This is a genomic window from Mesorhizobium japonicum MAFF 303099 (assembly GCF_000009625.1).
Classification (GTDB): domain Bacteria; phylum Pseudomonadota; class Alphaproteobacteria; order Rhizobiales; family Rhizobiaceae; genus Mesorhizobium; species Mesorhizobium japonicum.
The window spans coordinates 4213368-4326678 of record NC_002678.2; the positions used below are offsets into that span (position 1 = coordinate 4213368).

The 113311-nt window shown below is 64.0% G+C and carries 103 protein-coding genes and 1 pseudogene (2 of these 104 only partly in view); 43 read left to right on the forward strand and 61 right to left on the reverse strand.

Annotated features, from left to right (window positions below; genetic code table 11):
* Together MAFF_RS21640 and MAFF_RS21645 are read left to right on the forward strand one after the other, a co-directional pair.
* Positions 1–107, forward strand: partial view of a nuclear transport factor 2 family protein gene (locus MAFF_RS21640; protein ID WP_010913099.1) — the final stretch only. 340 nt of this gene lie to the left of the window's left edge; only the last 107 of its 447 coding nucleotides appear in the window; its start codon lies off the left edge, out of view; its stop codon occupies positions 105–107.
* A gap of 74 nt (positions 108–181) precedes the next feature.
* The gene (locus MAFF_RS21645) at positions 182–814 is read left to right on the forward strand and encodes a class I SAM-dependent methyltransferase (protein ID WP_010913100.1); all 633 of its coding nucleotides are present in this window, start codon (positions 182–184) and stop codon (positions 812–814) included.
* 167 nt (positions 815–981) lie between these two features.
* Here MAFF_RS21645 and MAFF_RS21650 read toward each other — a convergent pair whose 3' ends face one another.
* Together MAFF_RS21650 and MAFF_RS21655 are read right to left on the reverse strand one after the other, a co-directional pair.
* Positions 982–2064: an acyltransferase family protein gene (locus MAFF_RS21650; RefSeq protein ID WP_010913101.1), complete on the reverse strand. Its 1083-nt coding sequence runs from the start codon at positions 2062–2064 to the stop codon at positions 982–984.
* Between the two features lie 237 nt (positions 2065–2301).
* Positions 2302–4209: a propionyl-CoA synthetase gene (locus MAFF_RS21655; RefSeq protein ID WP_044548801.1), complete on the reverse strand. Its 1908-nt coding sequence runs from the start codon at positions 4207–4209 to the stop codon at positions 2302–2304.
* Between the two features lie 153 nt (positions 4210–4362).
* On the opposite strand from MAFF_RS21655, the gene MAFF_RS21660 reads away from it, so the two are divergent.
* Positions 4363–4641 carry a DUF2259 domain-containing protein gene (locus MAFF_RS21660; RefSeq protein WP_010913103.1) on the forward strand — a complete coding sequence of 93 codons (279 nt, stop codon included), beginning with the start codon at positions 4363–4365 and terminating at the stop codon, positions 4639–4641.
* A gap of 365 nt (positions 4642–5006) precedes the next feature.
* Here MAFF_RS21660 and dhaK read toward each other — a convergent pair whose 3' ends face one another.
* The 14 genes from dhaK to MAFF_RS21730 all read right to left on the reverse strand — a co-directional run bounded on the left by dhaK (position 5007) and on the right by MAFF_RS21730 (position 17808).
* Entirely contained in the window at positions 5007–5993 is a 987-nt protein-coding gene (dhaK, locus tag MAFF_RS21665) for a dihydroxyacetone kinase subunit DhaK (protein ID WP_010913104.1), read from the reverse strand.
* Between the two features lie 31 nt (positions 5994–6024).
* Positions 6025–6450, reverse strand: coding sequence for a hypothetical protein (locus MAFF_RS21670; RefSeq protein WP_010913105.1), 426 nt, complete (start codon positions 6448–6450; stop codon positions 6025–6027).
* Between the two features lie 9 nt (positions 6451–6459).
* Complete coding sequence (gene ptsP / locus MAFF_RS21675) at positions 6460–8034, reverse strand: phosphoenolpyruvate--protein phosphotransferase (RefSeq protein WP_044551137.1); 1575 nt, start codon at positions 8032–8034, stop codon at positions 6460–6462.
* A gap of 41 nt (positions 8035–8075) precedes the next feature.
* Positions 8076–8378 carry an HPr family phosphocarrier protein gene (locus MAFF_RS21680; protein WP_010913107.1) on the reverse strand — a complete coding sequence of 101 codons (303 nt, stop codon included), beginning with the start codon at positions 8376–8378 and terminating at the stop codon, positions 8076–8078.
* 20 nt (positions 8379–8398) lie between these two features.
* A complete protein-coding gene (dhaM, locus tag MAFF_RS21685) occupies positions 8399–8788 on the reverse strand; it encodes a dihydroxyacetone kinase phosphoryl donor subunit DhaM (protein ID WP_010913108.1) in 390 nt (129 codons plus the stop codon).
* A complete protein-coding gene (gene dhaL / locus MAFF_RS21690) occupies positions 8785–9387 on the reverse strand; it encodes a dihydroxyacetone kinase subunit DhaL (RefSeq protein ID WP_010913109.1) in 603 nt (200 codons plus the stop codon). The genes dhaM and dhaL overlap by 4 nt, the downstream gene beginning before the upstream one ends.
* Positions 9388–9459: 72 nt before the next feature.
* Entirely contained in the window at positions 9460–11103 is a 1644-nt protein-coding gene (locus tag MAFF_RS21695; RefSeq protein WP_010913110.1) for a dihydroxyacetone kinase subunit DhaK, read from the reverse strand.
* A gap of 69 nt (positions 11104–11172) precedes the next feature.
* Positions 11173–12186: an ABC transporter ATP-binding protein gene (locus tag MAFF_RS21700; protein ID WP_010913111.1), complete on the reverse strand. Its 1014-nt coding sequence runs from the start codon at positions 12184–12186 to the stop codon at positions 11173–11175.
* Positions 12179–13291 carry an ABC transporter ATP-binding protein gene (locus tag MAFF_RS21705; protein ID WP_010913112.1) on the reverse strand — a complete coding sequence of 371 codons (1113 nt, stop codon included), beginning with the start codon at positions 13289–13291 and terminating at the stop codon, positions 12179–12181. The genes MAFF_RS21700 and MAFF_RS21705 overlap by 8 nt, the downstream gene beginning before the upstream one ends.
* Positions 13292–13293: 2 nt before the next feature.
* Positions 13294–13500: a hypothetical protein gene (locus tag MAFF_RS21710; protein ID WP_010913113.1), complete on the reverse strand. Its 207-nt coding sequence runs from the start codon at positions 13498–13500 to the stop codon at positions 13294–13296.
* Positions 13497–14447: a carbohydrate ABC transporter permease gene (locus MAFF_RS21715; protein ID WP_010913114.1), complete on the reverse strand. Its 951-nt coding sequence runs from the start codon at positions 14445–14447 to the stop codon at positions 13497–13499. The genes MAFF_RS21710 and MAFF_RS21715 overlap by 4 nt, the downstream gene beginning before the upstream one ends.
* A complete protein-coding gene (locus MAFF_RS21720) occupies positions 14444–15391 on the reverse strand; it encodes a carbohydrate ABC transporter permease (RefSeq protein WP_010913115.1) in 948 nt (315 codons plus the stop codon). The genes MAFF_RS21715 and MAFF_RS21720 overlap by 4 nt, the downstream gene beginning before the upstream one ends.
* A gap of 110 nt (positions 15392–15501) precedes the next feature.
* Positions 15502–16833: an ABC transporter substrate-binding protein gene (locus MAFF_RS21725; RefSeq protein WP_010913116.1), complete on the reverse strand. Its 1332-nt coding sequence runs from the start codon at positions 16831–16833 to the stop codon at positions 15502–15504.
* A gap of 285 nt (positions 16834–17118) precedes the next feature.
* Complete coding sequence (locus MAFF_RS21730) at positions 17119–17808, reverse strand: PIG-L deacetylase family protein (protein WP_010913117.1); 690 nt, start codon at positions 17806–17808, stop codon at positions 17119–17121.
* Positions 17809–17836: 28 nt separating this feature from the next.
* On the opposite strand from MAFF_RS21730, the gene MAFF_RS21735 reads away from it, so the two are divergent.
* The 5 genes from MAFF_RS21735 to nhaA all read left to right on the forward strand — a co-directional run bounded on the left by MAFF_RS21735 (position 17837) and on the right by nhaA (position 24664).
* A complete protein-coding gene (locus MAFF_RS21735; RefSeq protein ID WP_044548804.1) occupies positions 17837–18727 on the forward strand; it encodes a DMT family transporter in 891 nt (296 codons plus the stop codon).
* A 47-nt stretch (positions 18728–18774) separates the two neighbouring features.
* The gene (gene hrpB / locus MAFF_RS21740) at positions 18775–21237 is read left to right on the forward strand and encodes an ATP-dependent helicase HrpB (protein ID WP_010913119.1); all 2463 of its coding nucleotides are present in this window, start codon (positions 18775–18777) and stop codon (positions 21235–21237) included.
* A gap of 26 nt (positions 21238–21263) precedes the next feature.
* Positions 21264–22595 carry an ActS/PrrB/RegB family redox-sensitive histidine kinase gene (locus tag MAFF_RS21745; RefSeq protein WP_010913120.1) on the forward strand — a complete coding sequence of 444 codons (1332 nt, stop codon included), beginning with the start codon at positions 21264–21266 and terminating at the stop codon, positions 22593–22595.
* A 64-nt stretch (positions 22596–22659) separates the two neighbouring features.
* Positions 22660–23223: an ActR/PrrA/RegA family redox response regulator transcription factor gene (locus MAFF_RS21750; RefSeq protein ID WP_010913121.1), complete on the forward strand. Its 564-nt coding sequence runs from the start codon at positions 22660–22662 to the stop codon at positions 23221–23223.
* A 244-nt stretch (positions 23224–23467) separates the two neighbouring features.
* Entirely contained in the window at positions 23468–24664 is a 1197-nt protein-coding gene (gene nhaA / locus MAFF_RS21755) for a Na+/H+ antiporter NhaA (RefSeq protein WP_010913122.1), read from the forward strand.
* 22 nt (positions 24665–24686) lie between these two features.
* Here the strand turns inward: nhaA and MAFF_RS21760 are convergent, their stop codons facing one another.
* The 3 genes from MAFF_RS21760 to cueR form a co-directional block, all read right to left on the reverse strand.
* Positions 24687–25187: an MmcB family DNA repair protein gene (locus MAFF_RS21760; protein WP_157866038.1), complete on the reverse strand. Its 501-nt coding sequence runs from the start codon at positions 25185–25187 to the stop codon at positions 24687–24689.
* Between the two features lie 1038 nt (positions 25188–26225).
* Complete coding sequence (locus tag MAFF_RS21765) at positions 26226–26558, reverse strand: sunset domain-containing protein (RefSeq protein ID WP_010913124.1); 333 nt, start codon at positions 26556–26558, stop codon at positions 26226–26228.
* 132 nt (positions 26559–26690) lie between these two features.
* Positions 26691–27149 carry a Cu(I)-responsive transcriptional regulator gene (gene cueR, locus MAFF_RS21770; RefSeq protein WP_010913125.1) on the reverse strand — a complete coding sequence of 153 codons (459 nt, stop codon included), beginning with the start codon at positions 27147–27149 and terminating at the stop codon, positions 26691–26693.
* Between the two features lie 224 nt (positions 27150–27373).
* On the opposite strand from cueR, the gene MAFF_RS21775 reads away from it, so the two are divergent.
* Entirely contained in the window at positions 27374–27991 is a 618-nt protein-coding gene (locus tag MAFF_RS21775) for a L,D-transpeptidase (protein ID WP_010913126.1), read from the forward strand.
* A 153-nt stretch (positions 27992–28144) separates the two neighbouring features.
* On the opposite strand, the gene MAFF_RS21780 is transcribed toward MAFF_RS21775, so the two are convergent.
* The 8 genes from MAFF_RS21780 to MAFF_RS21815 all read right to left on the reverse strand — a co-directional run bounded on the left by MAFF_RS21780 (position 28145) and on the right by MAFF_RS21815 (position 38297).
* Positions 28145–28714, reverse strand: a complete 570-nt coding sequence (locus MAFF_RS21780) for a NifU family protein (RefSeq protein ID WP_010913127.1) — start codon at positions 28712–28714, stop codon at positions 28145–28147.
* A 277-nt stretch (positions 28715–28991) separates the two neighbouring features.
* Complete coding sequence (locus tag MAFF_RS21785) at positions 28992–29483, reverse strand: universal stress protein (protein WP_010913128.1); 492 nt, start codon at positions 29481–29483, stop codon at positions 28992–28994.
* A 280-nt stretch (positions 29484–29763) separates the two neighbouring features.
* Positions 29764–30831 (reverse strand): tryptophan--tRNA ligase, encoded by a 1068-nt coding sequence (trpS, locus tag MAFF_RS21790; protein WP_010913129.1) that lies wholly within the window; start codon positions 30829–30831, stop codon positions 29764–29766.
* Positions 30832–30982: 151 nt separating this feature from the next.
* On the reverse strand, positions 30983–32284 hold the full coding sequence (locus MAFF_RS21795) for a glycosyltransferase family 2 protein (protein WP_010913130.1): 1302 nt from the start codon (positions 32282–32284) through the stop codon (positions 30983–30985).
* Positions 32285–32815 (reverse strand): dTDP-4-dehydrorhamnose 3,5-epimerase family protein, encoded by a 531-nt coding sequence (locus tag MAFF_RS21800; RefSeq protein WP_010913131.1) that lies wholly within the window; start codon positions 32813–32815, stop codon positions 32285–32287.
* A 165-nt stretch (positions 32816–32980) separates the two neighbouring features.
* The gene (murJ, locus tag MAFF_RS21805; RefSeq protein WP_010913132.1) at positions 32981–34561 is read right to left on the reverse strand and encodes a murein biosynthesis integral membrane protein MurJ; all 1581 of its coding nucleotides are present in this window, start codon (positions 34559–34561) and stop codon (positions 32981–32983) included.
* A gap of 46 nt (positions 34562–34607) precedes the next feature.
* Complete coding sequence (locus MAFF_RS21810; RefSeq protein WP_010913133.1) at positions 34608–37409, reverse strand: [protein-PII] uridylyltransferase; 2802 nt, start codon at positions 37407–37409, stop codon at positions 34608–34610.
* A 90-nt stretch (positions 37410–37499) separates the two neighbouring features.
* Entirely contained in the window at positions 37500–38297 is a 798-nt protein-coding gene (locus tag MAFF_RS21815; RefSeq protein WP_010913134.1) for a glycosyltransferase family 25 protein, read from the reverse strand.
* Between the two features lie 418 nt (positions 38298–38715).
* On the opposite strand from MAFF_RS21815, the gene MAFF_RS21820 reads away from it, so the two are divergent.
* The 3 genes from MAFF_RS21820 (at position 38716) to MAFF_RS21830 (ending at position 42605) form a co-directional block, all read left to right on the forward strand.
* Positions 38716–41235, forward strand: a complete 2520-nt coding sequence (locus tag MAFF_RS21820; RefSeq protein WP_010913136.1) for a heavy metal translocating P-type ATPase — start codon at positions 38716–38718, stop codon at positions 41233–41235.
* A gap of 42 nt (positions 41236–41277) precedes the next feature.
* A complete protein-coding gene (copM, locus tag MAFF_RS21825; protein WP_010913137.1) occupies positions 41278–41670 on the forward strand; it encodes a CopM family metallochaperone in 393 nt (130 codons plus the stop codon).
* An 89-nt stretch (positions 41671–41759) separates the two neighbouring features.
* Complete coding sequence (locus MAFF_RS21830; protein WP_010913138.1) at positions 41760–42605, forward strand: aldo/keto reductase; 846 nt, start codon at positions 41760–41762, stop codon at positions 42603–42605.
* Here MAFF_RS21830 and mutS read toward each other — a convergent pair whose 3' ends face one another.
* Positions 42606–45335, reverse strand: a complete 2730-nt coding sequence (gene mutS, locus MAFF_RS21835) for a DNA mismatch repair protein MutS (RefSeq protein WP_010913139.1) — start codon at positions 45333–45335, stop codon at positions 42606–42608.
* A 214-nt stretch (positions 45336–45549) separates the two neighbouring features.
* Between mutS and MAFF_RS21840 the strand changes: the two genes are divergently transcribed.
* Positions 45550–47829: an NADP-dependent malic enzyme gene (locus MAFF_RS21840; protein ID WP_010913140.1), complete on the forward strand. Its 2280-nt coding sequence runs from the start codon at positions 45550–45552 to the stop codon at positions 47827–47829.
* Positions 47830–48007: 178 nt separating this feature from the next.
* Complete coding sequence (locus tag MAFF_RS21845; protein WP_032932778.1) at positions 48008–49093, forward strand: sensor domain-containing diguanylate cyclase; 1086 nt, start codon at positions 48008–48010, stop codon at positions 49091–49093.
* Between the two features lie 53 nt (positions 49094–49146).
* On the opposite strand, the gene MAFF_RS21850 is transcribed toward MAFF_RS21845, so the two are convergent.
* On the reverse strand, positions 49147–49839 hold the full coding sequence (locus MAFF_RS21850; protein WP_010913142.1) for an antitoxin Xre/MbcA/ParS toxin-binding domain-containing protein: 693 nt from the start codon (positions 49837–49839) through the stop codon (positions 49147–49149).
* A gap of 420 nt (positions 49840–50259) precedes the next feature.
* Entirely contained in the window at positions 50260–51252 is a 993-nt protein-coding gene (locus MAFF_RS21855; RefSeq protein ID WP_032932780.1) for an adenosine kinase, read from the reverse strand.
* A gap of 246 nt (positions 51253–51498) precedes the next feature.
* Between MAFF_RS21855 and MAFF_RS21860 the strand changes: the two are divergent.
* Together MAFF_RS21860 and MAFF_RS21865 are read left to right on the forward strand one after the other, a co-directional pair.
* Positions 51499–52402: pseudogene (locus MAFF_RS21860) on the forward strand (DMT family transporter).
* A gap of 94 nt (positions 52403–52496) precedes the next feature.
* Positions 52497–53195 carry a sulfate transporter family protein gene (locus MAFF_RS21865; RefSeq protein WP_010913146.1) on the forward strand — a complete coding sequence of 233 codons (699 nt, stop codon included), beginning with the start codon at positions 52497–52499 and terminating at the stop codon, positions 53193–53195.
* 27 nt (positions 53196–53222) lie between these two features.
* On the opposite strand, the gene MAFF_RS21870 is transcribed toward MAFF_RS21865, so the two are convergent.
* From MAFF_RS21870 to MAFF_RS21890, 5 genes are all read right to left on the reverse strand, one after another.
* Positions 53223–54026 carry an isocitrate lyase/PEP mutase family protein gene (locus tag MAFF_RS21870; protein WP_010913147.1) on the reverse strand — a complete coding sequence of 268 codons (804 nt, stop codon included), beginning with the start codon at positions 54024–54026 and terminating at the stop codon, positions 53223–53225.
* 74 nt (positions 54027–54100) lie between these two features.
* Positions 54101–54955 (reverse strand): hypothetical protein, encoded by an 855-nt coding sequence (locus MAFF_RS21875; RefSeq protein WP_010913148.1) that lies wholly within the window; start codon positions 54953–54955, stop codon positions 54101–54103.
* 71 nt (positions 54956–55026) lie between these two features.
* Positions 55027–55686 carry an HAD family hydrolase gene (locus MAFF_RS21880; RefSeq protein WP_010913149.1) on the reverse strand — a complete coding sequence of 220 codons (660 nt, stop codon included), beginning with the start codon at positions 55684–55686 and terminating at the stop codon, positions 55027–55029.
* Positions 55686–56171 carry a dUTP diphosphatase gene (dut, locus tag MAFF_RS21885; RefSeq protein WP_010913150.1) on the reverse strand — a complete coding sequence of 162 codons (486 nt, stop codon included), beginning with the start codon at positions 56169–56171 and terminating at the stop codon, positions 55686–55688. The genes MAFF_RS21880 and dut overlap by 1 nt, the downstream gene beginning before the upstream one ends.
* A 96-nt stretch (positions 56172–56267) precedes the next feature.
* The gene (locus tag MAFF_RS21890; protein WP_010913151.1) at positions 56268–56738 is read right to left on the reverse strand and encodes an Lrp/AsnC family transcriptional regulator; all 471 of its coding nucleotides are present in this window, start codon (positions 56736–56738) and stop codon (positions 56268–56270) included.
* A gap of 113 nt (positions 56739–56851) precedes the next feature.
* Here MAFF_RS21890 and MAFF_RS21895 point away from each other — a divergent pair, with 113 nt between their 5' ends.
* The 3 genes from MAFF_RS21895 (at position 56852) to MAFF_RS21905 (ending at position 59447) form a co-directional block, all read left to right on the forward strand.
* Positions 56852–57100, forward strand: a complete 249-nt coding sequence (locus tag MAFF_RS21895) for a DUF6356 family protein (RefSeq protein ID WP_010913152.1) — start codon at positions 56852–56854, stop codon at positions 57098–57100.
* 15 nt (positions 57101–57115) lie between these two features.
* Entirely contained in the window at positions 57116–57916 is an 801-nt protein-coding gene (locus MAFF_RS21900; RefSeq protein WP_010913153.1) for a class II glutamine amidotransferase, read from the forward strand.
* A gap of 157 nt (positions 57917–58073) precedes the next feature.
* Positions 58074–59447 carry an amidase gene (locus MAFF_RS21905; RefSeq protein ID WP_010913154.1) on the forward strand — a complete coding sequence of 458 codons (1374 nt, stop codon included), beginning with the start codon at positions 58074–58076 and terminating at the stop codon, positions 59445–59447.
* Here MAFF_RS21905 and MAFF_RS21910 read toward each other — a convergent pair.
* Positions 59441–60508 carry an NAD(P)/FAD-dependent oxidoreductase gene (locus MAFF_RS21910; RefSeq protein ID WP_010913155.1) on the reverse strand — a complete coding sequence of 356 codons (1068 nt, stop codon included), beginning with the start codon at positions 60506–60508 and terminating at the stop codon, positions 59441–59443. The two genes, MAFF_RS21905 and MAFF_RS21910, sit on opposite strands and share 7 nt — an antisense overlap.
* A 127-nt stretch (positions 60509–60635) precedes the next feature.
* Between MAFF_RS21910 and MAFF_RS21915 the strand changes: the two genes are divergently transcribed.
* From MAFF_RS21915 to MAFF_RS21925, 3 genes are all read left to right on the forward strand, one after another.
* Positions 60636–61229 carry a TetR/AcrR family transcriptional regulator gene (locus tag MAFF_RS21915; RefSeq protein ID WP_010913156.1) on the forward strand — a complete coding sequence of 198 codons (594 nt, stop codon included), beginning with the start codon at positions 60636–60638 and terminating at the stop codon, positions 61227–61229.
* Positions 61226–62155: a haloalkane dehalogenase gene (locus tag MAFF_RS21920; RefSeq protein ID WP_010913157.1), complete on the forward strand. Its 930-nt coding sequence runs from the start codon at positions 61226–61228 to the stop codon at positions 62153–62155. Before MAFF_RS21915 ends, MAFF_RS21920 begins: the two co-directional genes overlap by 4 nt.
* A gap of 100 nt (positions 62156–62255) precedes the next feature.
* Positions 62256–63848 (forward strand): peptide chain release factor 3, encoded by a 1593-nt coding sequence (locus tag MAFF_RS21925; protein ID WP_010913158.1) that lies wholly within the window; start codon positions 62256–62258, stop codon positions 63846–63848.
* Positions 63849–63898: 50 nt separating this feature from the next.
* On the opposite strand, the gene MAFF_RS21930 is transcribed toward MAFF_RS21925, so the two are convergent.
* From MAFF_RS21930 to MAFF_RS21940, 3 genes are all read right to left on the reverse strand, one after another.
* Positions 63899–64369 carry a VOC family protein gene (locus MAFF_RS21930; protein ID WP_010913159.1) on the reverse strand — a complete coding sequence of 157 codons (471 nt, stop codon included), beginning with the start codon at positions 64367–64369 and terminating at the stop codon, positions 63899–63901.
* A 48-nt stretch (positions 64370–64417) separates the two neighbouring features.
* Entirely contained in the window at positions 64418–64945 is a 528-nt protein-coding gene (locus tag MAFF_RS21935; protein ID WP_044548821.1) for an SRPBCC family protein, read from the reverse strand.
* Between the two features lie 73 nt (positions 64946–65018).
* Positions 65019–65363, reverse strand: coding sequence for an ArsR/SmtB family transcription factor (locus MAFF_RS21940; RefSeq protein ID WP_010913161.1), 345 nt, complete (start codon positions 65361–65363; stop codon positions 65019–65021).
* Positions 65364–65559: 196 nt separating this feature from the next.
* Between MAFF_RS21940 and ilvD the strand changes: the two genes are divergently transcribed.
* Positions 65560–67404 carry a dihydroxy-acid dehydratase gene (gene ilvD / locus MAFF_RS21945; protein ID WP_010913162.1) on the forward strand — a complete coding sequence of 615 codons (1845 nt, stop codon included), beginning with the start codon at positions 65560–65562 and terminating at the stop codon, positions 67402–67404.
* 44 nt (positions 67405–67448) lie between these two features.
* Here the strand turns inward: ilvD and MAFF_RS21950 are convergent, their stop codons facing one another.
* Positions 67449–69203 (reverse strand): ABC transporter ATP-binding protein, encoded by a 1755-nt coding sequence (locus MAFF_RS21950; RefSeq protein ID WP_044548823.1) that lies wholly within the window; start codon positions 69201–69203, stop codon positions 67449–67451.
* 152 nt (positions 69204–69355) lie between these two features.
* Between MAFF_RS21950 and MAFF_RS21955 the strand changes: the two genes are divergently transcribed.
* The 3 genes from MAFF_RS21955 (at position 69356) to MAFF_RS21965 (ending at position 72410) form a co-directional block, all read left to right on the forward strand.
* Complete coding sequence (locus MAFF_RS21955; protein ID WP_010913164.1) at positions 69356–70636, forward strand: amidohydrolase family protein; 1281 nt, start codon at positions 69356–69358, stop codon at positions 70634–70636.
* Positions 70637–70743: 107 nt separating this feature from the next.
* Entirely contained in the window at positions 70744–71667 is a 924-nt protein-coding gene (locus MAFF_RS21960) for a DMT family transporter (RefSeq protein ID WP_010913165.1), read from the forward strand.
* 269 nt (positions 71668–71936) lie between these two features.
* Entirely contained in the window at positions 71937–72410 is a 474-nt protein-coding gene (locus MAFF_RS21965; protein WP_032933994.1) for a DUF805 domain-containing protein, read from the forward strand.
* Between the two features lie 28 nt (positions 72411–72438).
* Here the strand turns inward: MAFF_RS21965 and MAFF_RS21970 are convergent, their stop codons facing one another.
* Positions 72439–73341: a phosphotransferase family protein gene (locus MAFF_RS21970; RefSeq protein ID WP_010913167.1), complete on the reverse strand. Its 903-nt coding sequence runs from the start codon at positions 73339–73341 to the stop codon at positions 72439–72441.
* A 103-nt stretch (positions 73342–73444) separates the two neighbouring features.
* On the opposite strand from MAFF_RS21970, the gene MAFF_RS21975 reads away from it, so the two are divergent.
* On the forward strand, positions 73445–74077 hold the full coding sequence (locus MAFF_RS21975) for a class I SAM-dependent DNA methyltransferase (RefSeq protein WP_032932801.1): 633 nt from the start codon (positions 73445–73447) through the stop codon (positions 74075–74077).
* Here the strand turns inward: MAFF_RS21975 and MAFF_RS21980 are convergent.
* Positions 74074–76527, reverse strand: coding sequence for a GcvT family protein (locus MAFF_RS21980; RefSeq protein WP_044548826.1), 2454 nt, complete (start codon positions 76525–76527; stop codon positions 74074–74076). The two genes, MAFF_RS21975 and MAFF_RS21980, sit on opposite strands and share 4 nt — an antisense overlap.
* Positions 76524–77411, reverse strand: a complete 888-nt coding sequence (locus MAFF_RS21985; protein WP_044551145.1) for a phosphotransferase family protein — start codon at positions 77409–77411, stop codon at positions 76524–76526. The genes MAFF_RS21980 and MAFF_RS21985 overlap by 4 nt, the downstream gene beginning before the upstream one ends.
* A 426-nt stretch (positions 77412–77837) precedes the next feature.
* On the opposite strand from MAFF_RS21985, the gene MAFF_RS21990 reads away from it, so the two are divergent.
* On the forward strand, positions 77838–78614 hold the full coding sequence (locus MAFF_RS21990) for a DeoR/GlpR family DNA-binding transcription regulator (protein ID WP_010913171.1): 777 nt from the start codon (positions 77838–77840) through the stop codon (positions 78612–78614).
* Between the two features lie 73 nt (positions 78615–78687).
* Here the strand turns inward: MAFF_RS21990 and MAFF_RS21995 are convergent, their stop codons facing one another.
* Together MAFF_RS21995 and MAFF_RS22000 are read right to left on the reverse strand one after the other, a co-directional pair.
* Complete coding sequence (locus tag MAFF_RS21995) at positions 78688–80049, reverse strand: sensor histidine kinase (protein WP_010913172.1); 1362 nt, start codon at positions 80047–80049, stop codon at positions 78688–78690.
* A 10-nt stretch (positions 80050–80059) separates the two neighbouring features.
* Positions 80060–80734 (reverse strand): response regulator transcription factor, encoded by a 675-nt coding sequence (locus tag MAFF_RS22000; protein ID WP_010913173.1) that lies wholly within the window; start codon positions 80732–80734, stop codon positions 80060–80062.
* Between the two features lie 288 nt (positions 80735–81022).
* Between MAFF_RS22000 and MAFF_RS22005 the strand changes: the two genes are divergently transcribed.
* From MAFF_RS22005 to MAFF_RS22015, 3 genes are all read left to right on the forward strand, one after another.
* Complete coding sequence (locus MAFF_RS22005; RefSeq protein ID WP_010913174.1) at positions 81023–81622, forward strand: class I SAM-dependent methyltransferase; 600 nt, start codon at positions 81023–81025, stop codon at positions 81620–81622.
* Entirely contained in the window at positions 81619–82236 is a 618-nt protein-coding gene (locus tag MAFF_RS22010; protein WP_010913175.1) for a DedA family protein, read from the forward strand. Before MAFF_RS22005 ends, MAFF_RS22010 begins: the two co-directional genes overlap by 4 nt.
* A gap of 74 nt (positions 82237–82310) precedes the next feature.
* Positions 82311–83216: a LysR substrate-binding domain-containing protein gene (locus MAFF_RS22015; protein WP_010913176.1), complete on the forward strand. Its 906-nt coding sequence runs from the start codon at positions 82311–82313 to the stop codon at positions 83214–83216.
* A gap of 6 nt (positions 83217–83222) precedes the next feature.
* Here MAFF_RS22015 and MAFF_RS22020 read toward each other — a convergent pair whose 3' ends face one another.
* Complete coding sequence (locus MAFF_RS22020) at positions 83223–83696, reverse strand: helix-turn-helix domain-containing protein (RefSeq protein WP_010913177.1); 474 nt, start codon at positions 83694–83696, stop codon at positions 83223–83225.
* Between the two features lie 83 nt (positions 83697–83779).
* Here MAFF_RS22020 and MAFF_RS22025 point away from each other — a divergent pair, with 83 nt between their 5' ends.
* The 6 genes from MAFF_RS22025 (at position 83780) to MAFF_RS22050 (ending at position 90393) form a co-directional block, all read left to right on the forward strand.
* Entirely contained in the window at positions 83780–84625 is an 846-nt protein-coding gene (locus tag MAFF_RS22025) for a class I SAM-dependent methyltransferase (protein ID WP_010913178.1), read from the forward strand.
* 214 nt (positions 84626–84839) lie between these two features.
* Complete coding sequence (locus MAFF_RS22030) at positions 84840–85994, forward strand: ABC transporter substrate-binding protein (RefSeq protein ID WP_032933996.1); 1155 nt, start codon at positions 84840–84842, stop codon at positions 85992–85994.
* 176 nt (positions 85995–86170) lie between these two features.
* Positions 86171–87169 carry an ABC transporter ATP-binding protein gene (locus MAFF_RS22035; RefSeq protein ID WP_010913181.1) on the forward strand — a complete coding sequence of 333 codons (999 nt, stop codon included), beginning with the start codon at positions 86171–86173 and terminating at the stop codon, positions 87167–87169.
* The gene (locus tag MAFF_RS22040; protein WP_044548830.1) at positions 87166–88134 is read left to right on the forward strand and encodes an ABC transporter permease; all 969 of its coding nucleotides are present in this window, start codon (positions 87166–87168) and stop codon (positions 88132–88134) included. Before MAFF_RS22035 ends, MAFF_RS22040 begins: the two co-directional genes overlap by 4 nt.
* Complete coding sequence (locus tag MAFF_RS22045; RefSeq protein ID WP_010913183.1) at positions 88124–88939, forward strand: ABC transporter permease; 816 nt, start codon at positions 88124–88126, stop codon at positions 88937–88939. Before MAFF_RS22040 ends, MAFF_RS22045 begins: the two co-directional genes overlap by 11 nt.
* A 26-nt stretch (positions 88940–88965) precedes the next feature.
* The gene (locus MAFF_RS22050) at positions 88966–90393 is read left to right on the forward strand and encodes a gamma-aminobutyraldehyde dehydrogenase (RefSeq protein WP_010913184.1); all 1428 of its coding nucleotides are present in this window, start codon (positions 88966–88968) and stop codon (positions 90391–90393) included.
* A 78-nt stretch (positions 90394–90471) separates the two neighbouring features.
* Here the strand turns inward: MAFF_RS22050 and MAFF_RS22055 are convergent, their stop codons facing one another.
* From MAFF_RS22055 to MAFF_RS22105, 11 genes are all read right to left on the reverse strand, one after another.
* A complete protein-coding gene (locus MAFF_RS22055; RefSeq protein ID WP_010910050.1) occupies positions 90472–91407 on the reverse strand; it encodes an IS110 family transposase in 936 nt (311 codons plus the stop codon).
* A 314-nt stretch (positions 91408–91721) separates the two neighbouring features.
* The gene (locus MAFF_RS22060) at positions 91722–92036 is read right to left on the reverse strand and encodes a hypothetical protein (RefSeq protein WP_010913185.1); all 315 of its coding nucleotides are present in this window, start codon (positions 92034–92036) and stop codon (positions 91722–91724) included.
* Between the two features lie 37 nt (positions 92037–92073).
* Entirely contained in the window at positions 92074–92436 is a 363-nt protein-coding gene (locus tag MAFF_RS22065) for a nuclear transport factor 2 family protein (RefSeq protein WP_032933997.1), read from the reverse strand.
* A gap of 84 nt (positions 92437–92520) precedes the next feature.
* On the reverse strand, positions 92521–93000 hold the full coding sequence (locus MAFF_RS22070) for a carboxymuconolactone decarboxylase family protein (RefSeq protein WP_010913187.1): 480 nt from the start codon (positions 92998–93000) through the stop codon (positions 92521–92523).
* A gap of 108 nt (positions 93001–93108) precedes the next feature.
* On the reverse strand, positions 93109–94662 hold the full coding sequence (locus tag MAFF_RS22075; protein WP_010913188.1) for an alpha/beta fold hydrolase: 1554 nt from the start codon (positions 94660–94662) through the stop codon (positions 93109–93111).
* Between the two features lie 114 nt (positions 94663–94776).
* Positions 94777–95085 (reverse strand): formate dehydrogenase subunit delta, encoded by a 309-nt coding sequence (locus MAFF_RS22080; RefSeq protein ID WP_010913189.1) that lies wholly within the window; start codon positions 95083–95085, stop codon positions 94777–94779.
* Positions 95075–95905, reverse strand: coding sequence for a formate dehydrogenase accessory sulfurtransferase FdhD (gene fdhD, locus MAFF_RS22085; protein ID WP_010913190.1), 831 nt, complete (start codon positions 95903–95905; stop codon positions 95075–95077). The genes MAFF_RS22080 and fdhD overlap by 11 nt, the downstream gene beginning before the upstream one ends.
* A gap of 2 nt (positions 95906–95907) precedes the next feature.
* Positions 95908–98820 (reverse strand): formate dehydrogenase subunit alpha, encoded by a 2913-nt coding sequence (fdhF, locus tag MAFF_RS22090; RefSeq protein WP_010913191.1) that lies wholly within the window; start codon positions 98818–98820, stop codon positions 95908–95910.
* Positions 98821–98830: 10 nt separating this feature from the next.
* Entirely contained in the window at positions 98831–100387 is a 1557-nt protein-coding gene (locus MAFF_RS22095) for a formate dehydrogenase beta subunit (protein WP_010913192.1), read from the reverse strand.
* Positions 100384–100863 (reverse strand): formate dehydrogenase subunit gamma, encoded by a 480-nt coding sequence (locus MAFF_RS22100; protein ID WP_010913193.1) that lies wholly within the window; start codon positions 100861–100863, stop codon positions 100384–100386. Before MAFF_RS22100 ends, MAFF_RS22095 begins: the two co-directional genes overlap by 4 nt.
* A gap of 135 nt (positions 100864–100998) precedes the next feature.
* Positions 100999–101898, reverse strand: a complete 900-nt coding sequence (locus MAFF_RS22105; protein WP_010913194.1) for a LysR family transcriptional regulator — start codon at positions 101896–101898, stop codon at positions 100999–101001.
* 172 nt (positions 101899–102070) lie between these two features.
* Between MAFF_RS22105 and MAFF_RS22110 the strand changes: the two genes are divergently transcribed.
* Positions 102071–103321, forward strand: a complete 1251-nt coding sequence (locus MAFF_RS22110) for a sensor domain-containing diguanylate cyclase (RefSeq protein ID WP_010913195.1) — start codon at positions 102071–102073, stop codon at positions 103319–103321.
* Positions 103322–103361: 40 nt separating this feature from the next.
* Here the strand turns inward: MAFF_RS22110 and MAFF_RS22115 are convergent, their stop codons facing one another.
* The gene (locus MAFF_RS22115) at positions 103362–103739 is read right to left on the reverse strand and encodes a VOC family protein (RefSeq protein WP_010913196.1); all 378 of its coding nucleotides are present in this window, start codon (positions 103737–103739) and stop codon (positions 103362–103364) included.
* A gap of 214 nt (positions 103740–103953) precedes the next feature.
* On the opposite strand from MAFF_RS22115, the gene MAFF_RS22120 reads away from it, so the two are divergent.
* Positions 103954–105123: an Mrp/NBP35 family ATP-binding protein gene (locus MAFF_RS22120; protein ID WP_010913197.1), complete on the forward strand. Its 1170-nt coding sequence runs from the start codon at positions 103954–103956 to the stop codon at positions 105121–105123.
* 15 nt (positions 105124–105138) lie between these two features.
* Here the strand turns inward: MAFF_RS22120 and MAFF_RS22125 are convergent, their stop codons facing one another.
* Entirely contained in the window at positions 105139–105588 is a 450-nt protein-coding gene (locus tag MAFF_RS22125) for an SRPBCC family protein (RefSeq protein ID WP_010913198.1), read from the reverse strand.
* 149 nt (positions 105589–105737) lie between these two features.
* On the opposite strand from MAFF_RS22125, the gene MAFF_RS22130 reads away from it, so the two are divergent.
* The 4 genes from MAFF_RS22130 to MAFF_RS22145 all read left to right on the forward strand — a co-directional run bounded on the left by MAFF_RS22130 (position 105738) and on the right by MAFF_RS22145 (position 110413).
* Positions 105738–107543 carry an IlvD/Edd family dehydratase gene (locus tag MAFF_RS22130; protein WP_010913199.1) on the forward strand — a complete coding sequence of 602 codons (1806 nt, stop codon included), beginning with the start codon at positions 105738–105740 and terminating at the stop codon, positions 107541–107543.
* 200 nt (positions 107544–107743) lie between these two features.
* Entirely contained in the window at positions 107744–108562 is an 819-nt protein-coding gene (locus tag MAFF_RS22135; protein ID WP_044548833.1) for a chromate resistance protein ChrB domain-containing protein, read from the forward strand.
* Complete coding sequence (gene chrA / locus MAFF_RS22140) at positions 108559–109950, forward strand: chromate efflux transporter (RefSeq protein WP_010913201.1); 1392 nt, start codon at positions 108559–108561, stop codon at positions 109948–109950. The genes MAFF_RS22135 and chrA overlap by 4 nt, the downstream gene beginning before the upstream one ends.
* A gap of 64 nt (positions 109951–110014) precedes the next feature.
* On the forward strand, positions 110015–110413 hold the full coding sequence (locus MAFF_RS22145; RefSeq protein ID WP_080512091.1) for a hypothetical protein: 399 nt from the start codon (positions 110015–110017) through the stop codon (positions 110411–110413).
* A gap of 42 nt (positions 110414–110455) precedes the next feature.
* Here MAFF_RS22145 and MAFF_RS22150 read toward each other — a convergent pair whose 3' ends face one another.
* Together MAFF_RS22150 and MAFF_RS22155 are read right to left on the reverse strand one after the other, a co-directional pair.
* Complete coding sequence (locus tag MAFF_RS22150) at positions 110456–112045, reverse strand: trimethylamine methyltransferase family protein (protein WP_044548834.1); 1590 nt, start codon at positions 112043–112045, stop codon at positions 110456–110458.
* Positions 112046–112237: 192 nt separating this feature from the next.
* On the reverse strand, positions 112238–113311 hold the 3' portion of the coding sequence (locus tag MAFF_RS22155; RefSeq protein WP_010913204.1) for a PLP-dependent aminotransferase family protein. It continues 420 nt past the right edge of the window; the window shows 1074 of its 1494 coding nt (coding positions 421–1494); its start codon lies off the right edge, out of view; it ends in the stop codon at positions 112238–112240.

The following is a 113311-nucleotide window of genomic DNA, read 5'->3' on the forward strand; positions in this document are numbered from 1 at the left end:
CCAACATCCGGGAATATGTCGATACGCAAGCGCTGGCCCGGGCCTCGCAGATGGACGCGTCCGGGCCTGCACAGCGCCGGCCATCTTCGACCATCAGCGCGAGGTAGACTGCAGATCAGCCGAAAATCGCCCCATTGTGCGCCGCGCACTCGTCTAAAGCCCAACCGTAAAGGAGATTCCGATGTACGACCAATCCAAGGTATCCGAGTTGATCCGGTTCGCAGGTGTAGATGCGGGCTCCATTGTCATTGACGTCTACCCAGGCGAGGGCGACTGGACGCGCCTGTTCTCCGACGTCGTGGGCCCCGAAGGTCGGGTCTACAGCTTCGTGCCGGCCGAAGTCGCCGACTTCAAGAACGATCCGGTTGGCCGCATGCGGACGCTTGCGAAGGAGCCGGGCCGAGAGAACGTCGAAGCCGTCTCGGCCGACCTTGTCGCGATGCCGCAAGCCACGCAACCAGCGGATGTCCTGTGGCTGCACCTGTTCTACCACGATCTCCACACCGCGCTGATCCAGAAGAAGGGTGCGACGGCGGCCGACTTCAATCGAGCCGTCCACGAGCGGCTGAAGCCCGGCGGGTCGTACGTCATCGTAGACCACGCCGCCGCCGCTGGGTCGGGCACGAGCGACACTCAGTCGCTGCATCGGATCGACCCTGCCTCCGTCCGCGAGGAGGTGGAGGCAGCCGGGTTCGTACTGGACGCAGAAAGCACCATGCTCGCGAACAAGGATGATGCGCACTCGATCAAGGTGTTCGATCCCTCGATCAAGGGCGAGACCGATCGCTTCGTCTATCGGTTCGTGAAGCCCTGACAGGTCCCGGCGCCGACTTCATGTCGACCCCCCGACGGTGCAAACAAGCCCATCGAAGACATCGAGGCGACCCTGCTTGCCGCCAGGACGTCGGCTTTGGATGAGCTCGTCCGATGGGACCACGCTACGATGGCAGCGAAGGCCGCTGAAGCATCATTGGATGGCGGCTAGGCCGCCTTGAGCCGATAGCGGAAAACGGTGTGGTCGAGCAACAGCCTTATGCGTGGCTCGGCTTCCGTCGCCACCAGCCAGCTTGCCGCGATCATGGTCGCGCCGACCACTGCCATCGACAGGAGATAAGGCAGTCCGGCGCGGACCATCGCTCCGAGCATCGCCGCGCCGACGACGTCGTGGATCAGGTAGAGCGGATAGGTCATCAGGCCGATCCGGCGCCAGCCGCTCCAGCTGAGGTCGAGCCGCAGCGACCACGCCATGAGCGCGATGGCGACGAGGAAGATCAGGATCGGCGGCGCATAGGGCATCACGGCATTGACCTTGATGCTGTGGACGTCGACTGAACTCGCGATCTGCAGAACCCCGCCGCCGAGAAACAGCAGGCAAAAGGCAAGGCGAGGGACCGTCAGCGCCTTGAACCGCATCAGCCACAGCAGCACGCCGACGGCGAAGAAGCAGCCGTGGTGCACGAGAGTGAGTTGCAGCCAGCGCGTCTCGGCGAAGTCGGCCCAGCCGAGCGGATAATAGAGGCACCAGAACAGCGTGCTGACCATGCCGATGACGATGGCGACCGTCTCCATCATATGGAAGCGGCCAAGCCGCAGCAGGATCCAGACGATGGCGTAGAAGGCGATCTCGATCCCGAGTGTCCAGTAGACGCTGTCTACCCAGGGACCATAGGGCACGAACAGCCCGGTGCGGACCAGCCTGACCACCGCATCGGTCGGCCAGCTCAGGCCGATGGCAAGAAGCAGCACGGCGGTGACCGGTGCGCAGATCCAGACCGCCGGCGCCAGCCGTTTGAGCCTGGCCTCGAAAAACCGCAGCGGCGTCGACTTCTCGGCGCTGAAGGCGATGACGAAACCGCTGATGACGAAGAAGATCTCGACGCCGACCCAGCCGGATCCGACCCAGGCGCCTATGTCAGCCTGCGCCGGCACGCCGCCCGTGGCCTGCGCGGAGATGCCATCGGGATAGGCCCATACCCAGAAGCCATAGTGGTAGACCATGACCAGAACGGCGGCGAGAAACCGCAGGATGTCGACGCCGCCAAACGTGATTTTTTGCTGAGCCATACCGTACCCGTCGGATGGCCCCCCGGCAGACACTGTAGGGTGGCTTGCTGCATTGCACAATAAAAGTATTGCTTGCCGATCAGAATTGGCCAACCCGCAAGGGCAGGCTGTGCAAAGCCAGTCGCCGTGTCAGAGCGGTTCACCGTTTCACGGAAACGGCCACCCACTCTAACTCTTTGATTTGACGCAATTCCGGACGGAAAACCGTTTCACACTTTTCCTGGAACTGCTCTGGCCTCAAATCCCGATCCCGCGCGCCTTCATCGCTGCGGTGATCTCGTCGAGGATGGCCGGGTCGTCTATCGTCGCCGGCATCGTCCACGCCTCCTTGTCGGCGATCTTCTGCATGGTGCCGCGCAGAATCTTTCCCGACCGCGTCTTGGGCAGGCGTTTGATCGTCACCACCGTTTTGAAAGCGGCGACCGGCCCGATGCGCTCGCGCACCAGTGCCACGACCTCCTTCTCGATGACGTCGCCGCCGCGCGCGACACCGGCGTTCAGCACCACGAAGCCGAGCGGAATTTGCCCCTTCATAGCATCGGCGATGCCGACGACGGCGCATTCGGCGACATCGGGATGAGCGGCCAGCACCTCTTCCATGGCGCCGGTCGACAGCCGGTGGCCGGCGACATTGATGATGTCGTCGGTGCGGGCCATCACGTAGAGATAGCCGTCCTCGTCGATCATGCCGGCGTCCGCCGTCTTGTAGAAGCCGGGAAACTCGTCGAGATAGGCTTGGCGGAAGCGGGCGTCGGCGTTCCACAGCGTCGGCAGGCAGCCGGCCGGCAGTGGCAGCTTGACCACGACATTGCCGAGTGTGCCGCGCGGCACTTCGTGGCCGGCATCGTCCAGCACGCGGATGTCGTAGCCCGGCATCGGTACGCCGGGCGAACCGTATTTCACCGGCAGCAGGCCAAGTCCCGCGGGATTGATGGTCATCGGCGAACCGGTCTCGGTCTGCCACCAGTGGTCGATCACCGGCACGTTAAGCTTCTGCTCCGCCCATTTGATGGTCTCGGGATCGGCGCGCTCGCCGGCGAGGAACAGCGTGCGGAATTTCGACAGATCGTATCTGGGAACGAACTCGCCCTTGGGGTCCTGGCCCTTGATCGCCCGGAACGCCGTCGGCGCGGTGAACAGCGCGACCACGCCATGGTCCGAGATGACCCGCCAGTAGGTGCCGGCGTCGGGCGTGCCGATCGGCTTGCCTTCGAACAGGACGCTGGTGCTGCCATGCAGCAGCGGTCCGTAGACGATGTAGGAATGGCCGACGACCCAGCCGACATCGGACGCTGCCCAGAACACTTCGCCCGGCTTGACGCCGAACTCGTTTTCCATCGTCCATTTCAGCGCGACCATGTGGCCGCCATTGTCACGCACGATGCCCTTCGGCTGGCCGGTCGTGCCTGACGTGTAGATGATGTAGAGCGGGTCGGTGGCCAGCACCGGCACGCAGTCGACATTGGCGCCGGCCGCCCGTTCGCGCGCGACGGCGTCGGCATAGTCGATGTCGAAATGCTCCTTCAGCTCGCAGCGCAGCTGGTCGCGCTGCAGGATCAGGCAGGCGTCCGGCTTGTGGCCGGACATCTCGATCGCCTTGTCGAGCAGCGGCTTGTAGGCAACGATCCGGCCCGGCTCCAGGCCGCAGGAGGCCGAGATGATCAGCTTCGGCTTGGCGTCGTCGATACGGGTGGCCAGTTCATGCGAGGCAAAGCCGCCGAAGACGACCGAATGCACGGCGCCGATGCGGGCGCAGGCAAGCATGGCGATGGCCGCCTCCGCCACCATCGGCATGTAGATGATGACGCGGTCGCCCTTGCCGATGCCCCGGTTCTTCAGCACCGAGGTCAGCGCCACCACCTCGCGCTTGAGTTCGGCATAGGTGAATTTTTTCACCGTTCCGGTGATGGCGCTGTCATGGATCAGTGCGATCTGGTCGGCGCGCCCGCGGGCGACATGCCGGTCGATGGCGTTGTAACAGGTGTTGCATGTCGCGCCGGTAAACCAGCGGCCATAGACGCCGGCGTCAGCGTCGAACACCTTGTCCCAGGGCGAATACCAGTCGATGGCGCCGGCGGCGTCCGCCCAGAATTTTTCCGGGTCGCGTTTCCAGCCGTCATAGACCTCGTGATAGCGTGAAGCCATCGGCAACCTCCCAGGAACCATTTGCCGTCTTTGCCAACAGCCTATGCTGTTTTTTCCGGCGCTGTCTTCCCTGATTTTCGTATGACGGGTGCCGGCTTGACCTCTGGCGCACCGTACCGTGAAGTGGAAATCTTCTCGGGGGAGATCTGAACAATGCGCTATTCTGGGTCGATCGTGGCAAAACCGGTGTTTGCGCTGACGGTCGGTGCGGTGCTCGCGATCTCAACCGCACCCGCTTTGGCCGGAGATGCCGCGGCCAGACGCATCATCGGTTTTTCGCCCGATGGCCGCTATTTCGCCTTCGAGCAATACGGTGAGTTCGATGCCGGCGCCTCGACTTCCGAAACCGATATCATCGACACGCGCACCGATGAATTCGTCGGTAGCAAGCCGATCCTGATCGTCGACGGAGGCCTGCCGATAGCCGCCTAACAAACGGTACCATTGGATGAAATGTCGACCGCACTAGATCGGCAGGGCCACAAGCATGAGGCCAACGCCGCCGAAGATCAAAATGGCTGTCGCTAGGGCTTTCCGATGACGTTCGAAAGTCGTCGGAGCCCGCTCCCAATTGTAACGCATACGCTATCTCCCCAAAAACCCCGGAGTCCTTACCTTACTTAAGGGAAGAATAGCAACGGTCTGGCGAGGTAACGCTCTTGCCGGGGGCTTCATGGTGACGACTATTTCTGGGGTGATTCCGCTGAGAGCAGGTGATGGCGCATAGATCGCCATGCACAATTCCCAACGGAACCGCTATGGCTCCTTTCAGGGAAAATCGCCGCGCACTCGAATTTCTACATGCCCCAGCGCAATGCCGCCGTATGGACCGGCGCATCCCACCAGCCGGTCATCTCGTCATCGAGCATGGTGAGCGTGATCGAGCAGCCGGCCATGTCGAGCGAGGTGACATAGCTGCCGACAAGCGAACGGACTATCGTCACGCCACGCTTCTCGAGAATTCTTCGCGCGCTGTTGTACATCAGATAGAGCTCCATCAGCGGCGTGCCGCCGAAGCCGTTGACGAACAGCAGCGCGGGGCCTTTCGCCTTGTCGCCGAGATCGCCCAGGATCGACGCGCAGATTTCCTCGGCGATCGCGTCCGCGCTCTTCAACGTGTCGCGCCGGCGGCCGGGTTCGCCATGGATGCCGACGCCGAATTCCATCTCGCCGTCGCCGATATCGAAGGTCGGCTTGCCTGCCGCCGGCACGGTGCCGCTGGTCAGCGCCACGCCCATCGAGCGGGTGGCGGCGTTGACGCGCTCGCCCAGCGCCTTCAGCACCGGCAGCGCCAGGCCATGCTCGGCCGCCGCGCCGACGATCTTTTCCACCACCAGCGTGCCGGCGACGCCGCGACGGCCGGTCGTATAGGACGAATTCTCGACGGCGACATCGTCATTGGTCACCACCCGTAGAACGCCGTCAGACATTTCGGCCGCCATGTCGAAATTCATCACATCGCCCTCGTAATTCTTGACGATGAACAGGCAGCCGGCGCCGCTGTCGACGGCCTGCGTCGCCGCCAGCATCTGGTCCGGCGTCGGCGAGGTGAACACCTGGCCGGGGCAGGCGGCGTCCAGCATGCCATGGCCGACAAAGCCGGCATGCAGCGGCTCGTGGCCCGAGCCGCCGCCGGAGATCAGCGCCACCTTGCCCGGCCGCAACGCCCTGCGGCGGACGAATTTGTGTTCTTCGCCAAGCGCGAGGATATCGGCATGGGCAGCCACGAAACCGTCGAGGCTCTCGGTCAGCACCGTGTCCACCGCGTTCATAAATTTCTTCATGGCGTCCTCCCAAACAGCCCGGCAAGAATGGTCAGCTGCCGCCCTTGCCGGCGATGCTGGTGATCTTCTGGATGAATTCGTTGATCGCCCGGTCGAGCGCCGCGTTCTGCTTGTCGTCGCCGAAATCCGGCACGACCAGCGACACATGCCGCGTCTTGCGCATGCCCGCGGCGATCGACATCTTTCCTGGATGCGCCTGATGGTAGGCGGCGAGAAACTGATCCCGCTCGGCCGGGCTGAAATGGCAGACGGAAAAAATAGCCGGCAAATGCTTCGACGGAATCGGCACCGTATAGGCCGGGCTTGAAATCTGCGTCACGAAACTGCGGTGCTTGCCAAGCGCGTCGGCCAGGCGCTGGCGCATGCCGGACGGGCGCTGGTCGATGACCTGCGACAGGATCGTCTTGTAGGCGCGGATCGCCTCTTCGGAGCCGGGTTCGGGTTTGATCTCGACCATGCCGGGCGCCTAGACCGAAACATCCGCGATGGCCGCCTTGGCCATGGCGAGTTGCGCCGGCGCGACGGACAGATCGCGCAGGCCCGCTTCGAGCAGCGACGGGATCGCTGCCGGATCGCCGCCGGCATCGCCGCACAGGCTGACGGGAATGCCGTTTTCCCGTCCAAAGGCGGCGACCGAGCCGATCAGCCGCAGCACCGCCGGGTGGCGGACCGAATTGAAATGGGCCACAGCAGCGTTATCCCGCGCGGCCGCCATCACATATTGCGTCAGATCGTTGGAGCCGATCGAGAAGAAGGCCACGCCGGCGAAGGCCTCGGGCGCGATGGCCACCGACGGCACCTCGACCATGATGCCCAGCGGCGGCATCTTTTGCGCGACACCGCCCGCGGCAAGGGCTGCCTGCTCTTCGGCGAACAGGGCGGCTGCGCGCTCATACTCGTCGGCCATGGCGATCATCGGAAACATCACTCTGAGATTGCCGTGTGGCGCGGCGCGCAGCAATGCCCTGATCTGTATGCGAAAAATGTCGAGCCGCGCCAGCGACAGCCTGATCCCGCGCAGGCCAAGGAATGGATTGCCTTCCTCGACGGTGAAGCCCGGCACCGGCTTGTCGCCGCCCGCATCGACAGTACGGATCGTCACCGGTTTTTCCCCGGCCCATTCCAGCACCTTGCGATAGGCGCGGTATTGCGTCTCCTCATCCGGCAAATTCTTGCCGAACAAGAACTCTGTTCGCATCAGCCCGACCCCGTCGCAGGTCGCGACGTCAATGCCGTCGACATCGGATGGGTCGGCGATGTTGACTTGCACGCGCACCGCCGTGCCGGCCTTGGTCACCGCCGGCCGCGCCAGAAAACGCTGCGCCTTGCCCTGACGGGCCGCGAAGGAAGCGGATGACTGCCGGAACGCGCCGATCTCCGCCGGCGAGGGCGCCAGCACGATGCTGCCATGCTCGGCGTCGAGCAGTGCCATGCCGGCAGGACTGGCAGACATTTCGCGCAGACCCACGACCATAGGCACGCCACGTGAGCGCGCCAGCATGGCGACGTGGCTGGCGGTGCTGCCCGCCTTCAGCGCGATGCCGCCGCCATGGCTCCAGTCGGTTTCGAGAAAGCGCGTCGGCGCGATGTCCTCGCCACAGAGGATGGCACCGGTAGGCGCCGCGCTGTCGACGTCCTCGGTCAGGGCACGCAGCACTTGGTCCCTGATATCGCGCAGGTCCGTGGCGCGGGCACGGAAATAGTCCTGGTCGGAGGCCTCGTAACCGGCGATCTCGGCATCGAGCGCCTCTCGCCATGCCACGTCGGCGGTCTGTCCGGACGTGATCGACGCGAAGGCCGGCCCTCTCAAGGCGTCGTCTTCCAGCATGGCAATGTGGAATTCGAGTATGCCGGCGGCGTCGCTGTCGGCTGCCTCCGCCATGGCGGAAAGCCGGCTCACTGCCGTGCCGATCGCGGCTTGCAGCGACGTCTTCTCTTCCGCTAATGTGGCTTTGCCTGCGTAGACGGCCGGCGGCCGGTCGAGGTCGAACAGCGGCCCCTCGGCATAGCCGGCCGAGGCCGGAACACCCTCAATCCGCATGGCCCGCATTCCCCGCGAGCCGGCGAAGAAGCGCGCCCGCCTCACGCCGAGCGGACATGACCGGCGTCCTCGTCGAAATCTCGCTGCACCAGGTCGATCAGCGCGCGTACCGCGTCATCGGCGCCGCTGCCCCTAGCCCTGATGTACAGCATCGTTCCCTTCGGCGCCTTGGCTGCCATCACCTTGACGATGCTCTTGGCGTCGAACCACGGCCCGTTGGCGGCAAGCGCGATTTCCACGTCGGCGGCAAACGTCTTGGCCAGCTTGGTGAACTTCACCGAAGGACGCGCATGCAGCCCCACATCGTGGGTGATCAAAACGGTCGCTTCGGCGGCTGCGGACATTTTTCAGAAATCCCGTTCACTCACGACGGCGACAATTCATGCGCCGTCGCCACCACTTCCTTCAGCGAGGCGCCGCCGGAGGATTCGGTCGCGGCCATCACCGCGCCCTCGACGATCGGCGCGTTGCACACGATGATCTTCTGCGCACGCGGCTCGCCGATCATCTCCACCGCCATTTCCGAGTTGGTCTCGGCGCCGCCGAGATCGACGAGGATGGCAACGCCGGCTTCCGACCAGGCCTTGTCGATGGCGCCCATGATCGCCTCGACATTGGTGCCGAGCCCGCCATGGCCGTTTCCGCCGCACCATGCAAGCGGCACTTCGTCGCCCACCATCTGGCGTACCATGTCGGCCGTGCCCTCCGCGACCAGCGGCGAATGCGACACGATCACGATCCCGACATTGCTCATGCGCTTTCCCCGATCGCTTGCCCCACCGAGCGCACCAGCAGCGCGGTCGAGCGCGCGCCGGCATCCATATGGCCGACCGAGCGCTCGCCGAGGAACGAGGCGCGGCCGCGCAGCGCCTTCATCGGCACGGTCGCTTCTGCGGCGGCGTCGGCGATATCGGCGATCTCAGCCGCCGTCTTGTCCCCGGCCAGGGCGTCATGCACCGGCTGCAGCACATCGAGCATGGTTTTTTGGCCGATCTGCGACTTGCCGCGCGCGGCCACGGCTTCGACCGCCTTGCCGAACGCAGCGGCCAGGTTCTTGCGATCGGGATCCGCCGCAATCGCCTTGCCCAGCGCCATGAACAGCGTACCGAACAAGGGACCCGAAGCGCCGCCGACCGTCATCACCAGCTTGGTGCCGATCGCTTTCAGGGCGTCAGGCAGCGGTTTTGCGGCGAACGCATCGGCCTCGGCTCGCACGGCCTCGAAGCCGCGCTTCATGTTCAGCCCATGGTCGCCGTCGCCGATCGCCTGGTCGAGCGCCGTCAATTCCTCGGCGTGAGCGGCAATCGTATCGGCGGCCACCGCGATCAGCCTGGCAAGGTTCAACGCCGCCATGTCGCCCAAAATCCCGGTTTCCAGTCTGCTGGCAGTAGCGAAAGAACGGTCATTCGACAACTGGTGCATGCGTCAGGCCGTGACGAGCAGCGTGGCGGCGGCCGAAAACACCTCGGCCACCGCATGGGCGCCGGGGTCGACCACGCCTTGCAATTTGGTGCCGACATAGGCCGACCGTCCGGCCTTCGCCTTTTCCATGGCGGCTGTCGCCTCGGCCCCGCGCTGGGCGGCGGCCGCTGCCTCCTCCAGGCCATCGGCGTCGAGCGCTTTTAGCGCGGGCTCCAGCGCATCGACCATGGTGCGATCACCCGGTTTGGCGCCGCCGTAGAAAGTCATCCGCTCGAGCCCGGCAAGCAGTGCCTTGGACAGACTGGCGCCGCCACCGAGGACCTGTGCCGCCGCCGTGAAGAAGATCGACAGCAGCACCCCGCTCGAGCCGCCCATCGACGAACTCAATATGTCGCCGATTGCGCCAAGCGTCGCCGCAGGGTTCGCCAGCGGCAGGACGTCGAGCCGTTCCAGGATGCTGCGCGCGCCGGTCGCCACCGTCGAGCCGGTGTCGCCGTCGCCCGCCTTGGCGTCGAGCCCGTTCAATGACGCTTCGAGCGAGATCAATTTTTCGCAGACCGTGACGATCAGGCGCCTGCTGCTGGCATCCTGGCTGGCCTTGTGCGCAACACTTTGTCCGGCTGCCTTCGCCATCGGCACGATGACAGGTGCCGCGACCGGCTTGGCCGGCATCCAGGCATGCGGGCCGACCGGCGCCAGCAGGGCTGCTTCGCGCGCCGCATCGAGCCGGATCAGCGACAACGAGAAGCCGTTCATGTTGAGCGCCGTCATCAGCGGGCCGGGGCCGATCGTCAGCTTGACAGTCTTGGCCAGTGGCGAGGCTAGCACCGCATTGGCAATCAGCGACATTTCGAGGGGCGGCACCGCGCCGAGATTGTTGATCAGCAAGGCATGGCTCGCCTTCGGGTCGAGCCCTGCTGCGAGGCGCTCCGCCATGATCGCGACCAGCCTGTCGACGCTTTGCAAGGCAATCCGCTCGACGCCCGGCTCGCCATGAATGCCAAGGCCAAGTTCGCCGTCGTCCGCGCCAAACCTGTCTTCATGCGGCTGGCCGGGGATGGAACAGGAGGACAGCGACATGCCGAGCGAAACGATATCCTTTGCCGCCGCCCGTGCCGCCGCCGCGATATCAGCCAGATTGTGGCCGGCCTCCGACAGATGGCCGGAAATCTTGTGCACGAACAGGGTACCGGCGACGCCGCGCGGCTGGGCGATATCGGGCAGCGCGATGTCGTCGGCAACGATCACCATCTCGACGCGAAAGCCCTCGGCGCGCGCCTTTTCCGCCGCTAGGCCGAAATTGAGCCGGTCGCCGGTGTAGTTCTTGACGATAAGCAGACAGCCGGCCGGGCCGGTGACCGCGCGGATGGCAGCGAGCACCGCTTCGACGCTCGGCGAGGCGAAGATCTCGCCCGAGACCGCCGCCGTCAGCATGCCCTTGCCGACAAAGCCGGCATGCGAAGGCTCATGCCCGGCGCCGCCGCCGGAAACGACGCTGACCCTCGACTTGTCCCAGTCGGCGCGCAGCACGACCTTGATCTCGGGATAGCCGTCGAGGCGCGCGAGATCGCCTGAGCCGATGGTGCGCAACAGGCCGTCCAGCGCCTCGGTGACGATCGTTTCCCTGCGGTTGAAAAAGTGCTTCATCGAATTCGTCCCGTATTCGCAATCGTCAATCAGAAGCGGCGCTGCGCCGGCTGGAAACACCGAAACCGTTCACATCAATCTTTGTCCATTGGCGCCGAAATAGAGTGGCGAACGGTAGCGGATCACCACTTTGTCGCCTTGCGCCAGGTCGGTGTCGGGGTCGGTCAGCGTCACCAGTTTCTTCGGCCCCACCGTCACATGCAGATGGTTCTGGTCGCCGAGATGCTCGACCCAGTCGACGACACCATCGGCCTGGCCATTCATCGCTTTCTCGATCGTCAGATGTTCGGTGCGCGCGCCGATCGTCTTGGTGCCCACCGGCGCGCCGCCATCGGGCAGAAGGCCGGTCGGCAGAAGATTGATCGCCGGCTGGCCAAGCCTAGCCGCGACATGCAGGTTTGCCGGCTCCGAATAGATGGTTCGCGGCGAGCCGATCTGCACGAGCACGCCGTCGGCGAGGATGCCGATGCGGTCGGCCATGGTCATCGCCTCGATCTGATCGTGGGTGACATAAAGCATGGTCGCGCCGAGTTCGGACTGGATGCGCTTCAGCTCCAGCCGCAGATCCGCGCGCAGCTTGGCGTCGAGCGATGACAGCGGCTCGTCCATCAGATAGATCGCCGGCTTGCGCACCAGCGCCCGGCCGATGGCGACGCGCTGCATTTCGCCGCCGGAAAGCTTGGTCGAGCGATTAGCGAGCTTGTGATGGATGCGCACCATCTTTGCCACTTCCTCGACCCGCCGGCGGATCTGGTCCTCCGGGATTTTCCGAGCCGGCGAGCGCAGCGGGAAGGCGAGATTGTCGTAGACCGACAGATGCGGATAGAGCGAGTATTGCTGGAACACGAAGGCCGTGTCGCGCTCGGCCGGCGACAGCGCCGTCGCATTATGGCCGCCGATTTCGATGGTGCCGGCATCTGGCCGCTCCAGCCCGGCGATCAGCCGCAGCGTCGTCGTCTTGCCGGCCCCGGTCGGCCCGAGCAGCACGACGAATTCACCGTCTGCTATGTGCAGGTCGAGACCGTTGACAGCGACATGCTCGCCAAAGCTCTTGGTCACATTCTTGATGTGCACGTCAGCCATGCTGCGCTCTCCCCTGAGAGGCGGTGTCGTGGACCGCGGTTCTCACCGCGCGGCCCGATCCCTTGTCGAACAGCGACAGCCGGGCGCTGTTCAGCGCCAGGCCGACATGATCGCCGGCATTGAGCCGGATTTCGGCCGGCACCCGCGCCTTGATGATGCCGTCTGCCGTTTCCACCGCGACGATCTGCGTGGTGCCGAGATACTCGGTGCCGTAGATAGCGCCGCGCAGCTTCGAGGCATCGTCGAAGCGGATGTGTTCGGGCCGGATGCCGAGCGCCATGTCGCTAGGTGCGATATCCTCGCGCACCTCCGGCACCGCGACCTTCGCGCCCTGGACGACGATCTCCTTCGCGCCCTTGGCGAGCCCGCCGCCGAAGCCCAGAAAATTCATCGGCGGTGAGCCGATGAAGTCGGCGACGAACATGGTCGCCGGGCGGTCGTAGATTTCGCGCGGCGTGCCGAACTGCTCGATGACGCCGTGGTTCATCACAGCGATCTTGTCGGCCATCGACATCGCCTCCATCTGGTCATGCGTTACATAGACGGTGGTGGCGTGGATGCGGTTGTGCAGTTCGCGCAATTCATGGACCATCAAGTCGCGGAATTCGGTGTCGAGCGTGCCGAGTGGCTCGTCCATCAGGAAGCATTTCGGCCGCCGCACGATGGCGCGGCCGAGCGCCACGCGCTGGCGGTCGCCGCCGGCAAGGCCGGAGACGGATTTGTTGAGCAGATGGTCGATACGTAGCAGTTTTGCCGTCTCTTCGACGCGTGCGCGGATTTCGGCCGACGGCATGCCTTGCGCCAAGAGCGGAAAGCCGATGTTCTTGCGCACATTCATGTGCGGATAGAGCGCGAACAGCTGGAAGACGAAAGCAATGTCGCGCTCGCGTGCCCGCAGCATTGTGACATCCTCGCCGCCGAGCAGGATCTCTCCGCCGGTCGGTAGTTCGAGCCCGGCGATCATGCGCAGTGTCGTCGTCTTGCCGCAGCCCGACGGCCCGAGCATGACGAAGAACTCGCCATCCTCGACGACGAAGTTGGAATCCTGCACGGCGACGAAATCGCCGAAGGCCTTTCTCAGGTGCTGAACACGGATCTCGGCCATGATTATTCCGGGAACTTCGAGACGATGATGAACATCACGGTGCCGGCAAGCATAGTGATGAAGGAATAGGTGTAGAGCGACAGCGCGAAAGGCTGGAACAGCATCAGGAAGCCGATGGCGATCAGCACTGTGGCGATGTTTTCCATCAGGCCGCGCCGGGCCCAGGCTGGCCAGCGCGACTTGCGTTTGACTGATTTGGTCATGCTCATTTGCGCACCGCGCCGAATGTGATGCCGCGCAGCAATTGCTTGCGAAGCAGGATGGTGAAAACCAGGATCGGCACCAGGAAGATCGTCGTGCCGGCGGCGACCGCCGGCCAGTCCTGGCCGCCTTCGCCGATGATGGTCGGGATGAAGGGCGGCGCGGTCTGCGCCGTGCCCGAGGTCAGCAGTGCCGCGAAGGCATATTCGTTCCAGGCGAAGATCAGGCAGAAGATCGCGGTCGCGGCAATGCCGGTCGTCGCCTGCGGCAGCACGGTGCGCCAGAAGGCCTGCAGCCGCGTGTAGCCGTCGATCATCGCCGCTTCCTCATATTCGCGCGGGATCTCGTCGATGAAGCCTTTCAAGAGCCACACCGCCAGCGACACGTTGACCGCCGTGTAGAGCAGGATCATGCCGAGCGCTGTGTCCGACAGGCCAAGCTCGCGGTACATCAGGTAGATCGGAATGGCGACCGCGATCGGCGGCATGAAGCGCGTCGACAGGATGAAGAACAGAAGGTCGTCGGCGAGCGGCACCTTGAAGCGCGAGAAACCATAGGCCGACAGCGTGCCGAGAAAAACCGCGCAGAAGGTCGAGCCGAAGGCGATGATCAGCGAGTTGAGGAAGCGCGGCAGGAAGTTGGACGGGCCGGCGATCACCATGTTGCGCTTGCGCACCGTCTCGTCGCAGAAGCCGGTCGCCGGCCCCAGCGAGTTGATGTATTCCGGCGTCTGCCGCGTCCGTGTCGTGAACAGGTTGCAATAGCCTTCGATGCTCGGCTGGAACACGATCTTGGGCGGATAGGCGATCGAGTCCGGCGGCGTCTTGAAGCTAGTGGCGAAGATCCACAAGAGCGGCACGATCGAGATCAGCGCGTAGGCGATGATGATCGCGCCGGCGATGCGCTTCGAATTCGCTGACGGTGCGACGACCGAATGGGCAGTGGTCAGGCTCATCTCTGCTTTACCTTGTTCAGCGCCTTGACGTAGATGTTGGCGAGCCCGAACACCGCCACGAACAGGATGATGGCGAAGGCCGAGGAATAGCCGGTGCGCCAGCTCTCGAAAGCTTGCCGCTTCAGCGTGATCGAGGCGACCTCGGTGGTCGAGCCGGGCCCGCCGCCGGTGAGCAAATTGACCATGTCGAACATCTTGAAGTTGTCGATGCCGCGAAACAGCACCGCCAACATGATGAAGGGCAGCGCCATCGGCAGGGTGATCGACCAGAATTGCCGCCAGTTGGAAGCGCGGTCGACCTCGGCCGCCTCATAGATGTATTCCGGGATGGAGCGCAGTCCGGCGAGGCAGATCAGCATCACGTAGGGCGTCCACATCCAGGTATCGACGATGATGATCGACCATGGCGCCAGCGACACGTTGGAGAGCATCTGGATGCTTGTCGGCGGGATGCCGCTGACGAACGAGATGACATAGGAGAACAGGCCGATCTGCGGCTCGTAGAGGAAGCGCCAGAAATTGCCGACCACCGCCGGCGACAGCATCATCGGCACCAGGATCAGCGTCGTCCAGAAGGCGTGGCCGCGGAATTTCCGGTCGATCAGCCAGGCGAGCGTGAAGCCGATCAGCGTTTCCAACAGGATAGTCCAGAACACGAAATGCGCCGTCGTCTGCATGGCGATCCAGATGTCATGGTCGCCCAGGATGCGCTGGTAGTTGGCAAAGCCGAGATTCTTCACCACTTCGTTCGGCCGGTTGGCCCGGTAGTTGGTGAAGGACAGATAGATCGCCCAAAACAGCGGGAAGATGTTGATGGCCAGCAGCAACAGGATCGTCGGCGAAATGAACAGCCAGGCGAGGCCCTTGTCGCTGATGCCCCGGACTTTGCGGGCCAACGGTTCCGGGGTCGCCCGGGCAACGTTCTCCGCGGTCCGATTGAGCATGGTCAGTCCTGCTTCGGTCACTTGGGTCGTCTCTGTGATGGAATTTATCTGAACTGCGTCCCGTGCCAAGGGTGGCACGGGACGCTTGGGCCTAGCTCGGGAGGAGCCGGTTACATCTTGCCATCGTCCTGGAACACTTGAGTCCAGTCCTTGACCAGGCCGTCGAGTGCATCCTTGGCCGAACCCTGGCCGGCGACGACATAGTCATGGAAGCGCTTCTGCGAGGCCTGCAGCAGCGGCGCGTAGCTGGGCTCGGCCCAGAAATCCTTCACGATCGCCATCGAGTCGAGGAAGGCCTGCGCGTAGGGCTGGCTGGCGGGGAATTTCGGGTCCTTCACCACGGCGTTCAGGCAGGAATAGCCGCCGAGCGACCACCACTTGGCCTGCACGTCCTTGTTGGCGAACCACTTGATGTATTTCAGCGCCGATTCGTGCTTGTCGGAATAGGACACCACCGAGATGCCCTGGCCACCGAGCTGCGCGAACTGGTCGCCGTCAGGCCCCTTCGGGTTGACGAAGTACCCGATCTTGTCGCCGCCGACATTCTCGTCCTTCTGCAGGCCGGGCCAGGTGAAGGCGAAGTTCATATGCATCGCCACCTGGCCGGATTTGAAGGCATCGACGCCTTCGCCCATGTAGCTGTTGGAGGCGCCGGGCGGGGTGCAACAATCATAGAGCGCCTTGTAGAATTCCAGCCCCTTCACCGATTTCTCGGAATTGACGAAGCCTTCCATCTCGTAAGGCTTCTTCGGGTTTTCATACTGGAAACCGTAGCTGTAGAGCACGTCCATGGCGCCCATGGTGATGCCTTCCGAGCCGCGCTCGGTGTAGATCGAGGCGCCATAGACCGTCTTGCCGTCGATCTGCCGCTTCTGGAAGAATTCGGCGATCTGCTTCAACTGGTCGAAGGTCGCCGGCGGGCCGAGATCCCAGCCATACTTTGCCTTGAATTCCTTCTGCAGCTCGGGCTTGGAGAACCAGTCCTTGCGATAGGTCCAGCCGACGACGTCGCCCATGGCCGGCAGCGCCCAGTAGTTCGGCGTGTTCTTCGGCCATTCGGAGTAGCCGACGACGGTTGCCGGTACGAAGTCGTCCATGCTGATATTCTCCTTGTCGAAGAAGTCGTTCAGCTTGACGTAGTGGCCGTTCTCGGCCGCGCCGCCGATCCACTGGCTGTCGCCGATGATCAGGTCGCACAATTTGCCGTGCGAGTTCAGTTCATTGAGGAAACGGTCGGCATAGTTGGTCCACGGCACGAACTCGAATTTCATGCCGATGCCGGTTTCTTTGGTAAAATCCTTGGACAGTTCGACAAGTGCGTTGGCCGGGTCCCAGGCGGCCCAGCAAAGCGTCAGGTCTTCAGCGTGCGCGGCGTTTGAGACGGCTGTCGACGCTGCAATCGCCGAGGCAAGTCCCAATGCCATTTTCAAGCTCGATTTCATGCCTTCCTCCCATTTGCGAAACGCGCCCGGATGACGGTTTCAAGAGCCCTAAACCTCTCTCCTCAGAGGCCCAAACATGGCGGCGCCGGAGCGCGGCAGATGTTTAGTAATTTGTTTAGTGATGCAATTTTTACTAAACAACGCAAGCGAATTCGTTGCTGCGTCGCAACATGGTTGCGCTGGTGTCTGAAAATGTTGGGAAAAGTGCAGGCCGGACGGACGCGTACGGATCCACGGAAATCGCGCGGCGGGATTTTCGGGTCCGCCTCTAGATCGTCCGCGGGCTCAGTCGACCCGTCTGCTGCTCACCATCACCGTCCGGATCGCCGGTGCCGGCGGCAGCAGTGCGCGGATGTCGGCGAAAGGAAACATCGGCTCGAAGCGGAAGGCTTCGGCCAGCGACCCCTGTGCGCCATTGCACTGGCCGGAGCGGAAAAGGTTCTGTGTGCGCGCAATGTCGACGAAGCGGTCCGGATCCTGCGACTGGTGCATGCGGATCGCTTTGGCCTTGATCTCGGCATGGGCTGATATGTCGACATAGTGCGTCGGCGAGAATCCGGTGCCGCCCATGGTGTCGGCATGCAGCACCGGAACCGCGAACGAGGCCGCGATGCGCACGCTGTCCGACAGCGCGCGGTGGTCGGCGTGATAATCGTTGGGCGCGTGCGTGATCACCAGGTCCGGCCCGGTCCCGGCGATTAGCGTTTTCAGGGCGCCGATCAGCGCGGCATCGGCCACCAGCTCGCCGTCGGGAAAGTCGAGAAAGCGTGGCGCAGCACCAAGCAGCCCGGCCGCGGCCGTAGCCTCCTCGCGACGGACACGGGCAAGGACCGTGGCATCACTCTTGCCGCCCTTGGCCCCATCCGTGGCAACGGCAAAAGTCAGTTCTGCGCCTTGCGCGGCATACACGGCCAGCGTACCGAACATGAAGATCTCGATGTCGTCCGGATGCGCACCGAGCGCCAGTATTTTCAAGCTACTCTCTCCCCGGAAATGGAAAAACGTGCCGAACGGAATCCTGCTCGCCCTGCTCGCCTATGCAAGCTATTCGGGCAGCGATGCCGTTATCAAGAGCCTGGGCGGACAGTTCACCGTCTTCGAGATCGGCTTCTTCGTCACTTTGTTTGCCGGCTTTTTCCTGTTCTTCGCCCGCCCAGCGGGCGAGCGCTGGCGCGATTTCTGGCGCATGAAGCGGCCGTGGGCGGTGCAGGCGCGCGCCTGGGCCGGCATCGCGTCGGGCGTGCTCAGCGTCTATGCCTTCACCCACATTCCGCTTGCCGAAGTCTACGCGCTGATCTTCCTGGCGCCTTTGCTGGTGACCATCCTGTCCACCGTCATCCTGAAGGAAAAGGTCGGCCCCTGGCGGTGGCTGGCCGTGGTCGCCGGCTTTGCCGGGGTGATGCTGGTGGTGCGGCCGGGTTTTCGCGAATTGAACCTCGGCCACCTTGCCGCCTTCGTGAACGCCTTCCTCGCCGCGACCAGCGTCATCCTACTGCGCTCGCTCGCCCAACAGGAAAAGCGCACCTCGATGCTCGGCGTGCTCGTCGGCTACGGCCTGCTGTTCAACGGGGCCGGCGCCGCCGCCACCTCATTTACCTTGCCGAATGCCGTGCAGCTCGTCTGGCTGGCGATGGCCGGCGCCTTCACCGCGGGTGGACAATTCATGCAGCTGCTCGCCGCCAAATACGCCCCCGCCAACCGGATCGCGCCGACGCATTATTCGCAGATCGTCTGGGCGGTGATCCTCGGCGCGCTGTTCTTCCAGGAATACCCGGACTGGCTGACGCTGGTCGGCCTCGCGATCGTCGGCGGCTCCGGCCTGCTGACCATGGTGCGCGAAGAGGTAAGGCTCGGCACCGTGCGCTGGAACCCGTTTGCGCGCACCCGGCTTTGAGCCGGCGCCGGTTGCACGGTGGCCGTGACCGCTGATATGCGGACGCGATGACGACAAGATCCCTGCCGGAGCTCCCGGTATCCGCCGTGCTGCAGGCGCTGGGCGCGGCGCTGGCCGAACGCAACAGCGCCGTGCTGGTGGCGCCGCCCGGCGCCGGCAAGACGACGCTGGTGCCGCTGGCGCTGCTCGATGCGCCGTGGCTCGGAGCGGGCAAGATCGTTCTGCTCGAGCCGCGCCGGCTCGCCGCCCGCGCCGCCGCACGTCGCATGGCGCAATTGCTGGATCAGGAGCCCGGTGCGACCATCGGCTATGCCATGCGCATGGAAAACCGTACCTCGGCCAAGACGAGGATACTGGTCGTCACCGAGGGTGTGCTGGCACGCATGATCCTCGACGATCCCGAACTGCCGGGGATTTCGGCCGTTGTCTTCGACGAATTCCACGAGCGTTCGCTCGACGGCGATTTCGGTCTGGCGCTGGCGCTCGACGTGCAAGGCGCGCTGCGGCCGGATCTGCGGCTGCTGGTGATGTCGGCGACACTGGATGGCGCGCGCGTCGCAAAACTTCTGTCGGGCGCGCCGGTGATCGAAAGCGAGGGCCGCGCTTTCCCCGTCGACATAAGCTACGACGAACGGCCCGCCGGCGTCCCGATCGAGGATGCCATGGCCAAGGCGATCCGTGCCGCCCTTGCCGATGAGGGCGGCAGCGTGCTCGCCTTCCTGCCCGGCCAGCGCGAGATCGAGCGCACCGCCGAACGGCTGGCCGGCAAGGTCGGCGCCGACACCGACATCGTCCCGCTCTATGGCCAACTCGACGGCAACGCGCAGGACGCGGCGATCAAGCCGGCGCCGCCGGGCCGCCGCAAGGTTGTGCTGGCGACGTCGATCGCCGAGACCTCCATCACCATCGACGGCGTGCGTGTCGTCATCGATTCCGGCCTGTCGCGGCTGCCGCGCTATGAGCCGGCGAGCGGCCTGACGCGGCTGGAGACGGTGCGCGTCAGCAAGGCATCCGCCGACCAGCGCGCCGGTCGTGCCGGGCGCACGCAAGCCGGCGTCGCCATCCGGCTCTGGCGCGCCGAACAGACGGCGGCACTGCCTGCCTTCACGCCGCCGGAAATCCTCGAAGCGGACCTTTCGGGCCTGCTGCTTGACTGTGCCGCCTTCGGCGTCGCCGACCCGACCGGTCTCGCCTTCCTCGATCCGCCGCCGGCGCCGGCGCTCAACGAGGCAAGGGTGCTGCTGCGCGCGCTCCATGCCATCGACGAGGCGGGGCGTTTGACGCAAGCGGGCGCTTCGATGCGCAAGCTCGCTCTGCCGGTGCGGCTGGCGCACATGGTCGCCGAGGCCACGAAGAGCGGTCATGCCGGCGAGGCGGCCATGCTGGCCGTACTGCTCACCGAACGCGGCCTTGGCGGCGATGGCGCCGATCTGGAGCGGCGGCTGATGCGCTTTCGCGGGGAAAGATCGCCCCGCGCCACCGCTGCGCGGCAACTCGCGGAGAGGCTGGCCAGGCAGGTGGGCGGGACGAAAAACAGCGAAGCTGCACCCGCCGGTTCTCTTCTCATCAACGCCTGGCCGGACCGCGTCGCCAAGGCGCGTGGCGAGCGCGGCCGCTTCGTGCTGGCCAATGGCTCCGGCGCCATGCTCGATGCCGCCGACCCGCTGGCGGGCGAGCCGTTTCTGGTCGTCGCCGACCTGCAGGGCAAGGCGCAGAATGCCCGCATCGCGGCTGCCGCGGCAATAAGCGAGGACGACATCCGCGCCACGCTGGCCGACCGGATCGAAACACGCCGGCAAACCAGTTTCGATCGCGAGCGTCGCGCCGTGCGCGTGCGTGAAACCGTGCGCCTTGGCGCCATCACGCTCGCCGAACGCATGCTGCCGGCTCCTTCAGGCGCCGATGCCGACCGCGCCATTCTCGATGCGCTGCGCGAGCACGGCCTGTCGCTGCTGAACTGGAGCAAGGAGGCCGAGACGCTGCGCCAGCGGCTGTCCTGGCTGCATCGTGGCCTTGGGTCCCCCTGGCCCGATATGTCGGACGAAGCGCTGATCGAGCGCCTCGACGACTGGCTGCTGCCCTTCCTGTCCGGGGCGGCTTCCCTGGCCGCCATCAATCCCGGTGTCGTCTCGGCCGGTCTGGCCTCGCTCGTGCCGCACGAGCTGCAGCGCAAGTTCGATGCGCTGGCGCCGACGCATTTCGACACGCCGTCCGGCAGCCATGTGCCGATCCGTTATGACGGCGAATGGCCCGTGCTTGCGGTGCGCGTGCAGGAACTGTTCGGCCTCGACCGCCACCCCTCGATCGCCAACGGCACCGTGCCGCTGACGCTCGAACTCTTGTCGCCGGCGCACCGGCCGATCCAGACGACGCGCGATCTTCCCGGCTTCTGGCGCGGCTCCTGGGCCGACGTGCGCGCCGACATGCGCGGGCGCTATCCCAAACATGTCTGGCCGGAAAATCCGCTGCTTGCCGCCGCCACCGCCCGTGCCAAGCCGCGCGGCACCTAGCGCTTGCCCTCAAGCGGCTGTAATCCATGGCCATGATCAACATCCTGAACGCGCCCGATTTCCAGCAGAGCCAGCGGCTGCGCCTCAACACGCTGATCCGGCTGCGCTGGCTGGCCATTGTCGGCCAGAGCGTGGCGGTGCTCGTCGTCGCCTATGGGTTGAAATTTCCGCTCCCGGTCAGCCTGTGTTTTGCGCTGATCGCCTGTTCGGCCTGGATGAACCTGTTCCTGGCCTTCAGGTTTCCAGCGGCGCACCGGCTCACCCCGTTCGCCGCCTTCGGCATCCTGATCTTCGACAGCCTGCAGCTTGCCGGGCTGCTCTATATGACCGGCGGCCTGACCAATCCGTTCTCGCTGCTGATGACCGTGCCTGTCGTCATTTCGGCGACGTCGCTGCCCCTGCGCCTCACCGCCATCCTCGGCGGGCTGGTGATGCTGGCGGCGACCTTGCTGGTGTTCTTCCATCTGCCCTTGCCCTGGTATGAAGGCGCGCCGCTGGCCATGCCTTTCATTTACGTCGCCGGCATGTGGATGGCGGTGCTGTCCTCGATCGCCTTCACCGCCATGTATGCCTTTCGGGTGGCCGCCGAGGCGCGGCTTTTGGCCAATGCGCTTGCCGCCACCGAACTGGTGCTGCAGCGCGAACAGCACCTTTCGGCGCTCGACGGCCTGGCGGCCGCGGCCGCGCATGAGCTCGGCACGCCGCTCGCCACCATCACGCTCGTCGCCAAGGAGATGGAAAAGGCGCTCGGCAGCGACCCGAAATATGGGGAAGACGTGAAGCTGCTGCGCTCGCAAAGCGAACGTTGCCGCGAAATCCTCAAGCGCCTGACCAGCCTGTCGTCTGAGGGCGAGGCGCATCTGTCCCGCTTGCCGCTAACCTCGCTGGTCGAGGAGGTCACCGCGCCGCATCGCGACTTCGGCATCTCGATCAAGCTTCGCCCGGGCGAACGCACCGGGCCGGAGCCGGTCGGGCGCCGCAATCCGGGCGTGATCTACGGCCTCGGCAATCTGGTCGAGAACGCCGTCGACTTCGCCCGCAAGAGCGTCACCGTGCGCTGGAGCTGGGACGAGGCGACCGTCATCTTCTCGATCATCGATGACGGGCCTGGTTTCCCACCCGAAATCATCGACCGCATTGGCGAGCCCTATATGTCGACGCGTCAGGGCACCGAGGCCGGCGGCGGCCTGGGACTCGGCCTGTTCATCGCCAAGACTCTGCTCGAACGCTCGGGCGCCACGCTCGACTTCCGCAATTCGAGCGGCCTGGGCGAGGGCGCCGTGGTGCAGATTTCATGGCCGAGATCGGTCTTCCTGAACCCGGGAACGGCCCCGGCCACCATGTTTGACACTGCGTAGATTGGACAATAGCGGCGCAAAACTATATCTGCGTAAAATTAAGGCAGCAGGAATTCTTACGACGATGACAGGCGATGAAAATATTGGCGCAATGGTTGAAGGCGAGGACACCTCGCTTCTGATCGTCGATGACGACAAGCCGTTCCTCACGCGTCTGGCCCGCGCCATGGAAACCAGGGGGTTTGTGGTCGAGACCGCCGAGAGCGTCGAGGAGGCCGTGGGCAAGGCCCGCGCCAATCCGCCGGCCTATGCCGTGGTCGACATGCGGCTCGGCGACGGCAACGGCCTCGATGTCGTCGCCGCCATTCGCGAGAAGCGCGAGGATTCCCGCACCATCATCCTGACCGGCTACGGCAACATCGCCACTGCGGTGACCGCGGTGAAGCTTGGCGCCGTCGATTATCTGTCGAAGCCTGCCGACGCCGACGACATCTTCGCCGCCCTCACCCGCACCTCGGGCGAGCGCGCCGCACCGCCGGAAAACCCGATGTCTGCAGACCGCGTGCGCTGGGAGCATATCCAGCGTGTCTACGAGATGTGCGAGCGCAACGTCTCCGAAACCGCGCGCCGGCTCAACATGCACCGCCGCACGCTGCAGCGAATACTGGCCAAGCGCGCGCCGCGCTGAGACTGTTTGGAACTTCTACTCTGGCGGCCATCTGATGGCGTTTTCTGCGCTTCCCCGTTCTACTGCGTGCAGTAGAACTGAGCTCACGGAATGTCCGCTCCGCTCCGATTCTCGAAACCACCACCATATGACTCGCCAAAGCGAATTTCGAAACAGTCTCTGAGGCGCCGAGTACGGTCGGATACTTGTCCGGGGGGCAGAGTTTTGAGCATCATCGCAAGTGACGCGGCTTAACGGAGGCGACATGCAGGATTTGAAGCAGCGGCCGGTTTCCGTCTTTCGCGAATTCCTCGACAGCGAGGCGGCCGGCGGTATCATCCTGATGGTGGCGGCGGCACTCGCCTTGATCGTCGCCAACTCACCGCTCGCCGAAACCTATTTCTCCGTTCTCCATGCCTATCTCGGCCCGCTCAGCGTCTCGCATTGGGTCAATGACGGGCTGATGGCGGTGTTCTTCCTGCTTGTCGGGCTGGAGATCAAGCGCGAGATGCTGGACGGCCAGCTGTCGACCTGGCCACGCCGCGTCCTGCCCGGCATCGCGGCGGCCGGCGGCATGCTGGTTCCGGCGCTGGTCTATGTCTTCATCAACCGCAACAATTCAGCCGCACTCTCGGGCTGGGCGATCCCGACCGCCACCGACATCGCCTTCGCGCTCGGCGTGCTGTCGCTGCTCGGCAGCCGCGTGCCGGCTTCGCTGAAAGTCTTCCTGACCGCGCTCGCCATCATCGACGACCTCGGCGCCGTCATCATCATCGCCATCTTCTATACGAGCGGCCTGTCGCTGGCCTATCTCGGTGCCGCCTTCGCCGTCATTGCAGCGCTTGTCGTGCTCAACCGCATGCGGGTGATGACGCTGCTGCCCTATCTCGTGCTCGGCGCCATCCTGTGGGTGCTGGTTCTCAAGTCGGGCGTCCACGCCACGCTTGCCGGCGTTGCGCTGGCGCTGACCATTCCGCTCGAGCGCTCTGCCGGGGTCGGCCACGATCTCGATCATTCGCCGCTGCACCGGCTCGAGCATGGCCTGCACAAAATCGTGCCCTTTTTCGTCATCCCGATCTTCGGCTTCGCCAATGCCGGCGTTTCGCTCGCCGGCCTCAGTCTTGGCGCGCTGATCGAGCCGCTGACGCTGGGCGTCGCCGCCGGCCTTGTTGTCGGCAAGCTCGTCGGCGTGTTCGGCTCTTCGGCGCTTGCCATAAGGCTCGGCCTGGCCGACCTGCCGGCCCATACCGGCTGGTCACATATGATCGGCATCTCGCTGCTCTGCGGCATCGGCTTCACCATGAGCCTGTTCATCGGCCTGCTCGCCTTCGCCAGCGATGTGGCTCTGCAGGACGCGGTCAAGGTCGGCATCCTCGCCGGCTCCTTCGTCGCCGCCATACTCGGCGCCGCCGTGCTGCTGATGGCGCCGGCTGCGGGTGTTGCGGAAGAAGAGACGGAGTAGGGGCGGTTCGCCGTTCTGCGAACTACTCGCTTTCCCCCTCCAGCGCCGGTACCGAGACGCCGGCCAGCTCCGCCGCGAGCAGCCGCGCCGCACCGGCGCGCGCGATCCGCAGCATCAGCGCCTTGCGCGTTGCAGCCGCCATGCGATGCTCCGGTGCATCGCGCAGGATTTCGGCGCCATAGCCGTCGGAGAGGATGAATCCGCACTCGTCGGGAAAAATTTCCGCCGGCACGCCGGGATGGGTGGCGAAGAAGAAGCGGTCGGAATGCAGCCGGTAGTCGGGCCATTTGCGGTCGACCCGGAAATCCTCGATCGAGGATTTGATCTCGATGATCCAGATGTCGCCCTGCCTAGTCAGCGCCACGAGGTCGGCGCGGCGGCCGGTGGCCAGCGACAGTTCAGGCAGCACATGCGCGCCCATCGCCATGAGCAGCCGTTGCACGCCGCGCCGCACCAGCATGGCGCGTTCGGACTGGCGACCGTCGATGAGGGGGTTGATTGCGATAGGGGAAATGATCGGCATGGCAGGCACCATGCCAGATCTTGTTCACGGTTTGAACTCTTTTGTGATAGGCGATTATGTATTCGGGCAGACCTGCGACCGATGCCGGCCCATAGGGAAACGGTAGGAGGGAAGTTGAGTCTCTCCAGTGAACCGGTCCGGCCCTCTGCGGCTGACATCAGCTCGATTCACGCTGACGAACGCGTTGTTTTTCGAGGAACCGCTTGGCGTGTTCCCCCCACTCCGCTGCCGTTCAACATGGCGTCACCAAGCCCATTGGGCTGACGGTATGCCCTTCAAATCTAGCCTTCAAGAACCGATCCTGACTTCTTTTGGGTGTATCGGCCCTAAATATTCATCCCGTGAGAAAGTGCGGAATAGGTTCTGCTCTCTAAGCTGGCAATCCATGGGCGGGACTTCAGTCTCAATTGAGCTGAAGCTAATATGCATATAACTTAGGCGGTGCGGAGACGATCCCAAAGCCTGACCCGCAACGACCCGGCACGACCCCATGTCCCCCGACCTGCGAGCGTGCCGGGTCGTTCCTACGGGTGCGTGGCAAGCGGTGCATCCAAGGCGTGATCGCTCACGGAAAAATGGTCTGTCGATTATGCAATCGCTATGCCGGCCGATTAGGTTGGCGGACCCCAGCCCTAGGGGCCTTCCGTGATCGCGCAATATCCGGCTGGGGACAGTCTGGTATTCGTCTCTGTGGAGCCCTATGTCGTGGCGATCAACTTGCGTTCTTCACTAGAGAGCCGCAGGACTAAAGTCTTGCGTGCCGGTGTACAAAGGTCTGAGGGGACCTTTTAGGTTCCGCAAATGTCCATTGGACGTTCCGTTACTTTAGTTAGTCGACATGTAAAGGCTGACGGCCGGAAATATGCCTGGCGGAATGGCCGGCGCAGTTTGGCTTTGGGTCTAAAGGGGGCTGCGCCGGCCATTGCGGGTTTGGGCTTTTGGGTGTGATTTGTCCCGCGCCGATCAACCTATATGTATATTAGCAATCGCGCAAATAAGACTGAAGTCCCTGGTTCCACCGGACCAGGCCGGACTTCCTCATAGTCTTGACTTCCGCCAGCCAGCCTTCCGAGCTTCTTGCTCCGAACAGAACCAGCGTTCGCCCTTCCATAGGCTCATCCGGGTCTCGTTGTAATATTGCTGTCCGGGAACGTGATAGATGCGCTCGCTGGTATTGTAGCTGATGTTGCCCTTGATGTTGCAGCCTACGAGAGGCGGCCCGGCCTTGACGGCGATCAGGCTGGCAAGGGTGGCGATCGCCGCGGCAATCAATGTCCACCAGAGGGTGTTGCGCGAGGGACGCCGGCGCCGGCGACGCATGGCACGCCTTCGCCAGTAGTCGGAACGATTGTCGTAGCGAGACTTGTCCACTCGCCCTCCCGACGGGAGAATGCGGTCGTTGTGGCGATGGGTCTATAAGTACTGCCTAATTTAATGACGCGCCGTTCCGGCGGGCACGGGGCGAATAACGGCACCCAATGCGGCGCCTCACGGAAAGCCATCTCACTCGGCCTGGCTAAAATCCATTGCTAAGGTCGGCCATGGTCTCGCTGAGACGGTCCTGTCGCCAGGCGCAGCGGCCCCTGCCATGTCGTCCAGGATCGGGCAGTCCGGCCGCTCATCGCCATGGCAGGCGTGGATCAGCTTCTGCAGTGTCGCGCGCATCGACTGCAGCTCGCGCACCTTCTCCTCGATCGCCGTGACATGGGCGGCGGCGATCTCTCGCACGTCGGCGCTGGCGCGGCCGCGATCTTGGTAGAGCGCCATCAGCTGGCGGCAATCGTCGATGGAAAAGCCGAGGTTGCGCGCGCGGCGCAGGAAAGTCAGTCGATGGATGTCGTCACCGGAATAATCACGGTAGCCGTTGGCGGCGCGCGCCGGCGCGATCAGGCCGATCTCCTCATAGTAGCGGATGGTCTTGGCCGGCAGGCCTGAACGATGGGCGGCGTCGCCGACATTCATGGCGTGGTCCTCGATTTTGCGGGGCCTGCGATCGGCCCATTGAATTTCCTTCACAATCCGGTGAAGGCTGTTGCTGAAATGCCATAGTGATACGCTTACCAGCACGTAAGTCCCAGCATATAGGCATCGTGCGCTTGGCAAGCAAAGCAAATGCCAGCATGAATGAAAGCAAGAAAGCGGCCGACTCGTGCCGCTGACATTTGGGCAGGGCTCCGGATCACCTCATGCGCATGAAGTCGCTTGCAATAATTGCCGCATTGGCGCTCTCCACGGCCATCGCCGGTTGCAGCACCATCGGCGGGCAGATCTTCTCCAACGACTACGGCGCGGTGACCGATGCTGGCTACCAACTGCCGCGCGTCCCGATCGAAAAAGTGCCGAGGCAGTTTCACCGGCAGGAAGTGAACTACGACACCAAGGAAAAGCCGGGCACCATCATCGTCGATACGCAGAACAAGTTCCTCTACTTTGTCGAGGACGATGGCCGCGCGATCCGCTACGGCATCGGCGTTGGTCGCGAAGGCTTCGAGTGGCACGGCACCGCCCATATCGCGCTGAAGCGCGAATGGCCAACCTGGACGCCGCCTCGTGAAATGATCAAGCGCCAGCCGGAACTGGCGAAGTTCGCCGATGGCATGGAACCGGGCCTGAAGAACCCGCTTGGCGCGCGCGCCATGTATCTCTTCAACAAGGGCGGCGACATGGGCTACCGCCTGCATGGCAGCCCGGAATGGAATTCGATCGGCAAGGCGATGTCGTCTGGCTGTATCCGGCTGATGAACCAGGACATTATCGATCTCTATGACCGCACCTCGGTCGGCGCCAAGGTCATCGTGATGTGAGGACCAGGGTCCCTCGCGGGATCATGGTCAAACGAGAAGACAAGTTTCGTACGCGGACCGTCTAGGCAACAACGGACGTCCCAAACAGAAAACCGGGCAATTCGGCCCGGTTTTTTGTTTTTTGCGATTAAGGTCGTGCTGGCAATGGGAAGGTCAGGCGACCTGTTCGACCTGCTGCACTTCCGGCACGAAATGCCGAAGCAGGTTCTGGATGCCGTGCTTCAGCGTCGCCGTCGATGACGGGCAGCCGGCGCAGGCGCCCTTCATATGCAGGAATACCGTGCCGTTCTCGAAGCCGCGGAAGGTGATGTCGCCGCCGTCCTGGGCCACCGCCGGGCGCACCCTGGTGTCGAGCAGTTCCTTGATGGTGATGACGAGTTCCTCGTCCGCCTTGTCGTAGAATTCGCCGGTCTGGCTGGTCTCTGCGGCCGGGCCGCTTTTCGCCATGACAGGCGCGCCGGACATGAAATGCTCCATGATAGCGCCGAGGATCGCTGGCTTCAGGTGCTGCCAGTCGGGACCGTCCTTGGTCACGGTGATGAAATCGTAGCCGAAGAAGACGCCGGTGACGCCGGGGATTTCGAACAGCCGGCCGGCCAGCGGCGAGGCCGTTGCCGCACTGTCGGCATCGCGGAAATCGGCGGTGCCTTCCAGCAGCACTTCCTTGCCAGGCAGGAATTTCAGCGTCGCCGGATTGGGCGTCGATTCGGTCTGGATGAACATGGCCGTCTCCGTGCCCGTTTCGGGCAACTAGTTTGGAATAGTTCTAAATAGGCTTTATCGGCTGGACATTCAAGCGAAACACATCGCCCGAACGGCCGGCTGGCGGAATGTTTTTGCGCGCCCGTGGCGATGTTCCAAGGTGCGTTGAGATTCAGGTTAGGCCAAGTCGAAAATGGCTGATACCGAGAACCGGAGCGGAGCGTGCTTGAAGTACGTGAGCACCGGAAGCACAGGTATCAGCCATTTGCAGGCCGGCATCACCTGAATATCATCGTACCTAGGCGAGGCTGTCGATTTCCTCGTCCGACAGATTCTGCGGCACGACCGTGACCGGAATGGGGAAGGCCGCGCCCTTGCCGGCCACGGCGCCGACCAGCGGTCCGGGACCTTCCTTGCCGGCGCCGGCCGCCAGCACCAGGATGGCGATGTCCTGGTCTTCCTCGATCAGCTTGTGGATCTCTTCCGTCGGCTTGCCCTCGCGCACCACCATCTCCGGCTCGATGCCGAGCTTCTGGCGCACCTTGTTGGCATAGCCGTCGAGAGCCGCGCGCGCCGTGGCGTTCGCTTCCTCGCGCATGATCTTCTCGACGCCCAGCCAATGCTGGAAATCGTCCGGCACGATGACATAGAGCAGCACCAGCGTGCCGCTGGTGCTTTGCGCCCGCTTCGAGGCGTAGGCGACGGCTCGTTCGCACTCGGGCGTGTCGTCGATGATCGTCAGGAATTTCCTGCGATGACCGGCTTCGCGGCTGAGGCGTTTGGAGACCATGTCTATCTACCTAGTGTCGTGATTTCGAAGTTCGCCTGCTTTCGATATCGCGCTCCGAGCGAACTTCGAAATCAAAACGACACTAGAAATCAATAGTTTGCTCGTGTCCCTGATTTTGAAATTCGCATTGCCCTTGATATCCAACTCTGGCGAATTTCAAAATCAGCGACACGAGTGCGTATTCGGCCGCAATCTGCCACCGCCGCCGACCGGCGGCAAGCCGCCGACCTTCGGCCAGTATGTCTTGTGCTGGAATGGTGCGGTGCACTGACGATGCGGATCAGCCCTGCAGCAGGCCGATAATATCGCGCACCGTCTTCATCGTCGTTTCGGCGAGCACGCCGGCGCGTTCGCCGCCGTCCCTGAGCACCGCGTCGACATAGGCGCGGTCGCCTTCGATGCGGCGCATCTCGCCGGCGATCGGCGCCAGCTTCTCCACCGCAAGGTCGGCCAGCGCCGGCTTGAAGACTGAAAACTGCTGGCCGCCGAATTCCTTCAGCACGTCGGCCTTCGACATCTCGGCCAGCCCGGCATAGATGCCGACCAGGTTTTCCGCTTCCGGCCGGCTTTCCAGCCCGCTGACTTCGCTCGGCAAGGCCTCGGGATCGGTCTTGGCCTTGCGGATCTTTTTCGAGATGGTGTCGGCATCGTCGGTCAGGTTGATGCGCGACAGGTCCGACGGATCCGACTTCGACATCTTCTTCGAACCGTCGCGCAGGCTCATGATGCGCGCCGCCGGGCCGCCGATCACCGGTTCGGTGATCGGGAAGAAGCCGTTCACCGTCTCCTCGCCGACCTGCATCTCGACGCCGACGCCAAGCCGGGCGATGCGATCGGAAAAATCATTGTTGAATTTCTGGGCGATGTCGCGGGTCAGCTCCAGATGCTGTTTCTGGTCCTCGCCCACCGGCACATGGGTGGCGCGGTAGAGCAGGATGTCGGCAGCCATCAAAGAGGGATAGGCGAGCAGGCCCAGCGAGGCATTTTCGCGGTCCTTGCCGGCCTTGTCCTTGAACTGCGTCATCTTGTTCATCCAGCCGATGCGCGCGACGCAATTGAAGATCCAGGCAAGCTCGGCATGCTGCATCACCCGCGACTGGTTGAAGACGATGTGCTTCTTCGGGTCGATGCCCGAGGCAAGGAAGGCGGCGGTGATCGAGCGCGTCTGGTCGGCGAGGTCCTCATGGACCAACTGCGCGGTCAGCGAATGCAGGTCGACGACGCAGTAGATGCAATCGGACGTTTCCTGCAGGGCGACGAATTTCTTGATGGCGCCAAGATAGTTGCCGAGATGCAGATTGCCGGTCGGCTGGACGCCGGAGAAGACGAGTGGCTTGAAGGCGGACATGGGTTTCCTCATGGCTTGTGGAGGGCCGTATAAGCATGATTCCAAAAAGTTGCAGACTTTTTGGAGCCGATCATGCGGCTGGAAACCGCACGCGGCGAAAGTCTTGCGACGGCGCGCTTATGGACGAAGGGTGAAAAACCGGCAAGAGCTATCAGCAGGCCGGGCGGAACTTTGCCAGCAGCCGCGTGCCCTTTGCAACAATGCTTCGCCACCCCAACGGGGTCACCTCCATGTCGCCAACGCCGATGCCGTTGCGTGCCGCGGGTCTTTGCAATCTGGTGAGATGAAGCTCCAGGATCGTATGATCGTCCCTTCGCAGCGCCGTTTCAAACGTCGCTTGTGCGTTCCAGAGATTGCCTTCTTGGCGCACCTTGCCAAGGCTTGCCACAGCCGGCTGGCCGTTTACGGACAATTTGAGCTTGGTCAGCGCCTCGCGTAGAGGGTGCCGGATGTCCAGGCGAATCCGCGCCTTGCCGGCATATTTGAACGGCACAAGCAGCTTTGGCCGCGGATTGCGGCCGGCCCACAATACCCAGTCGCCGCCTGATTGGTGCGGAACCCAATCGAGTGCTTTTGGCGAGTTGTCCTGCTTGATGACCTCGCGCTGCCGGAGGTTGCGCAGATCCGGGCGGACGACGCCCTTGGCCATCGCATTCTGTGTCGAGACCTGACCATTTTCATAGCGCTCGTAGTCCGGATGTACGACGACCATGTAACCGCCGGCGGCCTTCGCCTTGGCCAGCTCGGACGCCAGATAGCCGTCATATCCCGGCCGGGCCATTCGCCGGACCATTCGTTCCTGCTCGTCCGAAGTGTGGCCCGTATAACTCAGGTAGCGGTGGCCGGCCGCGAACTTCTGGACGGTGATCCGCTGTGTCGAGACAAAATTCATCCCGAACCTTGCCGCCCGCAAAAGGAAATCCGCGTCAACGGGCGCTGTGATCTCTTTGGGATGGCGCCATTTCCCAATTCGATCGGCGACGTCGCGTCGGTGACCGAAACTGGAAGGCGGGAAGAAGTGCTTGAGAGCAGTGTCCGATTCGTCGAAGATGCCGGTCACCCACCGGAAATTGCTTGCCCTGGGGCCATGAAAGATCGCGCCGCTCACGGCAAAGTCCGGCTGCTGGGTGTGCCCGAAAAGATCTGCCAGTGCCTGGAGATGGTCCGGAGCCCAGATATCGTCATGACCGAGGTAGGCAATGTATCGCCCGCGCGACATCTCTATGCCTGCATTGTTGGGAAAGGCTTGGCTGCCGCCGCGCTCGGGCAGGTTCAACCAGCGGATTTGCGGGGACGCGAGCGCCCGAACCACATCCGCGGTATCGTCCGTGCAGCAATCGCCTACCACCAACAGCTCGAAGTCCCGGCAGGTTTGGCGCAGCACCGATTGTATCGACGGAAGAATATGTCTGCCGCGATTGTAGGTGGCCATGATGACGGAAAACGTGGTCATTTATTCGAATTTGTAAGGGATGCCCGGATGATCGAAGGGGATTCGTGATTTGTCCGGATGCTTGGGATCGTAGACGGTTGTCGGCATGTTGATGAATGTCGCGGTGCTCTTGCCCCGATTCTGAATCCCGTGAACGACATAGGGCGGAATCGTCAGCAGGATCTTGTTCGCCGCACCGACGTCGAGTACCTCCAGTTTTTGGTATGTCGGGCTATCCTCGCGCAGATCGTAGAGTACGACCCTGAGGTCGCCATTTGTATAGGCGAGCCGGTCGAACTGTCGCTTGTGATAGACCCACGCCCTGATCGATCCCGCCTCGGCCGATACCAGATAGACATGTGGCGGCGGGGTTATGGGCTCCAGCAGTGCCGACATGAGGACCGTAAGCTCGCCACGCTTGTCGCCCCTTGTAACCAGCCGCTGCATCCGAACGCCCGCTATCGGATTTTCACTGGAAATGTCTTCCAGAAGCGGAACGTTGTCTCCCCAAGGCTGATCATCAACAAAATCTTCGAGTGACAGCCTGTCCATCGAGCCCTCCAGCGTTAGTGGCAACGCAATCTAGGCTTGTCCTGCTGTCAGTCGGCGCCAAAGGCAATACACGAAGAGGCGATGGCGCCTCGGCACTAGCATATCCACAGGGTTTAAGGCGGTCGCATGGCATCCGCGGCGGCAGTATGAAGGGTCCGGTGATCGTCAGCCGAGAGGCGGCGATCCCTTACGCCCGATGTTTCTCCGGATCATGCCGAAATCGGCGCCGCCGGTGGCAAAGGCGGTGACGAAGTAGAGCAGCGCCCCGCTGGCCACCAGCGCCAGTAGCGTCGTCGCCTTGACCACCAGCGGCGAGCCCGGACCGAGCCTGACGGCCAGCCAGTGCTCGGCGAAATACAGCGCCACCGCCATCACCGCCGCCGACAGCACCAGTCGCGGAATGCGCTTCAGGAGCGGCACGTCGCGGCCCCAATGGCCGCGCCGGATCAAGACCGCAAGCAGCATCAGCGCGTTGACCCAGCCGGCCACGGCCGAAGCCACTGCAATTCCGGGTGCGCCCATCCTGGGAAACAGCGTCAGCGCGGTGGCGACGTTCACCGCCACGGAGATGGCGGCGAAGATCATCGGCGTGCGCGTGTCCTCGCGCGCGAAATAGCCCGGGGTGAAGGCCTTGATCAGCACGAAGGCCGGCAAGCCAAGGCCGAAGATCGCCAGGATCGCCGCCACGGTCGGCGTCGAATGGTTGGCGGCGAACGCGCCGCGCTCATAGACCAGCCGCACGATCGGCTCCGCCATCACCCACAGTGCCGCCGCCGCAGGCAGCGTCATGAACAGTGTGAACTCGACGGAGCGGTTCTGCAGATTGGCGGCCTCGATGAGATTGCCCGATTTCAGCGCCCGTGACAGTTCCGGCAACAGCACGATCGCCACGGCCACGCCGACCACCCCAAGCGGCAACTGGTAAACACGGTCGGCATAGGCAAGCGAGGACACCGCACTGTCCTGCGCCGACGCGATCGCCGTGCCGATCAGCTGGTTGATCTGGGTGATGCCGCCGGTGATCGCCGCCGGCAGGGCCAGGATCAGCAGGCGCTTGACGTTCGGCGTCATCTTCGGCCGGCGGAAACCGATCGAGATGCCGGCATTGCGCACCGCCACCCAGACGATGGCGAGTTGCACGAGCCCCGCCGCCAGAACGCCCCAGGACAGGCTGAAGCCGACAGCATGCGCATCCAGCCCGCGATACCAGGCATAACCAAGCACGCTGATCAGGATGATGTTAAGGAAAGCGGGCGCGATCGCCGCCGCGAAATAGCGGCGCAACGAATTCAGCATGCCGGCCATCATGGCCGCGAGCGACATGCAGATGAGATAGGGGAACATGATCGTCGCCAGCAGGACGGTCGTCTCGAACTTGCCCGGCGTGTCGGCAAAGCCCGGCGCCACCAGGTAGCGCACGATCAGCGGCATCGCCAGTTCCATGGCGATGGTCAGCGCCAGCAGCGCCGAGAACAGCACGCCGAACACTTCCTCGGAAAAACGCTTGGCCCCGTCGGTGCCGTGCGTTTCGATCTCCTTGGCAAACAGCGGCACGAAGGCGGCGTTGAACGCGCCCTCGGCAAACAGCCGGCGAAAGGTGTTGGGGAACTGGAAGGCGGCGTTGAAGGCGTCGGCCACCGGTCCAGTGCCGAGCGCTGCCGCCATCAGCATCTCGCGGCCGAAACCGAGCGCGCGGCTCATCAGCGTGCCGGAAGCGACGGTAGCGAATTTCTTGACGAGGCTCATGCGTTCGAAGACTGCCTGTGGGAGTGGGACAAGGTGAGGATGGCAGTCACTCGGCGGCCGCCTTGGCCTTGCCGCCGCGTTCGGGCGCGATGCCTTCGAGCGTTGCCATCAGCCGGTTGCGGATGGTGGCGATGCGGGCCGGGCTATCGATCTTCTGGCCGGTGAGGTCTGTGACATAGAAGGTGTCGATGACCTTTTCACCGAAAGTGGTGATGTGCGCCGAGGCGATGTCGAGCGACAGGTCGGACAGCGTGCCGGTGATCTCCGACAGCAGGCCCGGGCGGTCGAGCCCCTCGACCTCGATGACCGAAAACCGGTTTGACAGCGTGTTGCGGATTTCGGCGCGTGGCGGGATCTTGAACACTTTGGCGCCGCGTTTTGGCTTGGTGCGCTTCTCGATCATCTCCGGCAGCCAGCTCTTGCCCGACAGCACATCCTCGATCAGCCGGCCGACGCGCTCGGCGCGGCGGCGTTCGTCCTCGTCACGGTCGAATTCCCGCGAAATCAGGATGGTGTCGAGCGCGCGGCCGTCGGCGGTGGTGAAGATCTGCGCGTCGACGATATTGCCGCCGGCGCCGACGCATGCCCCTGCAATGACCGAGAGAAGACGGGGATGGTCCTGCGCCAGAACGGTGATTTCGGTCACCGCCTCGAACTGGTGGGTCTTGACCATGGTGGCGAGCTTCTTGCCGGCTGCGTCGGCCTCGCGGACGAATTCGGCGTGGCGCAGCTGATCCGGCAGGTCGACGGTCAGCAGGTAGTTCTCATAATGCAGCCCGACATAGCGCTTGCGGTCTTTGTCGGGCCAGTCGGCGAGCGCCTCGGCCAGACGTTCGCGCGCCGCCGCCGTGCGCTGGGCGCGCGACACTTCCGAGAAACCGCCGGTCAGGAGCAACTCGGTCTCGTAATAGAGCGTGCGCAGCAACTGGCCCTTCCAGCCGTTCCACACCCCTGGCCCGACGCCCCTGATGTCGCAGACGGTGAGGACCAACAAGAGCTTCAGCCGCTCGACCGACTGCACGATCGAGGCGAAATCCTCGATGGTCTTGCGGTCGTTGAGGTCGCGCGTCTGCGCCGTCATCGACATGGCGAGGTGGTTCTCGACCAGCCAGGCGACGGTTTCCGTGTCCGCCGCCGACAGCCCCATATGCGGGCAGATGCGCCGCGCGATGCGGGCGCCGGCCTCGGAATGGTCTTCCGGCCTGCCCTTGGCGATGTCGTGCAGCAAGACGGCGACATAGAGCGCCTCGCGGCTCTTCTTCAGGCCGGGCATCAGCGAATGCGACAGCGGATGCACCTTCTCGCCATCGCCGCGCTCGATCTCGGCCAGCACGCCGATGCAGCGGATCAGGTGCTCGTCGACCGTGTAGTGGTGGTACATCGAGAACTGCATCATGGCGACGATCTTGCCGAAGTCGGGGATCAGCCTGCCCAGAAGCCCGGCCTCGTTCATCCGTCGCAGATTGAGTTCGGCATTGCGGTCCGAGGTCAATATGTCGAGGAACAGCCGGTTGGCCTCTTCGTCGCGCCGCAGCGATTTGTTGACCAGGCCGAGCGAGCGGGTGAGCAGCTTCAGCGCATCGGGGTGGAATTCCAGCCCGTGCTTGTCGGCGAACCAGAACAGCCTGAGCAAATTGACCGGATCGCGCTCGAACACCTGGTCGTCGGCGATGTTGATGCGGTGGTTGTCGACAATGAAGTCGGAGGTGCCGGCGAGCTTGCGCTTGCGGCGCTGGAAGGTGAGGAAGATGCGATTGAAGCCGGGGACGTGCTTGGCTTGTTCCTCCTCGAGCGCCGCGCAAAAGATGCGGGTCAGGTCGCCGACATCCTTGGCGACGAGGAAGTAGTGTTTCATGAAGCGTTCGACCGCCGACAGGCCGGGATGGGTGGTGTAGCCGAGCCGCTCTGCGATCTCGCGCTGGATGTCGAAATGCAGCCGCTCCTCGGCCTTGCCGGTGAGGAAATGCATGTGGCAGCGCACCGCCCACAGGAAGTCCTCGGCCTTCTGGAACTCGCGGTACTCGGCCTCGGTGAAGACGCCCTTTTCGACCAGTTCCTCGCCGGTGCGCACCCGGTAGAAGTATTTGCCGATCCAGAACAGCGTCTGCAGGTCGCGCAGGCCGCCCTTGCCGTCCTTGACGTTGGGCTCGACCAGATAGCGGCTCTCGCCGGCCTTGGCATGGCGCTCGTCGCGCTCGGCGAGCTTGGCCTGGACATATTCCGGGCCAGTCGTGCGCACCACCTCATGGTCGAAACGCAGCATCAGCTCGTCGTAGAGCTTGCGTTCGCCCCACAGGAAGCGCGCTTCCAGGATCGAGGTGCGGATGGTGATGTCGGTGCGCGACAGCCGCAGGCACTCATCGATGTTGCGGGTGGCGTGGCCGACCTTCAGGCCGAGATCCCACAGCATGTAGAGCATGTATTCGACGGTCTGCTCGCCCCATGGCGTCTGCTTGTAGGGCAACAGGAACAGAAGATCGATGTCGGATCCCGGCGCCAGCGTGCCGCGGCCATAGCCGCCGACCGCCACGACGGCCATGCGTTCGGCCGACGAACGGTTTTTCACCCGGTAGACATGCGTCGCGGCGAAATCGTAAAGCGCCCGGATCAGCTCATCCATCAGATGCGACAATCGCTCGGCGCAGGCATTGCCGCCGCCATCCTCCTTCAGCATGGCCTCGGCAATCTTTCGGCCTTCGGCGAGCCGGGCCTTGAGAAGCTGCAGGACGCCGGCGCGGGCGGCTGCTCCCGAACCGTCGCCCGCCGTGGCCGTCGTCAGCGCGGTCATCTCGCGGCGCAAGGCTTCGCCGTCGATCAGTTCATCGAGCTTCAGGGAGATTTTCGCCATAAGTATCAGTCGGCCTTGCCATTTGGGCGGCGTCTATAGCGTGTTTTCGCGGCGCTGGGTATGGGGCCTGCTGGCGGCCCGGCAAGCGGCCTAGTCCTTTGCCTCGATCGGATCGAGGGGAACGACGATCCGTTGCCGGAATCTGCAGAAATCGGCGATCCACCGTGCGGTCCGCCCGGCCTCCCTACTGATTCTCACGGCCATTGGCTTCTTCTGCCTTGTCATAAGCCCGCTCGCGGTCCGCGCGGCATCGCGTTCCTGGTCGAGCAGGCTTGGCAGCCTTCCGCCGACGAATTGATCCTGTGCGCAGAGCGCCGGGACAAGTTGGTAGATAGTCTTGCCGGCCGATATGATGGGGTCGAAGATGAGATCATCGACAGCAATGTTGACCTGCGCCGTTGCCTCCAGAAAGTCGCGTGCCGTTCGCCGCGAGAGCAGATAACCGCCAGCTCCCGGATGGCCCTTGCGGAGCCGGAACATGGAAAAACCATGCCCGGCAGAGATCCTTCTCCTCTGGATCACGGTTCTGGAGAAGAACGTTTCGAGCTTCACGACATCGGCGTCCGCCGGCACCCAACTCGTATCGCCCAGCAACGCCCCGGCCTTGCTGGAGAAGACCATGTCGTCCTCGAAAACCGCGCCGTATGGGGCCTCATCCTGCGCAATGATCGTCCAGCAGGCTCGATGACTGTGCAGGCAGGCGATTTCACTGCCGGAGAGCGGCCGGGTGGCGTGTATCGCGTGCTGCGGCTGCAGCATCAGGTCGGGATGTTCCTTGCCATCGACCCCCGCGACCCGCTCGAACCCAATGCCGATGCGGGCGAATTCCTTCGACATGTGGGCAAGCCGCTCGGGAGATCGATCGAGGTTGATGACCAGACGCTTCATTTTCACGAGCTGCTTTGTTCGAAATCCTTGCTTCCATGGAACTGGCGGGAGCCGCCAGGCATCGCGGGAGCCTTCTAGCACAGGTGGCGCTATGGTTTGTTGATCTTTTCCGGTGTGGATATCATGCCGCAATGGGAGAGCCAACAGAAAGCCAAGCTCTTAAAGCCAGCCTGACTTCCCAGGATTGCCGCAAGATCACACCCGATGTCGGGAACGCCGGATTGAAGACGAGATCATCGGCCGCCTGCCGGTAGCGTCGAGATGGTCGCGCGCCATTTACCTGACATGATGTAGCCGCCGGTTCCCGGCGAACAGCCAATGCCGGGCCAAAAACGAAAAAATCGGAACAGCCCTTGACCTTCCAGTTACTGGAAGCACTACCTCCGCAACCAGGCAGAGGCAAAGAGGCATTTTTGGAATGACGCATCCAGACCATGACCATCGCGGCGAGCACCACGCACATGGCGCGCACGGCAGCTGTTGCGCGCCGAAAGGCGCCGATGCGGCGGCCGTTCTGCGCGATCCGGTCTGCGGCATGACCGTGGATCCGGCCGCCGGCAAGCCGACATCGGAGCATGGCGGTCGTCTCTATCATTTCTGCAGCGAGCGCTGCCGTTCGAAATTCCAGGCCGAGCCGGAACAATACCTGACGGCCACCGACCCCGTCTGTGGCATGAGCGTCGACCGTGCCACAGCCAGGCACCTCGTTCGCCATGAAGGCCAGGGCTTCTATTTCTGTTCCGCCGGCTGCAAGGCGAAATTCGAGGCGGCACCGCAGACCTATCTCGGCGACAGGCCGGCGCCGCCGCCCGCGCCCAAGGGCACGCAATACACCTGCCCGATGCATCCCGAAATCATCCGTGACAAGCCCGGCTCCTGCCCGATCTGCGGCATGGCGCTTGAGCCGATGGGCGTGCCATCGGGCGATGAAGGGCCAAATCCCGAACTGGTCGATTTCACCAGGCGGTTCTGGGTCAGCGCGGTCCTGTCGATCCCGCTTCTGATCGTCGCGATGGCGCCGATGATTGGTGTGTCTTTCGAAAGCTGGGTCGATGATCGCACAAAGGTCTGGATAGAGCTGGTCCTGGCAAGCCCAGTGGTGCTCTGGGCCGCTTTTCCCTTCTTCCGCCGTGGCTGGGAGTCTGTCCTCAACCGCAGCCCCAACATGTGGACGCTGATTTCGCTGGGCGTCGGCGCGGCCTACCTCTACAGCGTCGTCGCCACCCTGTTTCCGGATATCTTCCCGCATCAGTTCCGCGGCCATGGCGGTGCGGTGCCGGTCTATTTCGAGGCCGCCGCCGTCATTGTCGCGCTGGTCTTCCTTGGCCAGGTGCTGGAACTGCGTGCCCGCGAAAAGACCGGATCGGCAATCCGCGCCTTGCTCGATCTGGCGCCGAAGACCGCGCGGCGTATGGCCGAAGACGGTTCCGAGACCGATGTACCGCTGGACAGCGTCAAGGCCGGCGATCGCCTGCGCATCCGGCCCGGTGATGCGGTGCCGGTCGATGGCACGGTGCTCGAAGGCCGCTCCTCCATCGACGAATCGATGATCACGGGCGAGCCGCTGCCGGTCGAAAAGGCCGAGGGCGACGCACTGACCGGCGGCACGCTCAACAGGCAAGGTTCGCTGATCATGCGCGCCGAACGGATCGGCGCCGAGACCACGCTGGCGCGCATCGTCGAACTCGTCGCCAAGGCACAGCGCTCGCGCGCGCCGATCCAGGGATTAGCCGACCGCGTTTCCTTCTACTTTGTCCCGGCCGTCGTCCTTGTCGCCATCGCGGCCTTCATCGCCTGGGCCATCTTCGGTCCTGAGCCCAGCCTGATCTTCGCCATCGTCTCGGCGGTCTCGGTGCTGATCATCGCCTGTCCCTGTGCGCTTGGCCTCGCCACGCCGATGTCGATCATGACCGCCACCGGGCGCGGGGCGCATGCCGGCGTGCTGATCAAGGAAGCCGCCGCGCTTGAACGCTTCGCCTCCGTCGACACGTTGATCGTCGACAAGACCGGCACGCTGACGGAGGGCAGGCCGAAACTGACGGATGTCGTCGCGGCAAACGGCTTTTCCGAAGACGAATTGCTGGGGCTCGCCGCGAGCCTGGAGAAGGGCTCGGAGCATCCGCTTGCCGAGGCCATCGTCGAGGGCGCCGCGGCGCGCGGTGCAACCGTCACCGACGCCGGGGATTTCGAGGCGGTTACCGGCAAGGGTGTTTCCGGCACGGTGTCGGGCAAGGCCGTCGCGCTCGGCAATGCCGCGATGATGGGCGATCTCGGCGTTGACGTTTCCGCCGTTTCGGCCAGCGCAGAAGCGCTGCAGGGCGACGGCAAGACGGCGATGTTCGTCGCTGTCGGCGGCACACTGGCCGGCATCGTTGCCGTCGCCGATCCCATCAAGGCGACCACCGCCGAGGCGATCAGGGCGCTGCATGACAGTGGCCTCAGGATCATCATGGCGACCGGCGACAATGAGCGCACGGCCAACGCAATCGCCAAAAGCCTCGGCATCGACGAGGTTCGCGCCGGCCTGTTGCCGGAACAGAAGGCAGCCCTGGTCGAGGAACTGCGCGGCAGGGGCGCCGGCGTCGCCATGGCCGGCGACGGCGTCAACGATGCGCCGGCCTTGGCCAGCGCCGATGTCGGCATCGCCATGGGCACCGGCGCCGATGTCGCGGTCGAAAGCGCCGGCATCACTTTGGTCAAGGGCGACCTCAACGGCATCGTGCGGGCCCGCACGCTGGCCCAGGCGACGATCGGCAACATCCGCCAGAACTTGTTCTTCGCCTTCCTCTACAATGTGCTTGGCGTGCCGGTCGCCGCCGGCGTGCTCTATCCGCTTACCGGCATGCTCTTGTCGCCAATGCTGGCGGCGGCGGCGATGAGCCTGTCCTCGGTCTCCGTCATTGCCAACGCATTGCGGCTGCGGACGTTGAAACTCTGATCCAAACCCCCAAATACGAACCCAACCAACAGGAGACCATGAATGACCTTGGCCAAGAAACTCGTGCTTTTGCTGATGGCGGCCGGAATGCTGCTCGCCGTCTTCCTCGAAAGCGTCCCGGCGCAGAGCGAAGAGATGAAACACGATATGGCTGGCATGTCGATGGGCGCGACCAGCCCTTCAACCGAAGGCTACAAGGCGGCGATGGACAAGATGCATGCCGACATGATGGCATCGCAATACACCGGCAATGCCGATATCGATTTCGTCCGCGGCATGATCCCGCACCATCAGGGCGCCATCGACATGGCCAAGGTCGAGCTTGCCAACGGCAAAGACCCGGAAATCCGCAAGCTCGCCGAAGGCGTCATTGCTGCGCAGGAAGCCGAGATCAAGCAGATGCAGGACTGGCTCGCCGCGCATCCGGTGAAGTGAGACTTTCGCGACGGGGAGATTTGGGCGAGAAACGCCTTTGGATTTCTCGCCTGCCCTGTGATGCGATTCGGCCTCGAACGGAGCCTGCCATGCCATCCACCGTCAGAACCACCACGCTGCCCTCTGGCGAAACCGTCCAGGTGCTCGGCCAGGGCACCTGGAAGATGGGTGAGGATTCGCGTCGCCGTGCCGATGAGGTGAACGCTCTCAAACTCGGCCTCGACCTTGGCCTCACACTGATCGACACCGCCGAAATGTATGCCAGCGGCGGCGCCGAAGAGGTCGTGGCTGAAGCCATTGCCGGGCGCCGCGCCGAGGTCTTCGTGGTCTCGAAAGTTCTGCCATCGAACGCGTCGCACGCGGGCGTGCAGCGCGCCTGCGAGAACAGCCTCAAGCGCCTGCGCACCGACCGCATCGATCTCTACCTCCTGCATTGGCCGGGCAGCGTGCCTTTGGCCGAGACGGTCGAGGCCTTCGAGGCCGTGAAGAAGGCCGGCAAGATCCGCCATTGGGGCGTCAGCAATTTCGACACCGAGGACATGGACGATCTGGCCGGCTTGCCCGACGGCAGCAACGTCCAGACCAACCAGGTGCTTTACAATCTCGTCCGGCGCGGCCCCGAGTTCGATCTGGCGCCCTGGAGCCGCAAGCGAGGCATTCCACTGATGGCCTATTCGCCGGTCGAGCAGGGCGCGCTGGCGCGCAATACTGGGCTTGATGCCGTCGCCGCCCGCCACAATGCGACTGCCGCGCAAATCGCGCTGGCTTGGGTGATGCATCAGGACGGCATCATCGCCATTCCAAAGGCCAGCAGCCAGGAACATGTCCGCCAGAATTTTGCGGCGCTCGACATCAAGCTTACGCCGCAGGACATCACCGACCTCGACCGTGCGTTCCCGCCACCGACCCGCAAGCGTGGCCTGGAGATGATCTGACTACTTCCCCGCCAGTCCCTTCAGCCGGTAGAGCGCCTCCAGCGCTTCCCGTGGCGTCATCTCGTCGGGATTGATGTCGCCGAGGGCGGCGCCGAGCGCGTCGCTCTTCACCGGCTTCGGCGCCTCCCGCTTCATGGCCACGGAAAACAGCGGCAGGTCGTCGACCAGCCGGTTGGTCTTGCCGGAAACCTCGCCTTCCTCCAGCTGGTGCAGCACCTGCTTGGCCCGGTCGACCACCGCTTCCGGCAGGCCGGCGAGCCGCGCCACCTGCACGCCATAGGAGCGGTCGGCGGCACCCTTGCCGACCTCGTGCAGGAAGACGACGTCGCCTTCCCATTCCTTGACCCGCATGGTGACGTTGTGGAGCCGCGCCAGCTTGCCGGCGAGCGAGGTCATTTCGTGGAAATGGGTGGCGAAGATCGCCCGGCAGCGGTTCTTCTCATGCAGGTATTCGACCGCCGCCCAGGCGATCGACAGGCCGTCGAAGGTGGCGGTGCCGCGGCCGATCTCGTCGAGGATCACCAGCGCCCGTTCGCCGGCCTGGTTGAGGATCGCCGCCGTCTCGACCATCTCGACCATGAAGGTCGAACGGCCGCGCGCCAGATCGTCCGAAGCCCCGACGCGCGAGAACAGCCGGTCGACGACGCCGATATGGGCCGATGTTGCCGGCACAAAGGAGCCGGTCTGGGCCAGGATGGCGATCAGCGCGTTTTGCCTGAGAAACGTCGATTTACCGCCCATGTTCGGGCCGGTCAGCAGCCAGATCGCGCCGTTCTTGGCGTTCCCCTCCGGCGACAGGTCGCAATCATTGGCGACGAACGGTCCCTCGCCCGAACGGCGCAAGGCCTGCTCGACCACCGGATGCCGGCCGCCGGAGATTTCGAAGGCAAGGCTCGAATCCACCACCGGCCGGCACCAGGCTTCGCTTTCCGAAAGCAGCGCAAGTGCCGCCGAGACATCGATTGCTGCCAGCGCATCGGCGCCGGCACGGATCTTTTCCGCCTCGCCGACCGCTTGCGCCGTCAGCGCCTCGAAGGCCGCCAGTTCGATGCCGAGCGCGCGGTCGGCGGCGTTGGCGATCTTGGTCTCGAGTTCGGCAAGCTCGGTCGTGGTGAAACGCATGGCATTGGCCATGGTCTGGCGGTGGATAAAGCGCGCCTTGGCGCCATCGCTGCCGGTCATGATCGCATGATGGTTGGCGGTCACCTCGATGTAGTAACCCAGCACATTGTTGTGCCGGATCTTCAGGGAACGGATGCCGGTCTCCTCGATCAGCGAGCGCTCCAGCCCGGCGATTACCTTCCGCGATTCGTCGCGCAGCGCCCGCATCTCGTCGAGTTCCGGGTGATAGCCGCCGCGCAGGAAACCACCGTCGCGCTTCAAAAGCGGCAATTCCTCGCCCAGCGCCTGAATCAGGTGCTGGGCAAGCGCCTGCGGCAGCGCCCGGATGGCGGCCATCGCCTCCGCCAACTCCTGGGGCAGGGCGGTTGCGGCGAAGATTTCGACGATGGCGCCGGCCGCCTCGAAGCCGGCGCGCAGCGCGCCGAGGTCGCGTGGGCCGCCGCGGTTGAGCGCCAGCCGCGACAGCGCGCGCGGCATGTCGGCGACGCTCTTCAGGCTCGCCCGCACCGCCTGGCAAAGCCGGGTTTCGGTGCGGAAGAACGACACCGAATCCAGGCGCGCGCCGATCGCCGCCGGGTCGGTCAGCGGCGCCATCAGCCGGTCGGCGAGCAGCCTTGCGCCGCCGCCGGTCACCGTGCGGTCGATCGCCTTGAACAGCGAGCCCTCGCGGCTTCCCGAGAGCGTGCGCAAGAGTTCGAGATTGCCGCGCGTCGCCGGATCGATGAACAGGGTCGAACCCTGCTCCTCGCGCTCCGGCCGCGACAGCGGCGGACGCTCGGCCTTCTGCGTCTTCTCTACATAGGCGATGGCGCCCGAGATCGCCGACAGTTCGGCGCGCGAAAACGTACCAAAGCTGTCCGGCGTCGCCACGTCGAAGAAGCGGGCGATGCGGCCCGTGGCCGAGGCCGAATCGAACAGCGATGGCGGCTGCGGGTTGGCGACGCGGCCGAGCACGTCGAACACCGGCCTCAGCTCAGGATCATGGAACACCGGCTCGGCGACGATGAGCTCGCGCGGATCGACGCGGAAGATGTCGGCGAGCAGCCGGTCGGCGGTGGTCTCGGCGACGCGGAAGGCGCCGGTCGAGATGTCGATCCAGGCAATCGCAAAGGAGTGGTCGCTGCCGCCCTTCACCCGCCCCAGCGCCATCAGGAAGCTCGATTCCGACGGCGCCAGCAATTTGTCCTCGGTGATGGTGCCCGGCGTCACCAGCCGCACCACGTCGCGGCGCACCACCGATTTGGAGCCGCGCTTCTTGGCTTCGGCCGGATCCTCGATCTGCTCGCAGACGGCGACGCGGAATCCCTGGCCGATCAGCTTCTGCAGATAATCGTCGGCCGCATGCACCGGCACGCCGCACATCGGGATATCGTGGCCCTGGTGCTTGCCGCGCTTGGTCAGGACGATGCCCAGCGCCCGGCTCGCCTTTTCGGCGTCGTCGAAGAACAGCTCGTAGAAATCGCCCATGCGGTAGAACAAGAGCGAATCCGGGTTCGCCGCCTTGATCTCGATGAACTGCTCCATCATCGGCGTGACGGCGGCCGTGCCGGGCTGCGGCGTCGTCATCACCTCGGGGGCGTCGGGCTCGTTCGGGCTGTGCATGTTCATGGCGCGGCACGCTAGCAGATGTGGCGGCCGGGTTTAATGCCGGGGCTTCGAAAAGCAGGGGAAGACCGAGGCGATCGTTTGTAAGCAATTGCCCCTCGGCCTGCGATTCCGGCGCGCTGGCGGTTTACACGCGGCGGCGCGTGGTCTTAATTCGGACCGAAACAAAGCACCCGCTTCAAGGAGGTGCTGCACCGGCGAGGAAATCAAAAGCATCATGGCCAGGAAAACCGAGAACAACGGTCCGTCCGTCAGCGCGCAGGAAGCGCTCGAATTCCATGCGATGGGCCGGCCTGGCAAGCTGGAGATCGTCGCCACCAAGCCGATGACGACGCAGCGCGATCTGAGCCTCGCCTATTCGCCAGGCGTCGCCGTGCCGGTGCGCGCCATCGCCGAAGACCCCAGCCGCGCCTTCGACTATACGACGCGTGGCAACATGGTCGCCGTCATCTCCAACGGCACCGCCATCCTTGGCCTCGGCAATCTCGGCGCACTGGCCTCCAAGCCGGTGATGGAAGGCAAGGCGGTGCTGTTCAAGCGCTTCGCCGATGTCGATTCCATCGACCTCGAGGTCGATACCGAGGATGCCGACGAATTCATCAACTGCGTGCGCTTCCTCGGGCCGTCCTTCGGCGGCATCAACCTGGAAGACATCAAGGCGCCGGAGTGCTTCATCATCGAGCAGCGCCTGCGCGAACTGATGGACATCCCTGTCTTCCACGACGACCAGCATGGCACCGCCATCATCTCGGCCGCCGGCCTGATCAACGCGCTGGAGATCACCGGCCGCGACATGAAGACCACCAGGCTGGTCTGCAACGGCGCGGGCGCCGCCGGCATCGCCTGCATCGAGCTGATGAAGGCGATGGGCTTCGCGCCCGAAAACATCATCCTGTGCGACACCAAGGGCGTGGTCTTCCAGGGCCGCACCGAAGGCATGAACCAGTGGAAGTCGGCGCATGCGGTCAAGACCGAGGCACGCAGCCTTGCCGACGCGCTCGACGGCGCCGACGTCTTCCTCGGGCTCTCGGCCAAGGGCGCGCTGACCACCGCCATGGTGCAGTCGATGGCCAAGAACCCGATCATCTTCGCCATGGCCAATCCCGATCCGGAAATCACGCCGGAGGAAGTGGCCGAGATCCGCACCGACGCCATCATGGCGACGGGCCGTTCGGACTATCCGAACCAGGTCAACAACGTGCTCGGCTTCCCCTACATCTTCCGCGGCGCGCTGGATGTGCGGGCGACCACCATCAATGAAGACATGAAGATAGCCGCTGCCCGGGCGCTGGCCGAACTGGCGCGCCAGGACGTGCCCGACGACGTCGCTGCCGCCTATCAGGGCAACCGGCCGAAATTCGGTCCCAACTACATCATTCCGGTGCCGTTCGACCCGCGGCTGATCTCGGCCATTCCGCTGGCGGTGGCCAAGGCGGCGATGGAGTCCGGCGTCGCCCGCAAGCCGATCCTCGACCTTGACCGCTATGCGCAGGAACTGTCGGCCCGCCGCGACCCGATCGCCTCGACCCTGCAGCGCATCTACGACCGCGTGCGGCGCCAACCCAAGCGCATCGTCTTCGCCGAGGGCGAGGAGGAGCAGGTGATGCGCGCCGCCGTTTCCTATGTGAACCAGCGGCTCGGCACCGCCATCCTGCTCGGCCGCGACGATGTCATCAAGGAAAACGCCAAGCACGCCGGCATCGACCTGAACAAGCAAGGCATCGAGATCATCAATGCAAGGCTGTCGCGCCGCAACGGCATCTACACCGACTATCTCTACGAGCGCATGCAGCGCAAAGGCTTCCTGTTCCGCGACTGCCAGCGCCTGATCAACAACGACCGCAACCATTTCGCCGCCTGCATGGTGGCGCTGGGCGACGCCGACGGCATCGTCACCGGCGTGACCCGCAACTATTCGACCGCGCTCGACGACATCCGCCGCGTCATCGACGCCAAGCCCGGCCACCGCGTCATCGGCGTCTCGATCGTGCTGGCGCGGGGCAAGACTGTGCTCGTCGCCGACACTGCCGTGCACGACATGCCGAACGCCGAGCAGATCGCCGACATCGCCGAGGAAGCGGCAGGCTTCGCTCGACGCATGGGCTACGAGCCGAGGCTCGCCATGCTCGCCTATTCCACCTTCGGCCATCCGCAGGGCGAACGTTCCGAGCGCGTCCAGGAGGCCGTGCGCATCCTCGACAAGCGCCGCGTCGATTTCGAATATGACGGCGAAATGGCCGCCGATGTCGCGCTCAATGCCCGCGCCATGGCGCAATACCCGTTCATCCGCCTCACCGGCCCGGCCAATGTGCTGATCATGCCGGCCTTCCACTCGGCCTCGATCTCGACCAAGATGCTGCAGGAACTCGGCGGCTCGACGGTGATCGGCCCGCTGTTGGTCGGTCTGAACAAGCCGGTGCAGATCGTCTCGCTGAACGCCAAGGACTCGGACATCGTCAACATGGCGGCGATCGCCGCGTACACGGCCGGGACTTGAGGGGCGGTCCGCGTAGAGGTCGGAAGCCAACAATCTGGCGTTCCGAACGCGGCGCCGCCCAAGACGCCGCCGGCTCCCCATAACAGATTGATAAGATTCAGCTGATATACGGAAGCTCTTGCCGGCATGCCGTAACGGCATCCACGGCGCGCTCAGACCGCTAATTGGGGGTGCGGCCATGAAGCATGACGGAGTTTCCGTATCCACGGTCGGCCCGGGGGTCTACCACGACGAGCGCCTGGACGCGCTGCTCAGCATTACCGGCCGCATGGACGGTTATCTCTATCGCTGCCGCAACGACGCGTCCTACACCATGCTCTATATCAGCGACGGCATCTTCACCGTCAGCGGTTATCGGCCGAGCGATTTCATCCACAACGCAGTGCGCGACTATGTCTCGGCCATCCACCCGGATGACCTGCCGTCGGTCTATGCCGCCGTCGACGCCGCGCTCGAGGCGCGCCGCAATTGGAACGTCGACTATCGCATTGTGCCGAGGGCCGGCGAACCGCTCTGGGTCCGCGAGATCGGCGGCGGTGTCTGGGACAAAGCCGGCGAACTCGAATTTCTGGAAGGTTTTGTTGTCGACATCAGCGACCGCAAGGTCGTCGAGGACCTCAACGCCCAGCTGGTCCTCGATCTGAAGACCGCCAACGAGGAACTCTCCGCGCAAAAGCGCGAGATCGAGGTGGCGAAGCAGCAGAGCGACCATTCGGCCAACCACGATGCCTTGACCGACCTGCCCAACCGGCGTGCGTTCCACAACGAGCTCAAATCGGTCGTCGCCCGCTGCGGCGCCACCGGCGAGGCGGCCGGGCTGCTGTTCATCGACCTCGACCGGTTCAAGGAGGTCAATGACACACTCGGCCACGAGGCCGGCGATGCGCTGCTGCAGCGCGTGTCGAGCCAGCTTCGCTCGATCCTGCGCAGTGCCGATTTCGTCGCCCGGCTCGGCGGCGACGAGTTCGCCTTCCTGTTCTCGGCCGACACCGAACTGGCACGGCAGAAGGCCGTGCGCGTCGCCGAACGCATCCTGGAAAGGCTGCGGATCAAGGTTCCCACGCCCAATGGCGCCATCCAGGTCGGCTGCACCGTCGGCGTGGCCATGTATCCGGCGGAAGCCGCCGATTGCGACACTCTGATCGCGCTCGCCGACCGGCTGATGTACGTCGGCAAAAAGAGCGGCCGAAACCGGCTGGTCACCGCGAGCGAAATGGCGCCGCAACAGCCGTCGTCCAGGCCTCGCCTTCGCAAGACGGCGTAGCCATCGGCGCGAACTATGCCGATTCCGAAACCCAAGGGTTGACCGCGCGGGCTTCAGCTCGGCGCGAACGCTCGTGCCGCTTCGACCACTTCCTCGATCTGGTCCTGCCGCAGCAGATCGATCGGAATGCGGCCGTCGAGTTGTGCTGCCGGGCGCGTGAGCCACAGCCAGGTCAGTCGCGGATTGCCGATCAGCGACTGCACGTCGCTTATGCCCGCGACCGGCCTGCCGTCGACGAATTGCGCCAGCGGGAAGACGTGCTTGCGGCCGCCCTTGCGCAAGGCGATGACGTCGCCGCGCCTCTGCCAGCGGTGCAGGGTCGAGCGGGCGATGCGCAGGTTTTCCTCCAGATAGGTCGAGCCGGCGACACGGCCGGCCCAGTCCTCGATCAGCATCGATTCGAGGTCGTCGGACCGTGGCGGCGCGGCAAGCGTTTCATCGGCCGGCAACGCCGTCGGCATATCGGTGACGCCGGCTTCGCTGCGGCGCGCGGCTTCGGCCGCCAGCGCGCGCACGAATTTCGAGGCAAGGCCGGGAAGGTCGGCATGGATGGCGTCGATGGCGCGCTGGTGCTTCGGCGACAGCAAGGTGACGGCGGATGCTATGCTGCCGGCGATCTTGCCGACCGAGACCATGGTGGACTGGTTTATGGCTTCGTCATAATGGGCAAGCGCACGTTCGACGTCCTCCGCGACCATCTCCGCGAATTCGTCCTGTCCAAGACCGGTTGTCTGAAATCTGCTCATGCATCTGTCTTCCGGCCGCGCGCGCTCCTCCCTCTGCCGCGGCCGATTGCTGAATGTCTACTGCGGAAAACGAAAATCATGGCGGCGACGGATCGCGCCGCCCGACAGCTTGCTGTCTTGCATCTTTTCAACATCCCATCTGGCTGCGGGCGCGCCGAAATGTCAGTCACGGGACGCTCCCGATTCCGTGTAGGAGCGATATGTGACAACTGCGCGACGGTGAGAAGCGGTCCGCGCAGCGGACGAAAAGCCAATTGCTTGGCTTTTCGAGCTTCGAACGGTGAAGACCCGGTCCGCCTTTGGGCGGATCAAAAGGTCCAGTGGACCTTTTGAAGGGGCTGAACGCCCGAAAGGCTGGGAGCCTGCGAAGGGCAGCGGCCGACAGTGAGGGTATGAAGAGTGCCGGCGGGAAATCGGCCCCTACAGCAACCCAGCCTGTTCCGCCTCGCGGCGCAGGTTCTGCCGCGGCCTTGGGCCGATCTGCTGGATCACCAGTCCGGCTGCCAGTGAGCCGAGGTCGCCGCAGGTCTTGAGGTCGCGGCCTTGCGTATAGCCGTGCAGGAAACCGGCGGCGTAGAGGTCGCCGGCGCCCGTCGTGTCGACCAGCTCCCGAATCGCCGTCGCCTGGATGACCACGGTCTCGTCGCCGCGCACGATGACCGAGCCTTTTTCCGAGCGGGTGACGGCGGCTATTCTGCAGTCCTTGCGGATATTGGCCAGCGCCTCGTCGAAGGACGATGTCTGGTAGAGCGACTTGATCTCGTGGCTGTTGGCAAAGACGATGTCGACCGTGCCCGAGCGCATCAGGTCGAGGAATTCGTCGCGGTAGCGGTCGACGCAGAACGAATCCGACAGCGTCATGGAGACTTCGCGGCCTGCGGCATGTGCCAGCCTGGCCGTCTGCCGGATCGCCTCCTTGGCGCGCGGCGGGTCCCACAGATAGCCTTCGAAATAGGTGACCTTGGCCCCAGAGGCCTTGTCGGCCTCGACATCCTCCGGTCCGAGCTCGACGCAGGCGCCGAGATAGGTGTTCATCGAGCGTTCGCCATCGGGGGTGACGAAGATCATCGAGCGTGCCGTCGGCGGCTCACCCTGAAGCGGCGTGGTGTCGAAGGCGACGCCCTGTGCGCGGATGTCGTGCGTGTAGATTTCGCCCAGCCCATCGTTGGAGACCTTGCCGAAGAAGGCGGCGCGGCCGCCGAAGGAGGCAACACCGGCCGCCGTGTTGCCGGCGCTGCCGCCGGAGGCTTCGATCGCCGGACCCATGCGGCTGTAGAGCAATTCGGCGCGGTGGGTGTCGATGAGGTTCATCGCGCCCTTGATGATGCCGTTGGTTTCGAGGAATTCCTCCTCGCACTGGGCGATGATGTCGACAATGGCATTGCCGATGCAAAGCACGTCATAATCCGGCATCAATGTCTCCGCCAAAAACCCGAGCCGGCTTCTTGCCATGCCGGCCGGGCGCGGGTCTAGCGATTCGCAACGGCTTTGCCTAGGGCATGTTGATATTCAGGTGATGCCGGCCCGATCTGAATTGCAACGAACCCTGGCGCGCGACACGCCAGGCGCTACGACAATTCGACCGTGGCCGAAACATTTCGTCTGCCTGTCGCTTACAAGCTGGCTCTGCCGATCACCCATCAAGGCCAGCCAGTCTCCATGTCTACAAAGAACAATACGACAACCGACCTGACCTTGCTCGGCGTGCTGGCGGTGCTGTGGGGAGCCTCCTACACCTTCATCAAGATCGGCGTCGAGACCATCCCACCCAGTCACCTTCATCGCCGCCCGCACCTTGATCGCCGGCGGCATCCTGTTTGCTATCATCCGCTGGCGCGGACTTGCCATGCCGGGCGATACCGCCACCTGGCGCCGCTTCGCCTTCCAGGCCTGCCTCAACAGCGTCATACCGTTCACGTTGATCGCTGCGGCCGAGCGCTCGGTCGATGCCGGCCTCGCGACCATCCTCAATGCAACCTCGCCGATCTTCACCTTCCTCCTCACCGCTCTGATCACCCGCCATGAGCCGGTCACGGCACGCAAGCTGATCGGTGTCGGCGCCGGCATAGCCGGCATCTGCCTCATCGTCGGCACCGAGGCGCTGGGTGGCATCGGCCACGAATTGTGGGCGCAGGTCGCCATCGTCGCGGCAACGATCTGCTATGCCGGCGCCGCCATCTTCGGCCGAGGCTTCAAGGGCCTCGATCCGATGCTGCCGGCGGCCGGCTCGATGCTGTGCGGTGCGGTCATGCTGGTGCCGCTCAGCCTGGTGGCCGATCAGCCCTGGGCGCTCACGCCGTCGACGGCGTCGATCCTGGCCCTGCTCGGCCTGTCGGTGTTCTCGACCGCGCTCGCCTTCGTCATCTATTTCCGCCTCATCCACACGCTGGGGTCCGTCGGCACGACGTCGCAGGCCTATCTGCGCGTGCCGATCGGCGTCGGCATCGGCGCCATCTTCCTCGGCGAAAGCCTGGGGCCGACGGCATGGCTGGGCATGGCCTTCGTCGTGGCCGGCGTCGCGGCCATGACCATTCCGGTCCGTAAGCCGGCCTTCACCCGTTAGGCGCCCCGATTTACTTGTGCTCTAGCCTCGCGCTGCCTATCTCGGGGAGCGTCCCGCCTGTCGGCGGTGTTCGCTGACCTGGGGTTGAAGCACGGTGATTTTCGACGCTGCCCGCATTGCGGCCCTCGAGCTGCTCTCGCCGCCGTTTCGCGCCGTGTTCATCAAGACGCTGGGCCTGACCGTGCTGGCGCTGGTCGCCTTGTGGTTCGGCCTGACCAGCCTTGTCGAGTGGCTGGCTTTGCCGTGGCTCCAGACCTTGCTGCCGGGCATACCGTCCTGGGCCGGCTGGCTGGGCGGCATCATAGCGGCGATAGCGCTTGCCTTCGGTATGGCGCTGCTCGTCGCGCCGGTAACGGCAGTGATCGCCGGCCTGTTCCTCGACGATGTCGCCGAAGTGGTCGAGCGCACCGACTATCCCCGCGACCCGGTCGGGCGCGCCATGCCGGCGCTGCGCTCGCTGCTGCTGGCGATAAAATTCCTCGGCGTCGTCATCCTCGGCAACATCCTGGCGCTCATGCTCCTGCTGGTGCCGGGCATCAACATCGCCGCCTTCTTCATCGTCAACGGCTATCTGCTCGGCCGCGAATTCTTCGAATTCGCCGCCATGCGCTTTCGCCCCGAGGACCAAGCCAGGGCTCTGCGTCGGCAGTATGCCGGCACAGTGTTTCTCGCCGGCTTGGTCATCGCGGCCTTCCTTGCCGTGCCGCTGCTTAATCTGCTGACGCCGCTCTTCGCCGCCGCCATGATGGTGCATCTGCACAAGGCCATTTCGGCCCGCGAAAGTAGCCGGTGACCGCAGTCGTCATGCGACGGCCGCCGTTTAATCCTGGGATTTGCCGAACAGCGCCTGCAATTTGCCGAATGGCATGGCGGCCCGGGTGAAGCCGAACGTGCCGTCCTGCTGGATTTCGCGCGTCGCCGTCTCCAGCATGCCATAGGCGAAATTGGTCAGCCACGGTCCGAGCGAAATGCGCTTCACTCCGGCCTTTGCGAGATCGGCGATGGTGAAGCCCGGTTTTGCCATGACGTTGACCGGCTTGCTGACCGCCGAACACAGCGTGCGCACCATCTCGACGTCGCCGATCCCAGGCGCATAGAGCACGTCGGCGCCGGCCTTCTCGAAGGCCTGCAGCCGCTTGATGGTGTCGTCGAGATCGGACTTGCCCCATAGGAAATTCTCGGCCCGCGCCGTGAAGACGAAATCGCGTCTCAAGGCCCGCGCCGCCTCCACCGCCGCCGCCACGCGCTCGACCGCGTGTGAGAAATCATAGATCGGCCTGTCGGGATCGCCGGTGTGGTCCTCGATCGAGCAGCCGGCAAGGCCTGCGGCTTCTGCCGCGAAGATGGTTTCGGCGGCCCGCTCGGCGCTGTCGCCCTTGCCCTTCTCTAAGTCGGCCGAGACCGGCAAGCCGGTCGCCGCTGTCACCTCGCGGCAGTGATGGATCATCTGCTCGAAGGTCACCGCGCCGTCCGGCAGGCCGCGCGAAAAGGCAAAGCCGGCGCTGGTCGTCGCCAGCGCCTTGAAGCCGAAGGATCCGAGCAGCTTGGTCGTGCCCGGATCCCAGGGATTGGGCATGACGAAGGTCGAGGCATGCAGGTCGCGAAAGATCTTGCCCTTGTCCATGAATGCTCCCCATCACGAGTGTCGGGACGGATGCTATCGCGCCGCCTTCGGCCGGGCAAATGAATGCGCTTGGTTCAGAAGCGTTTCTCGTTCTCTGCTGCCAATTTCTCGAATGCGTCGGAATCCTTGACGTAGCGCGATGTCTTCTTGTCCCAATGATAGGTGACGGAAATATCGTGCGACGACGCTTCGGGCGGCGCGTCGTCGCAGTTTTCATCGCTTGGCACGGTGCTGTCGGTCACCGTCACCTTGACGGCGGCATAGAGCTGGCCGGCGGCGATGGTCTGGAAGGCCATATCCTGCTTGCGGCTATAGGCGCAGAGCCTTTCGTCGAACGTGTAGATCATGTCGATCAGCTCGAATTTGTCGTCGCGGACCATGATCAGCGGCGTGATCACATAGCCCTGGCTCGAATTGAAATGCGTGCTCATGGTGATGAGCATGTCGTCGCCGGCGTCGATCGAAAGCTTGTTCGGTTCGCGGAAATAGGTGCTGCGGTCGACCGCGACATTGACCGCATCGAGCAGTTTCGGCTTGGCCGTGACGTCGTAGAGCGCCAGCACCGCATAACCCTCGGCGCTGTCGGGAGAATCGCCGAGGTCGAACAGCATCGCCAGCCGGTCCTTGCCGCCGGCCTTGATAGGAAGCACGGCCGCATTGGGGAAGCTGGATGTCTCCGGCGGCGAACCGCCGCCATCCGGTCCCTCGATGTGGCGCATCTCGATCGGCAATCCGCCCTTGTAGAAACCGTCCCCGTTCGCGGCGAGGCTAGGGATGACCAATTTGGCCAGGTCGAGATAGGTGACATCGTTGCGGCCGGGCAGCGGGCTGCCCAGGTCCGGAAAGCTGACGGCTTGCGCGCCAGCGGCGGTCCACAAGAACGGCAGCAACATCACGGCGAGGATGAAGCGGAAAAGGTTCGTTGGCATGGGCGCCCCCCAAGATCAGGCCACTCACGCTAGCACGGGTTCCAGCATCGCGCAGCCGTGCTGGAACCGGATCAGTGGATCGGCACCAGTCCGGCCAGTTCGCGCATGTCGTCGAACAGGATGCCGCCGGCCTCGATCAGGCCATCGCGGTCGGAATGGGGATCGCCATGATAGGAGAACACCCGCATGCCGGCGGTGATCCCGGCCTGCGTGCCGGCGACGCTGTCCTCGATGACGATGCAATCGGCCGGCGCGAAGCCCATGGTCTTGGCCGCATGCAGGAACAGGTCAGGGAACGGCTTGCCGCGCCCGACCATGGTCGACGAAAACATCGCATGTTCGAACAGCGGCAACAGTCCGGTCTGGCCAAGCGTGATGTGCATCTTCGAAATCCTGGCCGACGTGGCGACGCAATAGGCAATGCCGGCCGCGCGCACCGCTTCGACGAACTCGCGGACGTAAGGGATTGCCTCGACGCCATGGGAAAACAGGTCCGGCAGGCCGGCATTCCAACGCTCGACGAAATCGGCGCCGAGCCGGACCTCGGTCGTCTCCTCGATCTCTTTCTGGACCGAGGCCATGCTGCGGCCGGAGAAATTCTTGCGGCAATATTCGAAGCTTGTCGGATAGCCGGCAGCCGTCAACCATTCAGCGAGGCGTCGATTGGCGAGATTCTCCGTGTCGACGAGAATCCCGTCGCAGTCGAAGATCACAAGCTTGGGTATTTGCATCAGACGGTGCCGGTCGATCCGAACCCGCCCGAACCGCGTGCCGTGCCGCCGGCCAGCGAACGCTCCTCGACGGCCGCCTGCGTCACAACAGCGAAAACGATCTGGGCGATGCGCATACCGCGCGTCACCGCGAAATCCTCGTCGCCGAGATTGATCAAAAGCACCTTCACCTCGCCGCGATAGTCGCTGTCGACCGTGCCGGGGGAATTGAGGACGGTCAGGCCGTGCTTGAAAGCAAGGCCGGAGCGCGGCCGCACCTGACCTTCCATGCCTTCGGGGATCTCCAGGATCAGCCCGGTCGGCACCAAGGAGCGTTTCCCAGGCAGGATCAGCAGCGGCCGGTCGTCGGGTACCGCGGCGCGAAGATCCATGCCGGCGGCGCCGGTGCTTTCATAGGCGGGGAGGGGAAGTCCTTCAGCATGCGGCAATCTGACGAAGCCGACAGTCGGACCGATGACAGAGGAGTTTTGGAGAGCTGCGCGCATAAAATCGATCCTATCGGCGCGATTGCCGATTCGGTCAATTCGCCCGCGCCGCTATCAACGGCTTTCTTTCAGGCATCACTATGACCTGAGCACGCTTTAGCGCACTTCCATTGGAACAATTGTCGTCTCCTTGATCTCCTCCATGACGAAGGAGGCGGATACGTCGGACAGCGCCACCTTGGCGATCAGCCGCTGGTAGAGCCGGTCATAGGCCTTCACGTCGGCAACGCGGGCGCGCAGGACATAATCGAGGTCGCCGGACATGCGGTAGACGCCGGTGATCTCGGGAAAGCCGGTCACCGCCGCCCGAAACTTCTGCAACCAGTCGGGATCATGGTTGGACGTACGGACCAGAATGAACACCGAAAGGCCAAGCCCGAGCTTGTCGGCATCGACCAGCGCCACGCGCCCGGTAATAACACCATCTTCCTCCAGCCGCTTGACCCGGCGCCAGCAGGCATTGCGCGACAAGGCCACCCGTTCCGACAGCTGGTCGACCGACAACGTGCCGTCGCGCTGCAATTCGGCAAGCAGTTTTCGGTCTATTTCATCGATATCCAGCGCCATGTTGGGATGTTTGTCCCACGGAGTGACAAAATACAAGGACATTTTGAGACCGATGAACCGGCGAAGCGTGTCAGGATACTCATATCGGAACGCAAGCGCTGAAGGGGATCTCAATGTCGGTCGCAAGCATCTTCACTTCTCATCCCGCCAAGGTCGGCGAAACCTATTTCGGCCATATGGCCTTTGCAGCCTGGTTCTCCTCGCGCCTGCTGCTGGCGGCCGGCGCCGCTCTCGTTCACGCTTTCTTGCCATTTCTCTTCGAGACTACCGCCAGCCGAATCGTCCGCGAGCTCTACGAGCGGACGCACAACAGAGGCACACACGCGACCAAGGAGCCGGCGGCTCTTCCGGATCGCGCCTAGAGGACGACAGAAGCGATGTGCCGGTGGGCGGCCTATTTCGGTGAAGCGGTCTTTCTCGAGGACATTCTGACCGCGCCCTGCCACTCGCTGATCGCCCAGAGCCATTGTGCACAGGAAGCCAAGTCGCCGACCAATGGCGACGGTTTCGGCCTTGCCTGGTATGGCGACCGGCCTGAGCCCGGCCTCTACCGCGACATCCTGCCGGCCTGGTCCGATCCCAACCTGAAAAGCCTGTGCCGGCAGATCAAATCCGGCCTGTTCCTCGCCCATGTGCGGGCTTCCACAGGCGGCGCAACCAGCCGCATGAACTGTCATCCCTTCATCTCCGGTTCCTGGTCGTTCATGCACAATGGTCAGATCGGCGGCTTCGAGAAGATCCGCCGCGCGCTGGAGAATTCGCTGTCCGACACCGTCTTCGACCAGCGCGAAGGCACCACCGATTCCGAACTGTTCTTCCTGCTGATGATCGACGAGGGCTTGACTGGCGACCCGCAAGGCGCGGTCTCGCGCGCCACTGCCCGCGTGCTCGAAGCCTCGTGCCGCGCCGGCCTCGAACCGGCACTGAAGCTCACCGCCGCCTTCTCGGATGGGCAGGCGCTGCACGCGGTGCGCTATGCCACCGACGCCCATGCGCCGACGCTCTACACCTCCTCCTTACGCAAAGGCGGCGGCCGCTGCATCGTCTCCGAACCTTTTGATCGCGAGGGTGGAGACTGGCAGGCGATCCCACCGTCGAGCTTCGTCACCATGACTGGGGATGGCATGGCCATCCGTCCTTTCGCGCCCGCATCGGCCAGGCTGGCTCTGGCCGTCTAGTCGCACTTGCAACGCCGCGGGCCATAGAGCGCCGACCTCAACAGACGGCGCAATTTCGATCAAACCCAGCCAGCCTTCCAATGCTCAACTCCGCTTGAAGCCGCGCCGCTCTCCGCCATCTTGATCGGATGAGCGCGGCCAAGCCGGAGCCTTGATCATGAATCCCGTCTTCTCCTCGACCATCGAACTCGCCACCGCCATCGCTCGTCGCAAAATCTCTGCCGTCGAAGCACTCGATGCCCATCTGGCGCAGATCGACCGGCACAACGAAGGCGTCAACGCCGTCATCTCGCTCGACAGGGAGGGCGCGTACGAATGCGCCAGGAAGGCCGACGCGGCACTCGCGCGCGGCGCCACGCCCGGGCCGCTGCACGGCGTTCCCTTCACGCTGAAGGACATGCACGAGACATCTGGCATGAAAACCACGGTCGGCTTCCCGCCCTTCGCCGACTATGTCGCGAGCCACGACAGCCCGGTCGTTGCGAGACTGAAGGCGGCCGGCGGTGTGCTGATGGCCAAGACCAATGTCGCCACTATGCTGTCGGACTGGCAGTCGAACAATCCGCTGTTCGGGCGCACCAGCAATCCATGGAACCTTGAGCGTACGGCGGGTGGCTCCAGCGGCGGCGCCGCGGCGGCGGTGGCGGCCGCCATGACTCCGTTCGATGTCGGCACCGACATGCAGGATTCGATCCGGCTGCCGGCCGCCTTCTGCGGCGTCTACGGCCTGAAGCCGACCGAACACCGCGTCTCGCTGGCCGGCGCCTTCCCAAATCCAGGCGATGCCGCGCGCAGCGTGCGGCTGATGTCCTGCCTCGGCCCGCTGGCGCGCGGCGTAGACGATCTGTCGCTGATCTATCAAATCATCGCCGGGCCGGATGGACGAGACACCGATCTGGCGCCGGTGCCGGTCGTGGCCATGCCGAAGCTCAACCTGAAGACATTGCGCATCGCCTTTGCGCCGTCCTTCCCCGGCTTCCCGGTGGCCGGCGATATCGGCGTTGCGGTCGAAAAGCTCGCAAGGCAGTTGCAAGACGCTGGTGCGATCGTCGCGGATGCGAAACTGCCCAACCTCGATCTGCGCGACGATCTCGCGCAAGGCGGGGCGCTGATCGGCGTGATGATGGAGGCCGCACAGCCGGAGCCGCCGGAGCGGCCGACACCGGTCTCGCGCTGGTTCGAAGCGCTCGCCCGCCGCGACCGATCCATTCTCACCTGGGACCAGTTCTTCGACAATTATGACGCGCTGCTTTGCCCGGTGGCGATGACCACGGCCTTTCCGCATTGCGAGCCGGGTACACCGATCAAGGTCGACGGCAAGGATCAGGACTACTGGATGCTGCCGGCCTATGGCGCCGTCTTCAACTACAGCGGCCATCCGGCACTTTCGATGCCGTGCGGAGAAGATCGCGACGGCCTGCCGATCGGCCTGCAACTCGTCGGCAAACGCTGGTCGGAGGCGCGGCTGCTCGGTGTCGCGGCGGCGATCGAGCCGCTCACCGGCGGCTTTCGCCGTCCGCCCGGCTACTGAGCAAAGCGCGACAATCCATAGGGGGCAAGCAGCGGGTCGCGCTCGCCGTCGAGGATTTCCCGGGCCGCAAACAGGCCGACGGCTGGCGCCAGCGTGATGCCCGAATGCATGACCGCGACATAGAGCCCGTCCTTGGCGCGGCCGATGATCGGAAAACCGTCGATCGGATTGGGGCGGTAGCCGATGGTGTGGAAATCGAGTTCCAGCTCCTCGGCGCCGCGCAATGCCGCCTTCGTCACCGCGAACAGGTCGCGTGCCGTCGCTTCGGGGTTCTGGCCGGGATCGCCGCCGGCGAAATCCGAGCCGGCGATAATGCGGCCCTCTGCCGTCTGGCGCATATGCAGCCTCTCGGCGTGCACCAGGCCGTTGAGCAGCCTCTTGTAGGGCCGCGAATGGACGATCAGGCCAGGTGGCGTTTCGATAGGCAGCTTGATGCCGGCCGTCGCGGCAACGTCTGGCGAGCCGACGCCGGCCGCGATCACCACCTCGTCGGCGGCAATCACCCCATGCGATGTGTCCACGCCGGTCGTCCTGCCATTGGTCTGGGCCAGCGCCGAGACCGTGCCGGCAACGACCCGCGCGCCATGCCGTTCGGCATCCGTCAGCAGGGCCCTGGCCGTCGCAACTGGTTCGGCCACGCCTTCCTCCGCGACATAAACGGCGAATTCAGGAGGCTCGACGAGGGTGGGTTCGATTTGCGCCGCCCGCTCGCGGCCAACGCGTTCGATGCCGTAGCCCCATGAGGAATGTTCGGCCGCGTAAGCCTCAAGCCTGTCGGCCGGCAGGTCCCAGCATAGCCCGCCGCACCAGGCGAGCGGCAGCCCAGGCAGTTCATTGGCCAGTCGCCTCCACTCGGCCATGGCGCGGATGCGCAGCCGGAAATAGATTTCGGGGTTGCCCCAGCTGGCGTTGATCCAGGCAAAGGAATTGGGCGTCGCGACGCCACCTGCGCCGCTTTCGGAAACGACCGTGACCTGTGCGCCTGCCCTTGTCAGATGCCAGGCGATCGAGGCGCCGATGATGCCGGCGCCGATGACGATCACTTGTTTCGCCGCAGCCATGTTCGCTCCTTTACCTGATTGTCCGCCGAGGACGCTCTTGCAGTGCCACCCCGCTCGTCACTTGCCAACATCGGATACGGTAAAAAGATGCGCTTGACATAAATACGTACGTACGTATTATTTGGATATGGCTAGACAATCACTCCGCGAAAAACTTCTCGACGCCGGTTTCCGGACCATCTGGAATTCAGGCTATGCCGCCGCCGGCGTGCGCGACATCGTTGCCGCCGCCGACGCCCGGCCGGGATCCTTCACCAATCATTTCGCCTCGAAGGAGGCGTTCGCCGGCGAAGTGCTGGACCGCTACTTCACCTATGTCAGTGGGCTGGTCGAGGCTGCGCTGGCGCAGGACGGCACGCCGCCCATAGGCAGGCTGCGCCGCTACCTCGACGTCATCACCTCGAAGCTCGAGGCGCATGACTGGGCGCGCGGCTGCATGATCGGCAATCTCAGCCTCGAGGCAGCGGTGCACAGCGAGCCGTTGCGCGTGCAACTCGTCGCCATCTTCGAGCGCTGGCGCCAGCCCTTCGCCGTCTGCATCGCCGAAGGCCAGGCGGCCGGCGACATCGCCAAGACCTTCGAGGCCGAGGACCTCGCCGACTTCCTGCTGTCGTCCTGGCAGGGCGCCATGCTGCGCATGAAGGTCGAGCGCAGCCCCGAACCGCTCGAGCGGTTCAAGAAAATCATCTTCAACACAGCGTTTGCAAAGGAGACCCCATGAGTTCGAAAGCCAACCCGCCTCAGCCGGTCGCCACCGCGCCGAAACGTTCGCAGATTCCCATACTCGATTCGACCATGTCCTATGTCGAGGCGGGAGCGTCCGGCCCGACCGTGCTGTTCCTGCATGGCAACCCGACCTCGTCCCATATCTGGCGCAACATCATCCCCCATGTCGCGCCGTTCGGCCGCTGCATCGCGCCTGACCTGATCGGCTATGGCCAGTCCGGCAAGCCCGATATCGACTATCGCTTCTTCGACCATGTCCGCTATCTCGACGCCTTCCTCGACGCCCTGGACATCAGGGATGTGCTGTTGGTTGCGCAGGATTGGGGCACGGCCCTTGCCTTCCATCTCGCGGCAAGGCGGCCGCAGCGCGTCCTCGGCCTCGCCTTCATGGAATTCATCCGGCCCTTCGAGCGCTGGGAGGATTTTCACCAGCGCCCGCAAGCTCGCGAAATGTTCAAGGCGCTGCGCACGCCCGGCGTCGGCGAAAAGCTGGTCCTGGAAGACAATGTCTTCGTTGAGAAAGTGCTGCCGGCCTCGGTGTTGCGCGCGATGAGCGACGACGAGATGGACGTCTACCGGGCGCCGTTCCCGACGCCGCAATCGCGCAAGCCGGTGCTGCGCCTGCCCCGGGAAATGCCCATCGAGGGTCAGCCCGCCGACGTTGCCGCCATCAGCGCGCACGACCATCGCGCGCTGCGGCTGTCCACCTATCCGAAACTGCTGTTCGCGGGTGATCCCGGGGCGCTGATCGGGCCGCAGGCCGCGCGCGAATTCGCGGCCGGTTTGAAGAATTGCAGTTTCATCAATCTCGGGCCTGGTGCGCACTATCTGCAGGAGGATCATGCCGATGCGATAGGCCGCGCTATCGCCAGCTGGCTTCCGGAGGTCGTTTTGGCGAACCAGACGGACGAGTTGGCCTGAGGCAAGCCATGGCATCCGGCGGCGTCCGCGCCGCCGGACCGGTCGACAGCCCGGCACTACGCTGCTAGAAGCCCGGCCTGTCACACGGAAATCCCAGCGAATGCCCGAAACAATACCAGAGGAAGTGGCGCGCCGCCGCACCTTCGCGATCATCGCGCACCCCGACGCCGGCAAGACGACGCTCACCGAAAAGCTGCTGCTGTTCGGCGGCGCCATCCAGCTTGCCGGCGAGGTCAAGGCCAAGAAGGACAAGATCCAGACCCGGTCCGACTGGATGAAGATCGAGCGCGAGCGCGGCATTTCGGTCGTCACTTCGGTGATGACCTTCGAGTATGAAGACAATGTCTTCAACCTGCTCGACACGCCCGGCCACGAGGATTTCGCCGACGATACCTACCGCACGCTGTCGGCCGTCGACTCGGCCGTCATGGTCATCGACGCCGCCAAGGGCATCGAGCCGCGCACGCTGAAACTGTTCGAAGTCTGCCGGTTGCGCGACATCCCGATCATCACTTTCGTCAACAAGATGGACCGCGAAAGCCGCGATCCGTTCGAGATTCTGGACGAGATCGAGCAGAAGCTGGCGCTGGACACCGCACCCATCACTTGGCCGATCGGCCGCGGCAGGACGTTTTCCGGCACCTATCACCTGGCGCTGAACGCGGTGCGCAAGGGCGACGACGAGAAGGAACGCACGCCGGTCAACGGTCCCGATTCCAACCGCGTCGCCGGGCTGCTGCCGGAGAACGAGCGCGAGGCCTTCATCGAGGAACTGGAGCTCGCGCGCGAAGCCTGCCGGCCGCTTGATATTGATGCCTTCCGCGAGGGCCATTTGACGCCGGTCTATTTCGGCTCGGCGCTGCGCAACTATGGCGTGCGCGACCTGATCGAGGCGCTCGGCGCCTTCGGCCCGCCGCCGCGCGCGCAGGAGGCCGACGCCCGCAAGGTCGAGGCGACCGAGGACAAGATGACCTCCTTCGTCTTCAAGATCCAGGCCAATATGGACCCCAATCACCGCGACCGTATCGCTTTCGTGCGCGTCTGCTCGGGCAAGCTCGAGCGTGGCATGAAGGCCAAGCTGGTGCGAACCGGCAAGCCGATGAGCCTGTCGGCGCCGCAGTTCTTCTTCGCCCGCACCCGCGTCACGGCGGATGAAGCCTTTGCCGGCGACGTCGTCGGCATTCCCAACCACGGCACGCTGCGCATCGGTGACACGCTGACCGAGGGCGAGGAAATTCTTTTCAGGGGCGTGCCGAACTTCGCGCCGGAAATCCTGCGCCGTGTGCGCCTCGGCGACGCCATGAAGGCGAAGAAACTCAAGGAAGCGCTGCACCAGATGGCCGAGGAAGGCGTCGTGCAGCTATTCTCGCCCGAGGATGGCTCACCGGCCATCGTCGGCGTCGTCGGCGCCCTGCAGCTCGACGTGTTGAAAGAGCGGCTGAACTTCGAATACACACTGCCGGTCGAATTCGAAATGTCGCGCTTTTCCGTCTGCCGCTGGATCTCGGCCGACGACAAGGCCGAGACGCTTCGCTTCATCGAGGCGCATCGCGGCGACATCGCCAGGGACCTCGACAACGACCCGGTGTTCCTGGCCCAGCACGCCTTCTCGCTGAACTACGAAGCCGAGCGCTGGAAAGCGATCCGCTTCGCCACCATCAAGGACTACCAGGTCCGCGACAAGGCGGCGTGAGCTGTGGTTCTTCCTTCTCCCACAAGGGAGAAGGGAAAACAGTGCAGTGCTCACCCTTTCGCCGCCGCTTCGAGCTTGGCGATGTCGATCTTGCCCATCTGCATCATCGCATTCATCGCCCGGCCGGCCTTGGCGCGGTCCGCATCCCCGAGCAGACGCGGCAGCTGTTCCGGCACGACTTGCCAGGAAACGCCGAATTTGTCCTTCAGCCAGCCACAGGGTCCTGGTTCGCCGCCATCCTCAGTGAGCCTGGTCCAGAAATGATCGACTTCTTCCTGCGTCTTGCAGTCGATCGACAGTGAAATCGCCTCGGTGAACTTGTATTGTGGTCCGCCGTTGAGCGCCAGGAACGGGACGCCGTCGAGTTCGAACGAGGCCACCAGCACCTTGCCCTCATCAGCGTGGCCCTTGGGCCAGCGTGTCACGCTCAGCTCCTTCGAATTCTTGAAGATCGACATGTAGTGGTTCATCGCCTCTTCGGCCTGGCCGTCGAACCACAGGAAGGTGGTGATCTTCTGCATGCGTCTCTCCTCGTTTTTATCTTTGGGGTGCTTGGGGTGAAGGAAGGGTCAGGCGGCGCCCTTGGCAGCGTCCTGAAGTGAAATGAGATAAGCATCGAGCTGGGCATAGCTCTCGCCCATGCCGCGGGTCATGCCGGTGCCGAGCGCGCCGTCGCGGGCCGCTTGCGAGGCGTAAAGCACCGTCTGTGTCAGCAGCGTCTTTCCGGCCTGTTCGGTGAAGACCACGGTCCCTACGGTTTCGCCACCAGTCCAGTCCTCGTCGAACAGTTCGGTGGCGACGATCCTGGCTGGACGCACGATTTCGCGATAGGCGCCGCTCATGCCCATGCTTCGGCCATCGCGATGCTGCCAGACGTAGCGCGTGGCGCCGCCAACCCTCAGGTCGATTTCACAGATCGCCAGCCGCCAGCCATCGGGGCCGTGCAGCCAGCCCTTCAGCAGCTCGGGTATCGTCCAGCAGTCGAAAACCATCGGCCGCGACGCGTCGAAGATGCGGGTGATCTGGACCTCGCGGTCGCTGGGCGTGGTCACCGTCAGCGTAGCGACGGTCGAACCGGGCAAGGTTGTGGTGCTCATGATGGTCCTCCTCCTATTTGCCCAAGGACGTGCGGCCGGCCGGTGATCCGACACAGGCCGCGATCTTTTTCGGTTATTGGTCGGTACTGTCGGGGGCTCTCTCGGCCTTCATCGCGTCGAGCAACGCGTCGAGGCGCTGGAAGTTGCCTTCCCAGATCTTGCGATATCGCTCCAGCCAGTCATTGGCCTCGGCCAGCGGTTTTGCTTCGAGCCGGCAGGGCCGGCGCTGCGCGTCGCGGCCACGTGAAATCAATCCGGCGTTTTCCAGCACCTTGAGATGCTTGGAAATCGAGGGCTGGCTCATCGCGAAGGGCTCGGCCAGTTCCATCACGGATGCTTCGCCCTGGATGAGCCGGGCCAGGATGGCGCGGCGCGTCGGATCGGCGAGTGCGGCAAAAGTGGCGTCCAGCTGGTTCATCGGATTTCCATAGCCAAGAAGGTATATACCCATTTGGCTATATACAAGCGAATGCCGCTCGTCAACAACCATCCGGATTTCGTGGCGCATTGCAAAAATGTGGCCAGACCATACTTGCGAGTCTATAAGGCCTGCGGTCCGAATTCAGCGCCGCCACGCTCCGCATCGAGCGCAGTCAGCCAGCTAAGGAAAAGTCATGCCCGCCTATCGCTCCCGCACCACCACCCATGGCCGCAACATGGCCGGCGCCCGCGGCCTGTGGCGCGCGACCGGCATGAAGGATTCGGATTTCGGCAAGCCGATCATCGCCGTGGTCAACTCCTTCACCCAGTTCGTGCCGGGCCATGTCCACTTGAAGGACCTCGGCCAGCTGGTGGCGCGCGAGATCGAGAAGGCCGGCGGCGTCGCCAAGGAATTCAACACCATCGCGGTCGACGACGGCATCGCCATGGGCCACGACGGCATGCTCTATTCGCTGCCGTCGCGCGAGCTGATCGCCGATTCCGTCGAGTACATGGTCAACGCCCACTGCGCCGACGCCATGGTCTGCATCTCCAATTGCGACAAGATCACCCCCGGCATGCTGATGGCCTCGCTGCGCCTCAACATCCCGACCGTCTTCGTCTCCGGCGGGCCGATGGAAGCCGGCAAGGTGGTGCTGGCCGGCAAGACTCAGGCGCTCGACCTGGTCGACGCCATGGTCGCGGCCGCCGACGACAAGATCTCCGACGAGGACGTCAAGGTCATCGAGCGCTCGGCTTGCCCGACCTGCGGTTCCTGCTCGGGCATGTTCACCGCCAATTCCATGAACTGCCTGACCGAGGCGCTCGGCCTGTCGTTGCCGGGCAACGGCTCGACGCTGGCCACGCATGCCGACCGCAAGCGGCTGTTCGTCGAGGCCGGCCATCTCATCGTCGATCTGGCCCAGCGCTATTACGAGCAGGATGACGAAACGGCACTGCCGCGCAGCATCGCCTCGAAAGGCGCCTTCGAAAACGCCATGACGCTCGACATCGCCATGGGCGGCTCGACCAACACCGTGCTGCACATCCTGGCCGCCGCACATGAGGGCGAGGTCGACTTCACCATGGAGGATATCGACCGGCTGTCGCGGCGGGTTCCAGTGCTCTGCAAGGTGGCGCCGGCCAAGTCCGACGTCCACATGGAAGACGTCCACCGTGCCGGCGGCATCATGGCGATCCTCGGCCAGCTCGACAATGCCGGGCTGATCAACCGCGACCTGCCGACAGTGCACACATCAAGCCTCGGCGAGGCGCTTGACCATTGGGATATTTCCCGCACCTCCAGCCAGAACGTCCGCGACTTCTTCCTCGCCGCGCCCGGCGGCGTGCCGACCCAGGTCGCCTTCAGCCAGGACCGCCGCTGGGACGAGCTCGATCTCGATCGTGAAAAGGGTGTCATCCGTTCGGCGGAAACGCCGTTCTCGAAAGATGGCGGTCTTGCCGTGCTGAAAGGCAATCTGGCGCTCGACGGCTGCATCGTGAAGACGGCCGGTGTCGATGAGTCGATCCTGAAATTCACCGGCCCGGCGCGGGTGTTCGAAAGCCAGGACGCTTCGGTCAAGGCAATCCTCTCCAACGAGATCAAGGCCGGCGACGTCGTTGTCATCCGCTATGAGGGCCCGCGCGGCGGCCCCGGCATGCAGGAAATGCTCTACCCGACCAGCTATCTGAAGTCGAAGGGCCTGGGCAAGGCCTGCGCGCTGGTCACCGATGGCCGCTTCTCCGGCGGCACGTCGGGCCTGTCGATCGGCCATGCGTCGCCGGAAGCCGCCGAAGGCGGCACGATCGGGCTGGTCCAAGAGGGCGACACGATCGAGATCGATATCCCCAACCGCACCATCCGCCTCGCTGTCAGCGACGCCGAACTCGACAGCCGCCGGGCGGCGATGGAAGCCAAGGGCGCCCTGGCCTGGAAGCCCGAGGAAAAGCGCAAGCGCAAGGTGACGACCGCGCTGCGCGCCTACGCCGCCTTCGCCACCAGCGCCGACAAGGGCGCGGTGCGGCACGTGCCGGAGTGACGGACTTCTTCCTTCTCCCGCAAGGGGAGAAGGTGGAGGCCGCACTACGGCATCAGCTGATATTCATAAAGCTTCTGGTAAAGCCCGCCCTGCGTGAGCAGAGCACGATGCGGCCCGCTCTCCACCACCTTGCCGCCCTCCAGCACCACGATCGTGTCGGCCTGGTGCACGGTTGACAGGCGGTGCGCGATGACGATTGTCGTGCGTCCGTCGGTCAGCTGCTGCAGCGCGTCGCGGAACAGCGCTTCGGATTCGGCGTCGAGCGCGCTGGTCGCTTCGTCGAGCAGCAGGATTTCGGCGTTGCGCAGCATGGCGCGCGCGATCGAGATGCGTTGGCGTTGGCCGCCTGACAAGAGGCCTCCATTCTCGCCGACATCGGTCTCGTAGCCCTTCGCCTGGGCCATGATGAAGTCATGCGCGTTGGCGGCCTTGGCGGCGGCGATCACCTCTTCATCGGTCGCGTCCTGCCGCCCAAGCCGGATGTTGTGCATGATGGTGCCGGCAAACAGGAACGTGTCCTGGCTGACATAGGCGATCTTTTCCCTGAGCGAGGCGAGCGTGGCATGGGAAATGTCCTGGCCGTCGAGCAGGACCTTGCCGCTCTTCGGGTCGTACATGCGCATGATCAGGTTCAGGATCGTCGACTTGCCGCCGCCGGAGGGGCCGACCAGCGCCGTCATTTTGCCTGCTTCAAGGGTGAGGTCGAACCGGTCGAGCACCGGCGGCCCATTCTGGTAGGCGAAGCTGATGGCGTCGAACCGGATCTCGCCCGGTCCGGCCCGAAGCGGCTTTGCATCGGGCTTCTCGGCCAGTGTCAGCGGCTCGTCGGCGAGCTGGAACATCATGCGCACGCCGACAATGCCGCTTTCCAGTGAGATGCGCACACGCGCCAGGCGCTTTGCCGGTTCATAGGCGAGCAGCAGCGCCGCGATGAACGCCATGATGTTACCAGGCATCTGGCCGCCCTGCAGAACCAGCAAGCCGCTGACCATGACGGCGCCGGCGATCGCCAGCCCGGCCAGCGTCTCCATCACCGGGCTGGTCACTGCTTCCAGCGCGGCAATGTTGTTGGCCCGATCCTCGACGTCCGCCACCGCCTTGTACATGCGCTTGCGCATCAAGCTTTCGAGGTTGAAGGACTTGACCACGCGCACGCCGATAGCGGTTTCCTGCATCACCTGAACGATCTGGCCAACCGAGCGGAACTCCATGGCGGCGAAGTTGCGCACGCGCTTCAGGATGCGGTTGACGCCATAGATGGCCACGGGCCCGGCGACGAAGCAGATCAGCGACAGCACCGGCTGCTGCCAGACCATGACACCGATCAAGGCAAGCAGGGTCACCAGGTCGCGCACATAGGAGGTGACGATCAGGTCGAGCACGTTGCGTGCCGCCTGGGCATTGTTGGTCATACGGGTGATCAGGTCTGACGACGAGGTCGAATGGTAGAATTCGATGCCTTGCGCCAGGATGCGGTCGTAGATCTTGCGCTGCCGGTCGGCGATGATGGCATTGCCGACCCGGCTCATGAAATAGGCCTGGACAAAATTGGCGAGGCCTTTGAGGACGAAGATCCCGGCGACGGCCGCGGCAATCATGTTGACGCGGTCGACCCGCTTGTCGATCACGAATTCATTGGTGATTTCGCGCAGGATCCAGGCGCTGGCAGCGGTCATGCCGGCCACCACCAGCATCGAAAGAATGGCCGCGCCATATCCGAACATGTGCTCCCGGAACGATTCTCTGACCAACCTTGCGACGAGTCGCTGGTTTTCCGTCGAGCGGAAGAAACGAAACAAAGGCTGATCCTTGATAGCGGACTGACGAAGGCGGCTTATAGAGGGAGTTGTCGCCGGATGGAACCATTGGCGGCTTCTGGAAAGAAACCGCTGCGTCATGCTGTCTTTTGCGACACGATGGCAAAGTGATTCTTCAGGCGAGATGACGACAGATGGATTTCGACCTTATCGTTCGTGGCGGCACGCTGCCGGATGGCAGGATTGCCGATATCGGCATCAGCGGCGAGACGATCGCCGCGATCGAGCCCAAATTGCAGGGTTCCGCCCGGACCGAGGTCAATGCCGGCGGGAATCTGGTCTCGCCACCCTTTGTCGATCCGCATTTCCATATGGATGCCACGCTGTCCTATGGCATTCCGCGCATCAACGCCTCGGGCACGCTGCTGGAAGGCATTGCGCTATGGGGTGAGCTGAAGCCGCTTCTGACGCATGAGGCGGTGCGCGACCGGGCGCTGGCCTATTGCGACTGGGCGGTGTCCATGGGCCTGCTCGCCATCCGCACCCATGTCGACGTCTGCGACGACAGGCTGCTGGCGGTCGAGGCCCTGCTCGACGTCAAGAAAACGATCGCGCCCTATATCGACCTGCAGCTCGTGGCCTTTCCTCAGGACGGTTTCTACCGCTCGCCGAAGGCGCGTGAAAACACCATCCGTGCGCTGGACATGGGCGTCGACATCGTCGGCGGCATTCCGCATTTCGAGCGCAGCATGGCCGACGGCACGCGCTCGGTGACCGAGCTGTGCGAGATCGCGGCAAAGCGCGGACTGATGGTCGACCTGCATTGCGACGAGACCGACGACCCGCTGTCGCGCCACATCGAGCAACTGGCCTATGAAACGCAGCGCCTGGGCCTGCAGGGCAGAGTGGCCGGCTCGCACCTCACCTCCATGCATTCGATGGACAATTACTATGTCTCGAAGCTTCTGCCGCTGATCGCCGAGGCCGGCGTTTCCGCCATCCCCAATCCGCTGATCAACATCATGCTTCAGGGTCGCCACGACACCTTCCCGAAGCGCCGCGGCCTGACCCGGGTCAAGGAGATGCTGGCGCTCGGCATCCGTGTCGGCTGGGGTCAGGATTGCGTGCTCGATCCCTGGTATTCGCTGGGCACCGCCGACATGCTCGACGTCGCCTTCATGGGCCTGCATGTCGCGCAGATGTCGAGCCCGGCCGACATGGCGCGCTGTTTCGACATGGTCACCAACGTCAATGCCGCCATCATGGGACTGGACCATCTCGGCCTCGCCGTCGGCAAGCGCGGCAGCCTCGTCATCCTCGCCGCCGGCAATCCCATCGAGGCCCTGCGCCTGCGCGCCGAGCGCATTTGCGTCATCGCCAGGGGCAAGGTGGTGGCGGAACGGACGCGGCAGGATACGAGGCTTTCCATCCCGGGCAGGCCGCCACTGGTCAACCGCAGGCACAAAGCCACGTAGGCCCAGCCGATTCCCGGTCCTGGTCTCGCGATTTCCCGGATTCTTCTCGTCAAAGCCGCCGCTTGCGTCTACGACGCGACTTAAGCGAGGGAGGAATCGGGATCGGCATGACGCAACCCGTTGCGCAGAATTCCAAGATCAGGAACGTGCTTCTGGCCGGCATTCTGCTGATGCTGGCCGGCGACTTCCTGTTTGCGCTGAACGATGCGATGGGCAAGTGGCTGGTTGCCAGCTTCTCCGTCGGCCAGGTGGTGCTGATCCGCTCCATCGGCGCCTTCTTCGTGCTCGGGCCGATGATTGCGCATCAGGGCACAGCCAAGCTGTTTCGCATGGAACGCCCCGAACTGCAGATCTTGCGTGTCGTCATGACCACGCTCGACACCGCGCTCTTCTATGCAGCGGTCGTCTATCTGCCGCTTGCCGACGTCATGAGTTTCTACATGGCGGGGCCGATCTATGTCGCGGCGCTCTCGCACCTGCTGCTCGGCGAAAAGGTCGGCTGGCGCCGCTGGGTGGCGATCCTGCTCGGCTTCTGCGGCGTGGTGATCATGCTCAAGCCTTCCTCGGCCGCCTTCTCGCTGTCGTCGAGCTTCGCGCTCGCAGGCAGCATCGCCTTTGCCTTCGCCATCATCCTCAACCGGCGGCTGCGCGGCACCAGCGACACCAATCTGGTGACATGGCAGACGATCGGCACGCTGCTGGTCGGCGGCGTGCTGACCATCGGCGCCTGGCAGACGCCCTCGGCGCTCGATTTCGGCGCCATGCTGCTGCTCGGCATCGTTTCCTGCAGCGCCCATCTGATGATCACGCGGGCGCTCAAGCTGGCGCCGGCCTCGACCCTGGCGCCGCTGCACTACACGCTGCTCCTGTGGGCCGTGGTGTTCGGGCTGGTGTTCTTCGGCGACGTCCCCGGTCCGCGCATCCTGATAGGCTCAGGCATCATCGTTCTGGCCGGCCTGTTCATTTTCCATCGCCAGAAGGTGGTCGACACCACTGTGCCGCCCGAAAACGTGCCGAAGGGCGTGAATTAGAGCGCTTCCAGGAAAGTGTGAAACGGGCTTTCCGTCAGCGATTGCGGCCAAATAAAGCATACAGCACGTCACACGCTGCGTTTTCGAAGCTCCGCGTTTAGCGGCCGAAGGCTATCATCTCGAATTGCTGGAGTTTCCAGCCAAAAAATCCGGTATTTACATCGATAGTTTGCCGTGTACGTTGCCTTGAGAGCACAATACAGGATTGATTCTTGCTTGGGTGAGCCAAGGATCAACATCTCAAGAAAACTAAGATGGAGGGGGTGGTAATGGGAAGTTTTTCCATATGGCATTGGCTGATCGTCTTGATCCTGATCGGTTTGCCGCTGGTGTTTGTTCTAAGAGCGGCGCCAGCCGGTGCGAATCGGTTTGGAGAAATGCCGGCTTCGATGAATTTTGGCGAAGCCGTTTCAAGCTTCTTCCGAAATTATGTGAATTTTTCCGGCAGGGCCAGCCGCTCGGAGTTCTGGTACTCCTACCTCTTCATTATCATTGTCGGCGTCATTCTCGTCATAGTTGATACCATTGTGAAGAATGAAATCATCTCATCGATTTGGAATCTTGCCGCCCTTCTGCCGACGCTGGCCATGACCACCCGCAGGCTGCATGACATCAACAGAAGCGGTTGGCATCAACTCCTTGCGTGGTTCATTCCCGTCGGGAGCATTGCGCTGATCATTTGGTATTGCAAAAAGTCTGACGATACAGTGACGTTGAGCGAGATAGAGAGGGTTTTCAGGTGAACTGGAGCTGCTGTCATATGGAATTGCGCTAACCCATACGCACAGCAGCCAAATGCCGTGAAAACTCCGGCGTCTCCATCAACGCCTTGCAGCGGGCGAAGCGGCCGTCCGCATAGGCGCGGAAATCGTCGACGGGATTGTCGTTGGCAAGCTGGATCAGCCCCCACAGCGTCCAGAGCAGATCGCACATGGCCTTGTAGATGACGACGCGGCCGCGCTCCGCCGGCCTCGCTTCGCCGCCGAAATAAGCGCGCATCAGCTCTTCGTCCTGGTTCGCATTGAACTTGCCTTCCACGCTGAGGTCGCCGAGATCCCAGAGCGGGTCGTTCATCCCCGAATATTCCCAGTCGACGATCCACATCCGCTCGCCCGTATCGAGGAAGTTCTCGCACAGCGGATCGCAATGGCAGGCGGCAAGCGGCAGCGGATGAGCGGCAAGCGCGGAGCGCACGCCGCCGGCCTCGCGCACCACGTCGTGATAGCCGGCAGGCAGGGTGACGTTCTTGGTCGACAGCACCTTGAGATAGTCGTCGATCATCGCGAAAAGTTCGAAGCGGAAGGGGAACACCGCACCGGACCCGTGCAGCTTGCGGAAGGCTTCGCCGGCCCGGGCGGGACTGCCCGGTCGTGTCTTGAATTTCTCCGGCGACATGGTCTGCGCGCCCGCGATGTAGCGCGTCACCATGACCCCGGTGGCGGGATCGACATGCAGCACCTCGGGACTGACCCCCGCCTTTGCCGCTTCGCGCGCGGCCACCGCTTCGTTGGCGCGGTTGATATATTCCTCGGTGCCTTTGCCTGGGATGCGCAGGCAGAGATCGCCGGCCCTGAAGACGAGATTGGTAAGGCCGCCGAGCCGTTCCAGCGGCCCGGTGTAGCCGGCCAGCATGGGAATGGCGGCCAGCTTCGCCCGCGCTTCGTCCGTCATCATGCCCGCGCCCCCACGCCGTTATTTCTCACGGCAACGGTTCCACAATTTTCGTCGTTTGGCTATCATCGGATCAAAGGCAACTCGATCAGGCGACACAGCAGCGATGACGGACGGCAAACATTTGGACGCGCTCACCGCGGCCTACGCAGCCAAGCGCCCGGAAGAGGTGGCCGCCCTCTATGATCGCTGGTCGCGGACCTATGACGCCGACATGTCGGCCGCCGGTTATCGTCATCCGACGATCTGTCTGGCTCTGCTGACCCGCCATCTGCCGCGCGGCGCGGCGCCGTTGCTCGATGCCGGCGCGGGCACCGGGCTTATCGGCGAATGGCTCGATATATCAGGCTATCCTGAAGTCGAGGCGCTGGACATCTCGCAAGGCATGCTGGACCAGGCCGCCCGCAAGGGTGTCTATTCCGCGCTGCATTGCCTCGCGCTCGGCGGCGCGCTGCCTTTTGCCGACGATGCCTATGCCGGGATCGTCTCGGCCGGTGTCTTCACCTCAGGCCATGTCGGCGTCGAAGGGCTGAATGAGCTGATCCGCATCTGCCGGCCTGGCGGGGTCATCGTGCTGACGGTCAAGAACACACTGTGGGAGCAGGGTTTTGCCGCACGCATCGCCGAACTTGAAGCGCAAGGCGTCGTCACCCGTGCCGAGGAAACGCGCCCCTACGTCTCGATGCCGGGCGAGGCCGACACCGTGCCCAGCCGTGGTCTCGCCTTGCGGGTGAACTAGGCCCTTACCCTCTCCGCCGTAGGGTCGAACATCGGCTCGAGATGGATCCTGGCCGGCGTCCGCTCCATCGCGACCACCAGCTCGTAGTCGCCCGAGGTCAGGAAATCGTCGCTCACGCCCTCGGCGTTACGCACATAGCCGTAGCCGATGTTCTTGCCCAGCGTGTAGCCATAGCCGCCGCTGGTCAGATAGCCGACCGGCTCGCCATTGCGCAGGATGGTCTCACGGCCGAGCAGCACGATCTCCGGATTGTCGACCGCGAAGCCGGCAAAGCGCTTCTTCAACGGCGCGCCGACAACTTTCTCCAGCGCGCGCCGTCCGACGAAATCGGTGTTCTTCCTGAGCTTGACCGCCCAGCCGAGCCCGGCTTCCTGCGGCGTGTCGTTGGGCGTGATGTCGGAACCCCAGGCGCGGTAGCCCTTTTCCAGCCGCAGCGATTCCAGCGCCCGGTAGCCGACCGGGCGGATGCCGTGCGTCTTGCCAGCCGCCATCAGCGCGTCGAAGACTTCGCCTGTCGCCGCGATCGGCACATGCAGTTCCCAGCCAAGTTCGCCGACATAGGTGACACGCAGCGCCCGAACTGTGTGGCCGGCAATGGCGATCTCGCGCACATGGCCGAACGGGAACGAAGCATTCGACACATCGGCATCGGTCACCGCGGCGAGCACGTCGCGCGCCTTGGGACCCATCAGCGACAGCGTGCCGAAATCCTCGGTGACATCGGTCAACTCCGCATCGTGACCCTCGCCGATATGGTCGCAGATCCATGAGGCATCATGCGTGCGGAAGCCGGTGCCTGTGACGATGTAGAATTTCTCCTCGGCCAGCCGCGCCACGGTCAGGTCGGCCTCGATGCCACCGCGCGTGTTGAGAAGCTGCGTGTAGGTCAGCCTTCCGACCGGCTTGCTGACGTCGTTGGCGCAGATCCAGTCGAGCGCCTTGGCCGCGTCGGGTCCGCCCAATTCGTATTTGGCGAAGGACGACTGGTCGAAGATGCCGACCTTCTCGCGCACATGCCGGTGCTCGTCGCCGACCGCCGAAAACCAGTTCTGCCGGCCCATGGAATAGATGTCCTGCGGCTCGACGCCTTCCGGCGCGAACCAGTTCGGCCGCTCCCAGCCGAGCTTCGAGCCGAACACGGCGCGCTGCTGCTTCAGCCTGTCGTAAAGCGGCGAGACGATGCGCGGCCTGCCGCTGGCATATTCCTCATGCGGGAAGCCGATCGTGTAATGCTTGCCATAGGCCTCCAGCGTGCGCTCGCGCACCCATTGCCGGTCGCGGTGCAGGTTGGAAAAGCGCCTGATGTCGACCACCCACAGGTCGAGCGGCGCCTCGCCGTCCACCACCCATTGCGCCAGCACCCAGCCGGCGCCGCCGCCCGACGCGATGCCGAAGGCGTTGAAGCCGGCGCCGACGAACATGTTGACGCATTCGGGCGCCGTGCCGAGAATGAAATTGCCGTCCGGCGTGAAGCTTTCCGGCCCGTTGATCATCTGCTTGACGCCCACGGTTTCCAGTGCCGGCACACGCGCGATCGCCTGCGTCATATGCTGCTCGAAATGGTCATAGTCGTCGTCGAACAGCCGGAATTCCCAATCGTTGGGCACGTCGCCCCCTGGGAGGTCGGTCGTCCACGCCTGCGGGTTCGGCTCATAGCCGCCCATCACCAGCCCGCCGACCTCTTCCTTGAAATAGGTGCGCCGGTCGGGGTCGCGCAGCGTCGGCGCGTCGGTCGCCAGGCCATCGACCTTCTCGGTGATGATGTATTGGTGCTTCACCGGCTGCAGCGGCACGTTGATGCCGGCCATGGCGCCGACCTGTCGCGCCCATTGTCCCCCGCAGTTCACCACCTTGTCGCAGGCGATGTCGCCCTGATCGGTCTTCACCGCCGTGATGCGGCCACCCTTCATCTCGAAGCCGGTGACGCGGACATTCTCGAACAGCTTCGCGCCATGCATGCGCGCGCCCTTGGCCAGCGATTGGGTGATGTCGGAGGGGCTGGCCTGGCCGTCGGTCGGCAGCCAGGAAGCACCGACCAGATCGCCGGTTTCCATCAGCGGCCACATCGCCTTGACCTCGGCCGGGGACAAAAGATGCATGTCCATGCCGAAACTCTTCGCCGTGGTCGCCAGCCTTTTGTACTCTGTCCAGCGGTCGGCATTGGTCGCGAGCCGCAGGCAGCCGGTCATTTTCCAGCCGGTGGCAAGGCCGGTTTCGGCCTCCAGCCCCTTGTAGAGGTCGACCGAATATTTGAGCACGCGGGTGATCGAGGCAGACGAGCGCAATTGCCCGACCAGGCCGGCGGCGTGCCAGGTCGAGCCCGAGGTCAGCTTGCCCTGCTCGAGCAGCACGACGTTTGCCTTGTGGTCGCGCGCCAGATGATAGGCCGTCGAGCAGCCGATGATGCCGCCGCCGATGACGACGATGGCGGCATGGCTAGGCAAGGTCATGGTTTCAGGATCCCGTATTTTGTCCGGTAGTTTTCCAGCGCCGCGTCGAGCCGCACGAGGTTTTCCTCGGTGTAGGCGACGTAGTCGATGCCGGGCGCGTCGAGATAGAGTTCCGACACCATGCTCCACATCGCCTCGCGCAACAGCGAGGCGCATTGCATGGCAGCGTGCGAGCGGCGGATCGCCGCGTCCGGCTCCTTCATGAAATAGGCGGTCAGGAAGGCGAAGGATTCCTCGTCGCTCATCCCGGCGTTCGAGGCGACGCCGGCAAGGTCGAACATTGCCGTGTTGAAGCCGGCATATTCGAAATCGATCAGCCACAGCCTGTTGCCGTCGTCGAGAATGTTGGCTGGCAAAAGATCATTGTGGCCGAAGACGATCGGCAGCAATTTCTGCGCCCGCTCCAGCTCATCAGCCAGCGTTAGCAGACGCGGCAAGTCGCTGCGCTTGCGGCTGTTGCCTTCCTCGAGCGTGCGCGCATAGTCGCGGATGACGTGGAACACCCAGAACATGAAGCCGGCGCCGGAGACATGGTTCGGCATCTCGCGATGGAAGGATCGCAGCAGCGCCGCCACACGGCCGAGATTGGCGCGCACGTCTTCGGCGAGGAAGGTCCTGGCGCCGAGAAACTGCGTCACCAGGATGCCGGGCTCGGAATAGTGCACGGCCGGCGCGAAGCCGGCGGCATGGGCCGCCCGCGCGGTCATCACCTCGCGCTCGCGGAAGACATGGTGGAAGGGGTAGTCCTGGCCGAAGCGCACGACATGTTTCCCGGCAGCGTCGCTGACCACATAATTGGCGTTGCTCAGGCCGCCGGGCAGGGGGGCGATCTCGATGGCGCCGATCCAGCACGGCAGGGCGCAGATGCGATCTTCGGCAATCACGGGATCATCCCTGGTTTGCTGGCCTGGTTTGCTGGGCTTCGACAAGGCGCCATGGACAGCGCGACGAGAGCGGGGAGAAACGCAAATAATCTCGTCGGTGCGGGACGCCAGGATCGGTATCCCGCACCGCACCGACGAGCCCCTTGGCCAGGATTTTGATCCCGGCATCCGCCCCCGCGGATCTGAAAATTCCTTGCGCCAGACGCGTTCAAGACCGCCTGGCCAGTGAGTTGCGGCTCTGCCATCGCCCTCCCGTTGCAGCTCCGAACCCCTGCTGATGCCCTGGATTTCACGCCAGGGTTGCCCGGTTGTCAATAAAAAGATGTGACTTTTTTTGGGTGTTTTGCCCGAAAGCACGGGACGATATCTTTAAAAGTGCTTGAATTACCTTAAAACCGGTCAAAAGGCGAAGTCCGGGAAACCCTAATGGTCCATTCCAAACGCCACGGCGAGATCCTGCGGCTGCTGCAGGAAGAAGGAACCGTCACCATCGCCAGCCTGGCCGATCGGCTGGGTGTTTCGCTGGAAACCGTGCGCCGCGACGTCAAGCCACTCAGCAGCGACGGCTCGGTCCTGAAGATGCATGGCGCCATCGGCCTGCCGTCCATGGTCGGCGAGGCGCCGTTCGAAAGGCGCATGCGCGAGAATGCCGATGCCAAGCGCATCATTGCCCGCATGGTCGCCGCCACCATCCGCGACGGGGAATCGGTCATGCTGGACACCGGCACCACGACCTCGTTCCTGGCCCGGGAACTGCTCGGCCACCGGCGGCTGACGGTCGTTACCAATTCGTCCGATATCGCCCGCACGCTGGCCACCATCAACGGCAACAAGGTCTATATGGCCGGCGGCGAATTGCGCAGCGATTCAGGTGCCGCGTTCGGCACTTCGGCCATCGAGTTCGTCAGCCGCTTCTCGGTCAGCCATGCCATCATATCCACTGGCGCCGTCGATGCGGTGACGGGGGTCATGGACTATGATCTGGAAGAGGCCGAATTCGCCCGCATGGTGCTGTCGCGTGGCCAGCGCTCGCTCGTCATCACCGACCACACCAAGTTCGGCCGCCAGGGCCTGGTCCAGGTCTGCGGCTTCGACGGCTTTTCCGAACTCGCCACCGACCGTTCGCCGCCGCACGACATAGCCGCGGCGCTGGCGCAGGCCGGCGCGCGGCTCAGCATCGCCGGCGGCGAAGCCGGATTTTAGCCGAACATCAGCGATTGGTTGACCCACACCCGCCTGAAGCGCGAAGTGCCTGGACGGGTTCAGGCGACGCGCTTCAGGCCGGCAAGGCGCGAAAACTCATCCGGAAGCAGGCGCCGCTCGGCTTGCCGTCGAGGATATCGATGCGCCCGCCATGCAACTGCATGATTTCCTGCACCAGGTTGAGGCCGAGCCCGGCGCCGTGATCCTGCGGGCGCAGCCGGTAGAAGGGCTCGAAGATGCGTTCGCGCTCGTCTGGCGGTACGCCGTCGCCTTCGTCCCGCACCTCGATGACAGCGGAAGCGGTGACACTGACGGTGATCTTGCCAGCCCTGCCGCCATGCTCGATGGCGTTCTGCACGATGTTGGTCACCGCGCGCTCGATCGCGGTGCGATCGCCGGTGGCGAAAACCGTTTCCCGTTCCGGCTCGAACGACATCTCGTATCCGGCCGAAAACGCCATCGGCGCGAGGTCGACGATGACGCCGCGCGCGATCGCCACGAGATCGACTTTCTCGAAAGGCGTGGTCTGCCGATCGAGGCGTTGCAGGTCGAGCAACTGGTCGGTCAGCGTCGAAAGCCGTGCGGCGTCCTGCAGCAGCCGTGCCCGTTCCGGTGTCGCCGGCAGCGAGGCCAGGCGTGTGTTGAGGATGGCGACCGGCGTTCGGAGCTCATGGGCGGCATCGGTAAGGAAGCGCTTGTGGCGCTCGTATCCCTTGTCGAGGCGCGCAAGGGCGGCGTTCACCGCCTTGACCAGCGGCGTGACTTCCTTTGGCACATCCTTCAGCGGCAGTTGCACGCCGCGCTGGTCGATGTCGATGCGTTCGGCTTCGGCGGCCGCATGGCCAAGACCCGACAGCGCGCCGCGCACCACCCACGGCGTCGCGAAGAGCGTGGCCAGCGCCATGAGGCCGGCGAGCGGCAATATGCCTTGCAGGAAGAATTGCGGCGCCTGTCCGAGCAGGCGCAGCAGCGAAAGCCCGCCCTTGGTGCCGGTGAAGATCTGGACGTTGCCCGCGGCCGTTTCGGTCCAGCGGATCTTTGCATCCGGCGGCGCGCTCTCGCCGATGGAATTGTCGATACGCGCGTCGCTGATCGTGTCCAGCAGTTCGGCGAAAGGCTGGAAGATGGCCGGAACCGTGCCTTCCTGCAGCCGCTGCCCCGGCTTGTCGCGGATAATGAACCAGAGGTCGGGGACTTCGGATCGCAGTTTCGTCAGATCCGAGGTCTCGCGCAGCACAAGCTTGCCGCCAGCGTCACGCGCCACCGCATCCGCCAGCACGTCCATCGTGCCGTCCTCATAGTCGTGCGGAATGAGGCCGGTGGCGAGCAACGCGCCGAGAATGCCGACGATGATCAGCGTCAGCATCGCGCATTGCAGTAAGGCGATGCGCAGCACCAGGCTCCATTTGAGCGAACGCGGGCGCTTGAGGCTCATCGATTGAGGCTCACGTCGTTTCGCGCAGCAGATAGCCGACGCCGCGAATGCCGTTGATCGTCACGCCGGCATCGGCGTCGGCGAGCTTGCGGCGCAGGCGCGAGACATGGGTGTCGAGCGCGTTGGATTGGATCTCGTCGTCGAGGCCGAACACCGCTTCCATCAGCGCCTCGCGCTGCACCATGCGGCCGGTGCGCCGCATCAGTGCTTCCAGCACCAGCAGTTCGCGGCGCGGCAGGCTGAGCGGCTCGCCGCCGATCGCCGCCTCGCGATGTCCGACATCGAGCACCAGATGGCCGGCGCGGATGAATTGCGACTGCAGCGGCGCCGGCCGCCTGAGCAATGCGCGCAAGCGGGCCAGCAATTCCTCGAAGGCGAACGGCTTTGCCAGATAGTCGTCCGCGCCCATGTCCAGCCCATCGACCTTGTCGGACGTGTCGCCCTTGGCCGTCAGCACCAGCACCGGCGTGGTGTTCGCCGCCGAGCGCAATCTCGGCACCAGCGACAGCCCGTCGCCGTCGGGCAACTGGCGGTCGAGCAGGATGGCGTCGTAGCTGTCGACGGCGACGAAGCCTTCCGCCTCAAGCAATGTGCCGGCGTGATCGACCACCATGTCGTGGCGCTTCAGCGCGGCACGCAGCGCCGAGACCATCTCGGGCTCGTCTTCGACCAGCAAGATACGCATTCATACTCCCCGGCAACGAGCACACCGCATCGGGCGCTACCGCGCCAACATTGCGCAGACATGGCAAAGCCGAATGGCCCGTGGCCGGCAAGTCCTTTCTTTGCATCCGCGCTATTGCGCAATGTCTATGCAATCCAGCCACGGCAAACAGCGCCGGCCGGCAGGAACCGCCCATGCCGGCGTCAAGGCGTCGGGCCCGACGATGCAACAGGATCGGGTCCGACGCCGAAACGAAATCGAGCGGCCGCGCCAAATTTTGGCGTGCCGTTGTCCGGATCGAGGTTGGTTATGCCTGCACATGATGCCCTGTCTTTTCTCATGGCGTGGACCGTGGCGCCGTTCAGGATCGGCTCCGTCACGCCGTCCAGTTCCAGCCTGGCGGCGTTGATGACACGCGACATCGGTCCCGAGACAGGCCCTGTGCTGGAGCTCGGTCCTGGAACCGGCCCGTTCACACGGGCCCTGCTGTCGCGCGGGGTGCGGGAAGACGATCTGACTCTGATCGAGTCCGATCCGGATTTTGCAGCACTTCTCATGCGACGCTTTCCGGCCGCCCGGATTTTCGAAATGGATGCCGTCGGCCTGCGTCATCTGTCGCTCTTCCCTGGCCCGGTGGTTGGCGCCGCCGTCAGCGGGCTGCCCGTCCGCCTGATTTCACCGCGCAAGACGCTTGCCATTCTCGAAGGCGTTTTCGCGAACCTTCGCCCGGGCGGGGCGCTCTATCAGTTCACACTCGGCCGGCGCTGCCCATTCGATCAATCGCTGCTCGACCGGCTCGATCTCGAAGTCACGCGGATCGGCCATACCTTTCGCAATTTCCCGCCGGCGACGGTCTACCGCGTCGCCAGGATCAAGACGCTCGGGACCTATGACTGGCGCTTCGCGTGACCGGTCCGTTGTCGGCCATTCTCGGCTTCGGCCTGTTCGGCGTCTTCTGCCTCGCCTTCACCGAGAAGATCCTGCCGATCCCGCCCTCGCATGTGCTGCTGCTGTTCCTCGGCATGACGGCGGCGCCGGACAGTTCGATGCTGGCGATCCTGCTGGCGGTGACGACACTTGCCTCCTTCGCCGGTTGCCTTGTCTGGTATGGGGTTGGCCGCCGGATCGGATTTAACCGTGCCGACCGGCTGATCGAACGGGTCGGCAGATATGTCTTCCTGCGCCCGGTAACCTACCGCAAGCTTGGCCAGGCCTATCGCCGCAATCATGTCCGGGTGTCGCTGCTGGCGCAGTTCATCCCGACGGTGCGCAACTATCTGCCGATCGCGGCCGGCGCGCTTGGTCTGCCGGCGCTGCCCTTCGCGATGGCGACGCTGCTGGGCGCCACAATCTGGAATGCAGGCTTCCTCCTGACCGGCTATCTTTTGCGCGGCAGCGGCCAGGATTCCTTCACGGTGGGCTTGCGCATCATCGTCATTGTCGTGGCGCTGGAGACGGCCTTCATGCTTGCATTGCGCTATGGGCCCGCATGGCGGCGGCGCATCAGGCTGGCGCTCGGCTGAGCACCAGTCTCCGGTCATGGGATAAGTTCCGCCGTCGGCTTTCCTTCGCCCGGCCGCCGGTGTTTAGTCCGGCCATGGCCTTCACCATCCGCCAGTTGCAATTCTTCATCGCCGTCGCCGAACAAGGCACGGTGTCGGGCGCCGCGCAGAATCTCTCCATCTCGCAATCGTCGGTCACCGAAGCGATCAAGGAGCTCGAAAGCGATCTCGGCGTCGAATTGTTCGAACGCCATCCGCGCGGCCTCAACATCACCCATAAGGGCCACCAGTTCCTGCGCCACGCGACCAAGATCCTTGCCGACGTGTCCGACGCCCGCCGCTCTTTTTCCGGCGAACAAGCGGTGGCGGGAGGGCGGCTGCAGCTTGGCGTCACCTCGCTGGTCGCCGGCTATGTGCTGTCGGATCTGCTTGCCCGCTACCGCCGCGCCTATCCGGGCGTCGAGGTCTCGGCCATCGAGGACAATGGCGACTACCTCGAACACCTCTTGATCGGCGGCAAGCTGGACATCGCCGTCATGGTCACCTCCAATCTGCGCGACCGCACGGCGCTGCAATCGGAAATCCTCGAAGTCTCGGCCTATCGCCTGTGGCTGCCGCTTGGCCATTCGCTCGTCGGCGCCGACATTATCAGCATTGGCGATATCGCCGGCGAGCCGCTGATCATGCTCACCGTCGACGAGATCGAGGAGAACACGGGAAAGCTGCTGGCGGCGATCGGCGCCAAGCCGCATGTCGCCTTCCGCACCCGTTCGGTGGAAGCCGTGCGCAGCCTGGTCGCCACCGGCGCCGGCGTGGCATTGCTGCCCGATCTCGTCTATCGGCCATGGTCGCTGGAAGGCGACCGCATCGAATCGCGCGATATTTCGGGCTCCTTGCCGGTGGTGCAGGTCGGTATGGTCTGGCGGCGCGGTTCTAGCCTGCCGCAAGCGGCGCGCGATTTCATCGGCCTTGCCCAGTCGCAGCGCACGGTCCGCCGCTAGTATGGCCTACTCCAGGCGAACGTCGCCAGTCTCGCGCTTGCGCCTTGTGACGGAAACCGCCTCCGCCCTGAACGGCGCGAGCGGAGCAACCTCGAAGCGGCCGGCGCCCGCAAGCCTGACGGCGCGGCAGAAAGTCGGGCACTCCATCGGCCGGGCGGCCGGACATTTAGCGGCGTGACGCAAAGCCTTTCGGATGGCCCTCAGGCGCTGGATGATTTGGTCCAGTTCATTCGCCTTGGCATCGAGGCGCCCTCGATCCATTTTCGGCAGGCCGTCGGGCGTCAGCATCGAGGAAATGTCGTCCAGTGTGAATCCACCGGCGCGTCCGAGCGCGATCAAGGCGAGTCGGTCCAGGACGGCAGGGTCGAACAGGCGGCGCTGGCCGCGACGGCCGATCGAGGCGACGAGGCCCTTCTCCTCGTAGTAGCGAAGTGTGGAGGCGGGCACGCCGGTGCGGCGCGACACTTCGGCAATGTCCATATTTCATGCTTGACCTCAAGTCGGCTTGAACTCGTAGAGTGCTCGCGACGATCAGTTAGAGCAACATGAAAGCGAGGTCCGTTATGCCGCAATCCGCGCCGCCGAACACACGGCAAGCAGTGCTCTGGAACGATGTCAGCGGAAAGGCCTGGGTCGAGATGCAGCCGATCCTCGACGAGATACTGGCGCCGTTCGAGCGGCTGGTGGTCGATGCCGGCTATCCCAGGGAAGGGGGCAATGTCCTGGACATCGGCTGTGGCGCCGGCGCCACAACCCTGGCGATGGCGCGCCGCGTGGGCAACGACGGAAATTGTGTGGGGCTCGACATCTCGCAACCGCTTGTCGCCCTGGCGACGGAGCGCACGAAGCTGGGAGAGGTAGCAAACGCAAGTTTTGAAGTGGGCGATGCCCAGACATATGCGTTCGAATCCGGGCATTTCGACGCTGCAATCTCCCGCTTCGGTGTCATGTTCTTCGATGATCCCATGGCCGCGTTCACCAACATAAGAAAGGCCGTGAGGCGCCGTGGCAAACTCGCCTTTGTTGCCTGGCGCAGTCCGCTTGAGAATGATTTCATGACGACCGCCGTGCGAGCGGCTGCGCCTTTCCTGCCGCCTGCACCCGCGCCAGACCCCGATGCGCCGGGTCAGTTTGCCTTTGCCGACGGCGCCAAGGTGAGGCGGATCCTGGAAGCGAGCGGCTGGGCTTCAATCGAAGTCGAACAGGCGGACGTCCCGTGTCGGATCGCCCAACGCGATCTGATGGCGTATGCCACCCGGCTAGGGCCGCTCGGCGCCGCGCTGCGCGAGGTTGACCGGGCAACGGCCGAAAGAATCACCACGGTGTTGCCGGCTGCGTTCGCGCCTTTCGTTGACGACGGTGAGGCTCGCTTCAATGCCGCCTGCTGGCTGGTGACGGCACTTGCTTGAAACGGTGGCTATCTATCGGAAAAACCGATATCGACTTTCTGACAAATGAATTTGCGAAACCGGAATTTTCCAAGCACCTTCGGTTTCAGGGACCAAAGCCGCCAGCAGAGCGACATCAAGTCCACAGGACGAACTGATATGTTTTTCAGTCCGCGCGTGATCTGGCGACAACCGGAGCGGTTTCGGGGGCATGCGCCAAAATGGGAGATCGATGATGAATTCATTCCTGAAGTCATGCACGGCGCTGACGGTCGCGCTGACCTTCTCGGGTCAGGCCATCGCCCAGGTCAAGGAACTCGGCAAGGGCGAGGGCCAGGTCAACATCGTTGCCTGGCCGGGCTACATCGAGCGCGGCGAGACCGACAAGGGCTATGACTGGGTCACCGCCTTCGAGAAGGAGAGCGGCTGCAAGGTCAACGTCAAGACCGCCAACACCTCCGACGAGATGGTCTCGCTGATGAACGAGGGGGGCTTCGACCTCGTCACGGCTTCGGGCGATGCTTCGCTGCGCCTCGTCGCCGGCAAGCGCGTGCAGCCGATCAACACCGATCTCATCCCGAGCTGGAAGACGGTCGACGACCGGCTGAAGGACGCCCCCTGGTTCACCGTCGACAAGGTGCATTACGGCGTTCCTTACCAGTGGGGACCGAACATCCTGATGTACAACACCGAGGTGTTCAAGGAAGCGCCCAAGAGCTGGAACGTCGTCTTCGAGGAGATGAAGCTGCCGGACGGCAAGTCCAACAAGGGCCGCGTCCAGGCCTATGACGGGCCGATCCACATCGCCGATGCTGCCAACTATCTGATGTTCCATAAGCCGGAACTCGGCATCAAGGATCCCTACGAACTCAACGAAGACCAGTACAAGGCGGCGCTCGAACTGCTGCGCGTGCAGCGCACGCTGGTTGGCCGCTACTGGCATGATGCAGCCATCCAGGTCGACGATTTCCAGAATGAAGGTGTCGTCGCCTCCGGTTCGTGGCCGTATCAGGTCAACACGCTGGTCGCGGCCAAGAAGCCGGTTGCCTCGACCGTGCCGGAAGAAGGCGTCACCGGCTGGGCCGACACCACCATGATGGAAGCCGACGCGGCGCACCCGAACTGCGCCTATATGTGGCTCGAACATTCGCTGTCGCCGAAAGTGCAGGGTGATGTCTCGGCCTGGTTCGGATCGCTCCCCGTGGTGCCCGCCGCCTGCAAGGGCAACGAGCTCCTGACCGATGAAGGCTGCAAGACCAACGGCTACGACAATTTCGACAAGATCAAGTTCTGGAAGACGCCGGTCTCGAAATGCGCCACCCAGAACGACCAGTGCGTGCCCTACTACCGCTGGGTGTCGGACTATATCGGCGTCATCGGCGGACGGTGATTCCGCTTCGCTGAGAACATAGCGCTGCCCCTCACCCTTACCCTCTCCCCCGTGAAGAACGGGGAGAGGGGGGGTCGCCAGCGTTCCCCGTCACTATACGGGGAGAAGGTGCCGGCAGGCGGATGAGGGGCAGCACGCCGCCTGAATTTGATGAGCCTGACAGATCAGGACAGCCCATGACATCAGCCGTCTCCTTCCAGAAAGTCTCGCGCCATTTCGGCAGCGTGCGCGCGGTCGACGCGGTCGACCTCGACATCGCGCCGGGCGAGTTCTTCGCCATGCTTGGGCCTTCCGGGTCCGGCAAGACGACATGCCTGCGCCTCATCGCCGGTTTCGAGCAGCCGACTTCGGGTTCGCTCTCGATCTTCGGCGAACGCGCCGAGGGCGTGCCGCCCTATCGCCGCAACGTCAACACTGTCTTCCAGGACTATGCGCTGTTCCCGCATCTCAATGTGCTTGATAACGTCGCTTATGGGCTGATGGTCAAGGGCGTCGGCAAGGCAGCGCGGCACAAGGCGGCCGAGGAAGCACTGTCGCTCGTCAGGTTGCCCGGCTACGGCGCCCGCCGCCCCGGCCAGCTTTCCGGCGGCCAGCGCCAGCGTGTCGCGCTCGCCCGCGCTCTGGTCAACCAGCCCAAGGTGCTGCTGCTCGACGAGCCGCTCGGCGCGCTCGACCTGAAGCTGCGCGAGAACATGCAGGAGGAGCTGAAATCGCTGCAGAAGGCGCTCGGCATCACCTTCGTCTTCGTCACCCATGACCAGGGCGAGGCGCTGTCGATGGCCGACCGCGTCGCCGTCTTCAACGACGGCAGGATCATGCAGATCGGCACGCCGGAGGATATCTATCAGCGGCCGAGAACCCGCTTCGTCGCCGATTTCGTCGGCTCCTCCAACGTGCTGCCGCCGGATTTCGTCCAGCGCTATTCCGGCCAGCATCGCTGGGGCAGTCTGCGCCCTGAATCCATTCGCGTCAGCCGCGCGGCAACCGGCGAAGGCGTCGCCGCCCGCCTCGTCTCGACCAACTATCTCGGCGCCACCACTAGGCTGGCGCTCGATGCCGACGGATTGAAGCTGCACGCCGTGGTCCCGGCTGGCACGGTGCTGCCTGCCGAGGGCGAAGCGGTGGTGCTCACCTTCAACCGCGAGCACCTGCATCTGATGGATGAGCCGGCATGAGCGTCGACGTCACCATGCCGCGCGCCACGGCCCCCGCTATCCTGCCCGGCAGCGGCGGCATGCGCGGCGCGCTGTCGGACCTGTTCTGGCGTCGGCCGCAACTGCTTCTGCTGCTCATGCTCTTGCCGCCGGTGCTGTGGCTCGGCATCGTCTATATCGGCTCGCTCTTCGCGCTGCTGGCGCAGAGCTTTTTCTCCATCGACGAGTTCTCCGGCCTCATCAACCGCCAGTTCACGCTGAAGACCTATGGCGACCTGTTGCAGGCCGCCAATCTCGACATCATCCTGCGCACGGTCACCATGGCGGCCCTCGTCACCGTGGCCTCGGCCATCGTCGCCTTTCCGATCGCCTACTACGCCGCGCGCTATGCGCGTGGCCGCTGGAAGGCGCTGTTCTATCTCGGCGTCATGCTGCCACTGTGGTCGAGCTATCTGGTCAAGATCTATGCCTGGAAGCTGATCCTGGCCAAGGAAGGTATCCTCACCTGGCTCTTCGGCAAACTGCATCTGCAATGGCTGCTCGATGCCTGGCTGTCGCTGCCGGTTGTCGGCGGCAACTCGCTGTCGGTGTCGTTCACCGGCACCTTCATCGTCTTCGTCTATGTCTGGCTGCCCTTCATGATCTTGCCGGTACAGGCCGCCCTCGAGCGCGTGCCCGGCAATCTGGTCGAAGCCTCCTCCGATCTCGGCGCTTCGCCGGGGCAGACCTTCCGCAACGTGCTGTTCCCGCTGGCCCTGCCCGGCATTGTCGCCGGCTCGATCTTCACCTTCTCGCTGACATTGGGCGACTACATCATCCCGCAGATCATCGGCACGTCGCGCCTGTTCATCGGCCAGGCCGTCTATTCGCAGCAGGGCACCGCCGGCAACATCCCGCTCGCCGCCGCCTTCACCGTGGTGCCCATCGTCATCATGGGCTTCTACCTCTGGGGCGCCAAGCGCATGGGGGCCTTCGATGCGCTCTGACCGTGGTCAATCGGCTCCGCTCGGCCTGAAGATCGCCGCCGCCTGCGGCCTGCTCTTCCTGCATTTGCCGATCCTGCTGATCTTCGTCTACGCCTTCACCACCGAGGAGAAGAGCTTCGTCTGGCCGCCGCCCGGGCTGACCACGCAATGGTTCGCCGTCACCTGGAACCGGCCTGACGTCTGGGAGGCGCTGTCGCTGTCGGTGCGCGTCGCCGCCATCTCGACGACGATTGCGCTGGTGCTCGGCACGCTGTGCGCCGCCGCGGTGTCACGGACGAAATTTTTCGGCCGCGAGACCATCTCGCTGCTGGTCATCCTGCCCATCGCGCTGCCCGGTATCATCACCGGCATCGCGCTGCGCTCGGCCTTTTCGCTCGCCGACATCCCCTTTTCGTTCTGGACGATCGTGCTCGGCCACGCCACTTTCTGCGTGGTCGTCGTCTACAACAATGCGGTCGCCCGTTTCCGCCGCACATCCGGTTCGATGATCGAGGCCTCGATGGATCTCGGCGCCGATGGTTTTCAGACTTTCCGCCATGTCGTGCTGCCCAACATCGCCACCGCGCTGCTTGCCGGCGGCATGCTGGCCTTCGCTTTGTCTTTCGACGAAGTCATCGTCACCACCTTCACCGCCGGCCAGCAGCAGACCGTGCCGATCTGGATGCTGGAGGAACTGATCCGCCCGCGCCAGCGCCCGGTCACCAATGTCGTGGCCATGGTCGTCGTGCTGGTGACGCTGCTGCCCATCCTGTTTGCCTATTACCTCACCCGCGACGGCGACCAAATCGCCGGTTCGGGCAAATAACGTCAGTTCGTAAGGGAGAGACGTCCATGGACACCCAGATGCTGATCGGCTCGAAATTCGAGAACGGCGCCGAGACCGAGGAGTCGATCCTCAATCCGAAGACCGGGGCAACCATCCTCAATCTGCCCGAAGCCAGCCAGGCGCAGATCGAGGCCGCGGTGGCAGCCGCCGAAAAAGCGTTCGTCTCGTGGTCGCGCACGACGCCGGCGCAGCGCTCTGGTTATCTCCTCAAGATCGCCGACCGCATCGAGGCCGAGGCCAAGGAGTTCGCCGCTCTCGAGGCGCTGAACTGCGGCAAGCCGATCAATTCCGTGCTCAATGACGAGATTCCGGCCATCGTCGACTGCTACCGCTTCTTCGCCGGCGCGGTCCGTTCGATGCCGGGCGTCGTCGCCGGCGAATATCTGCCCGGCCACACCTCGATGGTGCGGCGCGACCCGATCGGCATCGTCGCCTCGATCGCGCCCTGGAACTACCCGCTGATGATGATGGCCTGGAAGCTGGCGCCGGCGATCGGCGGCGGCAACACCGTCGTCTTCAAGCCGTCGGAGCAGACGCCGCTGACGGCGCTGAGGCTGGCCAGGATCCTGGCCGAAATCCTCCCCGAAGGTGTGGTCAATGTCGTGCTCGGCCGCGGCGACAGCGTCGGCAACGCGCTGATCAACCATCCCAAGGTCAACATGATCTCGATCACCGGCGACGTCGCCACCGGCAAGAAGGTGCTGCAGGCGGCCGCCAAATCGGTCAAGCGCACACATCTCGAACTCGGCGGCAAGGCCCCGGTCATCGTCTTCGACGACGCCGACCTTGGTGCGGTGGTCAACGGCCTGCGCGCCTTCGGCTATTACAATGCCGGTCAGGACTGCACCGCCGCCTGCCGCATCTATGCCGGCAAGAAGATCTACGACAAGCTCGTCGCCGATCTGTCCTCGGCGGTCTCGACCATCAAGTACAACCAGCCGGACGACACCGAAAACGAGATCGGCCCGCTGATCTCGCGCCGCCAGCGCGACCGCGTGTCGAGCTTCGTCGAACGCGCCTCTGAATTGAAGCACATCGAGATCACCACCGGCGGCAGGCCGGGCGAGGGCACCGGCTTCTACTACCAGCCGACCGTCGTCGCCGGCGCGCTGCAGGAGGACGAAATCGTGCGCCGCGAGGTGTTCGGCCCGGTCGTCTCGATCACCCGTTTCACCGAAGTCGACGAAGCGGTGAACTGGGCCAACGATAGTGACTACGGCCTGGCGTCATCGGTTTGGACCAAGGACGTCTCACGCGCCATGGCGACGGCGGCACGCCTGCAATATGGCTGCACGTGGATCAACACCCATTTCATGCTGACCAACGAGATGCCGCATGGCGGGTTGAAACAGTCCGGCTACGGCAAGGATATGTCGCTCTATGCGCTGGAAGACTATACCGCCGTGCGGCATGTCATGGTGGCGCACGCATAGCACGCCTGTCCTTCTCCCCTTGCGGGAGAAGGTGGATCGGCGCGCAGCGCCGAGCCGGATGAGCGACTATCTGAGGTGTCAAGTTGCATTTGCGAATTCGTTACGCGCGTCGCGTGCTTTTGCATTGAGAATGACGAGCAGCTTGCGGGCGAGCGCAATGCGGATGACCATTTTCTCCTTTCCGGCAGTCTGCAACCGTTGCTTGAAAGCTGCCAGATGCGGATCATATTTGGCAACGATGCTGGCAACGAGAAAGAGGACGCCGCGCGGCCCTGCCCGACCGCCGCGCACTGGTCTTCGACCGCTGCGCTTGCCACTGTCATTGGCGATCGGCGCCAGGCCGGCCAACTTGGCGATGGCCTTGTTGGAGAGGATGCCGATCTCCGGCAACTGCGCCATCAGCCGCGCCACGGTGCGAGAGGCAACACCCTTGAGCGAGCGGAAGGCTCGGTCGAGGCATGCCCACAGCGGATCGTCATCGATGAGCGTGGCGATCTCACCTTCGAGCCTGCGGCTCTGGCGCGCAAGCAGCGCGATCACTTCATCGAGGCTGGCGATAGTTTCGGCGTCGGCGGTGCTCTTGCGCTGCTTTTGAATGGTGAGATCTCCTCCCACCTGGGAAAGCCGCGCAACCAGCGCCTTGAGCCGCTGCTGGGCCGCGCTCGGCGGCGGCGTCGGCTTGAGCCGCTTGACGGCACCATAACGGGCAATCACGGCGGCATCGATTCTGTCGGTCTTCTCCAGGAAACCCATTGCCTCGGCGAAGTAGCGAACGCTCCTCGCGTTGGCCATGCCGCAGGGTTGGCCCATCTCCCACAAGAGCAGGAAGGCCAGCCGTTCGTAGCCGCCACTGGCCTCCATGATGACGAGTTCGACATCATGGTTCTGACACCAGGCGGCCAGATCGGCGATGCCTGCCGCATCGTTGGCGAAGCGGTTTGCCGCTCCCATCGGCTCGATATGGGCGTCGAGCCAGTCTTTCGAAATATCTATTCCACAGAGGGTCGTGTTCACGGTAACCTGCCTTGTGCGTGCGATTGGAGCCAAGCGACTATTCGGTCGTGCGTGACGAAGACGAAGATCCCAGGCTCATCCACGGTTGTAGCCGCAGGGGTGTCGGGCGACTTCGCCAAGCCTCGAATCGGATGGCCGTCCGGTTCGAGGCTCAGTCGCTTCCATCGCACAAAGTCTCCTCCGTGCAGATACAAGGGGTGTTCCAGCTTGGCGCCAGCTTACCCCTTCCCCGGATTGCCAACCGATCTGTGAGGGACAAATCGGTTGGCAATCCGACCTCTGCCACAGGGGGGAGGTAAGACCGTCGCGCATCGTTACTCGACGATGCGATAGATGTTCCACAGGCTGGTGCCTGACACGACATAGGGCTCCATCTCCTTGCCCCATTTGGCGTGTGCGTCGATCTTGCTGATCTTGGCGAACATCGCCTCCAGCTGGGCCAGGCTTTCGACCTGATGGTGCGACTCGACCGTCGCTTCGCGTGCGCCGATCGATCCGGTCATGATCTGGAACTTCAGCTCGGCGAGGCCGACCTGCGAGCCGATCTCGCGTTCCCATTTCTTCAACAGGTCGAGCACGGTCTGTTTATGCCCGAACTTCGCGTCGATCTGCCATCTGGCGCTGAACATGTTGGTTCCTCCCAAGGTTGAGTTGGCGGCTGCTTGCCTATTCGTCCCAGGCTTGCACGACGGTCTGCCGCGCGATCCGCCCGTTCTTCAGCTCCAGCATCGCGGCGGCGAACACTTTCGTGCCGTCCGGATAGGCGCAGGCCTGGGTGAAGGCGAGGCTGTCGCCGTCGGCGATCGTGGTGTCGACCTTGTGGGTCATCGCCCGGCTGCAGATGTCGTCCCAGAAGATGGCGATCGCCGCGCGCCCGCGGACTTCGCGCGGCTTGCTTGGCGGGTTGTTGCGGTCGATCACCCGCACCAACGCGTCGTCGGCATAGAAGCTCGACAGCATCTTGCCATCGCGGCTCTCGATCGCCTTCTTGATCGCCGCGCCATCCACGACTTGAGTCTTGGTCAGCATCTTGTCCTCCATGTGCCCGTCTTGACGATCGGGCGGTTGATATTCAGTAGGGGCTGTCCGACGCTCGCCGCCAGGCAGGAATTTTCACTGCGACTTCGCCTTGACGGCAGCGAAGACGTCGTCGGTCTGCTTCTTGAACGTGGCGAGATCGACCTGGCTGCCATTGAGCATCGTCGACCAATGGCGCACGATTGCCGCCATCGCGATCGTCTCCTTGATCTCCTCGTCGCTCGCGCCGTTGAGCTTGGCGGCCTCGGTATGGAAATAGATGCAGTACTGGCAGGGTATCTGCGAGGCCACCGCAAGGCCCATCAGTTCCTTGGTCTTGCCGTCCAGAGCGGTTTTCGGGTTGAGCTGGACGCCCTTGATCTCGGCCCAGGCGCCGGCGATGGCGACGTCAGGCAGTGTCTTGAACATGTCCGGCACCGAGCCGAGCGTCGCCTGGATGTCCTTGTAGGCGGCTGTCGCCGACGCATCCTCGGCCTTTGCGGGAGAGATCGTGAGCAGCGCGCCAATCCCTGCCGCGACCACAAATGATCTGACATTCAGCTTTGACTTGAGCATTTCATCCTCCGTTCGCAGTGCCCTTCCGGCGATATCCGCCTGGCCTGCATGGGGGAATTGATAGCGCTTACATCCGTCTGGCCGCTTCGCCCGAAAGCGCCATGGCTCTCATGGCCCGTCCGGGCCAGTGTGTCGGACCGAGAATACTGCCGCCGCCGCTCGCGACGGCAGGTCGAGCTTGAGCAATATGTTGGCGACGTGGCGCTTGACCGTGTGTTCGCTCAGCCTGAGCTCGGCTGCAATCGCGGCATTGCTCTTGCCGTCGGCAATCAGGCTCACCACCTCGCTTTCCCTCGCCGTCAGCACGGCCGGTTCGGTCGTTTTGGTCCTGACGCGGCAGTCAGGCTCCAGGTGCTGTTCCGACATTGCCCGCACCAGCGCCATCGGCTCGTCCAGATCGTCCAGCGTGATCCGGCTGGCGTCTTCGAAATGCAGGCCTGAGCCGGTTGCCAGATCCGCGACCAGCCGCGACGCCAGGATATCGCTCCGGCTGGCGTGCGCGGCGAGCTGCATCGTCACGCGGGCCGTCAACCCCACTGGCGGCCCGCGCAGTTCGATCTCCCCGACATGCACGCCCTGCGCGCTGGCCACGCCGATCCCTTGAGCTGCCTCGCGCAGCGCCGCTGCACAGCGTATCGCGCGCGCCGGCCCATCGAAGCGCGAAATCATCATCTCGCCCTGCGTGCCCAGCGCTCGGCCGCCATGGCGCCCGACCAGCAACCGCCAGGTTTCCTGGAAGCGCTCGCTGCGCTCGCTCCACATACGGTCGCCCATCCGCGTCGTGTCGTAGATGCGCGTCACCAGAAGTGCCGCCAGCACACGGTCCGCTTCGGCGACGGCGCGCGTGCCGGTCAGGAACTCCTCGATCAGGTCGGCGACCCGGTCGACATCGCCGGTCCAGATCGGATGGTCACGACCCGGAATCTCGACCAGTCGCGCATTCGGGATTTTCTTGGCCAGGAAGCGGCTGGCGTCGGGATCGACCCGCGCATCGTTGCGGCGATGGATCAGCAGAGTCGGGGCACTGATCGCCGCCAGCACACCACGCACATCGATTTCCGCATTCATTCGCGCCAGTGCCGCCGCTGCCGTCGGGCTCGCCGACAGCCGCTCGAATCGCGCCCACCACTGGGTGAAATGCGCGTCGTCGACCCGGCCCGGCGCGAAATTCGGCAAGGTGGCACCGGTGCCCCAGGCCGTCTCGGCCGTGGCGATAAAGGCGTTGAGGCGTTCGGGCGGCATCACCCATTTGTGGAAATGCGCATATCCACCATAGAGCGCCAGCGCGCGCGTCCGCTCGGGATAGGTGGCGGCGAACAGCATGGCCATTGGCGCGCCTTCCGAAGCGCCAAGCAGGGCAGCACGACCGCTGCCGGCGGCGTCCATCACCGCGCGCACATCGTCCATACGCGTTTCCAGACTGGGTAGGTTGTGCGCATCGACACGGTCGGAAAGGCCGGTGCCGCGCTTGTCGAACAGGATCAGCCGCGAGAATGCCGACAGCCGTCTCAAGAGCCTTGTATAGCCTTCGTCTTCCCAATGCAGGTCGAGATTGGAAATGAAGCCCGGCACGAAGACAAGATCAAGCGAACCCTGGCCGACCACCTGATAGGCGATCCGCGCCTCGCCACTGAGGGCATATCGGGTCTCGATCGGCCTCACGAGTTTCTTCCGCCCGGCCTGACGACTTCTGATCGTCAACCATAGCAGAGCCGCTTCGATAGGGCAGCTCAAACTTTAGCGAAGGTGAATGTATGTCCGGACCGCCCGCTGCGGCTACTTTTGCGACGCGGCGACGTCTGCCGGGGAGGGGGTGAGCCCGAGCTTGAGATCGGCCTCGGCCGGCGTGATCGGCCGCCTGATCCTGGCCGATGCAGCCACGACGAGTTCGTCGAAGCCTTCGCCGCTATCCAGCAGTTCGAAGAACTGCCGCCGCATCCTGGGTTCCCAGAATTTGTTGATGTGCTCGGCGACACCGGCAACACCTTCCTCGCGCGACTTGGAATGGAAGAAGGCCGCGATTTGGTTGGCCATGCGCACCAGCTTTTCGCTGGTGCTCGTGATATGGTCTTCGTCATGCGACATGCTGGGCAACTCCCGAAACCACCCGGTCGGGGTGGGTGAAAACATCGAAATCCTCGCCGCGCACCAGCGCCACCAGCGTCATGCCGGCCTCATCGGCGGTGCGGATGGCAAGCGCGGTCGGCGCCGAGACGGCGATGATGAAGGCCGAGCCGATCGCCGCCGTCTTCTGCACCATTTCGACCGACACGCGCGACGTCACCACGACGGCGCCCGAAGCACCGTCGATGCCGGCTTTGGCCAACGCCCCGGCCAGCTTGTCCAGCGCATTGTGGCGGCCGACATCCTCGCGCGCCATCACGACGCCCTTGCCGGGAATATAGAAGCCGGCCGCATGCACCGCTCCGGTCTCGGTGTGAAGCGGCTGCACCTTGGACAAAAGCTTGACCGAACGGACGATGTCGTCGGCATCAAGCGTAAGTTTTGACGCACCAACGGCATCGACGGAGCGCATTGCTTCCTCGATGGATTCAATGCCGCACAGCCCGCAACCAACCGGCCCGGCAAGCCTGCGCCGCCGCGCCTCGAAGCGTGTATTGGCCTGATCCTTCAGCCGGATCTGGATATCGATGCCGGCGCCATGGTCCTCGACCTCGATCGCCTCGACCTCTTGCGGGTCGGCAATGATGCCTTCCGTCAGCGAGAAGCCGAGCGCGAAATCCTCGAAGTCGGCGGGGCTCGCCATCATCACCGCATGCGTGGTTCCGGCAAAGGAAAACGCTACCGGCGTCTCCTCCGGCACCATGCGGTTGGCAACGGCCGCGCCGCTGGCGCGGTGCGCCAGCCGCGATATCTCAGTCGTTGCTTTGCGGCGCGCGGCCACAGCTACTCCGCCGCCTGCAGCGAGGCGATGCGGCGGCTGTTCCTCGCCTGCTCGTCATACTCGCGCTGCCAATCCGACGGGCCGTTGGAGGCGCCGACCTGCACTGCCGTCACCTTGTACTCCGGACAGTTGGTCGCCCAGTCCGAGAAGTCGGTGGTGATGACGTTGGCCTGCGTGTCCGGATGGTGGAAGGTGGTGTAGACCACACCCGGCGACACCCGGTCGGTGATCAGCGCCCGCAGCGTCGTCTCGCCCGAGCGGCTGGTCAGCCGCACCCAGTCGCCATCGCGCAGGCCACGGTTTTCGGCATCGTGCGGGTGGATCTCCAGCCGGTCTTCCGAGTGCCACATGACGTTGTCGGTGCGCCGCGTCTGCGCGCCGACATTGTACTGGCTGAGGATGCGGCCGGTGGTCAAAAGCAGCGGGAAGCGCGGCCCGGTCCTCTCGTCCGTCGCCACATATTCGGTGCGGATGAACTTGCCCTTGCCGCGCACGAAACCGTCGATATGCATGATCGGCGTTCCGAGCGGCGCCTTCTCGTTGCACGGCCATTGCACCGATCCGACGCGGTCGAGCAGCTCGAAGGAGACATTGGCGAAGCTCGGCGTCGTCTGGGCAATCTCGTCCATGATCTGCGAGGGATGCGTGTAGTTCCAGTCGAGCCCGATCGCACGGGCAAGCTCCTGCGTCGCCTCCCAGTCGGCATAGCGCGCCTTCGGTTCCAGCACCTTGCGCACCATGTTGATGCGGCGCTCCGCATTGGTGAAGGTGCCGTCCTTTTCCAGGAAGGTCGAGCCGGGCAGGAAGACATGCGCGTAGTTCGCCGTCTCGTTGAGGAAGAGATCGTGCACGACGACGCATTCCATGGCGGCGAGACCGCCGGCGACATGCTTGGTGTCAGGATCGGACTGCAGAATGTCCTCGCCCTGGATGTAGATGCCCTTGAAGGAGCCGTCGACGGCGGCGTCCAGCATGTTGGGGATGCGCAGGCCGGGTTCGTCGTCCAGCTTCACGCCCCACAGGCTCTCATAGATGTCGCGCACGGCTTCGCCGGAGATGTGGCGATAGCCGGGCAGTTCGTGCGGGAAGGAACCCATGTCGCACGAGCCCTGGACGTTGTTCTGGCCACGCAGCGGGTTCACGCCGACGCCCGGCCGGCCGATATTGCCGGTGGCCATTGCCAGGTTGGCGATCGCCATCACCGTGGTCGAGCCCTGGCTGTGCTCGGTGACGCCGAGGCCGTAATAGATCGCGCCATTGCCGCCCTTGGCGTAGAGCCGCGCGGCGCCTCGGATCAGATCCGGGTCGACGCCGGAAAGCTTGCCGACGGTCTCGGGGCTGTTCTCCGGCAAGGCGACGAAGGAGGCCCAGTCCTGGAACTCCGTCCAGTCGCAACGTTCGCGGATGAAGGCTTCGTCGAAAAGCCCTTCGGTGACGATGACATGCGCCAGCGACGTCAGCACCGCCACGTTGGTGCCGGGCTTCAGCGGCAGGTGATAGTCGGCCTCGATATGCGCCGACTTGACCATCTCGGTGCGGCGCGGATCGAGCACGATCAGCTTGGCGCCCTGGCGCAGCCGCTTCTTTAGCCGCGAGGCGAACACCGGATGGGCGGAAACCGGATTGGCGCCGATGACGACGGCGACGTCGGTGAATTCGACCGAGTCGAAATCCTGCGTGCCGGCCGAGGTGCCGTAGGTCTGGCCGAGCCCGTAGCCGGTCGGCGAATGGCAGACGCGGGCGCAGGTGTCGACATTGTTGTTGCGGAAACCCTGCCGCACCAGCTTCTGGACGAGATAGGTCTCCTCATTCGTGCAGCGCGAAGAGGTGATGCCGCCGATCGAGGTGCGGCCGTACTGATACTGGATCCGGCGGAATTCCTTGGCCGTATGGGCGATCGCCTCTTCCCAGCTCACTTCGCGCCACGGATCGGAGATCTTCTCGCGGATCATCGGCGACAGGATGCGGTCCTTGTGGGTAGCGTAGCCATAGGCGAAACGGCCCTTGACGCAGCTATGGCCGTGGTTCGCCTTGCCGTCCTTGTAAGGCATCATGCGGATGACTTCGTCGTCCTTCACCTCGGCCTTGAACGAGCAGCCGACGCCGCAATAGGCGCAAGTGGTGACGGCCGAGCGTTCCGGCATGCCCTTCTCGAGCACCGTCTTCTCGCGCAGCGCGTCGGTCGGGCAGGCCTGCACGCAGGCGCCGCAGGACACGCATTCGGAAGCGATGAAATCCTCATGCATGCCGGCGACCATGCGCGATTCGAAACCGCGGCCCTCGATGGTCAGCGCGAAGGTGCCCTGCACCTCCTCGCAAGCCCGCACGCAGCGCGAGCAGACGATGCACTGCGCCGGATCATAGGTGAAATAGGGATTGGATTCGTCGCGGGCGATGTAGTCGACCGCCAGCGAGCCATGGCCGGGCGCCACGCCGTCTTCCTGCTTGACGTGGTTGCGGCCCTCGACGCCATAGCGGTTCTCGGTCAGGCCGACCGACTTCGCCACCGTGTCGAATTCGCTGGCGCCGGTGCCGGCCTTCTCGTTCCAGCCGGTCGGATGGTCGGAGACGTAAAGCTCCATGACGCCGCGGCGAATGGCGTCGAGCCGGTCGGACTGCGTGCGCACCACCATGCCTTCACCGACCGGCGTCGTGCAGGAGGCCGGCGTGCCGCCGCGGCCTTCGATCTCGACCAGGCAGACGCGGCAGGAGCCGAAGGAGTCCAGCATGTCGGTGGCGCAGAGCTTCGGGATCTCGACCCCGCCTTCCATCGCCGCGCGCATGATCGAGGTGCCTTCCGGCACCGTGATGCTGCGGCCGTCGACGTTCAGCGTGACCTGCTTTTGCGCCCGCGATTCCGGGGTTCCGTAGTCGATCTCTTCGACGAGCGATGGGAAGTCGGCCTTGATGTTCATCTGCCAGCTCCTATTCAGCAGCCACGCGCGCTGGCGCGGGCTTGAAATCTTCGGGGAAATGCGTGATCGAACTCATCACCGGATAAGGCGTGAAGCCGCCCAGTGCGCACAGCGAACCGAACTTCATCGTGTTGCAGAGGTCGGTGACCAGAGCGAGGTTCTTTTCCGGCTCGATGCCGGCGGCAAGCCTGTCGATGGTCTCAATGCCGCGCGTCGAGCCGATGCGGCAGGGCGTGCACTTGCCGCAGCTTTCGATGGCGCAGAACTCCATGGCGAAGCGCGCCTGCTTCAGCATGTCGGCCGTGTCGTCGAACACGGTGATGCCGGCATGGCCGATCAGCCCGTCGCGCTTGGCGAATTCCTCGTAGTCGAACGGCGTGTCGAACAGGGCGCGCGGGAAATAGGCGCCAAGCGGACCGCCGACCTGTACTGCCTTCACTGGACGGCCAGTCGCCGTGCCGCCGCCGATGTCATCGACGATCTCGCCCAGCGTCAGGCCGAAGGCGGTCTCGAACAGGCCGCCGTTCCTGACATTGCCGGCGATCTGGATCGGGATCGTGCCGCGCGAGCGGCCCATGCCGAAATCCTTGTAGAAGGCGGCGCCCTTGTCCATGATGATCGGCACCGAGGCCAGGCTGATGACGTTGTTGATCACCGTCGGCTTGCCGAACAGGCCCTGAATGGCCGGCAGCGGCGGCTTGGCGCGCACCACGCCGCGTTTGCCTTCCAGGCTGTTCAACAGCGAGGTTTCTTCGCCGCAGACATAGGCGCCGGCGCCGACGCGGATTTCCATGTCGAAGGCATTGGGCGAACCCAGCACGTTGACGCCGAGGACGCCGGCCTTGCGGGCGATCTCGACGGCCTTGTTCATTGTCGCCACGGCATGCGGATATTCCGAGCGGATATAAACGAAGCCCTTGGTCGCCCCGGTGGCGATGCCGGCGATCGCCATGCCTTCGATCAGCACGAAGGGGTCGCCTTCCATGATCATGCGGTCGGCGAAAGTCGCGCTGTCGCCCTCGTCGGCGTTGCAGACGATGTATTTGCGCTCGGATGTCGTATCCAGCACCGTCTTCCATTTGATGCCGGTCGGGAAGCCGGCGCCACCACGGCCACGCAGGCCTGACTCGGTCACCTGCTTGACGATGTCGGCCGGCGCCATGGCGACGGCGTTCTGCAGGCCCTTGAGCCCGCCAAGTGACTTGTAGGCGTCGAGCGACAGCGGGTCGTTGATGCCGCAGCGGGCAAAGGTCAGCCGCGTCTGCTTGGCCAGGAACGGGATCTTGTCGGGCGCGCCGAGCCAGCGCTTGTGGTGGCCACCGGTGAGGAAGCCGCTGTCGAACAGGCTCTTGACGTCGGAAGGCTTGACCGGTCCGTAGGCGACGCGGCCGTTGGCGGTCGCCACTTCCACCATCGGCTCGAGGAAATAGGCGCCACGCGACCCGTTGCGCACGATCTTGGCCTCGATGCCACGCTCCGCGAGTTCCTTGGCGATCGCCTTGGCGACCTTTTCGGCGCCAAGCGCCAACGCGCCGGAATCGCCGGGAATGTAGATACGGGGGATCATGAGCGCACCTCGGCAAGGATCTCGTCGATCTTGTCGTCATCGAGCCGCCCGATCACCTCGCCGTCGAGCATCGCCGACGGCGAACAGGCGCAAAGCCCGAGGCAATAGACCGGCTCGAGTGTAACCGATCCGTCGCGGGTGGTCTCGTGGAAACCGATGCCCAGCAACTGTTTGATCTTGGCGGCGACGGCATCCGAGCCCATAGACTGGCAGGCTTCCGCCTGGCACAGCTTGAGGACATGCCGCCCGGCCGGCCGGGCACGGAAATCATGGTAGAAGGTGACGACGCCGTGCACCTCGGCCCTGGAGAGGTTCAGCCCATCGGCGATGACCGGTAGCGCCGCCTGCGGCACATGGCCGAATTCGTCCTGGATCTCGTGCAGGATCGGCAGCAACGGGCCTTCGAGGCCTTTCAGTTCTTGGATAATCGCCGCCGTGCGCGATGCGATCTCGGTACTTGCAGGCTGCATCGTCATGCAGCGCCCTCCCTGGTCGGTAGCGTTCTAGCGCTAAGTCGTTACAAAAACAGAGGAAACCAGCGAAATCAATAAAGCTGATCCGTCGCTTGATAGAAATCTTCTATCAAGCACGCTCAGCCGCCATTCTCTACCCTAGCGATGGGCGCGGAAATCGTCTGCCAGCGCCATTGCCTCGTCCAGCAGCGCCTGCACCAGCGGCGTGTGCGGCTCGCGCGGCGCGGCCACCAGGCCGACCGTGTGACTGGCGTCGGGCTCGACGATCGGAATGGCCCGGATCGGCTCTGAAAAGCCGAATGTTTCCGCAAGGTTGAGCGGCATGATCGACGACCATTTGCCGGTGCGGATGTGCGAGAACAGCACGATCATCGAATTGGATTCGAGCGTCGGCCGTACCTGCACGCCAGCCTCGGCCAGATGCTGGTCGATGATGCGGCGGTTCTGCATGTCCGGCGTCAGCAGGCACAGCGGCAACCGGCTGATCTCGGCCCATGTCACTTTGTCGCGGTCGGAATAGGGATTTCCGACCGCCGTGATCAGCTGATAGCGCTCGTCATAGAGCGGCACGCTGGTCACCCGCCCGAGCGGCTCATTGTCGAGATAGGTGATGCCGGCGTCGATGTCGAAATTGCCGAGCAGCGACAAGACTTCGATCGAGGTGCGCGACAGCACCGAGAAGGTGACGCCCGGATGCTTTTCGCGAAACGGCGTCGTCAGCCGCGCCACCATGGCAAGTGCGGTCGGGATGGCGGCGATGCGGATGCGGCCGGAAAGGCCGTGGCGCGCCGCGCGCATCTCCTCGCGCATGCTCCTTGAATCACCGACGATGCGGCGCGCCCAGACCAACACTTGCTTGCCCTCCGGCGTCAGCCCCTGGAAACGCGATCCGCGATTGACCAGCATGACGCCGAGCTGACCCTCCAGCTGCTTGATGCCCGCCGACAGAGTCGGCTGGGTGACCCCGCACGCTTCCGCCGCTCGGCCGAAATGCTCTTCCTTGGCGAGCGCGATGAAGAATTCGAGTTTGTCGATCATGCCAGGGCCTTTTTTGGCTTGCCTCGCGAAATCGCGCGGCGGAGCCGTCGGTTGATCATCGCGCATGCGGCGGTGAATGGCGACAGAAAGCAATAACCAATTGATAATATTTGGCTTGCCATCATGGTCGATGCGGGTATCGCGGCGGGGGCGCCGAAGATAGGTGGTTCGCATGCTCCAGGAGCATCCGCCGGAAATACCAGCGCCTTCCGCCGACGATCTGCGCGAGGCCGCGCGGCTCCTGGCCGTCGAGCGCTTCGATGTTTTGGACACGCCGCGCGAAGCGCCGTTCGACCGCATCGCGCGCTTGATCAAGATGGTCTTCGATGTCCCGATCGCCATCGTCTCGGTCATTGACGGGCACCGCCAATGGTACAAGGCCTGCGAGGGGCTGGCGATCAATGAAGTCGAACGCAAGGCCACATTCTGCCAGTACACGATCCTTCAGGAAGAGCCGCTGATCGTCACCGACGCGACCAAGGATCCCCGTTTCGCCGACAATCCGATGGTCAGGAATGATCCGCATATCCGCTTCTACGCAGGCGTGCCTTTGCGAAGCCGCGACGGCCACAACATCGGCAGTGTCTGCGCGATCGGCTATATCCCGCGGGAATTCAGCGACCGCGACATCGCAATCCTCCAGGATTTTGCCGATCTTGCCATGGATGAGCTGGAGCTGCGCCAGCATGCCTCCAGCGACGCGGTGACCGGCGTGCTGTCGCGGCGGGCCTTCATCGACCAGGGCGGCAAGGCATTTGCGCTTGCGCGGCGCCAGCGCTTCGATTTCTCCTGCATCGTCTTCGATGTCGACCATTTCAAATCGGTCAACGACAATTTCGGGCATGCCGCAGGCGACAAGGTTCTGAGTGGCGTGGGCCGGCAATGCGGTGCCGCCTTGCGCGACGTCGACATATTCGGACGCGTCGGTGGTGAGGAATTCGCGGTGCTTCTCTACACCGGTCGCAACGGTGCGCTTGAATCCGCAGAGCGGCTGCGCGGCACCATCGAGACCATGCGGATCACGCACGGCGCACAGGAGATGCAGGTCACTGCCAGCTTCGGCGTTGCCTCGTTCGATCCGGCGACCAGCGGCCTGCCGGAACTGATCGAGCGCGCCGACGCCGCCATGTACCGCTCGAAGCACGCCGGCCGCAATCGGATCACAGCCTGGAATTCCGCTGGGAGCGATCAGGCGCCGCCGCGGCGCAGGGTGCTGAAGGCCGGACAGATCGTCTTCAACGCCCGCATGTCGACCATCGACTGCACGGTTCGCAGCCTTGGCGAGGATGGCGCCACTATCGACGTGTCGAACATCTCCGGCATTCCCGGCCAGTTCGTGCTGGCCATCCGGGCGGATAGGTTCGAGACGAAATGCCGGGTCGTCGCCCAGGCTGAAAGGCGTCTGGAACTCGCCTTCGAGTGAGCGGCCCCGCGGCGGTCCCGATCACGCGAAGCGCCGAAGCCTATTTGTCGACCAGGTTCAGGATGTTGCCGTCCGGGTCCTTGAACCATGCGACCTTCATGCCTTGGCCGACATGGATGTCGCCCTTGATCGTCAGGCCGGGCATTTCGTAATGCTCAAAGACAACGCCTTTCGATTTCAGTGATTTCACGACAGTCTCGATCTGATCGCCCACCGTCCACGTCACCGCCGTCGCCTTGTTGGTACCTGCGAATTGGGAATGGTAGACATTGATGAGCGTGTCGCCGCTTTTGTAGACGACAAGCTCGCCGCCCATGTCGTCGACCTGCTTAAGGCCTAGCGTGCCTTCATAGAAGGCCTTTGCCTTTGCCAGATCCTTGACGGCGAGATTGGCCGTTGCGTTGCTGTTTTCGAGCATGACCGTCTCCTTCCCGCATTGTCGTGTCCTCGTTCAGGCAACCGAAATAGGGCAAGCGGCCCGTTTGGCCATCGGCAATCGGCCAGACGCGTCATCCGGCAAGAATCCGACAACATCGGTCGTTTTCCGCGGCACGCCGGGCAAGCCTTTGCGTCACGGCTTGGTTCTCGTTGGAAACTGCACTATCTGCATGGCCAAACGCCGAGGAAAGATCATGTCCGTCACCAAGGAAATCGTCACCGAGCGCCTGAAGACGGTCAACGGGCCGGACTTCACCGGCAACATCGTCGATCTCGGCATGGTTTCGGAGATTTTCATCGCCGATTCGAAAGTGTTCTTCTCGATCACCGTTCCCGCCGCCAGGGCACAGGAAATGGAGCCACTGCGCGCCGCCGCCGAGCGAGTGGTGAAGGCAATTCCCGGCGTCGCCGGCGCCGTCGTCGCACTGACGGCGGAGAAAAAGGGCGGCGGCATGGAGGCGCCGGTGCCCGCGCGCCCCGCACCCAGGCCGGCACCGCCGGCGACCCCCCAGCGTCCCGCGCCGCAGGCGCCGGCCTCGCACAGCTCGGGCAAGCGTGGCGTGCCCGGCATCGAGGCGATTATCGCGGTTGCCTCGGGCAAAGGCGGTGTCGGCAAGTCGACCACCGCCGTTAATCTGGCGCTTGGCCTTGCCGCCAACGGCTTGCGGGTCGGCGTGCTCGATGCCGACATTTACGGCCCGTCCATGCCGAAGCTGCTCAATATCCACGGCCGGCCGCAGACGGTCGACGGCAAGATCCTGAAACCGATGGAGAATTACGGCCTCAAGGTGATGTCGATGGGCTTCCTCGTCGATGAGGAGACGCCGATGATCTGGCGTGGGCCGATGGTGATGTCGGCGCTGACCCAGATGCTGCGCGAGGTCGAATGGGGCCGGCTCGACGTGCTCGTCGTCGATATGCCGCCCGGCACCGGCGACGCGCAGCTGACCATGGCCCAGCAGGTGCCGCTGGCCGGCGCCGTCATCGTCTCGACGCCGCAGGATCTGGCGCTGATCGATGCCCGCAAGGGGCTGAACATGTTCAAGAAGGTCGACGTGCCGCTGCTCGGCATTGTCGAGAATATGAGCTATTTCATCGCGCCCGACACCGGCAAGCGCTACGACATTTTCGGCCATGGCGGCGCGCGCCGCGAGGCCGAGCGCCTCGGCGTCACCTTCCTCGGCGAAGTGCCGCTGGAAATGGGCATCCGCGAAAGCTCGGATGCCGGGACGCCGGTGGTTGTGTCGAAGCCCGATAGCGCCGAAGCGAAAATCTATCGCGACATCGCCGCCAAGGTCTGGGACAGGGTCAATGAGGAACGCGGCGCCGCCGAAGCGGCGGTGCCGAGCATCGTCTTCGAGTGAACCCTCGGGGACGGCTCAGCCGCCGACCTTCTCGCCGAAGCTGGAAAAGAACTGCCCAGCCAGTTTTTTCGACGTGGACTCGATCAGCCGGCTGCCGAGCTGGGCGATCTTGCCGCCGACCTCGGCCTTTGCCGCGTATTTGAGCACAGTGGCATCCGCTCCATCCTCGGTCAGCGTCACGTCGGCGCCGCCCTTGGCGAAGCCGGCAATGCCGCCCTTGCCTTCGCCCTGGATAGTGTAGGAATGCGGCGGCTTGAGATTTTTCAGCGTCACCTCGCCATTGAAGGTCGCCTTGATCGGTCCGATTTTCACCACCACGGTGGCCGCCATCTCGGTCGGCGACTTCATATCGAGGCTCTGGCAGCCGGGAATGGTCGCCTTTAAAACCTCGGGATCGTTCAGCGCTTCCCAGACTTTTTGCAGGGGTGCGGCAATGCGTTCCTCGCCTTCGATCACCAAAGCCATCAAGAACCTCCCGGAAACAATGGTTCGAAGCCCTAGCGCAGGGGCGCTGTTGTGTCTATCGCACCAAAGTGCGGGTTGGGGACGCGCGTGCCCCTTGCTTGCATTGACGCGTTGTCATATCGATTTGTCATACAAATACGGAGACCGTGATGGCCGGCGCCCCCACCAAGAAGAAAAAATTCCGCTCGCAGGAGTGGTTCGACAACCCCGACAACCCAGGCATGACGGCGCTCTATCTCGAGCGTTACCTGAATTACGGGCTGACGCGTGCCGAGCTGATGTCGGGCAAGCCGTTGATCGGCATCGCCCAGACCGGCTCGGATCTGTCGCCGTGCAACCGCCACCATATCGAGCTCGCCAAGCGTGTGCGCGAAGGCATCGTCTCGATGGGCGGCATTCCCTTCGAATTCCCCTGCCATCCGATCCAGGAGACCGGCAAGCGCCCGACCGCGGCCCTTGACCGCAACCTTGCCTATCTCGGCCTCGTCGAGGTGCTCTATGGCTATCCGCTCGACGGCGTCGTGCTGACCATCGGTTGCGACAAGACGACGCCGGCGCTGCTCATGGCGGCCGCCACCGTCAACATCCCGGCCATCGCGCTGTCGGTCGGCCCGATGCTCAACGGCTGGCACAAGGGCAAGCGCACCGGTTCCGGCACCATCGTCTGGGAATCGCGCCAGCGCCTGTCGGCCGGCGAGATCGACTATGACGAGTTCATGGATATCGTCGCCTCCTCGGCGCCCTCCACCGGCTACTGCAACACGATGGGCACCGCCACCACGATGAATTCGCTGGCCGAGGCGCTCGGCATGCAGTTGCCGGGCTCGGCCGCCATCCCGGCGCCTTACCGCGAGCGCGGGCAGATCGCCTACGAGACCGGCAAGCGCATCGTCGACATGGTGCATGAGGATTTGAAGCCGTCGGACATCATGACGCGCAAGGCCTTCGAGAATGCCATCGTCGTCAATTCGGCGATCGGCGGCTCGACCAACGCGCCGATTCATCTCAACGCCATTGCCCGCCATCTCGGCGTGCCGCTCGACAATGACGACTGGCAGGCGATCGGCCTCAAGGTGCCGCTCATCGTCAACCTGCAGCCGACGGGCGAGTATCTCGGCGAGGACTACCATCACGCCGGCGGCGTGCCGGCCGTCGTGGCCGAGCTGATGAAGGGCGGGCTGTTGCCGCATCCCGATGCCCTGACCGCCAATGGCAAGTCGATCGGCGACAATTGCAAGGCGGCGGTGGTCGAAAACGCCGACGTAATCCGCACCGTCGACAAGCCGCTGAAGGTCAATGCCGGCTTCATCAACCTCAGCGGCAATCTGTTCGATTCGGCGATCATGAAGACCAGCGGTATCTCGCCGGAGTTCCGCGAGCGCTACCTCTCCAATCCGAAGGACCCGGAAGCTTTCGAAGGCAACGCCATGGTCTTTGACGGCCCGGAGGATTACCACGCCCGCATCGACGATCCGGCGCAAGGCATCGATGAACACACGATCCTGTTCATGCGCGGCGCCGGCCCGGTCGGCTATCCCGGCGGTGCCGAGGTCGTCAACATGCAGCCGCCGGCCTATCTCATCAAGAAGGGCATCCATGCGCTGGCCTGTATCGGCGACGGCCGCCAGTCGGGCACGTCGGGCTCGCCGTCGATCCTCAACGCCTCGCCGGAAGCTGCCATTGGCGGCGGACTGGCGCTGCTCAAGACAGGCGACCGCGTCCGCATCGACCTGAACAAGGGCACTGCCAACATTCTGGTCAGCGACGAAGAGATCGCCAAGCGGCGCGCGGCGCTGCAGGGCAATGGCGGCTACCACTATCCGCAGCACCAGACGCCGTGGCAGGAAATCCAGCGCGGCATGGTAGACCAGTTCGACCAGGGCATGGTGTTGAAGCCGGCGGTGAAATACCAGGATGTCGCGCACACCAGGGGTGTGCCCAGGGACAATCACTGATTGCTCCCGATTACCGGCATCTGTTCGCGGATGCTTACATAACGACGAACGGCGGCCTGATCCGGATCAAGCCGCCGTTCATCGTCCTTGACAAGCGCGCCCAACAAATCCACGATCATGACAAGGGGTGCATCGCGACGACCCCGTGAGGCGTCAGCCCAACGTTCGCGTCCAAGCTTCTCTATCAGGAGGTGGACGCCATGCCGTCAACAACCGCTATCACCGTATCGCAACTGTCCCGTCTGGTCGGCCTGCCGGGAGTCCCGGTAATCATCGATGTTCGCATCGATGAGGATTTCGACGCCGATCCGCGCCTGCTGCCGGCCTCGATCCGGCGCGACTTCAAAACCGTTTCGACCTGGGCGCCCGATTTCGCCGGCAAGCCTGTGGTGGTCGTCTGCCAGAAAGGCCTGAAGCTCTCGCAAGGTGTCGCCGCATGGCTGCGCCATGAGGGGATTCCCGCCGAATCCCTTGAAGGCGGGTTCGAAGCCTGGCGCGAGGCAGACGGGCTTTTGGTCAGCACCGACAAATTGCCGCCGCGCGACGAAAAGGGCCGCACCGTATGGGTGACGCGGTCACGCCCGAAGGTCGACCGCATCGCTTGCCCCTGGCTGATCCGGCGTTTCGTTGATCCCCGCGCGGTCTTCCTGTTTGTCGAGGCGGCCGAAGTGCCTGCTGTCGCCGACCGCTTTCAGGCCGTGCCTTTCGACATCGACAATGTGTTCTGGAGCCATCGCGGTGAACGCTGCACCTTCGATACGATGATCGAAGAATTCGGACTGGAATCCACCGCGCTCGACCGCCTTGCCGCGATCGTGCGCGCTGCCGACACCGCAAGGCTCGATCTGGTGCCCCAGGCCGCCGGCTTTCTGGCTGCCTCGCTTGGCCTGTCGCGGATGTTTCGTGACGATCTGGAACAATTGGAAGCAGGCATGCTGCTCTATGATGCGTTCTTCCGCTGGTGCCGCGACGCCACCGAGGAAACGCACAATTGGCCCAGCGCAGGTAAACCGTCATGAGCGCCGTTGTGCCTGCGCACAGGTCGGGGAATGTCGAGGCGCCGGCTGCGCCGACCTTTGCCGAAGCCGTAAAGGTCTGGGCGAAGATCGGACTGCTCAGCTTCGGCGGGCCGGCCGGGCAGATCGCCCTGATGCACAGGGAACTGGTCGAGGAACGGCGCTGGATCGGCGAACAGCGTTTCCTGCATGCGCTGAACTATTGCATGCTGTTGCCTGGCCCGGAGGCCCAGCAACTCGCCATCTACATCGGCTGGCTGCTGCACAGGACGATCGGCGGCCTTGTCGCCGGCATCCTGTTCGTCGTGCCCGGCGCGCTCGTCATGCTGATCTTGAGCAGCCTCTATATGCTCTATGGCGACATTCCGCTCGTCGAGGCGCTTTTCCTTGGGGTGAAGGCGGCGGTGCTTGCCATCGTCATCGAGGCGGTGATCCGGATCGGACGGCGCGCCCTGAAAAACCCGGCCATGGTGTCGATCGCGGTCGCGGCCTTCATCGCCATCTACGCCTTGAATGTGCCGTTCCCGCTCATCATCCTGCTCGCTGGCCTGACAGGATGGCTGGGGGACCGCCTCGCTCCTGGTCTCTTCTCCGGTTCGGCGCACGGCAAGGATGATGGTCCCGATATCAAGGGCGCGGTCGACCTGATGTTCGAGCGCGGCGAACTGTCCCATGTCAAACCGACCAGATGGCATGCGCCGCGCACTGTCGCGATCTGGCTGCCGATCTGGCTCGGACCGGTTCTCCTGATCTGGTGGTTCACCGGCTCCGCCAGTGTGTGGACCGAGATAGGCCGGTTCTTCAGCTTGATGGCGGTCGTCACCTTCGGTGGCGCCTATGCGGTGCTGGCCTATGTCGCGCAGGCAGCCGTCCAGTCCTTCGGCTGGCTGGCTCCCGGTGAAATGGTCGATGGTCTTGGGCTTGCCGAAACGACGCCCGGCCCACTCATCCTGGTGCTGCAGTTTGTCGGTTTCATCGCCGCGTTCCGCCACTCCGGGTCGCTGAACCCGTTGCTTGGCGGATCGCTCGGAGCGCTGCTGACCCTGTGGGTGACCTTCACACCGTGCTTCTTCTGGATATTCCTTGGCGCGCCCTATATCGAGGCCCTGCGCGGCAACAGGGCCTTGTCGGCGGCGCTAGGCGCGATCACCGCCGCTGTTGTCGGCGTCATCATGAATCTCGCTTTGTGGTTTGCCTTGCACGTCGTTTTCCGTGAGGTGCACGCAGTGAGCCTCGGCATGAATGTGCCGGTGCTTTCGTCGATAGACTGGCGTGCGGCGCTGCTTTCCTGCGCCGCGATGATCGCCATCCTGAAGCTCAAGATCGGCATGCTGCCGACGCTCGCCGGATCGGCTCTGGCTGGCGTCTTGCTGCTGGCGGCGGGTGGCTAGATGTCTGCCTGCTTTGTATTCCGCTTTCCGACCACTTAAGTGGTTGGAGACGGATTGGAACATCATGGCGCAACGACGCTCTTCCCTCGGCTTTCTCGGCATGTTCGGACGCTCGGGCGATCTGAGGCAGCTCGATACCGCCTTGCGCGGCGCCGACCTGCATCCCGCCCTCGTGCCGGAGGGCGTGAAACTCACAATCGTCAATCTGATGAAGGATCGCTGGCCCGACGAGCCGCCGCCACAGGCCTATCCGGAAGTGGCGCGGCTGTTCAGCTATTGCATTGCCGGTCCGGAAACCTTTGAACGCTCGCAAGGCTTGCAGCAGCGGCAGGACGTCGAACACCGCATCGAGGCCGCGGTGGAAGCCGGCGACAGTTTCGACGCGCAGATCGTGCTGATGGCACTGCATGCCAAATTGATCAGCGCCGAGGTCGTCGAGCGCTACGGTCTGGGCGCCGACTAGGACATGTTGATATTCAGGCGATGATGCCGGTCTGCAAACCGGCTACCCGCCCATATCGGCGCGCGGCAGCTTGATCATGTCGCCGAAGCGGGCGCGCAGTTTGTCGTCGAGCGGTTTTGGGACATGGCGCGGGAAACGCTCGGCTAGGATGCGCTTCTTCTCGATGATCGCGCGCTGCAATATGTCGGGACGGCCCTTCTCGTTCCATTCCTTCGGCGAAAACCGGTCGCCGACGGCCGGGTAGAAATATTCGGTCTGCATCAGTCGCAGCGTCTGCTCGTTGCCGAGATAGTGGCCCGGCCCATTCAGGCAGACTTCGGCGATGGTATCGATCGACAGAGCTTCGTCGGTCACCTCGATGCCGCGCACGCAGCGCAGGCAATGGCCGAGCATGTCATTGTCGATGATCAGGCTTTCCAGGCAGAAGCCGAGCAGCGAGGCATGCATGCCGGCCGATTCATAGACGAGGTTGAGCCCGGCAAGGCCGGCCATCACGTCGGTGATGCCCTTTTCGTAGCCGGACTGGATGTCGGGCAGTTTCGAATCCGTCATGCCGGCGGCCGAACCGCCCGGCAGATCGTAGAATTGCGCCATCTGCGCGCAGGCCGCGGTCAGCACCGCCTGTTCGGCCGAGCCGCCCGACATGGCGCCGGTCCGCAGGTCCGACACGAACGGCCAGGTGCCGAAGATTGCCGGATGCCCCGGCTTGATGGCGTTGACATAGACCAATCCGGCCAGCACTTCGGCCACGGCCTGCACCACGGCACCGGCAATCGCCGCCGGAGCGGTCGCGCCGGCCTGTCCGGCCGACAAAAGCAGGATCGGGATGCCGCCCTCGACGCAGGCCTCGAGCACGCCGCAGGCGTCCTCGGCGAATTTCATCGGCGGCACGACGAAGCAGTTGGAGTTCGACACGAACGGCCGGGCGCGGAAATTCTCCTCGCCGCCGGCAATGGCATAGAGCATTTCCAGCGCCGGCTGCACGTTCTCGCGCACTGTGAACGAGGTGCCGACATGCTTGGACGTGCCCATCACGCAGGCATAGAGTGTGTTGAAGTCCATTTCGAGCGGATCGGGAATGTCGCGCGGCACCATCGGCCGCTGGAAGAAATGGATGTTGTCGAGCCCGTCGACGATGCGGGCGGCGTCATAGATGTCCTGCAGCAGCGATTCGCGATATTCGCGCTTCTCGACATCGACCAGATGCACGGCGGCACCGGCCGTGCCGTAGTGCACGCGCTTGCCCTGGATCACCATATCGTGTTTCGGGTCCTGGCCGTGCAAGGTGAAATTGCGTGCCGCCTTCTTGATGGTCTCGAGCACTAGCGTGCGCGGGAAACGGATGCGGCCGTCGTCGCCATAGGTGGCGCCGGCCTTGGTCAGCGCCTCGATGCAGGAGGGGATGGCATTGGCGAAACCGACCGTCTCCAGCAGTGTCAGCACCGCTTCGTGGATGCGCTCCTGGTCGTTGCCGCGTAACGGTCCGTAGCTGCCGCCCTCGAGGCCGGCGCGCACCGGCCTGATGTCGTCGGCGAGCGGCGCTGCCCGCATCGCACGGCGCGCTTCGCGTCCACCGGAGCGGCGCGAGCGCTGATCCGCCGCCGCTTCCTGTTTTTCAAGAACCACTGACATGGAGGCACTCCACCTTTTCTCGGAAGCAGGGCGGCGGTTGGTCCACCATCGGCTGCTTCTTCCCCTTTGTGCCACGACTATGCCGCCGGCATTGGCACAGACCATGGGCCAGTCGGTGTGGTTGCATATGCCAGCGCTAAAGGAAACGGAGCCGCGATTGTGCGGCTCCGTTCAACAGATCGGGTAAGTGGATCAGGCGGCGGCAGGCCTGCGTCCGGCAGCGGTGGCCAGTTCCCGGATGCCTGGCTCGATATGCTGCAGCGCGATCGAGGAAATGCCCAACCGCATGAAACGCGAAGGCTTTTCGGTGCGGTCGAAGAAGCGGTCTCCCGGCTCGATGATCACGCTGCGCGAGGCCGCGGCCTCGGCCAATCCGCGGGAATCCGTGCCGCGCGGACCTTCGAGCCAGAGCGACGTGCCGCCAGCAGAGTCGGTCGAGCGCCATTCCGGCAGGAAAGCGGAAATCGCATGGACCAGACGCTTGCGCCGCTCGTCGAAGGCGCTCGACAGACGCCGCACCAATGCCTCGTGATGGCCGAGCGACAGGAACAGCGCCACGGCACGCTGGTTGTTGGCCGGCGGATGGCGCAGCATGAAGCGGCGCAAGGCCCTCAGCTCCGAGATTAGTCCAGCCGAGGCGACGATGTAGCCAAGTCGCAGACCGGGAGCCAGCGTCTTCGACATCGAGCCGACATAGACGACGCGGCCGGAACGATCGAGGCTCTTCAGCGCCTGCTGCGGCGCCTCGTCGAGAAGCTGGCTGTCATAGCCGTCCTCGATGATGATCTGGTTGTGCCGGTTGGCGCGCGCCAGAAGATCCTGCCGCCGCTCGGCCGACAACGGCACCATGGTCGGGCAATGGTGGCTCGGAGTGACGAAGACGAAGCCGGAATCATTGGGGATAGAAGAGGTTACGATGCCGGACTGGTCGACCGGCACCGGCTGGATGTCGGCGCCCGCAAGCCGGAAGATCGAGCGTGCGTCGGGGTAGCCCGGATCTTCCATCGCCACCTTCGAGCCCTTGGTCATCAGCAGCGAAGCCAGCATGTAGAGCGCGTTCTGGGCGCCCAGCGTGACGATGATCTCGTCGGGATTGGCGAAGATGCCACGCCGGGGCAAGAGCCGCGCCTGGATCTGCTCGATCAGCAGCGGATCGTCGCGATCGACCATGTCGGACGCCCAGTTGCGGATTTCGAGCACCGCCAGCGCCATGCGGTTGCACTCGCGCCATTCGGCGGTCGGGAACAGCGCCGGGTCGAACTGGCC

What these genes read in the sequence shown, in the direction of transcription:
- MAFF_RS21645 (WP_010913100.1), top strand. Translation starts at nt 182, where the DNA reads ATGTACGACCAATCCAAGGTATCCGAGTTGATCCGGTTCGCAGGTGTA.
- MAFF_RS21650 (WP_010913101.1), bottom strand. Translation starts at nt 2,064, where the DNA reads ATGGCTCAGCAAAAAATCACGTTTGGCGGCGTCGACATCCTGCGGTTT.
- MAFF_RS21655 (WP_044548801.1), bottom strand. Translation starts at nt 4,209, where the DNA reads ATGGCTTCACGCTATCACGAGGTCTATGACGGCTGGAAACGCGACCCG.
- MAFF_RS21660 (WP_010913103.1), top strand. Translation starts at nt 4,363, where the DNA reads ATGCGCTATTCTGGGTCGATCGTGGCAAAACCGGTGTTTGCGCTGACG.
- dhaK (WP_010913104.1), bottom strand. Translation starts at nt 5,993, where the DNA reads ATGAAGAAATTTATGAACGCGGTGGACACGGTGCTGACCGAGAGCCTC.
- MAFF_RS21670 (WP_010913105.1), bottom strand. Translation starts at nt 6,450, where the DNA reads ATGGTCGAGATCAAACCCGAACCCGGCTCCGAAGAGGCGATCCGCGCC.
- ptsP (WP_044551137.1), bottom strand. Translation starts at nt 8,034, where the DNA reads ATGCGGATTGAGGGTGTTCCGGCCTCGGCCGGCTATGCCGAGGGGCCG.
- MAFF_RS21680 (WP_010913107.1), bottom strand. Translation starts at nt 8,378, where the DNA reads ATGTCCGCAGCCGCCGAAGCGACCGTTTTGATCACCCACGATGTGGGG.
- dhaM (WP_010913108.1), bottom strand. Translation starts at nt 8,788, where the DNA reads ATGAGCAATGTCGGGATCGTGATCGTGTCGCATTCGCCGCTGGTCGCG.
- dhaL (WP_010913109.1), bottom strand. Translation starts at nt 9,387, where the DNA reads ATGGCGGCGTTGAACCTTGCCAGGCTGATCGCGGTGGCCGCCGATACG.
- MAFF_RS21695 (WP_010913110.1), bottom strand. Translation starts at nt 11,103, where the DNA reads ATGAAGCACTTTTTCAACCGCAGGGAAACGATCGTCACCGAGGCGCTG.
- MAFF_RS21700 (WP_010913111.1), bottom strand. Translation starts at nt 12,186, where the DNA reads ATGGCTGACGTGCACATCAAGAATGTGACCAAGAGCTTTGGCGAGCAT.
- MAFF_RS21705 (WP_010913112.1), bottom strand. Translation starts at nt 13,291, where the DNA reads ATGGCCGAGATCCGTGTTCAGCACCTGAGAAAGGCCTTCGGCGATTTC.
- MAFF_RS21710 (WP_010913113.1), bottom strand. Translation starts at nt 13,500, where the DNA reads ATGAGCATGACCAAATCAGTCAAACGCAAGTCGCGCTGGCCAGCCTGG.
- MAFF_RS21715 (WP_010913114.1), bottom strand. Translation starts at nt 14,447, where the DNA reads ATGAGCCTGACCACTGCCCATTCGGTCGTCGCACCGTCAGCGAATTCG.
- MAFF_RS21720 (WP_010913115.1), bottom strand. Translation starts at nt 15,391, where the DNA reads ATGCTCAATCGGACCGCGGAGAACGTTGCCCGGGCGACCCCGGAACCG.
- MAFF_RS21725 (WP_010913116.1), bottom strand. Translation starts at nt 16,833, where the DNA reads ATGAAATCGAGCTTGAAAATGGCATTGGGACTTGCCTCGGCGATTGCA.
- hrpB (WP_010913119.1), top strand. Translation starts at nt 18,775, where the DNA reads ATGACGACAAGATCCCTGCCGGAGCTCCCGGTATCCGCCGTGCTGCAG.
- MAFF_RS21745 (WP_010913120.1), top strand. Translation starts at nt 21,264, where the DNA reads ATGGCCATGATCAACATCCTGAACGCGCCCGATTTCCAGCAGAGCCAG.
- MAFF_RS21750 (WP_010913121.1), top strand. Translation starts at nt 22,660, where the DNA reads ATGACAGGCGATGAAAATATTGGCGCAATGGTTGAAGGCGAGGACACC.
- nhaA (WP_010913122.1), top strand. Translation starts at nt 23,468, where the DNA reads ATGCAGGATTTGAAGCAGCGGCCGGTTTCCGTCTTTCGCGAATTCCTC.
- MAFF_RS21760 (WP_157866038.1), bottom strand. Translation starts at nt 25,187, where the DNA reads ATGCCGATCATTTCCCCTATCGCAATCAACCCCCTCATCGACGGTCGC.
- cueR (WP_010913125.1), bottom strand. Translation starts at nt 27,149, where the DNA reads ATGAATGTCGGCGACGCCGCCCATCGTTCAGGCCTGCCGGCCAAGACC.
- MAFF_RS21775 (WP_010913126.1), top strand. Translation starts at nt 27,374, where the DNA reads ATGCGCATGAAGTCGCTTGCAATAATTGCCGCATTGGCGCTCTCCACG.
- MAFF_RS21780 (WP_010913127.1), bottom strand. Translation starts at nt 28,714, where the DNA reads ATGTTCATCCAGACCGAATCGACGCCCAATCCGGCGACGCTGAAATTC.
- MAFF_RS21785 (WP_010913128.1), bottom strand. Translation starts at nt 29,483, where the DNA reads ATGGTCTCCAAACGCCTCAGCCGCGAAGCCGGTCATCGCAGGAAATTC.
- trpS (WP_010913129.1), bottom strand. Translation starts at nt 30,831, where the DNA reads ATGTCCGCCTTCAAGCCACTCGTCTTCTCCGGCGTCCAGCCGACCGGC.
- MAFF_RS21795 (WP_010913130.1), bottom strand. Translation starts at nt 32,284, where the DNA reads ATGACCACGTTTTCCGTCATCATGGCCACCTACAATCGCGGCAGACAT.
- MAFF_RS21800 (WP_010913131.1), bottom strand. Translation starts at nt 32,815, where the DNA reads ATGGACAGGCTGTCACTCGAAGATTTTGTTGATGATCAGCCTTGGGGA.
- murJ (WP_010913132.1), bottom strand. Translation starts at nt 34,561, where the DNA reads ATGAGCCTCGTCAAGAAATTCGCTACCGTCGCTTCCGGCACGCTGATG.
- MAFF_RS21810 (WP_010913133.1), bottom strand. Translation starts at nt 37,409, where the DNA reads ATGGCGAAAATCTCCCTGAAGCTCGATGAACTGATCGACGGCGAAGCC.
- MAFF_RS21815 (WP_010913134.1), bottom strand. Translation starts at nt 38,297, where the DNA reads ATGAAGCGTCTGGTCATCAACCTCGATCGATCTCCCGAGCGGCTTGCC.
- MAFF_RS21820 (WP_010913136.1), top strand. Translation starts at nt 38,716, where the DNA reads ATGACGCATCCAGACCATGACCATCGCGGCGAGCACCACGCACATGGC.
- copM (WP_010913137.1), top strand. Translation starts at nt 41,278, where the DNA reads ATGACCTTGGCCAAGAAACTCGTGCTTTTGCTGATGGCGGCCGGAATG.
- MAFF_RS21830 (WP_010913138.1), top strand. Translation starts at nt 41,760, where the DNA reads ATGCCATCCACCGTCAGAACCACCACGCTGCCCTCTGGCGAAACCGTC.
- mutS (WP_010913139.1), bottom strand. Translation starts at nt 45,335, where the DNA reads ATGAACATGCACAGCCCGAACGAGCCCGACGCCCCCGAGGTGATGACG.
- MAFF_RS21840 (WP_010913140.1), top strand. Translation starts at nt 45,550, where the DNA reads ATGGCCAGGAAAACCGAGAACAACGGTCCGTCCGTCAGCGCGCAGGAA.
- MAFF_RS21845 (WP_032932778.1), top strand. Translation starts at nt 48,008, where the DNA reads ATGAAGCATGACGGAGTTTCCGTATCCACGGTCGGCCCGGGGGTCTAC.
- MAFF_RS21850 (WP_010913142.1), bottom strand. Translation starts at nt 49,839, where the DNA reads ATGAGCAGATTTCAGACAACCGGTCTTGGACAGGACGAATTCGCGGAG.
- MAFF_RS21855 (WP_032932780.1), bottom strand. Translation starts at nt 51,252, where the DNA reads ATGCCGGATTATGACGTGCTTTGCATCGGCAATGCCATTGTCGACATC.
- MAFF_RS21870 (WP_010913147.1), bottom strand. Translation starts at nt 54,026, where the DNA reads ATGGACAAGGGCAAGATCTTTCGCGACCTGCATGCCTCGACCTTCGTC.
- MAFF_RS21875 (WP_010913148.1), bottom strand. Translation starts at nt 54,955, where the DNA reads ATGCCAACGAACCTTTTCCGCTTCATCCTCGCCGTGATGTTGCTGCCG.
- MAFF_RS21880 (WP_010913149.1), bottom strand. Translation starts at nt 55,686, where the DNA reads ATGCAAATACCCAAGCTTGTGATCTTCGACTGCGACGGGATTCTCGTC.
- dut (WP_010913150.1), bottom strand. Translation starts at nt 56,171, where the DNA reads ATGCGCGCAGCTCTCCAAAACTCCTCTGTCATCGGTCCGACTGTCGGC.
- MAFF_RS21890 (WP_010913151.1), bottom strand. Translation starts at nt 56,738, where the DNA reads ATGGCGCTGGATATCGATGAAATAGACCGAAAACTGCTTGCCGAATTG.
- MAFF_RS21895 (WP_010913152.1), top strand. Translation starts at nt 56,852, where the DNA reads ATGTCGGTCGCAAGCATCTTCACTTCTCATCCCGCCAAGGTCGGCGAA.
- MAFF_RS21900 (WP_010913153.1), top strand. Translation starts at nt 57,116, where the DNA reads ATGTGCCGGTGGGCGGCCTATTTCGGTGAAGCGGTCTTTCTCGAGGAC.
- MAFF_RS21905 (WP_010913154.1), top strand. Translation starts at nt 58,074, where the DNA reads ATGAATCCCGTCTTCTCCTCGACCATCGAACTCGCCACCGCCATCGCT.
- MAFF_RS21910 (WP_010913155.1), bottom strand. Translation starts at nt 60,508, where the DNA reads ATGGCTGCGGCGAAACAAGTGATCGTCATCGGCGCCGGCATCATCGGC.
- MAFF_RS21915 (WP_010913156.1), top strand. Translation starts at nt 60,636, where the DNA reads ATGGCTAGACAATCACTCCGCGAAAAACTTCTCGACGCCGGTTTCCGG.
- MAFF_RS21920 (WP_010913157.1), top strand. Translation starts at nt 61,226, where the DNA reads ATGAGTTCGAAAGCCAACCCGCCTCAGCCGGTCGCCACCGCGCCGAAA.
- MAFF_RS21925 (WP_010913158.1), top strand. Translation starts at nt 62,256, where the DNA reads ATGCCCGAAACAATACCAGAGGAAGTGGCGCGCCGCCGCACCTTCGCG.
- MAFF_RS21930 (WP_010913159.1), bottom strand. Translation starts at nt 64,369, where the DNA reads ATGCAGAAGATCACCACCTTCCTGTGGTTCGACGGCCAGGCCGAAGAG.
- MAFF_RS21935 (WP_044548821.1), bottom strand. Translation starts at nt 64,945, where the DNA reads ATGAGCACCACAACCTTGCCCGGTTCGACCGTCGCTACGCTGACGGTG.
- MAFF_RS21940 (WP_010913161.1), bottom strand. Translation starts at nt 65,363, where the DNA reads ATGAACCAGCTGGACGCCACTTTTGCCGCACTCGCCGATCCGACGCGC.
- ilvD (WP_010913162.1), top strand. Translation starts at nt 65,560, where the DNA reads ATGCCCGCCTATCGCTCCCGCACCACCACCCATGGCCGCAACATGGCC.
- MAFF_RS21955 (WP_010913164.1), top strand. Translation starts at nt 69,356, where the DNA reads ATGGATTTCGACCTTATCGTTCGTGGCGGCACGCTGCCGGATGGCAGG.
- MAFF_RS21960 (WP_010913165.1), top strand. Translation starts at nt 70,744, where the DNA reads ATGACGCAACCCGTTGCGCAGAATTCCAAGATCAGGAACGTGCTTCTG.
- MAFF_RS21965 (WP_032933994.1), top strand. Translation starts at nt 71,937, where the DNA reads ATGGGAAGTTTTTCCATATGGCATTGGCTGATCGTCTTGATCCTGATC.
- MAFF_RS21970 (WP_010913167.1), bottom strand. Translation starts at nt 73,341, where the DNA reads ATGATGACGGACGAAGCGCGGGCGAAGCTGGCCGCCATTCCCATGCTG.
- MAFF_RS21975 (WP_032932801.1), top strand. Translation starts at nt 73,445, where the DNA reads ATGACGGACGGCAAACATTTGGACGCGCTCACCGCGGCCTACGCAGCC.
- MAFF_RS21980 (WP_044548826.1), bottom strand. Translation starts at nt 76,527, where the DNA reads ATGACCTTGCCTAGCCATGCCGCCATCGTCGTCATCGGCGGCGGCATC.
- MAFF_RS21990 (WP_010913171.1), top strand. Translation starts at nt 77,838, where the DNA reads ATGGTCCATTCCAAACGCCACGGCGAGATCCTGCGGCTGCTGCAGGAA.
- MAFF_RS21995 (WP_010913172.1), bottom strand. Translation starts at nt 80,049, where the DNA reads ATGAGCCTCAAGCGCCCGCGTTCGCTCAAATGGAGCCTGGTGCTGCGC.
- MAFF_RS22000 (WP_010913173.1), bottom strand. Translation starts at nt 80,734, where the DNA reads ATGCGTATCTTGCTGGTCGAAGACGAGCCCGAGATGGTCTCGGCGCTG.
- MAFF_RS22005 (WP_010913174.1), top strand. Translation starts at nt 81,023, where the DNA reads ATGCCTGCACATGATGCCCTGTCTTTTCTCATGGCGTGGACCGTGGCG.
- MAFF_RS22015 (WP_010913176.1), top strand. Translation starts at nt 82,311, where the DNA reads ATGGCCTTCACCATCCGCCAGTTGCAATTCTTCATCGCCGTCGCCGAA.
- MAFF_RS22020 (WP_010913177.1), bottom strand. Translation starts at nt 83,696, where the DNA reads ATGGACATTGCCGAAGTGTCGCGCCGCACCGGCGTGCCCGCCTCCACA.
- MAFF_RS22025 (WP_010913178.1), top strand. Translation starts at nt 83,780, where the DNA reads ATGCCGCAATCCGCGCCGCCGAACACACGGCAAGCAGTGCTCTGGAAC.
- MAFF_RS22030 (WP_032933996.1), top strand. Translation starts at nt 84,840, where the DNA reads ATGAATTCATTCCTGAAGTCATGCACGGCGCTGACGGTCGCGCTGACC.
- MAFF_RS22035 (WP_010913181.1), top strand. Translation starts at nt 86,171, where the DNA reads ATGACATCAGCCGTCTCCTTCCAGAAAGTCTCGCGCCATTTCGGCAGC.
- MAFF_RS22040 (WP_044548830.1), top strand. Translation starts at nt 87,166, where the DNA reads ATGAGCGTCGACGTCACCATGCCGCGCGCCACGGCCCCCGCTATCCTG.
- MAFF_RS22045 (WP_010913183.1), top strand. Translation starts at nt 88,124, where the DNA reads ATGCGCTCTGACCGTGGTCAATCGGCTCCGCTCGGCCTGAAGATCGCC.
- MAFF_RS22050 (WP_010913184.1), top strand. Translation starts at nt 88,966, where the DNA reads ATGGACACCCAGATGCTGATCGGCTCGAAATTCGAGAACGGCGCCGAG.
- MAFF_RS22060 (WP_010913185.1), bottom strand. Translation starts at nt 92,036, where the DNA reads ATGTTCAGCGCCAGATGGCAGATCGACGCGAAGTTCGGGCATAAACAG.
- MAFF_RS22065 (WP_032933997.1), bottom strand. Translation starts at nt 92,436, where the DNA reads ATGCTGACCAAGACTCAAGTCGTGGATGGCGCGGCGATCAAGAAGGCG.
- MAFF_RS22070 (WP_010913187.1), bottom strand. Translation starts at nt 93,000, where the DNA reads ATGCTCAAGTCAAAGCTGAATGTCAGATCATTTGTGGTCGCGGCAGGG.
- MAFF_RS22080 (WP_010913189.1), bottom strand. Translation starts at nt 95,085, where the DNA reads ATGTCGCATGACGAAGACCATATCACGAGCACCAGCGAAAAGCTGGTG.
- fdhF (WP_010913191.1), bottom strand. Translation starts at nt 98,820, where the DNA reads ATGAACATCAAGGCCGACTTCCCATCGCTCGTCGAAGAGATCGACTAC.
- MAFF_RS22095 (WP_010913192.1), bottom strand. Translation starts at nt 100,387, where the DNA reads ATGATCCCCCGTATCTACATTCCCGGCGATTCCGGCGCGTTGGCGCTT.
- MAFF_RS22100 (WP_010913193.1), bottom strand. Translation starts at nt 100,863, where the DNA reads ATGACGATGCAGCCTGCAAGTACCGAGATCGCATCGCGCACGGCGGCG.
- MAFF_RS22105 (WP_010913194.1), bottom strand. Translation starts at nt 101,898, where the DNA reads ATGATCGACAAACTCGAATTCTTCATCGCGCTCGCCAAGGAAGAGCAT.
- MAFF_RS22110 (WP_010913195.1), top strand. Translation starts at nt 102,071, where the DNA reads ATGCTCCAGGAGCATCCGCCGGAAATACCAGCGCCTTCCGCCGACGAT.
- MAFF_RS22115 (WP_010913196.1), bottom strand. Translation starts at nt 103,739, where the DNA reads ATGCTCGAAAACAGCAACGCAACGGCCAATCTCGCCGTCAAGGATCTG.
- MAFF_RS22120 (WP_010913197.1), top strand. Translation starts at nt 103,954, where the DNA reads ATGTCCGTCACCAAGGAAATCGTCACCGAGCGCCTGAAGACGGTCAAC.
- MAFF_RS22125 (WP_010913198.1), bottom strand. Translation starts at nt 105,588, where the DNA reads ATGGCTTTGGTGATCGAAGGCGAGGAACGCATTGCCGCACCCCTGCAA.
- MAFF_RS22130 (WP_010913199.1), top strand. Translation starts at nt 105,738, where the DNA reads ATGGCCGGCGCCCCCACCAAGAAGAAAAAATTCCGCTCGCAGGAGTGG.
- MAFF_RS22135 (WP_044548833.1), top strand. Translation starts at nt 107,744, where the DNA reads ATGCCGTCAACAACCGCTATCACCGTATCGCAACTGTCCCGTCTGGTC.
- chrA (WP_010913201.1), top strand. Translation starts at nt 108,559, where the DNA reads ATGAGCGCCGTTGTGCCTGCGCACAGGTCGGGGAATGTCGAGGCGCCG.
- MAFF_RS22145 (WP_080512091.1), top strand. Translation starts at nt 110,015, where the DNA reads ATGGCGCAACGACGCTCTTCCCTCGGCTTTCTCGGCATGTTCGGACGC.
- MAFF_RS22150 (WP_044548834.1), bottom strand. Translation starts at nt 112,045, where the DNA reads ATGTCAGTGGTTCTTGAAAAACAGGAAGCGGCGGCGGATCAGCGCTCG.